Below are 111,143 nucleotides of genomic sequence, written 5' to 3' on the forward strand. Positions count from 1 at the left end.
CGGCGCCCCCTCCCGTCGCGGCCGCGCCAGCAGCGGCCATGCCGCCGAGAACGTCGGCCGCGCCGGCAAAGTCCCCACCGTCGAAATCCAGCGGCATCAACACTGTCAACACGGCCGAGAGCATCATTGAGGTGCTGCCGCCTGCTCCCATCCCGACACCGCCGGCCCAACCTGTCCCGGTCTCGTTCCGCGCCCTGGCGACGGAAGCTGGTCCGCGGCTGCGATCGGGCCTCATTTGGAGAATTTTCCATGCCGAGGCCGAGGCCGATGGCGGGTTCAAGCTCATCAGCACCCACCGCGAAGCCGCCCCGTCCATGACCCTGCTGCCGGGCGAGTATCTCGTGAACGCCGCTTACGGCCTTTCCAATCTGACCAAGAAGATCCGGGTCGAGGGCGGAGCGGAGAAAAAAGAAACTTTCGTTCTCAATACGGGCGGTTTGACGTTGAAGGCCGTGCTGGCCACGGGCGAGGACTGCCCGGAGGGCGACGTCGATTTCGACATTCAATCGGACGAGATCGATCAGTTCGGGAAGCGCGAAACGATCCTCGCCGATGCCGCGCCGAACAAGGTCGTGCGCCTCAATGCCGGCGCCTATCATATCAACAGCCTATACGGCGATGCGAACGCCAATGTCGGCGTCGACGTGACCGTCGAACCGGGACGCATCACGGAGGCGACCATCAAGCACACCGGCGCGAAAATAACCTTCCGGTTGGTTCAGAGCCGCGGCGGCGAAGCCTTGGCGGACACGGAATGGCAGATCCTCACATCCGCGGGCGACACCGTGAAAACCACCGTGGGCGCTCTCCCGACCCATATCCTCGCCGCCGGCAACTACGCGGTGATCGCAAAGCACGGAGAGAAATCCTACTCGCGCAAGTTCACCATCGAGCCGGGCAACGACAAACAGATCGAAGTCGCGATCGAGGATGGGCCTACGTCGGCGAAGGAGCTCCAGGTCCTGCTGGAACCGCCGGAAGCGCCGCGCCCCGGTACGAGCGGCTACGCCGGACCGCCGCCGGCGGGTGCCTTTGGCGTCGACGGATTCTCGAACCCCGCCGACCCCAATGGCCCGCTTCTAAACCCGGGCGCTTTGCTGCGGCCATCGCGCTAGGGCAATCGCCGCAGACTAGGCTGCTTTCGCAGCACCGTCCGACGGCTTGGCATCGGGCGGAACCGACTCGGCCTCGATCATCGCCACCGCATCGTCCAGGCTCATCACTTCCTGTTTTTGCGAACCGAGACGGCGCACGGAGACCGTGCCCTCCTCTGCCTCGCGCTTGCCGGCGACCAGAATGACCGGCACCTTGGCCACGGAATGCTCGCGGACCTTGTAGTTGATCTTCTCGTTGCGAAGATCGGCTTCCGCGCGCAGCCCCGCCGCCTTGAGCCGCTCCAGCACCGTTTGCGCATAGTCGTTCGCATCGGACACGATCGTCGCCACGACGGCCTGCACCGGCGAGAGCCAAAGCGGCAGATGGCCAGCATGGTGCTCCACGAGAATGCCCGTGAAGCGCTCCAGCGACCCGAACATGGCGCGATGGATCATGACGGGGACCGTCTTCTCTCCGTCGGCGCCGATATAGTACGCCCCAAGCCGCTCCGGCATGTTCAGATCGACCTGGACCGTGCCGCACTGCCAGTCACGCCCGATGGCATCGCGCAGCACGTATTCGAGCTTTGGTCCGTAGAAGGCGCCCTCGCCCGGGTTCAGCTCGTATGACAGGCCCGCGGCCTCAACCGCGCGCTTCAGCGCGGCCTCGGCCTTGTCCCAGACTTCGTCCGCGCCGACGCGCTTCTCGGGACGGTCGGAGAATTTGATCCGCACATCCTCGAATCCGAAATCGCGGTAGATCGAGAGAACCTGCTCATTGAGCTTCACGCATTCCTCTGTGATCTGATCTTCCGTGCAGAAGATATGCGCATCGTCCTGCGTGAAATGTCGAACCCGCAACAGACCATGCAGCGCCCCCGACGGCTCGTAACGGTGCACCTTGCCGAACTCGGCGATCCGCAACGGAAGGTCGCGATAGCTCTTGAGGCCGTTCTTGAAGATCTGCACATGGCCGGGGCAGTTCATGGGCTTGCAGCAGAACACGCGATCGTCCGGCGTTTCGGCGATGTACATGTTCTCCTGGAACTTCTCCCAATGGCCCGACTGCTCCCAGAGCGTGCGTTCCATCATGTCGGGTGAATTCACCTCGACATAACCCCACTCCTGCTGCCGACGGCGCATATAGCCGATCAGCGCCTGGAACAGGGACCAGCCCTTGGCATGCCAGAACACAGCGCCCGGAGCCTCCTCCTGGAAGTGGAACAGGTCCATCTCGCGCCCCAAGCGGCGATGGTCGCGCTTCTCGGCCTCCTCCAACTGATGGAGATAGGCCTTGAGGTCGTCCTCGTTCGCCCAGGCCGTGCCGTAGATGCGCTGAAGCATCGGGTTGTTCGAATCGCCGCGCCAATAGGCGCCCGCGATCTTGAGCAGCTTGAAGCCCTTCCCGATGCGGCCGGTCGTATCCATATGCGGGCCGCGGCACAGGTCGAACCAATCGCCCTGGTGATAGATCTTGACGTCCTCACCCTCGGGAATCGCGTCGACGAGCTCGACCTTGAAGTGCTCACCCTTCTCAGCGAAGACCTTCTTGGCTTTCTCGCGGCTCCAAACCTCCACCGTGAACGGGTGATTGGAGGCGATGATCTGCGCCATCTTCTTCTCGATGACCGGCAGGTCTTCGGGCGTGAACGACTCATCGCGTGCGAAGTCGTAATAGAACCCGTTTTCGATCACCGGACCGATGGTGACTTGCGTGTCCGGGTAGAGCGCTTGGACGGCTTCGGCCATCACATGCGCCGCGTCGTGACGGATCAGCGTCAGCGCCTCCGGATCGGTGCGCTTGACGATGCGGATGTCGCCATCGTTCTGGATCGGCTCGCCGAGATCGCGGATGGCGCCGTCGACCACGACCGCGACCGCGTTTTTCTCGAGCGATTTGGAGATTGAGGCGGCGACGTCGCGCCCCGTGACTCCGGATTCGAAGTCGCGTGCGGAACCATCGGGAAACTTTAGGGAAATCATAGCGTCTCTCCTCTCAATCCTGCGTACGAGCGCAGGTAAGATGGAATGGTTGGGTAGGCGGCGGGTTCTAACGGGAATCGCAGGCGAAGTCACCCGTCTTGTCACCCGTATCTAGCTATTCAGGCCCCGATACGCCACCGGCCGTAGCGCCAGGGCGCGAAGGGATGGCGTTCCGTGCGGCTATCCGGCACCGGATCGTGCCCGTGGCTTCCCAAGGGGTTGCAGCGGCACAGCCGCGCCAGGGTCAGCCACCCCCCTTTCCAAGCGCCGTTCAGATCGATGGCTTCGCGCGCGTAGTCCGAGCATGTAGGCAGGTGGCGGCAATGGCCGCCGACCAGCGCGGAGAAGGTGTAGCGATAGGCCATGATCGGGGCGAGCATCACCGCCTTCGCGATCTGCCGCCCCCAAACCCGCGGGATCCATGTCGAAGGCGGGTTCATGGGATTGGTGTGCCGTCCTTGCGCGTAAACGCGAACGCCCCGGTTCCGTCGCGGCGGGCTTTCATGTCGATGTCGCTGTAATGCGCCGTTTCTTCACGCGCTCGCGTGCCGACTTCGAGATAGACGACGGAAGCGTCGCTCCTGTTCACCAAATGATGCCCATCCGGCTGGCCCGCCGGGAAGCCCGCCGCCGTACCGGCCTCCAGCGTCGACTCTCCATCGTCGGTAATCAGCGTGGCCGTTCCCTCGAGGATGTATACGAACTCGTCCTCGTTTTCATGCCAGTGACGTTGTGAGGACCACGCGCCAGGGGCAAGCGTGACCAAATTGACGCCGAATTGGTTCAGCCCAAGAGCGTTGCCCAGTGCTCGTTTGATCCGCCCGGCGACCGGCTCGTCGAACGGGGCCGGGTAGATGCTGCCCGTCCGCGCCGAAACCGCCATCGCCTCGATTTTGGTGGGCTTCGTGTCGCTCATGTCTCGTTCTCAAACGGACGGCTGTTCGGCCGCGACGCTCATGGCCTCGATCTGACCGATGGCATCTTCGACCGCATCGAAGACAAGAAGCGTCGACGGCTGACGGGCCTTGTAGTCGCGGACGGACTCGAGGAGCGCCAAATCTTCCCAGCGGCCGGTGGGAGGCGGACCGCCCTGCTTCAGCATCGCGCGCATCGCAGCACCGACCGCACGCAATTCCGTGGCGGTCGAACCGACGATCTCGCGGCCCATCACAGACGCAGCCGTTTGACCGAGGAGGCATGCCCGCACCGTCTGCCCGTAGCCGGTGACGACATCGCCATCCATCACAAGGTCGACCTCGACCGTGCTGCCACAGAGTTTCGAGTGAGCCCGGGCCGTCGCCTGCGGCGCGGCCAAGCGCTCCGTCCGGGGCATTGCCGCAGCCAGGGCAAGCAATCGATCGCTGTAGATGTCCTCTGGCCGCGTCATGAAAATCCTCTTTGGAAGTGCTGCACGTGTTGCTCTGGTTCCCGCCTCGGGTTGCAGGCGGGTGATACGCACTATATATGCTCGGAGGAAATTATCTTCTACGCGCCCGTTGCCGCGCTGCCGCACCTTGCGTCATTCGCCTTGCGGGATCTTTCTCTTTGAAAGAAAATCAAGCGCTTAGACAACCGGAAGGATCTGTCACGTCATGGCTACGAAGACCGACACACGTCCAGGGCGGAAGCTCTATGCGGGCATCGAGATTGGCAAGGGACCGCAGATCACCCGTCCTTCCCGCGAGGAAGCGGAAAGGGCCGTGCGGACCTTGATCGCCTACGCCGGCGATGATCCGGAGCGCGAGGGCCTGCGCGACACGCCGAAGCGCGTTGTCGGCGCCTATGACGAGTTTTTTGCCGGCTACAAGGACGACCCGATCGAGGTGCTGTCCCGGACGTTCGACGACGTCGGCGGCTATGACGACATCGTCATGCTGCGCGACATCGAGCTGAACTCCCATTGCGAACACCATATGGTGCCCTTCATCGGCAAGGCGCATATCGCCTACTTCCCGACCGATCGGGTCGTGGGTCTCTCCAAGCTTGCGCGTGTTGTGGAAGTGTTCGGCCGCCGCCTGCAGACGCAGGAGACGATGACGGCGCAGATCGCGGAGACGATCGATCGTGTGCTGAAGCCGAAGGGCGTCGCGGTGATGATCGAGGCCGTTCATCAGTGCATGTCGATGCGCGGTGTGCGCAAGCCGGGCGTCGCCACCATCACGACGCAGTTCACCGGCGTCTTCAAGGAAGACCCGGCGCAACAAGCCCGTTTCATGCAGTTGGCGGTGGATCGCGGACGCTAGAAGAAGCGCGCGATAGCCGCAATAGGAAGACTTTGCGGTGACCGACGCTCAAAGGTTCCCGACAATCGCGGATAAGACCGAGCTCGAGGAAGGCGACACGTTTGCGCCTGCTTTCGACGCCGACGGTCTGGTGCCGGCCATTGTGACGGCGGCGGAGACCGGCGAGGTCTTGATGTTCGCCTATATGAACGACGAGGCCTTGGACCGCACCATCGAGACCGGCGAAGCTCATTTCTGGTCCCGCTCGCGCAAGGCATTGTGGCGCAAGGGCGAAACGAGCGGGAACACGCTCCGCATTGTAGAGATGCGGGTCGACTGCGATCAGGACGTGCTCTGGCTGACCGCCGAAATGACGGGCGCCGGCGCGTGCTGCCATACGGGCCGTGTCTCGTGCTTCTACCGCCGCGTCCCGTTCGGCAAGGCGGCCGGCAGGAAACTGGTCATGGTGCACACCGACCGTCAGTTCGACCCGGCCGAGGTGTACGGCGACCCCTCGCCCAAAACGAAACCTTAAATACCACGCGGTACTGTTCCAATTGACTCGCGGCACGGGTTGCGGTTCGAGCCGCGTTGGCGCACGTCTTGCGGTAACGTGCTTGCAGCGTTGCGGCGTGTCGATACGGGACCCATATCTCCCGTAAGAGGCTTTGAGAATGGCAAGACCAACTGTCGGCTTAGCCCTAGGTGGCGGCTCCGCCCGCGGATGGGCGCACATCGGCGTTCTAAATACACTGATCGCTGCCGGCTTAGAGCCGGATGTCGTGGCCGGCACTTCGATCGGGGCCGTCGCGGGCGCGTGTTTCGTGACTGGCAATCTGAGACATCTCGAGGACTTCGCGCGACGGCTCACGCCTCGGAAAATTTTCGGCTTTCTGGATTTCAACCTCGCCGGATCGGGACTGATCACGGGCCAACGCCTCTCCGGCGAGCTGCAGGATCATCTTAAAGGCCTGAGGATCGAGGATCTGGATCCGCGCTTCGTGGCGGTGGCCACCGAACTCGGGACCGGGCATGAAGTCTGGCTCAACAAGGGCGACCTCGTCACAGCGCTGAACGCGTCGTTCGCCCTGCCCGGCATCTTCAAGCCGGTGCAGATCAACGGCCAATGGATGATCGACGGCGCGCTGGTCAACCCGGTTCCCGTGTCGGTCTGCAGAGCCCTCGGCGCCCGCATCGTGATCGCGGTCAACGTGACCAGCGATCCGTTCGGCAAAGCCGGTGTGATCCATGACCATGCCTCGTTCAGCGAACCGGAGGATATGGAAATTCCGGCGCTGCAGCCCAACGCCGACACCGCGCAGGACGGCGGCGCACTTCGCCTGCTGCATCGTCAGTTGTTCGGCCGCGGCAAGGGCGCACCCGGCATCTCGTCGGTGATGATGGATGCGATCAACATTACGCAGGACCGCATCGCGCGCTCGCGCCTCGCAGGCGACCCGCCCGACATCACCATCAATCCCAAGACAGGACGCATCGCGCTGTTCGACTTTCACCGCGCGAACGAAGCGATAGCGCTGGGGGCGAAGGCTGCGGAGTCTCAGCTGGACGAGATACGCCACACGCTGAAGGCGGTCGCCGCCTAAAGAGTGCGGTCAAGAAACGTGCGTTGTCAAAATCTGGCGGACGTCGATCAGCCCGTGGCGATGTACTCGCGCATGGCGGCGGCTTCCATCTCGGCCTCGGCGATGCGCATCCTCACTACGTCACCGATCGATACGAGACCGACAAGGCGGCCGCGCTCTATAACGGGCATATGGCGGAAGCGGTGGGCGGTCATTTCACCCATGAGTTGATCCGTGGTGTCGGCCTCGCGGCAGCTCACAACGGATTTCGTCATGCAGACCTCGACAGGCTCGTCCATCACGGATGTGCCGGCACGGGCCAGTTCCTGAACGATGTCCCGTTCCGAGACAATGCCCACCACATTGCCATCGTCGTCGGCAATCACAATGCAACCGATCTTCCGCTCTCCGAGCATCCGGGCGATATCCAACAACTTGGTGCTAGGGGGGGCCGTCAACACGTCCCTGCCCTTGAGCTTCAAGATCGCTGCGACGTTCATGGGGGGTGTTCCTCCGGCACTGCTCAACGGAATCCAACTGCGGCAGCATTGTGTCGGCAAGTTATGACGCGCGCAAGCAGTCTGGAAAACACTCGAAGATTTCCAATGCTTACCGCAGTTGCGAAGGGCCCGGATTGGGCCGTACCGCATCAAAATAACCAAAGATCAACAGGCCGCTTACGAACCCGCCCACATGGGCTTCCCACGCGATCTCGCTTTCGGGTCCGGTCCCGAACGATGCGCCGCTAAGGCCGAAATAGGCGTTCAGAACCAGCCAGAAAACGACGAACCCCATCACCCGGCCGTCCTTCAATGTCTCGCTCAGGGTTGCGAGCGGCACATGCGTGAAATCGGGAACCTGACCCTGCGGTCCGCCCCGCGCGAAAAAGATGAAGCGCAAGGCCGCCGCCATCTGTCCCGAAATGGCAGCCGAGGCGCCCACCATGGGAGACACTTCGCCCCAATGTAGGACAAGGTGGGTCAGAGCGCCGACGATCCCGCAGATGATCGAGAACTGGAAAAAGGCCGCCGTCGACACGCGGCGCGCAACAGCCGTGCCGAAGGCTAGCATCCAAAAGACGTTAACGGTTAGGTGCAGCCAGCCGCCATGGACCACCATGTAGGTCACGAACGAGCTGACGGCGGAAATGTAGCCACCCGGAAACTCGGCGGCGGCGCCTGTGTAACGGGCTGGAATCATTGCCAAACTTAAGAAAACAGTGAGTCCCGTCTGAAGCGGCAGCACACTCAGAAGGAGCTGCATCGCGATCATCGCACCGGCGGAAAGCGTCACCGCCCGCGGCACGTTCAAGATCGGTTCTCTAGCCGGCATCCGGCACTCCATGAAAAATTGGCACGCGCGGCAACCTTAACGGCATCGCCAGCCGCCCCCGGCCGCGCCCGGCACGCCCGCTGGCACACTCTCTGCTTCGTTAGCCCCAATCGCACCGGATCCTCTGCGGCACCCGCCCCGGGACGCAGCCGTGCGTAGCGACGAGTGTTTCGAACTGGACTGGTTGAGTACCTTATGCAGCAGGCAACGACCACGAAGCTTTACGCGTATTGGAACGCGATCCGCAACGGCCGGATCGCGCCTCAACGCTTTGAGGTCGACCCATCGCAGATCTCCGGACTGTTGCGGGAGACCTTCATTGCCGAATGCAGCGGAGTCACTTCCTTCCGTTTTCGCCTGGCCGGCACCGAGGTTTGCCAGCATTTCGGCCGCGAATTACGCGGTACCGAATTCCTGAGCCTGTGGTCGCTCGAGGACCGGCACACGATCTCCGCGACACTCCAAACGATTGTGAGTGAGGGGGCGGTCGGTCACGGGACCTTCTTCGGAGTCACCGAGAACAATCGCGAGGCGGCGTTTGAGTTCGCCCTATTGCCGCTCATCCATACCGGATCGTCGATCAACCGTATTCTGGGAGCCATAACGGCCGTGGACCGTCCGTTCTGGATGGGGGCGGATCCCGTCGTTGCTCTGGAACTTCGAGACATCGGCCTTGTTTGGCCTGACGGCACGCCCAGCTTGCTCCCCACCAGCAATGCCGAAGCGGCCCTCGAGGCACGGCGGAAATTCCGGGTTGTGCAGGGCGGCTTGTCACGCTGAACCTCCGAAACGTCGCAATGCGTACAATTGTCGCGAAGCACGGTTCTTTGCCAGTACGCTTAGCCATTCGTTAATGGCTTGCGGCGTATCTATGCTGCTGGTTGTATCGAGCAGTGCCTGCGAGAAGGCATAATAAACAGAGCGCGGCATGAGCACTCCCATATCCCCAGAGTCCGAACTCGAGACGACGTCCCAACGGACAAAACGTCAGACCGATCGGCCGAAGATTCTGGAGGAACGTCGGCGCTTCAAGCGCATGGACGTGTCGCTCAACGGGCGCTTCATGGTGGAGAACACCAACGAGTATCCGTGCGAGGTGTTCAACATGTCCCCCGGCGGCATGGCCCTATGGGCCCCATTCTCGCCGCGTGTCGGGGAGCGGGTCATCTCCTATATCGAGCAGATGGGCGGCCTGGACGGTACGGTCACCAGGACATTCGAGGGCGGCTTCGCCGTGGAATTCAAGATCAGCGCCCGCAAGCGCGAACGCATCGCCAATGTTCTGACCTGGTACAGCAGCGGTGAGCACAATATCGAGGACCGCGTCCACGAGCGCTACGCACCGCGCATCGCGGAGCATAAGCTGATCCTGCCGTCCGGCACCGTGCATGCATGCCGCGTCATTGATATCTCCTTGAGCGGCGCATCCATCGCGAGCAAGCTGAGACCCGATATCGACTCCTTGGTCGTTCTGGCGCGGCACCGCGGCAGAGTGGTCCGTCATCATGACGAAGGCTTCGCGATCGAGTTTGTCGAAGTACAGGACCCGGACAGCCTGGCTCGTACATTCGGCTAACCAGCCCAAGAATAGCCTTTCCCAATTCTTTCGGTGCTATGCGTCTTCTCTCGCCCGCGCGAGGCAAGAAAGTATATTAGATTCAGGCACTAAGCTGCCTAAGACTAGGCTTTCTAAAAGGCTGGGTAACCAAGCTCATTCAGCTTTGGGTAGTCGCCGCTAAAAAAGCCCTACCAACACCCCTTCAAAACTCAGGCTTTCCTTATCGGGATCGCAAATTGTTCCTGCGATAGTTCTCCCTAACAACAGGGGGACGTAATGAAAAACTTTGTTTTGGGGACAGCATTTCTGATGTTTATTTCGTCGCTTCCAGCAGAGGCGACCAATAAACACACTATCTCGCTGAAGAACTCATCCGACTCTTATCAGATGAGCTTCATGCAATCCTTCGGTGAAACCTTGCCGCCCATTGGCTACGTGAACTTCTGCCGCGCGCGATCGGCCGAGTGCCGCCCGTCGCGCCGGTTCACGGATCGCATTCAGTTGACCCCGGCGCGTGCCGCTGCGCTCCGCAAGGTCAATGTCGCGGTCAACGCCGCGATCGCACCGGTCACGGACATGGATCTGTACGGAGAGATCGAAAGATGGACCTACCCGGACAAGCAGGGCGACTGCGAGGACTATGTGCTGCTGAAGCGGCGCATCCTGATCCAGCGCGGCTGGCCGGCAACCGCCCTCCTCATCACCGTGGTCCGGGACGAGAACAATGAGGGTCACGCCGTGCTGACCGCACGGACCGACCGCGGCGACTTCGTGCTCGACAACAAGGTGAACCAGGTGAAGGCCTGGGCCGATACGCCCTACACCTTCGTGAAGCAGCAATCCGCCCGCAACCCTCTCGTTTGGATTTCACTGCTGCCGCCCGATCTGGAGCCGCAGCCTGCAACGTCGGCGTCGAACCGCCGCTAACAACCGCGTTTTGCCTCCCCAGTCCCCCTCAACGGGAGGCATTCCAAGGGTCCGGTGACCATCCCCCACCGATCCCCACCAAGCCGGGCCCCTACTCGAGCCGGCCCTCCTTCCCCGGAGGCCGGCTCCTTCTTTTTCGGAGCGCCTAAACGTTCAAGAGGATGTCGATCAGAAGACAGCCGATCAGGAGGCTCCAGAAACCCGCGATCCCCGACGCGAGCCAGAACCACCCTTGCGGGCGCTTTTCAACGATCATCCCCCGCCAGGCGTTGCGCATTAGGATTTCGGGGCCAGCAAGGACCCGCAGGAGGACACTGCCGATTGATGCCGCGAGGGACCGGTGCTCCACGAAGAAGCGCATGGGCTGTCCCGAAACGAGTTGAACGAAACTCGAAAGAACCCCGGCAGTCACGAAACCGACCGCGATCACGAACGCAAAAACCAGCCCTTCGCTCATGGCCACTCCCCTGGTGGCGCCAATCCCATGGCGCATCTCGACGAGACGCACCATAGCGAGCGTGGCATTTGATGTGACTTTTATTCTTAATGAGTGGTTAACGCGTGCCCCAAAGCCACGCAGGTGCCACTACTGGAGGTCGTAGTCCAAAATGGCCATCTGGAACTGGTAGGCCGTGTCGTCCGGGTCCTCGTCGTCACGAAACAGAATTCCGATGAACTCGTCGCCGATATAGACCTCCGCGGAATCGTCCTTCTGGGGCCGTTGCCGGACCTCGATATCCGCCATGCGGAAGGTCTTCTTCAGATAGCTCTCGAGTTTCAGAATTTCGTCGCGTGTCACTGCACTTGCCCCCTTCAGAACCTTACAATTCGTCGTCGCCGAGGTGAACATCCTCGCCCGGGACGAACTGATCCATGGTCAGCGCCGGTTCTGGGCACGTGTTTTCACCAATATCTCTGGCCGGAACGCCCGCAACCGTGCGGCGCGCCGGAATGTCCTTGAGCACTACGCTGCCGGCGGCGATCCGCGCGCAGTCGCCGACCTTGATGTTCCCGAGGATCTTCGCGCCGGCGCCGATCATCACGCCGCGGCCGATCTTGGGATGACGATCGCCATGCTCGTTGCCGGACCCGCCAAGCGTCACACCATGCAGCAGCGAGCAATTGTCGCCCACCACCGCCGTCTCGCCGATCACGATGCCGGTGGCATGGTCGATCATGATCCCACGGCCGATCCGCGCCGCTGGATGGATGTCCACCTGCAGGAAGCGGGAGACGAGGCTCTGCAGATAGAGCGCGAAATCCTTGCGCCCCGCGTTCCACAGCCGATGGCCGATGCGATGCGTCTGCAAGGCGTGGAAGCCCTTGAAATAGATCAGTGGCTCGATCAACCGGTCGCAGGCCGGATCGCGTTGAATCCAGGCCATCGCATCGGCGCGGAACTCCTCGCCGAGCGTGGGGTCCTGATCCAGAATCTCATGAAATGTCTTGTGGATCAGGCCGGGGTCGAGCACGGCGTGCTGCAGGCGCCGCGCCAAACGATGCACGACCGCATCCTCGAAGCGCGAATGGCTGAGGATGGAGGCATAGAGAAAACCGCCCAGAGCAGGCTCGGCCGCGCTGACCTCTTCGGCCTCGCGCCGCACTTGGCTCCAGACAGGATCCCAACTTTCGACTTTTGGCTGTGCCGCCACTGCGGGCTTGTTCATGGCTCACCTCTTCGGAGCTCGGCTCAGTTGAGCCCCCCTAGCAGGTACATATGGTCACGTCTAGCGCGGCCGCCGCTTTTGGCAAACCAGACCTTCAGGAGCGAGACGCCAAAAACGCCAGCACGCCCTCTTTGAACTGCTTGTCGCCTACGGCCTTCATATGGTCGCGCCCGGATATATCCAGGAACTGGGCATTCGGAATGAGTTCCGCAAGCGCAGCTCCCGATCCGCCGATCACATCTTTACTACCGACCGCCACGAGAACCGGCACGGAGAGCTCGCCGAGCTTCTCCCGGGGCACTTTCTCGCGCGGGCCGCGCATGCAGGCCGCCAGGGCCTTGAGGTCACTGTTCGTCTGCTCGGCGAAAACGCGGAAACTGCGCGCGGTGTCGTTCGTAACGTCTTCCAGCTTAGGGGCTTCGAGCGCGGCCGCTAAAGGCCCCGCGCCCACCATGCCCCGGACCATGTGGATCCCGAGGCCGCCGAACACGATGCTTCGCACCCGCTCCGGATGGGCAAAGGCGAGAAACGCCGCGATCCGTGCGCCCATGGAATAGCCGAGCACATCCACACGATCGATACCGAGGTGATCCAGGAGCCGGATCGCGTCCTCGGCCATTTCAGGGGCGCCGTAGCGCGCGGGATCGTACAGCTTGTCGCTCTGCCCGTGGCCGCGATTGTCGAGTGCAATGACCCGGCGGCCATCCTGCGTCAACGTGCGCACCCATTGCGGATCGACCCAGTTGGTCACGACGTTTGACGCAAAACCATGGATCAGAAGGATCGGATCGCCGTCCCCTTCATCCAGATAGGCGATCCGCACGCCATCGGAATCGAAACTCTGCATTCTTTGACCTACCGCATCGCATCAAGGGTCACTATGCTGGCCCCATCGACCTTCAACCACTGGCGAACGGAATACCATGGCTCAATCGCTCGTGCCCCATTACGTGAATGACATAGGCGTCAACCGGATCAAGATCGGCGTCAAGGAGTTCCAGTGCATGGGTGCTTCGCCGCCTCAGGATCACCCTCACGTCTATCTCGATATGGGCAGCGATAACGAAGTCATCTGCCCGTATTGCTCGACGCTCTATGTCTACGACGTTGCGCTGGCGCCGACTGAAAGCGATCCCGATGGATGCGTCTACGTGGCCACGGCGCCCGCGGGGGCACCGGCGGCCTAAGACAAAATCTCGATGACGACTCACCGGCCTGTCCTGATTGCGGGCGGCGGCATAGGCGGGCTGACGGCCGCGATCGCGCTGGATCGTGAGGGGATCGAGTCGCACATTCTCGAGCGCTCGACTTTCGCGGAAGAAAGCGGCGCGGGGATCCAACTCGGTCCTAACGCCACAAGAATTCTCCAGCGACTGGGTGTGCTCGACGCACTCAACCCACAGACCTTCCGGCCCGAGGCGGTCTGGCTGTTCGACGGCCGCAATGGCGATAAGCTCGCGACGGTACCGCTCGGTGACCTAGCGGAGAAACGCTATGGCGCGCCCTACATCACCGCACACCGGGCCGACCTGCATGAGGCACTCCGAACCGTTGCCGCCGGTTGCGCACACGTCTCGCTCACCACTGAGTTCACAGTTGCCGATATTCGCGATGAGGATGGGGTAAGCGTCACCGGTTCCAACGGCGAGACGCAGCACGGTTCACTCCTTGTCGGGGCGGATGGACTTTGGTCCACGGTGCGCGGCTGGGTCGCGCCGGGCCTGGCGCCGTCCTTCACCGGGGCAACGGCTTTTCGCAGCCTCATGCCGCGCGATGCCCTCCCCGAACCGTTCTCCGCTCCCATCGTCGGCCTCTGGCTCGGGCCCCGCTCCCACCTGGTGCATTACCCCGTGCGGGGCGGCGACGCCGTCAATGTCGTGGCGGTGACGGAGCAAGGTGACAAGCAAGAGGGGTGGAACAGATCGGCCGAGAAGGAAACCGTGCTCAGCAACTTCGCACGCTGGAGCGACGCGCCGCTCGGCCTGATGGATGCCGCGCCGAGCTGGCGGGCCTGGTCGCTGTTCCGTCTGCCGGCCCTGCCCCATTGGTCGCGCGGCGCGACGGTTCTCCTGGGCGATGCCGCCCACCCGGTCCTCCCGTATTTGGCGCAAGGGGCCGGACTCGCAATCGAGGATGCCGCAAAGCTCGCCGAGCTTTTGGGGGCGAACCGCGCGCAGCCCTCACACGCGTTTCAGGCCTACGAGGCGCTTCGCCGCCCACGCGCGACACGGGTCCAGCAGGCCTCAAAGCGCCTCGGCCGGGCTTACCACATGGGCGACGGCTTTTTCGGCGAGGTTTTCCGCGCTGCGCGCAACACCATTCTCGGTCTGCGCAGCGAAACGGCAACGTTGCGCGGCTTCGATTGGCTCTATGGCCATGAAGGTTGATCTGACGACGCAGAAGCAGGTCGGGGTTGCGACAGGCATGGCGATCGCCGTGGCCGTGACCGCCGCAACGCTCGCGCTGCCCTTCGTTTGGCCCGGATTTCCGGCCGGCCCAGACGACCAGGCGGGCACGATGCGATTGTGGGCCTATGTCACGACCGGCGTTGCGTTCTGGCTCCTGGTCTCGGTTGCCCGTCTTGCGAAACACCGATTCTTCACGCCGGAAGACATCGACGGCGCGGCGGGCCCGAGCGAGACGGCGAAAGCGCGGATGCTGCAGTCGATGCTGCAGAACACCTTGGAGCAATCGGTCCTCGCCATTGCGGTCTACGGTGCCTGGTTTGCCCTCACCCCTGCCGAAACGAGGCTGCTGCCGCTTCTGTGCATGGCGCTCTTCAGCCTCGGACGGATACTCTTCTTTTTGGGATATGAGCGGGGAGCCGTGGCCCGCTCTTTGGGCTTCGCGCTGACATTCTACCCGACCGTGGGGCTGTTCATCCTGCTGCTTGGATTTTCCACGGCGCGCCTAATCGGCGCGGCTCACGCAATCCCGCTTCAGACGACTTTCGGCCTTGATCCGGCTATGCTTGGATGACATCAAACGCTGATTCCCGCGCCGCCGTTTCTAGTCGCCGCCCTCTTCACAAACCCCGGTAAGCCTTACGGATGCTTCTTGCCCTCGCCACACTCACGCCGTTTCTCGGCGCGGTTGTGCCTTTGTTGGCGGACCGCTTTGGGCGCGATATCTGCGCGATTGCGACCGGCGCGGTCACCCTGACGGCGCTCGTGCTCGCGATGTCGCACGCGCCGGCGGTCTACAATGGCGAGGTCGTCACCTGGAGCGTGCCCTGGCTGCCCACGATCGGGCTGTCCTTCTCGTTCTTCGCCGACGGCCTCGGGCTGTTCTTCGCCGGACTCATTCTCGGCATCGGGCTGCTGATCATTCTCTATGCCCGGTACTATTTGGGCTCGAAGGATTCCCTGAGCCTCCTCTATTTCTATTTGCTGCTGTTCCAAGGCGCGATGGTCGGCATTGTCCTCAGCGACAACATCCTTCTGCTGATCGTCTTCTGGGAACTGACCAGCCTCACCTCGTTCTTGCTTATCGGCTATTGGCGGCATCTGCCCGAGTCGCGCCAAGGGGCCCGCATGGCGCTGATCGTCACCGGCACCGGCGGCCTCGCGCTGATCGCGGGCATGGTGATCCTGGGCCACATCGCCGGCAGCTACGAGATCACCGAGATCCTTCAGCGCGGCGACGCCGTCCGGTCCTCGCCGCTGTTCCTGCCCGCGATGCTCCTGGTCCTCCTCGGGGCCTTCACGAAGTCCGCGCAGTTCCCGTTCCATTTCTGGCTGCCGCACGCCATGGCTGCGCCGACGCCCGTCTCCGCCTATCTGCATTCCGCGACCATGGTGAAGGCGGGACTGTTCTTGATGGCCAGGCTCTGGCCGGTGTTCTCGCCGGCCGATGCATGGTTCCTCATCGTCGCGCCGATCGGTCTTGTCACCATGCTGATCGCGGCCTGGATCGCTCTGTTCCGGAACGACCTCAAGGCGCTGCTGGCCTATTCGACCGTGAGCCATCTGGGCCTTGTGACAATGCTGCTCGGCTTCGGCACGCCGCTTGCCGCGATTGCCGCGATGTTCCACATCCTCAATCACGCGACCTTCAAGGCGGGCCTCTTCATGTGCGCCGGGATCGTGGATCACGAGGCGGGCACGCGCGACATCCGGCGGCTCGGGGGGCTGATGACGCTCATGCCGATCACGGCGACGCTGGCCATGATCGGCGCGGCGTCGATGGCTGGCATTCCGCTGTTCAATGGGTTCCTCTCCAAGGAGATGATGCTGGAGGAAGCCTCGCATACCGCCTATGGCGGACACACCTGGGTGATCCCGTCTCTGGTGACGCTGGCTGCGCTGTTCTCTGCCGCCTACTCGTACCGCTTCGCCATCAGCACCTTCCTCGGCCCCGTGCGCGACGACTATCCGAAGAAGCCCCACGATCCGCCTGTCGGCATGTGGCTGCCTGTCGCGCTCCTCGCCGTCCTCGTCATCGCAATTGGCATTTTCCCGGCTGAGACGGCGGGCGCGATTGTCGAGCGTACCGCGTCGGCGGTCGTCGGCGGCCCGCTGCCCAAATACTATCTCGCTCTCTGGCACGGCTTCACCCCCGCGCTTCTGATGAGCGTCATCGCCCTCGTGGGCGGCGCCTTCCTGTTCCGGTCCTACAACGCCGCGGATCAGCTCCGCCTTGTCTTCGCGGGGATGGACGCGAAGAGCATGTTCGACGCCGGCGTCTCGGGCCTTGTCCGCGGCGCGCGCGGCTTCATCAATGCCACCCACAACGGCTCGTTCTCGCGCTATGCCGGCGTCATCCTGGTGACGATCCTCGCGGTCGGCGCAGCGGGCTTCTTCAACGCGCCACATGGACCGGGGACGCGGGCCGTCATTCCGGGATCGTTCCCGGCGACTGCCGCGTGGCTCGTCCTTGCGACGTTGTGCATCTCGTTGCTGTTCTGGCACCAGAACCGGCTGCTGTCCTTGCTCTTGACCAGCGGCGTCGGCTTGATCGCCGCGCTGTTCTTCCTCGAGTTCTCCGCGCCCGATCTGTCCCTGACGCAGATCTCCGTCGACATCGTCACGACCATCCTGCTGCTGCTCGCGCTCAATCTCGTGCCGCAGACCTCGCCGCAGGAAACGAGCACCGGCGGCCGGTTTGCGCGCGCGCTGGTTGCCGCGGCCGTAGGCCTGGGCATCGCCGCCCTCGCCTACGCGATCATGACCCGCGATTTCCAGACGATCTCGGATTACTACTTGGCCGAGGCCAAGCCCGGCGGCGGCGGCACCAATGTGGTGAACGTGATCCTCGTCGACTTCCGCGGCTTTGATACCTACGGCGAGATCATCGTGCTCGGGATCGCGGCGATCACCATCTTCGCGCTGCTCGACAACGCCTTACGCGGCGCGGCCGCGCGCACGCTCGCGTCGATCCGCAGCGACCGCGAGCAAAGCGTCAACGCCCACCCGATGATGCTGGTCGTGGCAACGCGCGTCCTGTTCCCACTCGTGCTCGTGGTGGCGGCCTTCGTCTTTCTGCGCGGTCACAATGAGCCGGGCGGCGGCTTTATCGCCGGACTGATCGTGGCCATCGCGCTCATCATGCAATACATCGCCAGCGGTTACGGCTGGGCCGCATCCCGCATGCGCCTCGACAGCCAGGTGCTCATCGGCACGGGCGTGCTGATCGCCGGACTGACCGGCGTGGTATCGCTGATCTTCGGCTGGCCCTTCCTGACCAGTACCTACACCTATGTGCACCTTCCGATCGTCGGCGAGTTCGAACTCGCCTCGGCCATGTCGTTCGACCTCGGCGTGTTCCTGGCCGTGGTCGGCGTCGTGATGCTCTCGCTGGCCCAGATATCGCGTGTCGAGGCGCGCGCCGAGCCCGAAGTCATTCCCGAAGGCCCGATGGACGTTCCGTTGAAGGACGGCCGGGTCGTCAGCTCGAACAAGAAGGAGAGCTGACATGGAACTCATCGTCTCCAGCGCGATCGGCTTGATGACGGCGGCGGCTGTCTATTTGATTCTTCAGCAGCGGACCTTCCCGATCGTGGTCGGCCTGACCTTGCTGTCCTACGCGATTAACATCTTCTTGTTTTCGTCGGGACGGCTTGTCATCGATAAGCCGCCGATCATTGGGGGCGCCGACGCCTATACCGATCCCCTGCCGCAGGCTCTCGTGCTCACGGCCATCGTCATCTCGTTCGGCATGACGGCACTGATCGTCGTGCTCGCGTTGCGCGGGTTCCTCGAGACCGCGACGGACACGGCAGACCTCCCCGAGGACGATTTCCCTGACGAGACGGAGACCGGCACATGACGGCTCCGCATATCGCAACAAGCTGGATAATCGCGCCGGCGATCCTGCCCGCCATCACCGCGGCGATTATGATCCTGGTGCGGCGGCGCGACATCGAGATGCAGCGCGTGCTCTCGGTCGCCTCCACCGTGGCTTTGCTCGGGATCGCGCTGTTCCTCTACCAAGCCGTCAGCGACGGCGAGACGGACGCTTACCGCCTCGGCGCCTGGCCGGCGCCATACGGCATCGTGCTCGTCATCGACCGTCTCTCCACCACGATGCTGGTGCTTACGGCGGGACTCGCTCTCGCCGTACTGCTCTACGCCATCGCCGGTTGGGACAGGCGCGGGCGGCACTTCCACGCGCTGTTCCATTTCCAGCTGCTCGGTTTGAACGGCGCCTTCCTCACAGGCGACCTGTTCAACCTCTTCGTCTTCTTCGAGGTCATGCTGATCGCATCCTACGGCCTCATGCTGCATGGCGGCGGCGCGAAGCGCCTGCGCGCGGGCTTCCAATATGTGGCCATCAATCTCATCGCATCGTCGCTGTTCCTGATCGCGGTCGGGCTGATCTATGGCGTGACCGGCACGCTCAATTTCGCCGATCTTGCCGTCAAGGCGCGGGCGGTCGCGGCAAACGACCAGGCGCTCCTGCAGACGGGGGCGCTTCTGCTCTTGCTCGTCTTTGCCATCAAGGCTGCGTTCGTGCCGCTGCACTGGTGGTTGCCGGCAACCTACGCCGCCGCTTCCGCACCTATCGCCGCCCTCTTCGCGATCATGACCAAGGTGGGCGCGTACGCCATCATCCGCGTGTTCGGCACCGTGTTCGGCGATGGCGCCGGCGCCGAGACGCTGGGCGCTGTCGCCGCACCCTGGGTCGTCCCCGCTGCGCTCGTGACCCTTGCTGTCGGCACGGCCGGCCTGCTCGGCGCACGAAGACTGCTCGACCTCGCCGCCTTCAACACGATCGCCTCGATGGGTACGATCCTCATCGCCATCGGCCTGTTCAGCGTCGATGGGCTGACGGCGGCGCTATATTACCTGGTCCACAGCACCATCGCAGGCGCCGCGCTGTTCCTGATCGTCGATCTGATCGCCGCGCGCCGTCCGAACAAGCTCGACGCCTTGGTTCCCTGCAACCCGATCAGCCAAGCGCCGGTCCTCGGCGCGCTGTTCTTCCTCGTGGCCATCGCTGTCGTGGGGCTGCCGCCACTGTCCGGCTTCATCGGCAAGCTCATGGTTCTCGACGCGACGTACGACGCGCCGCGGGCATGGCTGATCTGGACCACGATCCTCGTGGCCTCGTTGATGATGACCATCGCCTTCGCCCGCGCCGGAAGCACGATCTTCTGGAAGACCGACGGGCAGACGACCGGACCCGGCTGGGAAACCGCCTCCAAGACGCCTATGGTCGTGGTGGCGTTTCTCGTGGGCGCGAGCCTGATGCTGGCCGTGTTCGCAGGTCCCGCCGTGAAGGCCCTGCATGCGACCGCGGGCCAGGCGCTCGACACGCAGAACTACGTCAACGCAGTGCTCGGGCCACAAGAGAACACCGAACCGGAGCGGCCGATTACCGAGCCGGCCGATGAGGCCACGACCGTGCCCGTGCCGGCCGATACGCAGGTGGAGGAGCACTGACGATGTTCGCAAAGCTCGTTCCCCATCCATTGCTGACCGTGCTGATCGTTATCGTCTGGATTCTCCTCAACGGGGTGTCCTGGGGCGCCGCCGTGCTGGGGCTGATCCTCGGCATCGTTGTTCCGCGCGCGACGAGCGCCTTTTGGCCCGACCGGCCGTTGGTCAAGAGCCCGCTCACGATCGTCACCTATGCGCTCATCGTGCTGTGGGACATCGTCGTCGCTAACTTTCAGGTCGCGTATCTGATCCTGTTCCGTCGCGGCGACGATCTGCAATCGCACTTCGTCACCATCCCGCTCGATCTCCGGTCGCCGGAAGCCATCTCCGCCCTCGCCGGCACCATCACGATGACCCCCGGCACCGTGAGTGCCACCTTGAGCGCCGACGGACGCGCGCTGCTTGTCCATTGCCTTGAAACCGACGACCCCGAGAAGACCGTGGCCGAAATCAAGGCTCGCTATGAGACCCGACTGCAAAGGATCTTCGAGAGATGATCGAAACCGCCTGTGCCATCGCCTTCGTCGCGATCAGCGCGGCCATGCTGCTCTGCCTTTACCGCGTGCTCGTAGGGCCGGACATGCCGACGCGAATTCTCGCGCTCGACACATTGACGATCAACGCGATCGGACTTGTGGTGCTTGCCGGCATCTATTGGGGCACGGAACTCTATTTCGAAGTCGCCTTGCTGTTCGCGATGGTCGGCTTCCTGACGACGGTCGCGTACTGCAAGTACATCTTGCGCGGCAATGTGATGGAGTAGATCGATGACCGACTTCGGCGACATCGCAGTAGCGGCCCTGATTTGCCTCGGCGCCTTTTTCCTCTTCGTCGGCTCGCTCGGCCTGGCCAAACTGCCTGACCTGATGCGGCGGCTGCACGGTCCGACCAAGGCGACGACGCTCGGCATCGGCGCGACGCTGATCGCCTCGATGCTCTACTTCCTCCTGAAGGGGAACGCGATGTCCATCCAAGAACTGTTGATCACGACGTTCTTGTTTTTGACGGCGCCTGTGACGGCGCTCATGGTGGCGAAGGCGCATCTCCTGCTCGACAAGTCCGAGGCGGCAAACCTACCGCCCACCGGCCGCAAGGTCGGCTGGTCGGTTTTCGACGCGCCGCCCGTTCAATCGGAAGACACCCCGTCCAAGGAAGATTGACATCGGGCAGCTGACACGGCCGGCGTCTGACGGAGCAGCTCCTGGACGCGGTCAAATTTTAGAAGGACGAGAAGCATGTTCATCGCCATGAACCGGTTCAAAGTACTCAAAGGCGCGGAAGAGGATTTCGAGCAAGTTTGGCTGTCGCGCGAGACTCATCTCGAAGACGTCCCCGGCTTTGTCGAATTCCATCTCCTAAAGGGACCCGAGCGGGAGGACCACGTCCTCTACGCCTCGCACAGCATCTGGCGTTCCCAAGCCGACTTCGAGGCCTGGACACGATCGGAAGCTTTCCGCAAGGCGCATGCGCGCGCCGGCGAGGGCAAGCCCTTGTATCAGGGCCACCCCGAGTTCGAAGGCTTTACCACCTTGCAAAAGGTGCGCGCGAAGAATGCCGCGGCCTAGCCTCAGCAGACCAGGCCGCCGGCACTCCAAACACTAATTGACGCGTCTCACCTGAACCAGATTGTCGGAGAAGGTGGGCGCGTGCCCCAGGCTCGCGAACTCATCCGAACTGATGCAGTTCACCGAACCGTCCGACCGGTTGAGGCTCCGCCAATAGCCGAGCGTTGCGACGATGACGCCTTTGTTCACGTCGTCGGTGACGCGCGCCAAACCTTCGAAGTCGCCCCGGTCGTTATAGACCCGGACGGGATCGCCATCGCGGATCGAACGGGCCTTTGCGTCGGCCTTGTTTATTAGAACGAACTGCTCGCCTTGACCTTTGATCTTGTGTGGCTCGTTGGCGTAGCACGAGTTCAGGAAGCCGTGGCTCTTCGGCGAGATGATGTTGAGCGGGTACTGGTCCGCGAGCTTCCGGTTCGTCTCCGGAGATTCGCGCGGCGGCAAATAGCCGGGCAGCGGATCCACATCCTCGCCGGACTGCTTGTCCTCGTACATCATCCGGAACGGTGGCGCGACGAAGTTCGTGGCGCCATGCAGGAAGAACTCGACCTTGCCTGACGGTGTCGGGAAGTTCCCCTCCGCATGCGGTAGTCGGTTATCGGGCGTGCCGACCGCGAGGTGGAAATAGCCGTGCTTGCGGAAGTAATCCATATCGATGCCGGCCATCTGCGGTGCGTCCCATTGGATGTAGTGCTCCGCAAGCTCCATGTCGCTCATGGTGAAGCGTGGATCGTCGTCGAACCCGAAGGCTGCGGACAGGAGGCGGAAAATCTCCGCATTCGACTTGGCCTCACCACGCGGCTCGATCGCCTTCTCGTTCAAGGTCAAATAGAAGTGCCCCCACGAGAACATCATGTCGTCGTGCTCGCCGGCCATGGTCGCCGGCAGGATGATGTCTGCGTAGGCCGCCGTGTCCGTGATGAAATGTTCGGCCGTGACGAAGAACAGGTCCTCGCGCGATAGGCCTTCCACAATGCGATTGGTTTCAGGTGCCTGGCTGACGGGGTTCGTGTTGTACACGAATAGCCCCTTGATCGGCGGGTCGAGCTGCATGTCGCCGGTGAGAGCCCGGCCGAGCTGGAGATTGTTCACGACGCGGGTGTGCGGCCGGATGTAGTCGGGCCGAGAGACCTTGCCCCAGTCGATGGGGAACTCCCAGAGCGGCATCTGCAAAAGGCCGCCGCCCACATGCCGCCAAGACCCGGCGAGCGCCGGAATGGCGCACACGGCCCGGATCGTCTGACCGCCGCCCGCGTGACGCTCCAGGGCGACGCCCATGCGGATCACGGAGGGCTGCACGCTCGCGAACTCACGGGCGAACTGGGCCACGTCCTCGGCCGAAACGCCGGTGACTTCCTCCACGTAATCAGGCGTGAAATCGAGCGCCCGCTGCGCGAGCTCAGGATAGCCGACCGTGTGCGCGTGCACCCATTCGTCGTCCACGTAGTTGCCGCGGATCATGGCGGCGATGATGCCCATGGCGAGCGCGCCATCCGTGCCTGGCTTGGGCGCAATGTGCCAGTCGGCGGCCTTGGCCGTACGCGACCGGTAGCTGTCGATCACGACAACTTTCGCACCGTTCTTCTGCGCTTCCAGAATGAACGGCCAATGATGCAGGTTGGTGGAAATCGAGTTGCACGCCCAGATCACGATGTATTTCGAATGGACGAAGCTTTCCGGATCGACGCCGCCGGTTGGCCCGACGGTCAAGAGCCAAGCCGTCGAGGAACCGGACGCGCAAAACGTCTTTTCGTTCACGGTCGTCCCTAGGCGGTTGAAGAAGGCATCGCCGCAGGTCAGTCCCTGCACCAGCCCCTCATTGCCGAGATAGCTGTACGGCAGAATCGCCTGCGATCCGTACTCATTGATAATGTCCGTCCAGCGCGCATGGATCTCGGCAATCGCCTCGTCCCAAGTTATCTCAACGAACTTGCGGCTGCCCTTGGGGCCTGCACGGCGCAGGGGATGCAGCACGCGATCCGGATTGTAGTGGTGCTCGTGGAAGTCCTTGAGCTTCACGCACAACCCGCCGCGGGTCATGGGATGTTCCTTGTTCCCCCTGACATCGACGAGCCTGCCGCCCTCGACCTCGTAGTACATGGCGCATGTATCCGGGCAGTCATGAGGACACCCACCAAAAAACCTCTCGCGTTTCGGCTGCTCGTTCACAAACTTCCTCCCTCTATCGCGCTCTCGTTGGCCGCTGTTGAACGAAGCGTACGATGCGCAATCAGGGTTGTCGATTGTGCAATGCAAGAGCGAAACGGGTCATAGGGCTCGGACGCGCGAATGGGATCCCGCCCATCGGAAACAGCCGAACCTGGCGCGCCCGCAACTGTTGCAGGCCTCGTCGTCCGGCTGCGAACGCCTCGCGCCCCGAAACCCGCCGGCGGCCATATGAGGGATCCACCCCATACACCGGACGAGCAGGCGTCCGTACGTTCCTTCCCAGTTCTGGCGGACAAGCCAGCGCAGACGCCCTTGAACCCACGAAGGAACACATCATGACCAAGATTGCTCAGACCACGACCACGTTTGCTTTTCTCTCGAAGTTCGCCTTCTTGATACTCGCCGCCTTCATGTTCACCGAAATCGCCGCCCCCTTGCCCGCGGCTGCGAAGACCGCCGAGCAGTGCTACTCCAGCGGCAAGTCCGCCGGCCAGAAGGACGGCTACACGGACGGCTTCAACGACGCCTACAAGGCCTCGTTCAACGACACGATCATCGGCACCATGGATCTTTCGGCCGAGGAATGTGCCAAGTATTACAAGCAGGGCTACAACATCGGCTACATGGCCGGCTGGAAGAACGGCCAGAAAGAAGGCAAGTCCGCTGGCGCCGAAGATGCCCAGGACTGGAAAGACGACCTGCGCGACCGGATGCGCGAATGCATGCGGACCGGCAACAACTGCCCGTAGCCGCAGCCACTCTTCCGAGCACTTGGTTCGGCTCTCTAGGACCGCGTCGGTCTTAGGGAGCGGAGCCACGTTCTGTCACGGGCTACGAAGCGCTCCTCCGGAACCGCGCGAGTTGGCCGAAAGACGCCGGCAGCAGTCGATCTCGTCCTTCTCGCGCCGCCGATGCGGCACGGAGATGATCATGTCATAAAATAGCTGCGGTTCGGGCGTTAGCTGGCGACCAGCCACGCTTTGCGCTTGGAAATCCACCGCTTCCCGTCGTCAGCCATACTGGACCAGAGGCCAGGGGCCGAGATCATGGGCCAATACTCAGTCGCCCAGTTGAATAAATTCCGGGACACAAGCCGATGCTCGGACTGCGTTCACTATCGCGGCTGCGCGCTGTGGCTATCCCTCCTGCTCATGAATGAAGAGCTGAGCCACCCCGGTCTCGACCTAATTGTCCCGGATATCACCAAGCCGTGCCCTATGTTCTTCCCTTGGACGACCGACGGCGCGAGACGGCATGCCGCGCGTCGCACCCCCTACGTACGGTCGATCAACCCGGAGCACTGAACCGGACACCGGCGCCAACCTGCGGATGCACCGACGAGCTGCTGGTGCGGACGGCGGGGATCGAACCCGCACGGCCTTTCGGCCTCAGGATTTTAAGTCCTGTGTGTCTACCAATTCCACCACGTCCGCGGAGCGAGCGGGACGCGCGCCGCGCGTCCCTCGCCGGGGCCGGACCGCCCGGAAGGCGGCCTGACCTGGAAGAATAGCCCTACTAACCGTTGCGATACGGTTTGTCTAAGGACTCCCGCCCGCCGGACGTGAAGGCGCCGCTTACGAGGGCGCCTTCTTGGTGCGTTTCCTGGTCCCGGATGCTTCCTTGGAGGGCTTTTCGTCCGATGGCTTGTCTTCAGAAGACGCCTCTTCGGAAGCCTCATCTTTCGGGGCCCCCTCGTCCGAACCGCCCTCTTCCTTGGGCGCGTCGGCGTCGGCCGGCGCTTCCTCCGCCTTTGCCGGAGGCTCATCTTTCGACTCGGGTTCCGGCTTGGCTTCCGGTTCCTTCGCCTCAGGTTCGGCCTTGGCCTCGGGTTCCGACTTAGCCTCGGGCTCGACCTTGGCTTCGGGCGCCTTCTCCTCCGGCTTTTCCTCGACCGGTTCCGGTAGCGGCCTAATGCCTGTTTCCAGGCTTGCGCGCATCAGTAGGAAGAGCACGACCGCGTTCAGAAGATGCCAGATGAAGTGCGTGCCGGTGTTGCGGCCCTCGACAACGATGCTGCTGCAATAGGCCATGTCGAGTGACCGCAGCAGGATCGACGCCGCGAAGACGAGCGTCGCGGCCATGACGTAGGGCGTGGCCTTATGGCGCCGCTCCGCCAGGAGCATACTGACGACGATGAGCACGCCGAGAGCCGGCAGATAGCCGACGCTGCCATTCATGCAGACCTTCGCCCCGTCCGGCGCGCCGGCCGCGAAGCCGACCCCACCGTCCCAGCAGTGAACTTGGCCGGCCGCGGCGGTCAGTCCGGCGAACAAGATGACCAGGAAGACCGTCCATCCGGGCGGCACGGTCAAGAGCCGGTTCAAGGCAAAGCCGAGATAGACCAGCATGAACACGGCAATGGGGATCACGTCCGCAAGTTCGGTGCCGCGATCCGCATAGACGTGGAAGGCGATGCTGCCGAAGCAGATCGCGAACACGAGCGCTACGAACAGATAGTGATCGGCGCTGCGTTGCTCCGGCGGCCGCCACAAGACGAGCTGCCAGAAGATCAGAGCGGCTAGAAAAAAGCCGACATTGGAAATGGCGTTGATGGGCTCGGCCCACAGAGCCTCGTTCGTTCCCCGTTCGCAGTAGATATAGACGCGCTCGCCTAACGTCATGGTCCCTTGTCCTTTCGTCCCGTCACTCCAGGAAAGAGGTTCCCCCTAGCGGCATGCAGCGCACCACCGACGGCTTTCGTCTGCATGCAGACGCACTCCGTTGTGTTGTATTTTCAGCAGCACCCTCGGACCCATGATAACCGCGAAACAGCCGTCCTGTCAGCGTTGTCATGAAATTGATGCCGGCCAAAACATACGTAGCCTGAGTGTTGGCCTGAAGCGGTGCGCTAGTCTTTTGCTTTTGAGAGGGAATTCCGGAAACTGAGCTTCTTGAGCTGCCCGCCCTACAGCGGCCGCTGCTGTCCTGTCGGCAGGTCTTCCGACTGCTGACCCAACGAGATCACCGGCGCTTGCCGCGAAACCGACGCCCCACGTGGTGCCTCGGTGCCGAGGGTTGCTTGGCCCAAAGCGTTGCTTGCCTTAAGACTGATGAGATGACCAAACGTCGATTGTGTTTTCTTCCCGGGCGCGGCAGATGCTGACACGGATTCTGACAGCCTGGCACCGCATCTGGATGAGCCTTTGGGCCCTTCCTCTTCTTATGGTGCTGGTTGCGGCCGCTACAGCACTCCTCGCGGTCCATCTTCCCCTAAGCCAAGACGACAGTTCCGTCTGGTTTCTCTACAGCGGCAACGCCGAGGAGGCGCCGCCGTTCCTGACCAGTCTCGTCACTGCCATGATCACCATGGCGACGCTGGTCGTCTCTATCACCATGGTCGTGCTGACGCTGGCCGCCCAGCAGCTTGGCCCGCGTCTCATCCGCAGCTTCATGGCCGACCGGCGCACCCAAGCGACGCTCGGCCTCTTTATAGCGACGGTTGTCTATCTGCTCCTGGTTCTCCGCGCGGCGTATGGCAACGTCGAGGAGGTCCCTAATCTTGCCGTCAGCATCGGGACGCTGCTGGTTCTACTTTGTCTCATGGCACTGCTGGTATTCGTGCATCACCTGGCCCGCTCCATCATCGCCGACAACACGATCGAACGCGTGGGTGAGACTCTCGATGAAGACATCAAGCGCCTGCTTCCGGAGCGCGAGGCCGACCGTGCGAGCGAGCCGGAGACCCGTCCCTCCCAAACCGGCGCGCCGTTGAGCCTAACGGCCAACGGCTATGTGCAGGCCCTCAACTACGATGGGCTGGTCGACTGCGCTAAGGATGCGGACGCGGTTATCGAGATCTCGTTCAAGCCGGGGCGCCACGTAGTCGCGGGATCGACCTATGCCTGGATCAGTCCCGCCGACGCGGCCAACGACGGTATTCAGGACCAAATTGAAAACTGCGTGATAGTTGGCGGCGAGCGCGCTTCGGTACAGGATCTGGAAGCGTCCGTACGACAACTCGTCGAGGTCGCCTTGCGGGCGCTGTCGCCCAGCATCAACGACCCTTTCACGGCCATGGCCGTCATCGACCGGCTGACCACATCGCTCGCCAAGATGATGCGGCGAGGACCCGCGCAATGCGTCTGGACGGATTCCGATGGCGCCGTACGGCTCTTGGCGCCCCACTCGACATTTGCCGACATCGTCCAGGAAGCGTTTCGGCAAATCCGTCAGCACGGCTCGGAGCAACCTGCGATTCTAATCCGGCTGGTGGAAAGTCTCGGGCAATTGCTTGCGCTGGCGGACAAGGATCAGTGCGCCACACTCAAGGAGCAGGTCGAAATCGTGCTCGAGACCGGTCGCCGCGACATCCCTCAGAAGCAGGATCTGGAGTCCTTGGAGCGCCGCGCGAAGGAGGCCCTGGATCGCGCGAAGGAAATCGTTCCAAAAGACTAGCTCTGGCCCGAAATCTAGCTCTTGGTCTTTTGCAGGGAGATCCGAATGCTAAGCTCTTTGAGCTGCTCGGGAGACACCTCGGACGGCGCACCCATCAGCAAGTCTTCTGCCTGCTGATTCATCGGGAACATCACGACCTCGCGCAAGTTCTCCTCGCCGCAAAGCAGCATCACCATGCGGTCGATGCCTGGTGCGATACCGCCATGCGGAGGCGCCCCATATTGCAGCGCGCGTAGCATGCCGCCGAACCGGGCCTCGAGCTCTTCCTTGGGATAGCCGGCAATGGCGAACGCCTTCTCCATAATCTCGGGCTTGTGATTCCGGATAGCACCCGAGGACAATTCAACGCCGTTGCAGACGAGGTCGTACTGGTAGGCGAGAACCTCCTCCGGCTCCATCGTGTCGAGCGCTTCGAGCCCGCCTTGCGGCATCGAGAACGGGTTATGGGAGAAGTCGATCTTCTTCTCGTCCTCGTTCCACTCGAACATCGGGAAATCAACGATCCAGCAGAAGTCGAAGCGGCCCGAGGCGGTCAGCTTCAGCTCCTCGCCGATCTTCGTGCGGGCCCGCGCGGCGAAGTCGACGAAGTCCTTCGGCAGTCCCGCCACGAAGAAGACGGCATCGCCATCACCGAGACCGAGTTGGGTGCGGATCGCTTCGGTCCGCTCAGGCCCGATATTCTTGGCGACGGGGCCCGCCCCCTCGCCGTCGCGGAAGAAGATGTAGCCAAGGCCCGGCTGCCCCTCGCCTTGCGCCCAAGAGTTCAGCCGATCGCAAACCGCACGGCTGCCGCCGGTCTTGCCGGGGATGGCCCAGACGCGCGCGTTTTCGTCCTTGTCCAGCATGCCGGCGAAGACCTTGAAGCCGGACCCGCGGAAGTGCTCGGACACGTCTTCCATTTCGATCGGGTTGCGCAGATCCGGCTTGTCGGTGCCGTATTTGTGCATGGCCTCCTTATAAGGGAGGCGCGGGAACTTCTGCGTCACCGGCTGACCGTTGCCGAAATCCTCGAACAGGCCGCGGATGATCGGCTCGACCGTGTTGAAGATGTCGTCTTGGGTGACGAAGCTCATCTCGAGGTCAAGCTGGTAGAACTCGCCCGGCGAGCGGTCAGCGCGCGCATCCTCGTCGCGGAAGCACGGCGCGATCTGAAAGTATCGGTCGAAGCCGGCCATCATGATGAGCTGCTTGAACTGCTGCGGCGCCTGCGGCAACGCGTAGAACTTGCCCGGATGCACGCGGGACGGCACCAGGTAGTCCCGCGCGCCTTCCGGCGACGAGGCCGTCAGGATCGGCGTCTGAAATTCGAAGAAGCCCGCGTCGCGCATGCGCTCCCGGATTGAGGAGATGATCTCCGCGCGCTTCATGACGTTGGCATGAAGTGTCTCGCGGCGCAGATCGAGGAAGCGGTAGCGCAGCCGTGTCTCTTCCGGATAGTCCGGCTCGCCGAAAACGGGGAGCGGCAGCTCGGCGGACTCCGACAGGATGTCGAGATCGGCGACGCGCACCTCGACCTCGCCGGTCGGCAGGTTCGGATTGATCGTATCCTCGGAACGCGCAACCACCGTGCCGTCCACCCGTACGACCCATTCCGGCTTCAGACGCTCGACAGCCGCAAACACGGGCGAATCCGGATCGGCGACGATCTGCGTGATGCCGTAGTGATCCCGTAGATCGATGAACAGCAGGCCGCCGTGATCGCGGACGCGATGGACCCAACCCGACAGCCGAACAGTGCTGCCGACATCGGCGCTGCGAAGCGCGCCGCAAGTGTGTGTGCGAAATGCGTGCATGGCTCTATGGTCTAAAGGCGGAGAAACGAAAAATGCCGCTGAGGCCTTGGTCTTGAAGGCGAGCGGAACACCGCACGGGATGGCTCCTTTTGTCAAGGTGGCGGCACAGCTTTCCCGGCTCTTGGGGTTATCGGCCGCGTTGCGGCGGATTGGGCCTCTCCATTAGTTCTCTTGGCCAGGCACCGCTCCTTGGGCTATATCCGCCATCCATGAATCTCATCACAACCACAGAAGAGCTTGAGGCGGCCTGCGCCGACCTCGCCAAGGCCCCGTTCATTGCGGTCGACACCGAATTCATGCGCGAGCAGACCTTCTGGCCGCGCCTGTGCCTCATTCAGATCGCAGGCGGCGACACCGAGGTCCTTATCGACAATCTGGCGCCGGGCATCGACTTGAAGCCGTTCTTCGACCTGATGGTCGACGAAAACGTCCTGAAGGTCTTTCATTCTGCCCGCCAAGACATTGAAATCGTTCATCATATGGCGGGTGTGGTGCCCCACCCCATCTTCGACACGCAAGTGGCGGCGATGGTCTGCGGCTTCGGCGAGGCGGTCAGCTACGCCATGCTTGTGAAGCGTCTGCTAGGCCGCAATCTGGATAAGAGTTCGCGCTTCACCGATTGGAGCCGCCGCCCGCTCTCGGAGCGGCAACTCACCTATGCCTTGGGCGACGTGACCCATCTGCGCGACCTGTTTCCCAAGCTCAAGGCACAGCTCGACAAGTCCGAGCGGGCGAGCTGGCTCATCGAGGAGATGGCCGTCCTGACCGACCCTGCCACCTACGAGCTCCATCCGGAGCACGCTTGGCGGCGGCTCAAGATGCGCATCAAGACGCAAAAGGCGCTCGCCGTTCTCATGGAGCTGGCGGCTTGGCGCGAACGCGAGGCGCAAAGCCAGGACGTCCCCCGCTCGCGTGTTCTAAAAGACGAGGCGCTCTACGACATTGCCGGCCAGGCGCCGCGTACGGTCGAAGACCTCGGGGCCCTGCGATCCTTGCACAACGGCTTCGCCCGGTCCTCGCGCGGCCGCGGCGTGCTGGAGGCTGTGGAGCGCGGCCTTGCGCGCGACCCTGCCTCGGTTCCTCCGCTTCAGCGCGGCGAGCCGATGCCGCCCGAAGCGCAAGCGGTAATGGACCTGTTGCGTGTGCTGCTGAAGGCGACGGCGGGACGTCACGGCGTCGCGCCCAAGCTGATCGCCACATCGGACGAACTCGAGCAGATCGCCCGGTCGAACGACGCGGACACCGCCGCACTGCGAGGCTGGCGGCTCAAGCTTTTCGGTGAGGACGCGCTGGCGCTCAAGCGGGGCGAACTGGCCCTGACGATCCGCAAGGGATCGGTGACGGTGCTAGCGGCGGAAGAACCAGAAGACCGCTCCTAGCAGCAGCGCCACGATCAGCCCCGTGGTGAACGGCACATAGAAGTAGAAGCTGCCGAGATCCACCACGATGTCGCCGGGTAGGCGGCCGAGGCCGTATTGCACGCTCGCCATGGTGAGCAGGATCACCAGCAGCACGTAGAAGACGACGACACCGTTGGAGCGCATGGCCTAGCCCCGCCGCCACTGCTCGATGCGCAACCGCACGGTCGTCCGTACGTCGGGCGGAAGCGCATCGATGGCCTCCACGAAGCCGCGCAACTCCGAACGGAGCCCGTGGATCTGATCGATCAGGTTCAAAAGAACCGGGACATCCTCCTCGTCGAATCCCATCTCGTCCTCGAGATTGCAAATCAACGCGGCCCGGGCGATGTCGGCCTCCGAATAAGCGGGCGCCCCGTCTTCTTCCGGCTTGATCAGGCCTTGGGATACGAACACACGCAACCGCGTCACCGTGAGACGCGACACCCGTGCGACAACGTCCTCCTCGGTCAGCATCACGCTTGCTCCTTCATTGTGCGCCGCGGATCGTAGGCGTGGGTTGTCTTCCACTCCTCGATGAAGGCCTTGAGCTCGTCGTCCACCTTCTCGGGCATCACCACGTTGAGCTTCACCAACTGATCGCCCTTGCCCTTCACGCCCCGCCCTTTGAGCCGCAGCGTCTGTCCGGAATTGGCGCCGGCAGGCACCGTCATGGCGACCTTGCCGCCAATGGTCGGAATCTCCACCTTGCCGCCGAGCACGGCCTCGTCGAGGCTGATCGGCAACTCGACCACGATATCGTTGCCTTCGCGCTTGAAGACGGGGTGCGGCCTCACGCCGACCTCGACCAGCGCGTCACCCGGCGGCCCTTCGCCGAGGCCCGGATGCCCCTTGCCCTTCAGCCGCAGGACCTGGCCCGCATTGACCCCCGGTGGAATGGTGACGTCGAGCGTGCTGCCGTCGGGGAGCGTGATGCGCGTCTTGGTGCCGTTGACCGCGTCGAGAAACGGAATGTCGAGATGGTACTGCGCATCCTGCCCCGGCATGGAGAACCGGGCACCGCCGCGCTGGCTGCGCCCGCCCATCCCGGCGCCGCGCATGCCCCCGCCGAACATGTCGCCGAACAGGTCGCTGAAATCGCCCATGTCCTCGTAGCCTGCCGATGAGTGGTAGCGCGCCCCGCCAGGTCCGCCCGCATATTCGCGGTAGTAGCGCGCCTCGGGCTTCTCCTGCCCGCTCGCGTCGATTTCGCCCCGGTCGTACTTCCCGCGCTGCTCCGCGTCTTTGAGGATCGAATAAGCGTGGGAGATCGCCTTGAACTTCTCCTCGGCGACCTTGTCGCCGGGATTGAGGTCCGGGTGCAGCTTCTTGGCGAGCTTGCGGTATGCCTTGGTGATTTCGTCGGCGCTCGCTGTCTTGGCGACGCCTAATACGGAGTAGAGATCCTCTGCCATCGTTATCTCAGGTCTGAGCCGGTCTTAGGGCTGGGTTGTGCGGAAATGATGCGGTCGGGGCGAGTGAGAAAGCCCGGAACCGGGCATTTTTCCCTTTTCTCATAGTGATTTGGGGTTTGCTCCTGCATTCAGCAACCTTGGCGACTGCGGCCATGCCAGTCCGTCAGCTTGCGACGAGTTGGAACGGCTCGCCCATCCGAATCTCAGGCTCGCAATCCAACAGATTGGCGAGGGTCTTGAAGCGCCGGCTGACGCGTTCGCCTTCGAGATCCGCATAGGGCTCCGGCAAGGTCCAAACAAGCCGGTCACCCTCGTAGGTGAGCGGGGTATGCGGCAGCACGCCGGGCATGGCCGCGGAGACCATGTGCGCGACGCGGAATGCCGCGCCCAAGATTTTGGCGCGCCTCAGTGACTCCTTATCCACCAACTCGACCAGCCCCTGGCTCAACTCGTCGCTCACTACGCCTTCGTTGCGGTAGTACGAGGTCAGTGCCAGGAACGCGCGGCCGGGATGATCGACGCCGATGAGATCGCCATTGGTGATCAGGTTGAGACTCTGAGCGCCGCGGTAATCGGGATGTGCGCGCCAACCGATGTCCGACAGGAGGCACGCGGCATGGCGCAGGCGAGTCTGCTCCGGTGTCTCCACCGGCCCCGGCACACGGAAGAGACCATCGGTCCACGCGAGCAATTCGTTGGCGTTCTCCACCGACCGGGCGCGCTGCTCAGCAAGCACCTGGCAAGCCTCGATGAGCGGATCCTTCGCGCGCTCCTCGGCGCTCAGGAGGCTGTAGAGCAACCCCTCGCGAATGCCGAACACAGACGTCACGATGGACCGCGGCTTCATCTGCTTGATGAGCCGTTCGAGCACGAGCGCACCGTAAGGCAATGTCTCGCGCCGCGCGCTGGAGATGTCGCGCAGTCCGGGCATGTCGTCGTCCAACTGGCCGTAGAGGCTGCTGACGAATTTCAGCGCGTCCTGCCCGTCCATCCGGTAGTTGTGCATGACGCGCAAGGGATAGTCCGTCTGGGCCATATGCAGGCGCGACACGGCCCGCCAGGTCCCGCCGATGGCGTAGAAGTCCCGGCCCCGGCCCTTCTCGAGCCAGGTCACCTTCGAAAACTCCGAATCGATGACCTCGCGCGCCTTTTTTAGATTTCCGCCCGACACATCGATCAGACGGAGTCCCCCGAGCGGCAGCGTGAGCGCATCGGACAACCGTCCACCCCGCACGTCGACCAGCTCCAGGCTGCCGCCGCCGAGATCGCCCACGAACCCATCGGCAGCATAGATTCCCGAGACGACGCCGAGCGCGGCGAGCTCCGCTTCCATCGTGCCGGACAGCACCGTGATCTTGTGCCCCAGGACCTCCTGGGCTTTGGTGATGAAGTCGGGCCCGTTCTTCGCATCGCGCGCCGCGGCGGTGGCGATTACCTCGGTCCGGTGCACGTGAAGCTGGGCGATCAAGGCGCGGAACCGCCGGAGCGCCCGGAGCGCGCGTGCGACCCCGGCCGGCTCGAGGCTCCCGGTGCTCGCGACCGTCCGGCCGAGCCCGCACAGAACCTTCTCGTTGAAGAGGGGCGCGGGCGCATGTGTCGCGCTGTCATAAACGATCAGCCGCACCGAATTGGAGCCGATATCGACGACCGCGACCGGCGCCCGTTTCTTCCTCCCAGCCATGGCGAGAGACTAGAGGTTCTCGTCGACCCGCGTAAAGCGCGGAGGCATGTTTTCCGGTAGAGAAGTTCCCCGCCCCGACAGGCTGGGGTTGGTCATGAAGTAGTTCTGGGCGCTGAAGGGCTCTTCCTCTCCTTCAGGATGGATGCGGACGGAGTTCCCGTCGGGGAGAACACGCCAGCTCTGCAGATTGTCCTTCAGATTTGCCACCATGATCTGATCCAGGATCTGCTCGTGTACCGTCGGGTTCTTGATGGGGGTCATCGCCTCGACGCGGCGGTTTAGGTTGCGGGGCATCATATCGGCGGAGCTGATATAGACGGCCGCCTTCCGGTGCGGCAGGCCGTGCCCTGCCCCGAAGCAATAGATACGGGAATGCTCCAGGAAACGCCCGACGATGCTCTTCACGTGGATGTTCTCCGACAGACCAGGCACGCCGGGCCGCAGGCAGCAGATGCCACGGCAGACGAGATCGATTTCAACGCCCGCCTGGCTTGCCTCGTAGAGCGCATCGATGATTTCGGGATCGACGAGCGAGTTCAGCTTCATCCAGATCGCCGCCGGCCGGCCGGCCTTGGCGTGATACATCTCCTCGCGCACGTGATCGAGGATGCGCGCGCGGATTCCGCCGGGCGAGACCGCCATGGACTCGAGCTCCGCCGGTTCCGCATAGCCTGTCACGTAGTTGAATATGCGGGATAGATCGTTGCCGATCGAGCGGTCAGCGGTGAAATAGGACAAGTCCGTGTAGATCTTCGCCGTGACCTGGTGATAGTTGCCCGTGCCCACGTGGCAATACGTGGCTAGCTCGCCGCGCTCGCGCCGGACGATCAGGCTCAGCTTGGCGTGCGTCTTGAGTTCGATGAAGCCGTAGACCACCTGAACCCCGGCGCTTTCCAGGTCGCGCGCCCATTTGATGTTGGCTTCTTCGTCGAAGCGGGCTTTGAGCTCGACCACCGCCGTCACCGACTTGCCGGCCTCTGCGGCTTCCTTCAACGCCTCGATGATCGGCGAGGTCTTGCTGGTCCGGTACAGCGTCCATTTGATCGCGACAACATCTGGATCGGCCGCGGCCTGCTTCAGGAACTGCAGGACCACATCGAAAGACTCGTAGGGGTGATGCACCACGATGTCCTTCTTGGCGATTGCCGCGAAGCAATCGCCTTGATGCTCGCGGATGCGCTCCGGGAACCGACTGACATAGGGCGCGAATTTCAGGTCCGGGCGGTCCGCGACGATAAGCTGGTCCGTGTCCGTCAGCCCGATCAGGCCTTTCTGCACGAAACTCTCGCGTTCCGTGACCTTCAGCTCCTGCATGACGAAGCGCTGCAGCCGCGACGGCATGGTGGCTTCCATCTCCAGCCGGATGACCGAGCCGCGCTTCCGGCGCTTGAGCGCCGATTCGAACACGCGCACGAGATCTTCGGCCTCTTCCTGGACCTCGATGTCGCTGTCGCGCACGACACGGAACGCGCCTTGGCTCCGTACCCGGTATCCGGGGAACAGCCGTGAGACGAAAATGCCGACCACGGTCTCCAGCCGCACGAAGCGGATCCCCGTCACACCGTCCTTGCCGTCCGGCAGCCGGATAAAGCGGTCGAGCTGGGAAGGGATCGGCAGCAGCGCGTGCATGGTCCGGAACGATCCCTCGCGCACCAGTTCCAGCCCCAGCGTGAATCCGAAATTCGGGATGAACGGGAACGGATGAGCCGGATCGACTGCGATCGGGGTCAACACAGGGAAGATCAAATTGAGGAAGTGATCCTCGAGCCAGCTGCGCTCCGCATCGGTCAGCTGATCGGCGGTGAGAACATGAATGCCCGCTTCGCCGAGAAGAGCTTCCAGCGCGACCCAAGTCTCCTGCTGCAAAGCCGTCAGGTCCGCGACGGAGCGATTGATGCGGTCGAGCTGTTGGGCAGGCGTCAGGCCGTCCTGACTCGGCGTCTCGATCCCGGCCACCATCTGCGCCCGCAGGCCCGCGACGCGGACCATGTAGAACTCATCGAGATTGTTGGCGGAAATCGACAGGAAGCGAAGCCGCTCCAACAGCGGATGGCGCTCGTTCTCGGCCTCTTCCATCACGCGCTTGTTGAAGTTCAACCAGGACAATTCGCGATTGAAGTAGCGGCTCGGGCCATAGGCAGCGATTCGGGCAACCGCGCCTTCCGGCTCTATCGCTTCCGGAACGTTCATCGATATCCTCTTGGAATAAAGGGCATTGTGAGCCCGCCAGCTCCCTCAGGGTAGAGCCGTGATGTTAGGCCAGCAACTGTATCACCAGCGTAACGGTAAACGTCAAATCGGACGCCTTACTCAATCGTCGCAGCACGCTCCAGCGCCTCGGCGACGAGTTGCCGGCTGATCTTCCTGCCAGAGCGCAGGGCCGCCTGATCGACAGCCTCCACCGCCGCGGCAGCCGCTTCCAGCGAGCGGTCGATCCTGACAGCCAGGAACTCGAGCACCTTGGGTTCGATGGTGAGCTGGCGGTCGGAGAAGTGTTTCAGCATCACCGTCCGCAGCAAGACCTCGTCCGGCGCTCCGATCTCGGTCACCGGGACGGCACTGAGCCGCGAAAGCAGGTCCGGCAGACTGAACGGCCAGCGAATGGGGCTGATCCGCGCGGTCAGAAGGACCGAAAAGCGCTTCTCCGCCGCAAGATTCAAAAGGTGGAAGAGTGTCCGCTCGTCGAACCCGGACCGGTCGGCGTCCTCCACGGCAAGGGCCGACCCCGGCGGGCGCGCATCGAGCGACCGCACGTCCAGTGTCGTCGGATCGAGCGCGTCGGCGCTGGACCGCTCTTGCCAAACCCGGACGAGATGGGTCTTCCCACTCGCGGGCGGCCCCACAAGGACCTGCACCGGCCCCGGCCACTCGGGCCAGGCGTCCACCATGCGGACGGCCGCGAGATTGCAGTCGCTGACGAGGAAATCCTCTGCGCCCAGAGCCGCCCGGTGCGGCAAATCGAATGCGAGTTGCCCCGGACTCACGGCGTCCGGACCTCGGGCCGCGAGGCGCCGTTGCCGCTTTTCGCACGCGCCGCTTGGACGCTCGTCGGCCGCGCGGCCCCTTGCAGCCGGTGGAGCGGCTCGGGCTGCTCAGGCTCGTAGCTCATCATGTGGCGCAGCCAGCCGAAGAAATAGACCGAGGCCGACAGAACGGTGAGCCCGCCGGTGACCCAGATGAGCACGCTCACGAGCCAGCTCACGCCGAGGCCGAGCCCGAGTTGTGCCAGGACGAACCCGGCCAGGGCAATCTGGGCGAATGTATTGATCTTGCTGACGATGAGCGGTTTGACCTCGACGGGGCGCCACATCATCCAGGCCAGCAGGACCGCGCCGACGATGAGAATGTCGCGGCTGACAACGATGATCACGAGCCAGACCGGCAGGTGGCCCGAAATCCCCAGCGCCACGTAGATCGCGACCAGAAGCGCTTTGTCGGCGATGGGATCGAGATAGGCGCCAAGCTCCGTGCGCCAGCCATAGCGCTTGGCGAGATAGCCGTCGGCCGCGTCGGAGAGCCCCGCCAGCATGAACACCACAAACGCCGCGTAGAAGTCCTGGTCGATGATCAGCCAGATCAGAAGCGGCACGGACACGATCCGCGCAAATGTCAGCGTATTGGGGATATTCACCGGCGCTTCTCCCAAGCGTCTTTATGTTCTGGGTACTTCGGCCCGGAGATTATCAGACTGGGGCGGCTCCGCAGCCGAATTTCCGCGAGCCGAGACAGCGAGACAGGACCGGTGGGCCGCTCTCTCATGGTCCCATCGCACGTATCACGAGCGTCCCGTCTCGCTCATACAGTCCGATCCCGTTCTGGGCGAGCACGGCCTGCAACTGGTCGGCGGAGCCTTCATAGTCGAACACCACCTCGGCCCCGCGGGCGGACCTCGACACGATTTCGAAGTCCCGGATATCCGCCACACGCTGAAGCCCAAAATGAATCTGCTGCCAATCACTTACGCTGAAGAACTCAATGACCGCACCAACGCGGCCGAGCGCCTCGTCTTGGACTGTGAACGCCTCCTCGGGATACAGCGCACCGCGCCGCAATGGGATATCGGCTGTCTCGTCGAATGTGGGATCCAGCCGCTGCTTCCAGCGCCGCTCGAGGATGTTAAGTCCCAACCGGGCTGCCTGCTCCTCTGTTGCGGTCATGTTGGCCCGATCCACAGCGCTCGTCGCGACGGCATCGACATCGCCCGCTGCGTCCTCGCCCACGAGGTGGATGCGAAACAAACCATCGGCGACCTGCCCTACGGCGACGACGAGACCGCCATAGCCATAGGTACTGCGCAAGGCCGCATAAGCGCTCTCGTCGCCTGCGAGTACGGCCTTGATCGTCCCGGCCTCGAGATCGTCGCGCAGCGTCGCCAGCTCAGCCGGCGCAACTCCGTTGTCGAGATCCAACCGCGCCCAGGCCTGGCGCCAGTCCGTACTCGCGCCCTTCGCGATGAAGTCGTCCTCGAGCATCACCGGCAGGATCGAAATGGGCGACGCCTGGCTCTCGACAAAGGGTATGGAACGGCTGGTCAAGAGTTGGCGCACCGCGCCCGGATAGAAACGCACATCGACGACACCGATATAGCGCCGCGCCGACGTCTTCTCGCTATGGATCGCGATGCCGGCGACGAGTCCTTCGATCTCACGATGGGAGAATGACGGCAGGCGGTGCTGCCAGCTCGGCGGCGCCAGCCGCTCAAGCAGAATCTGCATCGCCAAGGTCTCAGCCTTCGCCATGCCCTTCTCCCGCGCAACCACGGCATCCTTGGCCGTGACGTCGACTCGGACGTTGGCGACATTGAAGAGACTGGCGGCGCGGGCGGGATCCGAACTTACCACACCGATGCCTAGCAGCATGCCGGCGCCCAGCAGAGCAAGGCGACTCAGTTTGGCAGAACGCCCCGCGAAACCCCTGAAAGCATTGGCTGACTGAAGCGTCATCGACTGCTCCGCGATTCGCGCCGGACCCTTGCGTTCCGGCGCCATTCGATGATGATGGACCAGCGGATTATCCCGGCTCCGGCTCTCTCCTGTGGGCACCCTTGCCTCTATCCCTCTTGCCTGCCAAGAGTGTTATGACAGAACTCTGGAACGTGCACCCGCTTGGCTGCGGACCCGAATTCTCAATTGCCACCTAAACACGACGCGCCCCACCAAGCTTGAAGAGTCCATGCCCGAAGACAAGCCGCTGACCTATCGTGAGGCCGGTGTCGATATCGATGCCGGAAACGCTCTCGTGGACGCGATCGGTCCCCTCGCCGCGAAGACGAAGAGACCGGGCGTTCTGGGCAATCTCGGCGGCTTCGGCGGGCTGTTCGATCTCGCGGCTTGCGGCTTCAAGGACCCGGTTCTCGTGGCCGCCACCGACGGGGTCGGAACCAAGCTGAAGCTGGCCATCGACACGGGCCTGCACGAAGGCATCGGCATCGACCTCGTGGCCATGTGCGTCAACGACCTCGTCGTCCAAGGCGCCGAGCCGCTCTTCTTTCTCGACTATTTCGCGACCGGCAGGCTGGAGGTCGGCGTCGCCGCCGAGGTCGTCGCCAGCATCGCCGAGGGATGCGGCCAGGCGGGCTGCGCGCTCATCGGTGGAGAGACCGCCGAGATGCCCGGCATGTATGGCGACGGCGACTACGACCTCGCGGGCTTCGCGGTGGGCGCGGTCGAGCGGGACGCCATCCTGCCGCGGCCCGACGTCAGCGCGGGCGATGTCCTGATCGGCCTGCCTTCGTCGGGCGTCCACGCCAACGGCTTCTCGCTCGTACGCCGCGTGGTGTCGGAAAGCGGCCTTGGCTGGGACGACCCCGCTCCCTTCGCGCCCGATGCCAAGCTCGGGACGAGCCTCCTCGCACCGACCCGCATCTATGTCCGCCAAGTGCTTGATACGATTCGGGCAAACCCAGGCGCCGTCAAAGCCCTTTGCCACATCACCGGCGGCGGCCTGATCGACAATCTACCGCGCATCCTGCCGGAGACCGTCTCGGCGGCGATCGACATCGATGCCATCGACCCGCCGCCCGTCTTCTCTTGGCTGCAGACGGAGGCGCGGCTCGATGCGCATGAGTTGTACCGAACCTTCAATTGCGGTGTCGGCATGGTCATCGCAGTGGCGCCCAGCGATGCCGGACGCGTCGCCGCGAGCCTCGGGCCCGAAGCGTTTACGATCGGGAGACTCACCGAGCGCGGTGACGGACCGGCGGTCGTGCTGGGCACCGGGGGCACCGAGTCATGAGCGCAAAGATGCGCGTCGGCGTCCTGATATCGGGCCGCGGCAGCAATCTGCAGGCGCTCATCGATGCCGCCAAGGATCCCGACTATCCGGCCGAGCTGGTGCTCGTGATCTCCAACGTGCCCGACGTTCAGGGCCTCGATCGCGCCGAAGAAGCGGGCATCCCGACCTGCACCATCGACCACAAGAACTTCCCGTCCCGCGAAGCCTTCGAAGCCGCCCTGAACGATGCGCTGGACGGCGCCAGCGTGGAGCTTCTCTGCAATGCCGGCTTCATGCGCCTTCTGACGGAAAGCTTCGTGTCACGCTGGCTCAACCGCCACCTCAACATTCACCCGTCTCTCCTGCCCGCCTTCAAGGGCCTCGACACCCACGCACGCGTGCTGGATGCGGGCGCGCGCATCAGCGGCTGCACCGTTCATTTCGTTCGCGCGGCGATGGACGATGGTCCGATCGTGGCCCAAGCGGCCGTCCCGGTTTTGCCGGACGATACGGAGGAGGATCTTGCGGCGAGGGTGCTGGCGGCCGAACACCGTCTCTACCCCCACGCCCTGCGGCTGGTGGCATCCGGGCAGGTCTCGGTGGACGGCGAACGGAGTGCCGGCATGCCCCAAGGGCCCGGCGACCCCGCCCTTTTTTCGCCCCCGCTGAGGGGCAATTTTTGAGCGGACGTTCAAAATCCAGGAAAAATACTATGGGTGCCCCCGGCAAACTTGACGCATCGCAAGTCTGTGCGGCGCAAGGGCCCGTAGACAATGCAGACGAGCGGATGCTAGGAACAACATCTATTCAGTCGATCTCCGCAACGATGACCGCGCACGCAATATTCCTGCAAGGCGGAGGTTGCCCGAGACCTAGTGCTGATCTTGCGGTTTGGCCCCAAGCCCTGCGCGGCACACTTGGCCCAACGGGGATAAACGGCCCAACAATAAGAGGGATGGCGTAAATGGCGGACATGACGGTCGCCTACTCTCCGTCGCACGGCCTCGGAGAAGAAGACAGCATTTGGTTCAAGCTATCGGCATTGCTGAACCAAGAGGACCCCATGCAGGTCCTCATGGCCCTGTGCGAAAAATACAAGGGCGTCCTCCCGGTCAATCTGAAAAACCAACGCATTGTCCTGCTGAGCGAGCCGGAGCACGCCGAGCGCGTTCTCGTGACGAACGCGGACAATTACACGAAGTATTTCGACGGGCTTCGCCCCGTTTTCGGCCGCAGCATGATCACCATCGACGGTGCGCTGTGGCAGAAGATCCGCGTGCCGCAGCAGGCCGCGTTCCATCCGAAGATGTTCGAGGAGTACTTCCCCTATTTGATGTCGGCCATCGACTCGAAGATGGACCGCTGGCAGAAACTCGCCGACTCTGGCGAGACCGTCGAGATGGTGGAAGAGACCTGGACGATGGCCGCCGACATGGTGTGCCGCGCGCTGTTCGACCGCGAGATGCCCTTCAACCCGCACTTCGTCTTCAAGCAAGTCAAGACGTACACGGACGTTGTCAACCACAAGAACGTGCGCCTTAAGAACGTGCGCGGCGAGCTCGAAGAGATCACGGCCGAGGATCCCGCCAAGGCCATGGAGATTTGGCATTCGGTTCCCGACACGGTGATCAGCGCGAACGTCATCGATCATCGCGAAAAGACGCTGCTGACGGCGATGCAGGAAGCCGAGGCCGATCCGGACTTCCCGGAGTTCGACCACCGCCAGGTCATCGATGAGATGAAGCAGTATTTGTGGGCGGGTACCGAGACGACGGCGCTGACGCTTGCCTGGTCGCTCTATCTTCTATCCCAGCATCCCGAAGCGATGCAGCGCGTCCGCGAGGAAGCGCACCGGGTTTGCGGCGACGCCGATCCCGATTGGAACCAGGTTCAGCAGCTGAGCTACACCCGCATGGTGATCCAGGAGACCATGCGCCTTTATCCGCCGATCTGGGGCCTGATCCGCATCGCCGCCGGCGACGACGAGATCGCCGGGCACAAGATCAATGCCGGCGACAAGGTTTCCATCCTGACCTATATCGCTCATCACAGCCCCAAATATTGGGAAGAGCCGGAGAAGTTCGATCCGGAACGGTTCGCTCCCGAGCGCGCCAAGAAGCGGCGCAAATACTCTTACCTTCCCTTCGCGGCAGGCAAGCGCGCTTGCATTGGCGGGGCGTTGTCGCAGATCGAGAACACGCTGGCGCTGGTTCAGCTCCTGCGCCGCTTCACACCTGAGTACGTGGGACCGACACCGGCAAAGATCCGCGCCACCGTCACGCTCTGCCCGCAAGGCGGCCTGCCCTTCAAAATCCGCAAACTCAGCTAGTCTCGGCTCGCCAGCGAAGCGACCGCCCTTCAGGCCCTGTCACGAGCGCGGGGGCGCTAGGCCTCGTCGGTCGACAATTCTCCGTCGGCAGTTCCGGCGACGGGTCCACCGTTGAGCACCAGCGCGCTGGCAGGCCAGCGCGCCCCGAGCAGTCGCGACTTCGCAATGCGGGTCGTGCAGACCTTGTCGCTCTGGTTGCCGCCCAGCACATGGAAGGCCTTCGAGTCCTCGGCCTCGTAAAACCCGACGTGACCCTTCCAGCCGTTTCGGCTGCCCCTCCAGAAAACAAGAATAGCGCCGGGCTCGGGCTCGACTTTCTTGCCGAACTTGAGCCATTGGCGCGCACCCAACGGATTGTTCGGCAGTGGCTCCTTCGGCAGCGTCGCGGCGACGCAGTGTCCGACGAACAGCCCGCACCACGCCACGTCGTCGCCGGGATAGTGGATGTCGAGATCGTCCGCCCAGTCCATGATGACCGGGTTGTTTGGGTCTCCGGCGAATTCCTTGGTGTTTCTGAGGCGCTCTGCCTCCTCGAACCACACGAGAGACGCGTCGTTCGACTCCTTTCCAGCGAGGGAAATCAGATGCCGCTCCGTGCGCGGATCGACGAGTCCCGTCAAGGGAAGACCGTGTTCTTCCTGAAACGCCTCGACAGCGTTGGCCGTCCTTCGTCCCCAGATTCCGTCGATGGGTCCAGGTTCGAATCCAAGCTTCTTCAAAGAGCGTTGAATGTTTCGCACGTTCATGACGCATACTCCCCTAAAGATCGCATATGTGCGACATGCTCTCTCTATGGTTGTACTATGTCAAGACACGCAAAAAGGTCTCTGGAGCGGTCAACTCCAGAGGCCTGCTGAGAAATAAGGTTAACTTCTCCTTACGCCGATGCCGGCGCAGGGAGAGGAGTGCCCCTAGCCGACGATCTCGCTCTTCTTGAAGAGAAGATCGATTTCGCGCTTGGCGCTCTCGGGGCTATCGGAACCGTGCACGGAGTTGCGCTGCAGGTTCACGGCGAAGTCCTTGCGGATCGTGCCGGGATCGGCATCGACCGGGTTGGTCGCGCCCATTACGAGACGGTTGCGCTTGATCGCGTCTTCGCCCTCAAGCACCTGTACAACGATGGGACCGGAAATCATGAACTGCACCAGCTCGTCGAAGAAGTCGCGCTTCTTGTGCATCTCGTAGAATTCTTCGGCCTGCTTCTTCTTCCACCAGACCCGCTTCTGCGCGACCACCCGAAGGCCGGCGCCTTCGAGGCGCGCCACGATCAGCCCTGTAATATTGCGCTCGGTCGCGTCGGGCTTGATGATCGAGAGCGTACGTTCGATGGTCATTATTTCAGTCCTTCTAGTCTCTGATTCTTCAGTATTTTCAAATGTTGGCCGGGCTTATAGCCACCGGTCATGACAGCCACAAGGCGCGGGCGCATTATCAATTAGTGTGTGATAAGAAAGCCTCAGATGCGTTGCCCATGTAACGCAGCGAGGATGATGCGATGCTCTATGCCACGATCAAGGTTCTTCTGACGAGCGTCCTTGTGGTCGCAGTCTCCGAGGCGGCCAAACGCAGCGCACTCTTCGGTGCACTGATCGCTTCGGTACCCCTCACCTCGGTCCTGGCCATGATCTGGCTCTACGCCGAAACCGGGGACACGGAGAAGATTGCACGCCTTTCCACCGGCATTTTCTGGTTGGTGCTGCCCTCGCTGGTCTTATTCGTCAGCCTGCCCCTCTTTTTGCGCGCCGGCTTGGGCTTCCCCATCAGCCTGACCGCAGCAGTAGCCCTGACCGTCGGAGCCTATTTCGCCATGCTCTATGTCTTGGGACTCGCAGGTATCGAGATCTAGGCAGCCCAAGCGCTCCGCCCTGTCAGGCCTTCTGCTGCCACCGGCCCCCCTCGTCCTGCTGCCAATAGCTCACGGACAGGCCCTCATCCTTGGCCGCCGCCCAGGCTGCGCGCGCTCTGGCAACGGCATCCGGATCGTGGCCGTCGAAGATATGAACCACGCGCGCATAGCCGCTCGTCGCCTCCAGACTCGCTCCATCCACCAGGAAGCGGACATTCGCGCCATTCGGATTGGAGTCCGAGTCGGTGAGATAGACGGGCTGCGCCGTGGGAGCGCCGTCCGCATCGGTGCCATGGGGCAGGAAGCTGTCCTCCCGAAAGGTCCACAGTAGCGTATTGAGCGCCTCGACCCGCTCGAGGCTCGCGGCCTGAACGGCCGCCCGCCAGCCGCGCTCCAACGACCGCTCCAGCAGTGCCGGCAGCACCTGCTCCAGCGTGCGGCTTTCCAGATGATAGAAGTACACCTCCGTCTCGCCGCTCATCACACATTCGCCATCGGGATCTTGCCGTTACGACTTGGACTTCACGTATGGATTGTTGCCCTTCCGCAAGTTGAACCGGATCGGCACGCCGGGCAAATCGAATGTCTCGCGCAGACCGTTCACGAGATACCGGACATAGGAGTCCGGCAGCGCTTTGGGCTGGGAACAGAAGGCGACGAAGGTGGGCGGCCGCGCATTGGCCTGGGTCATGTAACGGATCTTGAGCCGGCGCCCCGCAACGGCTGGCGGGGTGTGCGCATCGATCATGGCCGCAAGCCACTCGTTGAGAGCTGCCGTCGGCAGACGCTTGTTCCAAACCTCATCGGCGGCGAGCACGGCGTCCATAAGCCGGTCGACGCCCTTGCCGCTCTGCGCCGACAGAGTCACCAAGGACACGCCTTTGACTTGAGGCAGCAGGCGCTGGCACATCTCGCGCAACTCGGCGAGTCGCGCCTGCTTGTCCTCCACGAGATCCCATTTGTTGACGGCGATGACGAGCGCGCGGCCTTCGCGGACAATCAAGTCCGCGATCTGCAGGTCCTGCTTCTCGAAGGGCTGCTCGGCATCGAGCAACAACACGACGACCTCGGCAAACTTGATCGCCCGCAGCGTATCGCCGACCGATAGCACCTCTGCGCGCGCCTCGATGCGAGCCTTGCGCCGGAGACCAGCGGTATCGAACACGCGCAACCGCCGCGACCCCCATTCGATCTCCGAGGCGATGGCATCGCGCGTGATCCCGGCCTCAGGTCCCGTGATCATCCGATCCTCGCCGAGAAGCGCATTGACCAGGGTGGATTTACCCACGTTCGGCCGTCCGGCGATAGCGATCCTTAAAGGGTACACACCCTCTTCGTCCGGCTCACCCTCCTCAGGCGCCCCGTCCTCGCCTGCTTCGGCTTGCGCATTGCGGTAGGCCTCCGCGATCGCCTCCGTCACGTCGCCGACGCCGAGACCGTGCTCGGCGGACATGGCCAGCGGCTCACCGAGCCCCAACGAGTAGGCCTCGTAGAATCCCGGCTCCGCGGCCCGGCCTTCCGACTTGTTGGCCGCGAGCACCACGGCCTTGCCGTGCTTGCGCACCAGATCGCCGAAAATCTCGTCCGCCGCCGTAACGCCCGTGCGCGCATCGATCACAAAGAGAACGAGATCCGCCTGCTCGATGGCCGCTTCGGTCTGAAGCCGCATCCGCGCGGTCAGCCCTTCGTCGCCCGACTCGAGGCCTGCGGTGTCGATGAGCGTCATCGGAAGGCCTTCGATGACGACGTCGGCTTCGCGGCGGTCACGCGTGAGGCCCGGCTGATCGTCGACCAGCGCAAGCTTCTTGCCTACGAGCCGGTTGAACAGCGTGGATTTGCCGACATTCGGCCGTCCGACAATGGCGACAGTAAAAGGCATGGCTGAGCGATCGCGGGATCCGGTGTTTCAGATGAAGGAGCACAAAGGATGCAGCACACGCAAGCAACGACAGCCAGAATGACGGTGTGGCTTGCGCCCCGCCAGAGACGCTAGTTGGTCGTCGCTTCGCTCGCCTCGGCGTCGTCGGACTTGGCATCGCCCGCACCGGCGTCGCCGGACTTGGTGTCGTCCGCCTTCGTGTCCGGGGCCGTCGCCGTCTGGCTGACAATGAGGGCGAGCAAGACGTTGGCGCGGTCGCGCATGTTACGCGGGGTCCCGGCGTCGACCAGCAAGGCGCTGAACTGATCCTCCGCGGCCTTCAGATCTCCGTTCTGATAGGCCGACAGGCCCAGCAGCTCCTTCGCCGAAAAGCGCCAAGCGCTCTTGCCGCTCGCGAGACCATCGAGGCGCTTCTGCATCTCGGCGTAGTCCGCCTGATCGAGCCGGAGCGTCGCGGCCTGTAACGTCGCCAGGCCCTTCAGAATAGCGTCGACGCGGCGATCCTTGGCCAGCGCTTCGTAGGACTCGACCGCCTTGTCCGTCTCGCCGGCCTTGGCCTGGCTCGATGCAAGCTGGAACCGTGACAGAATGGCGTAACCCGACGGGCCATCCTTGACCAACTCTTCGAACGCCTCGGTTGCCTTCTCCTGCTCGTTGGCGTTCTTCAGGGCCACCGCCGCGGTAAAGGCGTCGCCCGCCGTCTCGGCTTCGCTCTCCTGGACGTACTTCCAAATATTGTAGGCCGCCGCACCAACGATGAGCGCCACGGCGAGGCCGATGACATAGACGCCGAACCTGTCCCAAAGCGCCCTGTAGCGCTCCTGCCGAACCGCCTCGTCGACCTCGCGAATGAAACTGTTGTCAGTCATAGGGTTAAGAGCTCTTTCGGCTTTCTTCGTCGGCGCTGGCGCGCGGTTGTGCGGGGCTGCTGCGGAACCGGACGGATCGTCCGGTCTAACCCACGCCGTATAGTGAAGCCCGCTTGCTGGCGCAAGACTGAATGCCGCAGGCCAGTGTGCGCAGCCTCGCTGATCGCCACCGAACCAAAAAGGTTAACTAACTGACATCTTGAACCTTTTCAGGGCCTCGGGAACCTCTTCCAGCGTGGAATAGGTATGCTCCTCGGCTGGGAAGGCCCGCGCGCGCACGTCTCGCGCATAGGCTTTCACCGCCCCTTCCACGGCAGTCCGCAGCTCGGCGTATTCTTTCACGAACTTCGGCACCCTCGGGGAGAGCCCAAGCATGTCTTCCAGCACCAGCACCTGCCCGTCGCACTCAGGCGACGCGCCAATGCCGATTGTCGGGATCGGCACCTCTTGCGTGATACGCGCTGCCAGTCCTTCGGCCACGGCTTCGATCACCATTGCAAATGCACCCGCCTCGGCCACGGCCTGTGCATCCTTTTCGAAGCGGGCCCATTCGGCCTGGCGCCTGCCGCGGGCCGCGAAGCCACCGAGTTGATTGACCGCCTGCGGCGTCATGCCGATATGGGCCATCACCGGAATGCCGCGCGCCGTCAGGAAGGCGATCGTCTCGGCCATCTGCACGCCGCCTTCGAGCTTCACCGCACCGCAGCCCGTCTCCTTCATGACGCGGGCCGCGTTCCGGAAAGCCATGGCGGGGCTCTCTTCATAAGAACCGAAGGGCATATCGACGACAACCAGCGCTCGCTCCGAACCGCGCACGACGGCTTGGGCATGCGCGATCATCAGATCGAGCGGTACCGGCACGGTTGTCTCCAACCCGTGCATGACCATGCCGAGCGAGTCGCCCACCATGAGAATGTCCACATGCGGGTCGACCAGCGCGGCCGACTGCGCATGGTACGACGTCAGCACGACAATAGGCTCGCCGCCCTTGCGCGCGGCGATCTCCGGCGCGGTGATGCGCTTGATGGTGCTCTGATGCGACACGAGCCTTATCCTCGCAAGTTCCAGTGTTTAGAGCGTCTTATTCCATACACATAAGGATTTGTGCAGCGCAATGACAGGCCTTGGTGAAAAGGCCGCCCTTGGCCCAAAGTGCTACATCACGCCCTACATAGGCACTACCACCTTGCCGATCAGCAATGGGTGCAGCCACAGCAGGAAGACAACGTAGAACACGATGCCGAGCACCACGGCGATGATGTCGTTGCGCGGGCTTCCTGGCCCCGGCGTTTCGATCAGCTCAGTCGGCTGGCGGTGCTTGAGCGCGATCCGGTCATAGACCGCATAGGCGAGAAACGATCCGAACAGGATAATGCCGGCCAGATCGCCATTGGCCAGCAGATGCGCCAGCGCCCAGGTCTTAATCGCGGTCAGCATGGGATGCTTCACAACCGCTTTGATGCGCCCCGGCACATAGGCGGCCACCAGCAAAATGAAGGCCGGCAACATCAGCAGCATCGCCAGATGGCGCATCCAGACCGGCGGCGTCCAAATGGGAATGATGGGCGCCGAGGCGAACCCATAGACGAGCAGGATGAAACCCAGGATCGAGGCCACCGAGAAGAAGGCCTTGTAGCCGTTCTCGCCGAGCTTCTCGATCAACCCTTCGCGGACGCCCCTGAACGTGGGCAGCAGATGAATACCCAGAAAGACAACGATGCCGATAATAAGCAGCGCCATGGCAAACCTCCCTCAATCTCGCGGGGACCCTACCACGCAGGTCTAGGTGAGGCGATGAACGGATTACCGCAGTTCACGACCGCGAGCTGACGTGAGTCAGTGCCGCGCGTTGCCATTACCGCCCAACGAGCGGTGCGACGACTTCGATCCGGTCCGTAAACACGCCACCCGAATAGCCCTTGGGCAGCCGGGCAAGGTCGCCCTCGGTATCAATCCCCGTGGACCAACCGCCATGGTAATCGCCCTGGACGAAGACGCGAGAGCCCACACTGTCCATGCGATTGAGAAAGAGGTTCGGCCACCCCCACAGCCAGGGCGCCACGTTGAGCGGGACGGCGACCAATGTGTGCCGGCATGCGTCGGGAACATAGCCCGACCAGCCAAGTGCCATGTAACGCAAGAGACAGGCCTTCGCGGAAGCTTTAGATAAGGCACGAACGCCGGGCACCTTTTCGCGCAAGGAGGCGAGCGCCTCTTCGCTGCCATAAACCATCAGGCGATTCCGCTGTGCGCGTGGCAGCTGAGCAAGCCGATCGCCGAGCATGGCTCCTTCCTGCGCATCCGCGCTCTTAACATTGATGAGGAAGTCGCGGTCAGGAAACCGAGTCAGAACCTCATCGAGGCTCGGCATCATCCCTATACCCTTTCCACGAAAGGGAAACGTCTTTCCGCCGTCGGCCGTGTAGCCGTAGCCGATATCCAGAGCCTTCAATTGCTGCATGCTGTGGTCGCGGGTGACTCCCTGACCGTTCGTGCGGCAATCGAGCGTCCAGTCATGGAACACGGCAAACTTCCCGTCAGTGGTAGGGTGCACGTCGAACTCGACCGCGTCGGCGCCTAGATCGAAGGCTGCCTGCATCGAGGCGATCGTGTTCTCGAGATACGCATGGTCGGTCGGCAGCATGTGCGCCGCCGTGCACGTATCCGCCTTGAGATCCTTGCGATCGAAATTCTGCGCAAGTCCACGATGGGCCAGCAATGTGGGCGTCCCCGGCGGACGGTTGGCGAACGTCGTCGCGTTGTTCACGTAGACGAACACCATGGTCGCGACGAGCGCCAGCAGACTGTAGATGATAATTTTCCGCATCGACTCAAACAGAACTGGACGGGAGCCTGTCTAAAGCCTTGTCACAGCTCAGACAACCCATGCGGCAACAGCTTACCCCGACCTGCAGACGGGCAACGGGCGCGGCGGCGGGCTGGGGTGTGCCTTTCTATACTTGGCGATGATCGGCTCGAGTTTTTCCTTCGGCCAGAACATCGGCGAACCGATCTCACGCAAACATGTGGCGTTCCAATAGAGCCCGGCGCTCGACAGGCTCTTGCCCGCCTTCTTCGCCTCTCGCACGGCTTCGATGTCGCGCGACTCCGGATAGATGTAGACCGTCGTCGGACGATCCTTGATCATGTCCACGATCAGCTCGGAGTCTTCGGGCGTCCAGCTCGTGCAGCCATTGCTGCGGCCGGAGCTGTAATTCAAGAGATTGCCATAGGGGACGTATCCCTTCTCGTTCGCATAGGGGCTGTCGGGGTTCTTGCGCAGGCACATGCCCCGCAACAGCACGGCGGAGTGGCCTCCGATGGCCCGCTCCCGCGCATTGGCCGTGTCCCCCTCCCCTTCAAACTGCACGAAAGCGCGCAGGAGCGGCACCGACTTGCCGCGCGTCCGGTAATAGCCCTTGAACGACGTCCGCGTTTCGGCGGTGACATAGCCGCCCCCCGTCGTCAGCTTGGAACCCTCGGCATTGCTGAAGTTCTTCGCGCAACGCCGCCCGTTCGCGAAGTTCGCGCCCGGCAGCCGGCGGCCGTTGCCGTAGCCCGACGAGATTGCACGGAAGGAAAGGTCGTGCTCGCAGATGATGTAGAACCGCCGCGCCACCCCGCCGCTTCCCGAGACGCTAGGACGGGTCGCGTCCATGGCGAAGTAGCAGGGGTTCTTCGCCGAACCCTCGATGACCTTCTCCATGTAGAGGGCGCGGGCCCGCTGCAGGACGACCTTGGAAATCTGACCGTCGCCGTCCCCGACATGGGCCTGAAGCCACGGCGGGATGTCTTCGAAATGCTCCTCGGCAAGTGCGCGCGGCAAGTGGAGACAAGCCGCCATGGCGGCGGCGGCCAAAATGACCAGCAGACTGACAGCTCTCGGATTGAGAGGAATCAATCGCACCGGATTCAGTCTCCCCGTGTTTCGCACCCCTTCGATTCTGCGCGAAAAAATGCCGTCAATAGGGCATTTCACGGACGCGAATCGGGTGCGCAGAACGACCGGAGCCAATCATAACCGATTACTCCTCCGTGCAAGCCCCATCCCTTATAGAGCCGATCCATCGCAGCCGCGTTGCGATGGATCAGGACGCAAGCACATAGGTGTGCAGAGCGCCGCCGAGCACACCCCGCTCCAGGCAAAGACGCATGTCCGCGTATTTCTTCCTGACCTCGTCGAAGAAGGCAGAAGAGCGCGCGGCCCCGAGCGCCTCCCGGTTCTCGTCCATGCGCGCGAGGAAGCGGCCGTACCAGCCGATATACTCCTGATCGAGATTGACGATGCCGGTGCATGTCCAGCCCTGCAGCTCCGGCGCCTGGCGCATCTCCGCCATCGAATGCACGCTTGGGGGCAGACAGTCCGCCTCGGCAAGCGCGCCGGCGTCATACGCGATGTAGTCGAACACCGCGATTCGTGCCCGCGCATTGGCCCCCTCCCGGAAGGCGGCAAAACAGGCCTCGAGGTCGTCGCAGGCATAGAGCGAATTGAACGCGTAGATCACGTCCACTGCCGGCAGTCCCAGCTCACCCAGCTTGGTGATGTCGCCGGCGACGAACCGCCGGTCCGGGTAACGGCTGTTCGCATATCCCACAGTGTCCGCATCGAGATCGACCCCGACGACGGAAGCGCCCGCCTTCCGGCCGATGGCATCGGCCGTGGCCCCGAGCCCGCAGCCGGCATCGAGCACCGTCTCGCCCGGTGCGGGGCCGACATGCGACAACACGAGATCGATGGCATCTTCCTCGCCGGGATGAGCGAAATCGCCCCCGCGAATGCGCGCGAGGAAGGACTTGTTGTCGAAGCTGTTCATGCCGGTCATTGGGGAGATTTAACTCTCGCGTCAGCAGATGGGGATGCCCCGAACCAAGCGCGAATTGTCACTGGCCCGGCGGGGCCGAGATGGTAGCATTCGACCCATGCCGGACCTGATCAAATTCGTGGCCAAGCAATACGCGATCGGCATCGTGATGGTCGCGCTGTTCGCGGTGACGTTGCTTGTCACCGACGCTTGGGGGCTTGGTACGCTCGTGCGGTCGGACGTGACGCCCCTCACCACCGCGGTCATATTCATCGTGTTCGGCGTGATCTTGCTGTCGCCGCTCGTGGTCGGCACAGCCATCTTCCTGTCGAGAACAATTCCGGACGAGCACCGCTGAGTCTCGTCTACGCGCCGGGCCTAGCGCGCCGAGCCGACGACCGTCTTGCACAGCGGCAAATCCGACAGGGTGCGTGCAGGCGCCGACCGGTTCTTCTTCGCGTATTGGAGGAGCGCGGGCTCCAGCTTCTCCCGCGGCCAGAAATTCGGCTCGCCGATCTCTTTCAGGCACGAGGCGTTCCAATAAGCGCCCACGCGCGACGGTGACTGTCCCGCCCGCACCGCGCGGCCCACCGCGACGATGTCCTTGGCCTCCGGATAGATATAAACCGTGGTCGGACTATCCGCGATTGCCAGGAACTGATCGTCCGCGTCCTTGGGCCAGCTCGTGCAGCCGCTCGAACGGCCGGCGCTGTAGTTTATGAGCTTGCCGTAGGGCACGTAGCCGCTCTTGTCCGCATACTTGCTCGACGGCATTTTCAGCCGGCACTGCCACCGTACGATCGCCGCCGAGTGCCCGCCAATGGCGCGCGACCGCGCATTGGCCGTCTCGCCCTCGCCCGTGTACTGCACGAAGGACCGGACGAGCGGCTGATAACCGCTGCCCTCGCTGTAATAGCCCTTGAAGGAGGTGCGGGTCTCCGCGGTCATGTACCCGCCGCCGGTCGTGAGATGCGAGTTCGCTGCATTCGAGAAATTCTTCGCGCAACGAGCGTTGTTGGAGACATTGGCGACACCTTCGAAATTGCGCCCGGCCCCATGACCCGAGGCCACCGCGCGGAAGGTCTGCTTGTCCTCGCAGATGGCGTAGAAGCGTTTGGCCCCCTCGCCGGGGCGCGTCGCATCGAAGGCGAAGTAGCAGGGATTGTTGACCTTCCCGGCGCGGACCTTCGACTGATGGAAGTCGCGCGCGCGCTTCAACACCGTGGCGGATATCTGTCCCTCACCATCGCCAATATGCGGATTGAGCCAGGCAGGCACGCCGGGAATGACCGGTGCGGCAGGCTCCGGCGCAGGCGCGAGTGCCGGCCGCATCGCCGGTGCGAGCAGTGAAGGCGGCGCGGCCTGATAGGATGGCGCGGCCTGGTAGCTCGGCGCGACCGGCGCATTCGGCACGGGCATCACCGGCGACGGCGCGGCCGCGGCAGGCGCATACTGGCCGGCCGGCATTGTCTGAGGCGCCGGCGCGGCAACGGGCGCGGGCGCAGCTTGCGGCGGCGGCGCCTGGACGTCCGGCACATAACGGGACCCCGGCACGACCCGCGTCTTCGGCACGATGGTGACGGCCTGTGGCGAACCTTGCGCCGGCGCGGCGAGCCAAGGAAGCTGCTCGGCGAAGGCGGAGCCGGTAGCAAGGCAGGAGGCGAGCAGAAGCGCACCCAGGCCAAAGGCCGGGACGCAAAAACCGCTTGTCACCCGATTTGTCCCTCGCACGAGACAGGCTCCCTCAAATCGCGCAGTCCGGACCGCCTGAGATGGGCACGGCCCGGCCAAAAACCGGACGCGGACACACGCAAGGCGGGTTCATCCGCGTAGTATACCTCACTTTGCGACGTTAGAGCGGCGAGGGTTAACCTGCCGTGAACCGCGGCATTGGCCGGATGCGCGGCGCCACGCAGCAAGAAGCGGCGTTTCGGAAGGCTCAGCGGTGCGGACAGCCAGGCCAGCAACAGGGCCGGCGCTTCCCCTCGTTGAGGTTGGACCGGCCCCATTCGATGCGGCGCTCCCGCGTTTCGGCCTTCTTGGCGGACAAGATCCAGCAGATCCACTCGTTGCGGGCGAGCGGCGTGATGTCTTCCCACGTTTCCAAGGCCTTGGCGTCGGCGAGCAGCGCCTTGCGGAAATCCGCCGGCAGGTCGTGAACCACGCCGCCTGAGATGTGTCTGCCAGCCATTCCCGTCGCCTTCGTACCTAGTTGCGTCCGCTTGAGCGAACGCACGCTCGCCCGATGCGTCCAGTTTGCCCAATCCCGCCAGTTGGACAAGTGACGCCGACCTACTCAAAGCGCACCAATCGCCCTAACATGGCGCCGCTGACGCCCGGCAACCGCACCAAGAACGACGCAGAGGACGGACCGATGACCTCACGAACCACGACCGGACAAGGAAAACTCTACGAGAGCATTGTCGACACCATCGGCAATACGCCGTGCATCCGCGTGAAGCGCCTGGCGCCCGACAATGTGCGGCTCTACGTCAAGGCCGAGTTCTTCAACCCGGCGGCGTCCGTGAAGGACCGCCTGGCGATCAGCATCATCGAAGAGGCCGAGAAGCGCGGCGACCTCAAGCCGGGCCAGACCGTGGTCGAGGCCACGAGCGGCAATACCGGTATCGGCCTCGCCATGGTGTGCGCCGCCAAGGGCTATCCGCTGGTGGTCACCATGGCCGAAAGCTTCTCCATCGAGCGGCGCAAGCTCATGCGCTTCCTCGGCGCCAAGGTGGTCCTGACCCCGAAAGAGCTCAAAGGCTTCGGCATGTATCAAAAGGCCGTCGAACTCGCGAAGGAACACGGCTGGTTCCTCGCCCATCAGTTCGAGACGCCTGACAACGCGCTCATCCACGCGAACACGACGGCGCGGGAAATCCTCGCCGACTTCGACGGCGAGCGTCTCGACTATTTCGTCAGCGGCTACGGCACGGGCGGCACGGTGGCCGGCGTCGGCCGCGTGCTGCGGAAAGAACGCCCGGACACGAAGATTATCCTCAGCGAGCCGGCCAACGCGCAGCTTGTCGGCAGCGGCATCCCCCAGGAGCGCGGACCCGACGGCGCGCCGAGCGTCGGCCACTCCGCCTTCGAACCGCACCCCATCCAGGGCTGGACGCCCGACTTCATTCCCCTCGTGCTGCAGGAAGCCGTCGACAAGAAGTATTACGACGAACTCATTCCCGTCGCAGGGCCCACCGCCATCGAATGGTCGCGGAAACTCGCGGCGCAGGAAGGCATCCTGACGGGCATCTCAGGCGGCGGCACCTTCGCCATCGCCCACCAGATCGCCGAGCAGGCGGAGGACGGCGCCGTCATCCTCGCCATGCTGCCCGACACGGGCGAGCGCTATCTCTCGACGCCGCTGTTCGCGGAGATCGAAGAAGTGATGGCCGAGGACGAACGCGCCCTCATGAAGTCCACGCCGGGGTATCAGATGGCTTAGGGGTTGAGGGCGGACACGCCTTCTTCAAGTTAGCCCGCCTCTGCTCCCACTCACTGGTCCCGGGCGGCTTTGAGGTGATGTCGCAAACCACGCGGTTGATCCCGCGCACCGCGTTGCCGTTGCGGGGGCGCGGCTGCTAAACATCCGGCCATGTGTGAGCCCATCCTGATCCTCGTCGATGCCGATGCCTGTCCCGTAAAAGACGAGGTTTTTCGGGTCACCGCGAGATACGCGGTCAAGACCATCGTCGTTTCCAACGCCTATATGATGCTGCCGAAGGACGCGAACATCGAGCGCGTGGTCGTCGATCAGGGCCTCGACGTTGCCGATGATTGGATCGCGGAGCGGGCCCGCCCCGGCGTGATCGTGGTGACAAACGACGTGCCACTCGCCCATCGGGCCGTAACGGCAAGGGCCGAGGCCATCGCGCCGAACGGCAAAGCCTTCACCGACGCATCCATCGGCATGACCCTCGCCATGCGCGATCTGATGACCGATTTGCGCTCGGCGGGCGAGATCACGGGCGGGCCGCGCCCGTTCTCGAAGGCGGACCGCTCGGCCTTCCTGCAGGCGCTCGATGCGGCCATCGTGCGTCTGAAGCGTGAGGGACACCCTACAGAGCAGTCGGGCGCGTAGCACTACCGCCGAAGGCGGTCACTCCCACTCGATGGTGCCGGGCGGCTTTGAGGTGATGTCGTAGACCACGCGGTTGATGCCGCGCACCTCGTTGATGATGCGCGTGGCGGTGCGCCCCAGAAAGTCGTGGGAGAAGTCGAAATAGTCCGCCGTCATCCCGTCCGTCGAGGTGACGGCGCGCAGCGCGCAGACGAAGTCGTAGGTGCGCGCGTCGCCCATGACGCCCACAGTGCGCACGGGCAGCAGCACGGCGAAGGCCTGCCAGATCGTGTCGTAGAGCCCGGCGTTGCGGATCTCTTCCAGATAGATTGCGTCGGCGGCGCGCAGGATCTCCAGCTTCTCTTGGGTGATCTCGCCGGGGATGCGGATGGCGAGGCCCGGCCCCGGAAACGGGTGGCGCCCGACGAAGGTCTCGGGCAGGCCGAGCTCGCGCCCGAGCTCCCGCACCTCGTCCTTGAACAGCATGCGCAAGGGCTCGACGAGCTTCAGCTTCATGGTTTCGGGGAGCCCGCCCACATTGTGGTGCGACTTGATGGTGACGGAAGGCCCGCCCGTCGCCGAGACGCTCTCGATCACGTCCGGATAGAGCGTGCCTTGGGCGAGGAACTGCGCGTCCTCGAGCTTTTCGGATTCCTCCTCGAACACCTCGATAAACAGCCGCCCGATGATCTTGCGCTTGGCTTCGGGGTCGGAGATGCCGTCGAGCGCGCGCAAGAACCGCTCGGACGCATCCACGTGCACGAGCGGAATGTTGTAGTGCCCGCGGAACAGTTCGACGACCTGTTTGGCCTCGTCTTTGCGCAGCAGACCGTGGTCCACGAAGATGCAGGTGAGCTGATCGCCGATGGCCTCGTGGATCAGAAGCGCCGCGACGGACGAATCCACGCCGCCCGACAGCCCGCACACGACCCTTCCCGAACCGACTTGACTGCGGATGCGCTGCACTTCCGCCTCGCGGAACTGGGCCATGCTCCAGTCGCCGTGGCAACCGCCGATCTTCCGCACGAACGTCTCGATGATCGCCGCGCCCTTCGGCGTATGCACCACCTCGGGGTGGAACTGCACGCCGTAGAGCTTGCGGGTATCGTCGGCGATGGCCGCGAACGGCGCGCCGGTGGAGACGCCCACGGCGCGGAAGCCATCCGGCAGCGCGGTGACTCGGTCGCCATGGCTCATCCAGACCTGCGCCCGTTCTCCTTCCGCAAACACGCCGTCGAACAGGGCGGTGTCGGCCACGACCTCGAGCTCCGCCCGGCCGAATTCGCGTTCGTGCCCGGCTTCCACCTGTCCGCCGAGCGCCGCCACCATGGCCTGTTCGCCGTAGCAGATGCCGAGCACGGGCACACCGGCGGCGAAGATGGCATCCGGCGCCCGGGGCGTGCCGGTCTCATGCACGGACGCCGGTCCCCCCGACAGGATGATGGCCTTAGGCGTCGCCGCGGCCAGGACCGCTTCGGCCTTGTCGAAGGGAACGATTTCCGAATAGACGCCCGCTTCGCGCACGCGCCGGGCGATCAGCTGGGTCACCTGGCTGCCGAAATCGACGATCAGCACCCAATCCTCAGTGCCTTCGATGGGGTCTTGGTGTGCGGTGTCTTGATCCATGTGCGCCATTGTCCGTTTCGCCGGTTCGGCCTGATTGGCCGCCGTTATAGCAGGAGTCTCTGGGAGGCCAGGGGTTTCGCACCCGGTTCTTGTGAGTTTTCCGCTCGGAATGCCGCGCCATTGCCCCTATCAAGGGCGCAGGACACCGGCCGGGGAGAACAGCCGCATGGACGAGACGGAGCAGCGCGAGATCGAGGAGCGGCTGAAGGACAGGATAGCCGCCTACCACGAAGCGGCCCTGCTCTTCACCGCGGTCACGGCCGGCCTGCCCGATCTCCTGAAAGCCGAGCCGCGCACCCCCGAGGCCCTCGCCTCCGATCTGGGGCTCGCGGCCGGTCCCATGCGGCGCTTCCTGCGCGGGCTCGTGGCGATGCGGCTGTGCGAGGAGCGGGACGACGGCCGCTTCGCGCTGACGCCCGCCGCCGAATGCCTCACCTACGGCCATCCCTCGAACCTCAGCGAGAAGGCCTTCGTCGTCGTGGGCCAATATTGGATGCCCTGGATGTCGATGATGTACGCGCTGCGCACGGGCGAGCCCTCCCTCCCCTTCGCCCTCAACAAGACGGCGGCCGACTGGCGCGGCGCCAAATCCGACGAAGGCCGGTTCCTGTTCCGCTACGTGGCCAAGGAGGAGCTGGCCAATCCGGGTGGAGTGCAGGAAGCCTTGGGCGACGTCGCCGACAGCGCGGTGATCGCGAGCATTGGTGGCGGCTACGGCGCCTGGCTGGCCGGCGTGCTCGAGCGCGATCCCGCGCTCAAGGGCATCGTCTTCGACGCACCGCCCGTGCTGGACGATGCCATGCGGCTGTTCGATGTCCTGGAGTTCGCTGACCGGATCGAGTTCCTCCCCGGCGATGCCCGCGACGAGGTTCCTCCCGGCGCCGACATCTATGTCCTGAAGAGCGTGCTCCAGCAGCACGGCGATAAGGACGCCGCCGCGATCCTGGAGAACTGTCACCGGGCTATGGCGGCTGGCGCGCGGCTGGTCATCTACGAACGGCTGATGCCCGAAGACCCGAACGAAGACCCAGAAGCGATCATGACCGACCTCCACATGATGGCGATCACGGGCGGCAAAACGCGCACCCTTGCGGAGATGGAAACCTTGATCTCAGACGCCGGCCTCAGGGTCGCCGGACACCGCAACACGGCCAATGGCATGACCGCGCTCGACGTCCGCACCCTCTGAATCAAAGTCGCAAGATTGGGCGCCAACCGATTCAAAGGAATCGGGAATCTCGCAGCGGGCCTCAAGCCTGCCGTTCGAGCGTGGCCACGAAAAAGCCGTCCGTTCCATGGCTGCGCGGGGTCATCAGCAGCGTCTCGTCGGACCCGTCCGCGGAGGCCGGCGCGTCTGCCTGGATCGAGCTCTCCCACACCGCGCGCCAGGGCTTCAGCACGAAGTCCGGATGGCGCTCCAGGAAGCCGTCGACCTGCTCGCGGTTCTCGCCCGGCAGCACCGAACACGTAATGTAGGTGAGCCTGCCGCCGGGCTTCACGAGGCCGGCGCCCGCGTCCAGCACCGCCGCCTGGTCCGCCATGCGCGCCGAAAGCATCTCGGGCGTCAGGCGCCATTTGGCGTCCGGCCGCCGCCGCCAGGTTCCCGAGCCCGTGCACGGCGCGTCGATGACGACCCGGTCCATCCGGCCCTTCAGAGGCGCTAGCCCCGCTTCGACCCCGCCTTCGAGCACTTGCACGTTGCGGGCGCCCGCGCGCCGCAAGCGGTCGAAGATGGGGCGCAGCCGCAGACGGTTCGCATCGTAGGCATAGAGCTGGCCGGTGTTCTCCATCGCCGCCGCCAGCGCCAAGGTCTTCCCGCCCGCGCCGGCGCACAGGTCGATGACCTGCTCGCGGGGTCCCGCGCCGGTCATGGCGGCCGCGATCTGGGAGCCCTCGTCCTGGACCTCGAGCCACCCCTTTCCATGGGCGGCGTCAGCCTCCACATGGGGCGTCCGCGCCGACCCTTGCCGGGGCGCGATGCGCAAGCCCTGCGGCGCATAAGTGGTTGGCTGCGGCGTGAAGCGTGCCAATGCTTTCAACACCTTGTCACGGTTTGCTTTAAGCGTGTTCACCCGCAGATCGACCGGCGCGCGCACAGAGAGCGCCGCGCCTTCGGCCGCCGCGTCCTCACCGAAGACACCTGCGAACGAGCCCTCCAGCCAATCAGGATAGTCACCGCGCACCCAGGCAGGAAGTTCCGGTGACAGCGCGCGCGAAAGCCCGGCCCGCTCCGCATTGGTCAAAGGCTCGGGCGCAAAACGGCTGCCGTCGAAGAGCGCATCCACGCTGTCGGGGCTCATCCCCCAGGCGCTCACAAGGGCCCGCAGGACGAGCGCGCGAGGGCCGTCGTCTTCCATGGCCGCGCCAAGAGACGCGCGCTGCCGCAGGCAATCGAACACGAGGCTGCCGATCGCAGCCCGGTCGCCGGATCCGGCGAAGCGATGGGCGCTCCCCCAATCCTTCAGCGCCTCGGAAGCCGGCCGCTTGCGTGCCTCCAAGTCGGTCAGCACCTCGATGGCGGCGCTTGCTCGTCCCGCCGGTGTCATCAGTTCGTCTGAAACACGAGGATCCGGCCGGCGATGAGGACCCACATCAGCGCCAGCGCGACGGCGCCGAGCAGGAACATGGGCGTCCGATGCGCGAGCCTGTTGCTCGTCACATGGATCGCGGTGTGGCCGATCCGGGAAAGGGTGAACATCCACATGAGCACATAGACCGTCGTGTCGAGGGTCTTGGTCATGAAGCCGAGCAGCACAACGACGTAGAACAGCGTGGGCATCTCCATGGCATTGTGGAAGGCATTGCTGACCTGTTGCACGTAAGGGGGCCAATCGGCCTGGCGCGAGGCCGCCACCTCGGGGTGCACATCGCCCTTACGGATGGCCCGGAGCCGCAAGATGATCATCCAGAACAGCAGGGCAAAGGTTAGCGCGACCTGCAGAAACATGGGCAGTAGTATGGCTGCGAGCGACATGAGCTTTCCTTTTGGGATTCTTTGCGCGTAGCGATCCGCGCAGTTCGCGCGCCTCGCGCTCTTATACTCCGCCAGCGCCACAGTTGTAGATACGCTCTTCTTTCGAGGTATCGCGCCGTCCTCTGACCCTAAGGCATGCCAAAATGTCCGGGAAACATGGAGGGATGTTCAATTGACGGGACGCTTCCGCCCCTTTTAAACGTACATAAAACAGCAAAGCTCAAAGAGTCTCTAAGGAGGATTTCCATGCGCATCCGCGCTTTTCCAATGTTTTCCGTCGGAGCTGCGCTCGCGGCCGGGCTTCTCACCGCTGCGCTTCTCGCGCACCCCGCAGCCGCCGAGGACGGCACGTCCTCGGATCCCTGCTTCGACGGCAAACTGAGCATCAAGGAGGTACTGGACGCCTGCCAAGCCTTCATCGACGAGGGCAGCGACGACAAAACGCTCCTCATACGCGCCCATAGCGTGCGCGCCATGGGGCTCTCGGCCACAGGCAATCTCGATGAGGCCATGGTCGACATTAACGCCGCTGTCGAGATCGATCCGAAGCGCGCCAACAGCTATTTCATGCGCGCGGCCGCCTACGACGCGATGAACGACTACGACAACGCGATCGAGGATCTGGACCAGGCCATCGAGTTGAAGGACGACGACGCGGATTACTATCTGCTGCGCGGCCTCGTCTACAGCCGCAAGAACGATCTCGACGCCGCGCTGATCAACTTGAACAAGAAGGTCGAGTTGGACCCGAAGGCCATCAACGGCTATTCGAGCCGCGGCGAGATCCATCGCAAGCGTAAGGATTACGATGAGTCGATCGCCGACTATACGAAGGTGATCGAGCTCGATCCCGAGACCGCGAAAGGCTATGTCGATCGCGGCTGGGTCTATGTCCTAAGCGACGATCTCGACAAGGCGGGCCCCGACTTCGACACGGCGTTGAAGATTCAGGGGAACAACGCGATGGCTCTGGTCGGCCGGGGCGTCGTGAAAAGCCGGACGGGCAAGCCTACGGACGGCAGCGCAGACCTGAGGATGGCCGAGAAGCTCGAGCCGGGTGTCTTTGATCAGGTGCGCGCGATGGGCGTCAAATAGTGGCGATGAACCAGCAAGCACCAAGATGAGCGCACGGCTGCAAGAGCCGCCGCTCAAATGGCGTTAGCCTAGCTCTCCCGCGGATAGTTCGGCGATTCCCGCGTGATGGTCACATCGTGGACGTGGCTCTCGCGGAAGCTCGCCGTCGAGATGCGGATAAACTTCGTGCGGTCCTGGAAATCTGGAATGGTGCGTGAGCCCGTATAGCCCATGGAGGCCCGCAAGCCGCCCATGAGCTGGTGCAGCACGCTGGCCGCGGGGCCCTTATAGGGCACCTGACCCTCGATGCCCTCGGGCACCAGCTTCAGCGTGTCCTTGATTTCCTGCTGGAAGTAGCGGTCGGCAGAGCCGCGCGCCATGGCGCTGATCGAGCCCATGCCCCGATAGGACTTGTACGACCGCCCCTGGTAGAGAAACACCTCGCCCGGGCTTTCATCCGTACCGGCGAGCAGCGAGCCCAGCATCACGCAGTCCGCGCCCGCGGCGAGCGCCTTGGCCATGTCGCCCGAATAACGGATGCCGCCGTCGGAGATCACGGGCACGCCCGCTTTCTTGGCCTCCTCGACCGACTCCAGCAATGCGCTGAACTGCGGCACGCCCACGCCGGCGACGATACGCGTGGTGCAGATCGACCCCGGGCCGATGCCAACCTTGATCGCATCCGCGCCCGCGTCGATAAGCGCCTTGGTGCCCTCAGCCGTTGCGACGTTGCCCGCCACGACCTGCACCGCATTCGACACCCGCTTGATGCGCCCCACCTGATCCAGAACCAGCCGCGAATGGCCGTGGGCGGTATCCACGACAATGAGATCGACCCCGGCGTCGATGAGCTGCTCGGCGCGCTCGAACCCGCTGTCGCCCACACTCGTGGCGGCAGCCACACGCAAGCGCCCCTGGTCGTCCTTGCACGCGTCCGGATGGGCGCGCGCCTTCTCGATGTCCTTCACCGTGATGAGGCCGATACAGCGATAGTCGTCGTCGACCACGAGCAGTTTCTCGATCCGGTGGTGATGGAGCAGCCGCTTGGCCTCTTCCATATCCACGTTCTCCTTCACCGTGACCAGATCCTTGGTCATCAGCTCGGAGATGGGCTGCTCTTCGTTCGTGGCGAAACGCACATCCCGGTTGGTTACGATGCCCACGAGCCGGCCGGTGTCGGGCTCAACCACGGGGATGCCGGAGATGCTGTAGCGGGACATCAGCCCCAACGCCTCGGCCAGACGCGCACCGGGACTGGTCGTGACAGGATTGACGACCATGCCGGACTCGAACTTCTTCACCTGCGCCACCTCGGCGGCCTGCAGGTCCGCATCCATGTTGCGGTGAATCACGCCGATGCCGCCGGCCTGAGCCATGGCGATCGCAAGGCGCGCCTCGGTGACCGTGTCCATCGCCGATGACAGGATCGGAATATTTACGGAAATCGATTTGGTAACTTTCGAGGCGACTTCAACCTCGTTCGGCAGAACCTCCGACGGCCCAGGGCGGATCAGCACATCGTCGAAGGTGAGCGCCATGGCGCTGTCGGGAAAGCGGGAATTTTCGTGTGAAGACTGCCCGTCAGGCATAGGCCAACCTCTCTTGGATATGAAACGCCCGCGTGGCGGCGGAGCCGAACGCGGGGCCGGTTGACGCGGTTCCATAGCAGCTTGCCCCGCCGTTGGAAAGTCACGGCGGGCCGTTACCCTCAGACTTCAGAGCGCCTTGAGAGCCTTGCGTAACAATGGCGCCGCAATCTCCGAAAACGCCTGGACCTTCGGCTGCGGCAAACGGTCCTCCCGGTGCACGAGGCTGACCGGCAGCGGTTCCGGTTCGAAGTCCTCGAGGATCCGGCGCAACGACCCGTCCTTCAAAGCCGCCTGCGCCTGATAGGACAGAACCCGCACGATACCGAGACCCGACACAGCGGCGTCAATGCCCGTCTCGGCCGTGTTCACGATCAAGCGCGGCTCGACCGGGACGTTTTGGGCCTTCCGCTTCTCCTGACCGCCGCTTCCGGGAAATCCCCAGCGATCGGGCTGGGAGAACGAGGTGAAGGTGATGCAGGAATGGTCGAGCAGTGCTCTCGGCTCGGCGGGCTCGCCGGCGGCCTCCAGATAGGCGGGACTTGCGCAGCAGATCAGCCGAACTGTGCCTAGGGTGGTGGCGCGCATGGCCGAATCCGGGAGACGGCCAATGCGGATCCCGAGATCGAGCCCCTCCTCGACGAGATTGACCACCCGGTTCACCAGAAGCATGCGCGCGGTCATCCGCGGATAGGCGTCAAGATAGGCGCTCACCACAGGACGCACATGCAGGCGGCCGAACAGGCTTGGCGCCGTCAGGGCCAACAGGCCGCGGGGTTCCGTCTTCTCGCCGGCCAAATGTCGTTCGGCCATGTCGAGGTCGCCGAGAACCCGGCGGCAGGTCTCCAAATAGGCTTGACCAGGCTCCGTCAGAGCCAGACGCCGCGTGGTTCGGGTGACAAGACGCGTGTTGAGGTCCTCTTCCAGCGCCTTGAGGTGGCGGCTCACCGTGGTCAGCGGCATGCCGAGCCGTTCGCCGGCCGCCGAAAGAGAGCCTGCGTCGGCAATGGCCACGAACACCCGGATTGCGCCCAGCCGATCCATCTATTCTCCCAATTTTTGGAACAATATATCTTCTATTTCCTCCATACCGCAAAAAACCGGAATAAGCCATATGAGGGACGACACACCGCAGCCACGCCGCTGGAAGGGAACGCTCAATGACCGCTCGCACGCTGTACGACATGGAACTCTCGGGGAATTGCTACAAAGTCCGGCTCTTTTGCGCCCTGCTCGGACTGGACGTCGCGCTGGAACCGGTCGACCTAATGGCGGGAGCGCATAAGCAAAGCCCGTTCATCGACCTCAACCCGTTCGGCCAGGTTCCCGTCCTTCAAGACGGCGACGTCCTCTTGCGCGACTCCCAGGCCATCCTCGTCTACCTCGCCCGCAAATATGGCGGCGAGAACTGGCTGCCCACGGACCCGGTCGGCATGGCGAGCGTGGTGAACTGGCTGATGGTGGCGGAGAACGAAATCGCCCGCGGGCCCGGTGATGCGCGTCTCCGGGACAAGTTCGGCTTCCCCGTCGACGGCCACAAGGCCCGCGAGAACGCAGCACAGATTCTCGGGCTGCTCGAGGCGCGCCTTTCGCAGAATGAATGGCTGGCGCTTGACCGGCCGACCATCGCCGACATCGCGTGCATGCCCTATGTGGCCCTGGGCCATGAAGGCGGCGTCCCGCTCGATAGCTACCCTGCGATCCAAGCCTGGGTCGGCCGCATCAAGGCCCTGCCCGGCTTCGTCTCCATGCCGGCGCTCTAGGCCACCCATGCGCAACTGGATGGACATAACCTTCACACCCTCGGTCAAGGCGGCGCAGACCCGCCGCGGGTCGCGCGACGGCTATGCCCGGATGGAAGCGAAGGGCACGACGCGAACGTTCGTCGACGAGGGCCTAGCAGAGTTCATTGCGAACACTCGCTCCTTCTACCTGGCGACGGCCAGCGGCGACGGCCAGCCCTATATTCAGCACCGGGGCGGCCCGCCGGGCTTCCTCCGCGTCATCGACGAGAACACGCTGGCCTTCGCCGACTTCTCGGGCAACCGGCAATACATCTCGACCGGCAATTTGGACGAGAACGCAAAGGCGATGATCTTCATCATGGATTACCGCATGCGCCGACGCGTGAAGATCTGGGGCACGGCCAAGGTCGTGGAGAACGACGACACGCTGATCGAGCAGCTGATGCCCGACAACTACGTGGCGCGGCCCGAAGCGGCCATGGTCTTCACCGTGAACTCCTGGGACACGAACTGTCCGCAGCACATTCCCCTCATGGTGTTCGCCGAGGACGTCGAACCGCTTGCCGAGCGCGTCGCCGCGCTGGAAGCGGAGAACGCGCGGCTGCGCAAACAAGTGGCCGTCAACCGGCCTTAGAATTGCAAAAATCGAGAGGCACGCTTCGCGCCAGGGTAGGTTCGGAGCGGTTCACAATGACGACGGCGATGGAGGCGGACTGGATCCTCAGGACCATGGCCGCGATGGCGGCGGCCGACAAGCGGCTCGATGCCCGCGAGGTCGACCTCATCCAACGCGTGTTTCAAGAGCTGACCGGACGGCCCGTCGACGTCGGCGGCGTCGTGTCTGCTGTTCAAGTCTATGCCCGACGAGATGTGGCCCAAGACCTGTCGCTTGTGGCCGGCAGCTTCTCATTGGAAGCAAAGACAGCCATCCTGCACGGGGCCTATCGGACGCTCGCCGTCAACGGTCATGTTACCGAGGACGAGCGCGACACACTCGACAGGCTCGCAGGCGCGCTTCGTCTCACGGAAACAGAATTCGAAACGATCCTGGCGGAGGTCGATACACCGAACGCACAGACCTAGCGGTCGTTAGTCACCGATCCGGGTCTGAGCAGCCAGCCCAACAAGAGCACGGCCGTGGCGGCGCCAATAAACTGCGCCACAAGAAATGCCGGGACGTTGACCGGCGCGATCCCCGAAAACGTGTCGCTGATGGCGCGGGCTATCGTCACGGCCGGATTGGCAAAAGAGGTCGAGGACGTGAACCAATAGGCGCTCGTAATGTAGAGGCCGACCGCAGCCGGGATCGCACTCACGTTGAAGCGGACGCACCCCAAGATCGTCGCCACGAGACCGAAGGTGGCGACGAACTCGCCGAGCCACTGCCCAAACCCCGTCCTTGCATGCTGACTGATCTGGATCGCGTCCTGGCCGAACATCAGGTGAGCCGCAACCGCGCCCAAGCAGCCTCCCACGATTTGAACCGCCATGTAGGGAAGCACTTGATCGCGTGGGAGCGAGCCGCGCAAGAGCATGGCAAGACTCACCGCAGGATTGAAATGCGCGCCCGAGACGTCGATGAAAATGGTGATGATGACGAACAGGACCGCGCCCGTCGCGATCGTGTTGCAGAGAAGCGCCAGCGCCACGTTCCCGCCGGCGAGCGTCTCCGCCATGATGCCGGACCCGACCACCGCCATCACGAGAAAGAAGGTGCCCAGCGCCTCGGCCGCGAGCCGCCGCGTGAAATCGAATGTCATAGTTCCCCCGGTGCGCCGCGTTAGCAGCAGCTGACTGATCCGTTCCCCGCTTTGTCCGCTTCGTCGAATGGCGACGGCGTTCCGCAGCCCGGGAAAATACCGAAATGCTTGGAAAAGTCACCGACGAAGTCGAAATAGGGAGCAAAGCGGGTGTCGGCCAGCATGCGCCAGACATTGCCGCACACGGGAAAGATCCGGTCCTTCTCGATCAGGTGATGGTCGTCGAGGATGAACGTCTCCGGCTGTTCGAAAACGCCGCCTCGGTAGATGACCGCCTGCCCGTAGTCCTCGCAGGCCGGTTCCAGGTCGTCGAGCTTGAAGAGCCGGTAGGTCGCTGAGAAGAAGCGCGCATTGCCGAGCTTCGCGCGCATCTCAGGATTGTCGATCTCGATGGGGCGGCTGCTGACGAGGCGCGGATCGAGAAAACCCGCCTGCTTCGCCATCGGTAGGAAGTCGTTCCAGTAGAGCGCCCCGCCGAGACACTCGCCGTAGAGTAGCGGGTCGGAACGCAGCTCGTCCGGCAGCCGCCGGTCGCAATAGACATCCGCAAAGTAGAGCTCGCCGCCCTGCTTCAGGAGATTGTACGCGCCGCGCAGCACCGCCGGCTTGTCCATGCACAGATTGATGACGCAGTTGGACACGATGACATCGAACGAGCCTGGCGAGAGATCGAGCGCATCGAGATTTTCAAGATAGCCCTCCAGAAACCGCACATTGGATTTGGCATAGCCGAACTTCTTCGCGTGCCAGTCTCGATGAGCGTCAGCCGTCGCCAGCTGTTCGGCGGTCATGTCCACGCCGGTGACAGAGCCGCCCTCGCCGACGAGCTGCGAGAGAATATAGACGTCCCGTCCCGTTCCGGAGCCAAGATCGAGCACGTTGCAGTTCTTGAGTGACGTGGGGATACACAGGCCGCATCCGTAGTAGCGGGAGACGACCTCGTCGTGAACATTGGCGATCAGCTCGGTGAGGTGGCGCGGCATCTCCGCCGCGTCACAACAGGCACTGGTTTGAAGATCCCCCGAACCCTTCAGAACCTTGCCGTAATACTCCTTGACCACCTCGATATTCATCGCACCGCTCCGGAATCGCCCGCCAGCCCCAATGCCGTCGGTTCGTGGGGCACCCTATCAAATGTCGGGCGCGTGCAGCAGCACACAGGACAGCACAGTCGCGTGAACTAGAGCTGGGGGGCATCCTCGCCACCCGGTCCACGATAGCCCATGCCCAGCACGTAGACCTCCGAGGAGTCCTGCCGGCTGGCCTTCGGCTTCACGTGGGCGACCTTGGCGAAGTTCTGGCGCAGCCGGGTCAGCAGGTCGCCGCTCGCCCCGCCCTGCAGCACCTTGGCGAGATAAGCGCCACCCGGCTTCAGCACATCCTCAGCGATGTCGAGCGCGGCCTCCGCCAACGCGACGACACGCAGATGATCCGTCTGCCGGTGGCCCGTCGATGACGCAGCCATATCCGACATCACCACGTCGACGCGCGCGCCACCCAGCGTATCGCGGATCGTGTCGCCCGCGCCTGCGTCCGTGACGTCCAGTTGCAGGAAGTCCGCGCCCGGCACCGGCTCGATCTCGTTGATATCCGCGGCGACGACCCGGCCCGGCCCTGAGTCCGCCTTCACGCGGGCGACCGCCACCTGGCTCCACCCGCCGGGCGCCGCGCCGAGGTCGACCACGACCCCGCCCGGCTTGAGCAGATGGTGTTTGTCGTCCATTTCGAGGAGCTTGAAAGCGGCCCGGCTGCGATAGCCCTGACGCTTGGCCTCTTCCACATACGGGTCGTTCAACTGCCGCTGCAGCCAGCGCGTCGAGGCGAGCTTCCGCCCTTTCGCGGTCTTGACGCGCACGGTCAGGTCGCGCCGCCCTGCACCGCCTCTTGGTCCGCTTTTCCCGCCTCTCGCCATGCCGCCTGCTTTTATTACCGCCTGCTACTACCGCCGCCCGTTTCTATGGCCGCTTGCCCGTTACGAGCATCCTGCCGGCCCTATCGCCGCACGCTCTTGACCGATTAGGCAGGGGAGCGCATGTCGTGGCCACCACTCTTGTAACACCTGCCTCATGCCCCGCTACTTCATTACCTTGATCGTCGCGGTCGCACTGTTCATGGAAACCATGGACTCGACCATCATCGCCACGTCGCTGCCCGCGATCGCGGCCGATCTCGGCGAAGATCCGATTGCGCTGAAGCTGGCGCTCACATCCTATCTGCTGTCGCTTGCTGTCTTTATACCAGTCAGCGGCTGGATGGCCGACCGGTTTGGCGCCCGAACGATTTTTCGCGCGGCCATAGTCGTCTTCACGGTGGGATCGGCGGCCTGCGGCTTCGCCACGTCGCTGCTGGACTTCATTCTCTTCCGCATTCTGCAAGGCATGGGCGGTGCCATGATGGTGCCGGTCGGACGGCTGGTGATTCTGCGCTCGGTCCCGAAATCGGAACTGATATCGGCGCTCGCCTGGCTCACCGTGCCCGCGCTCATGGGACCGGTGATCGGCCCACCGCTCGGCGGGTTCATCACCACCGTGTTCTCATGGCGCTGGATCTTCTGGATCAACATTCCAGTCGGGCTGCTCGGCGTTTATCTCGCCACGCGCTTCATCGAAAACTTTCGTGAAGAAGCGGTCCCGCCGCTCGACGTCAAGGGCTTCTTCCTGTCCGGCATAGGCCTCGCCGGACTTGCCTTCGGCTTCACCATTATCGGTCAGCCCCTGTTTCCGCCCTGGGTCGTGCTTGCCCTGCTCACGGTCGGCGCCGTTTCTTGCGTGCTCTATGTGCGCCACGCGCTGAATATTCCGGCGCCGCTGCTCGACTTGCGTCTGCTCAAGATCCCAACATTTTTCGCGAACATTGCCGGCGGTTTCTTGTTCCGGATCGGCGTCGGCGCCACGCCGTTCCTGTTGCCGCTGTACTTCCAGCTCGGCTTCGGCATGACCCCCTTGCAGTCGGGGTTGCTCACGTTCGCGATCGCCGTCGGCGCCGTCGCCATGAAGACAACGGCGGCGCCCATCCTGCGCCGGTTCGGATACAGACCCATTCTCGTGTGGAACGCCCTCGTGGCGGCGTTCTTCATCATGGCGTACGCACTCTTCACGGCGGCGACGCCGCATGCGGTGATCCTCGCCACCCTGCTCGTCGGAGGTTTTTTCCGCTCTCTGGAATTCACCGCGATCAACACGATTGCATACGCGGATATCGACGAGCACGAGATGAGCAAGGCGACGAGTTTCGCCAGCGTGTCGCAGCAACTTTCCATGTCCGCCGGTGTCGCGGTCGGCGCGCTCGTGCTCGAATTCCAACGTGCGGGCCGGGACAGCCACGAGGTCCTGGCCAGCGATTTCACGTTGGCTTTCCTGATCGTCGGCGCGATCTGCGCGAGCTCCGCACTCGTCTTCATGCGCTTGCCCAAAGACGCGGGCGCAAGCCTCTCGCGCAAGGCGCACCAACTCGGCGAACCGGACAAACAGGCCGAGTTGGTGCCGGAAGACTAGTTGTTCCGTGTTGGGGCTTTGCTGTTGGCAAGCTTTGCCCGCCGTCGCCCCTTCCGGCGGCGCCGGCGAGGCGTCTTGCGGTCATGCCCATCCTCGGCCATGAGCGTCGTGAGAATGCCTTCGCGCAATCCCCTGTCGGCCACGCGCAACCGCTGACAGGGCCAGGTGCGAAGCAAGGCTTCGAGAATCGCACAGCCGGCCAAGACAAGATCGGCCCGCTCGTGACCGATACAGGGCTGCGCGATGCGCTCCGCATAGCTCATGGCGATCAGATCGCCCGACACCCGCCGGACATCGGTGGCCTTGAGCCAGCATCCATCAACGCGCGACCGGTCGTAGCGGGGCAGCCCGAGGTGGATGCCGGAGATCGTGGTCACCGTGCCGGACGTGCCGAGGAAATGCGCACGATCGTGCGCGACCCGTTCCCCGAACCGGTACTGGGACTCGAACCCGGCCAGCGCGCTCGCCACGTCTTCCACCATGGCTTCGTAGCTTTCGGCCGTCACATCGTGGCCGCCATGGCGCTCGGCGAGGTTCACGACGCCGAGCGGCAATGAGGTCCAGGCCGCTATCGCGTCTTGGATGGCCGCGCGGCTCTGTACCGATTGCTTCCAATCTTGTCCAAGCTTGCGGAGATCGAGCCAGATGAGCTCCGAACTGCCGCCGCCGATATCGAACACGAGGGCCCAGTCGCATGCGCTGTCAAGTAGGGACGCACATCCCGACACGGCGAGCTTCGCCTCCGTCTCGCGCCCGACGATCTCCAGCGCGAGCCCCGTCTCGTTCTCGACACGGTCGATGAAGGAGGCCCCGTTGGTGGCGATCCGGCAGGCTTCGGTGGCGATCAGCCGCGAGCGTGTGACGCCACGGCGGCGCATCTTGTCTGCACAGATGCGCAAGGCGGCGATGGTGCGTTTTTGCGCGCTCTCCGCGAGTTCGCCCGTGGCCTGAACGCCCTCACCCAAACGGATGATCCGCGAGAACGCATCGACCACCACGAAACCCCGCCGCGACGGCTTCGCGACGAGCAACCGGCAGTTATTCGTTCCGAGATCGAGAGCGCCGTAAACGGTCTGGCAGAGACGTGCGGCGCCGCGCGCGTTGCGCACGCCACCACCCACATCGCTGGCTGCCCCGGCAGGGCTTGCCACTGGACCGCCCGCAGGCGCGGGCGTCCCTGGCGCCGCGGCGCTGACAGCACCGCTCTCGCCGGCATCGCTCCGTATGGCAGCGGCGCAAGGCAGCGCGCCGGCGTCAGGCGAAGCATCGGGATTTCGCGCCAGATCCTCGCGGCGCGGATTCCCGGCAGCCGTGCGGGCAATTCCGCTCGGCCCAGTCACAATTTCAACCTCTCGAGCCTGCCGGAGGGCGCTTCCTCGCCCGTTCCCGGCGGCCACAGTATTGGTCCTATGAGACCAATCTACCAATCTGTTCAGGCAGGTAAAGCCCGCAGCCGGAGTTGGCGGAAACGCGGGCACTTCGGCAGTGTGTGGCTACTTCTGGGAAGACTCGACGACGGTTTTGGAATCGGCCTCCACATGCCAGCGGCCCGGATGAATGGGCTGATCCCACCGCTCCGGCAACTTCGCGAGATAGTCTTCGCGGGGAATGTCCCTGAAACCGGCGCGCTCCGTCGCGGACGTGAGCCACTTGTTGTCCATGAGGACGAATCCCCACTTCGCCAGATGCCAGGCCAGCACCGCGAAGCCGATCTTGGAGGCATTCGATTCCCGGAAGAACTGAGACTCGATCACGAAGACGCGGCCCACGGCCACGCCGTAGCCGCCGCCCGCAAGTTCGCCATCACTGTTCCAAACCTCGAAGGAATGCACATGACCTTCGTCGAACAGCTTGGCATAGGCCGCCATGATACGCGGCGTGATCCAAGTAAGACTGAGCCAGCCGCGACGGGGCTCGGCGCAGGCTGCAATCACACCCTCGAAATCAGTATCGAAAGTGATCCGGTACCGGTTCTTCCGCATGATGCCGCGCAACCTGCTGGAAATATGAAAGTCGCGCGGCCGCACCACGGCCCGCTCCGCCGGGCACATCCATTTCGGCGGCGGCAGGTGCCCATGGGGAAAGAGCCCACGGGCGTAGGCCTCCATCAGCACGTCGGGCGAGAGATCTGTCGCGAGCCCGACGATCTCTGCGTCGTCAGAGAGCGTATCTGTCGCCGGCAAGTTTCGGCTCGGCTGAAACGGGTGATTGAGACTGACGCGGGCAATCGGCACAAGGTTGGCGATCCGCTTCGGCCGCAAAACCCACACGATGCCGAGCACCCAGCGGCGGAGTGCCGCCGTGGGCGTCTCCCGGAACAGCGCGGCACGGCGCGATGCCACGGACGGCTCCACTGAACGCGTCGATCGTTCGTTCAAGTCCATATCCCTCGAGGCCGTCTCAAACGGTTTCGCTCAAACGACCTTAGCAGGGCGTCGCGTCCCAACCTGTCAGTCTGCAGATCAGGCTTAATCTTGGATGCTAGCCCGCCTGCCGCCTGGCCTGACGCCGGCGGTCCCAGAGCTTTTCGCTCAGCGCAGCATGGACGCGCTGCGCCGCCGGTATGTCATCGAGTTCCCGGGTGAATGCGGCATATTCCACGCGCGCTTCTTCCGGACCGCCACCGTGGACGAGCGTGTTGCGAAACTCGAGGAGCCGGCGCCAGCCGCGGGAGTCGCCGCCACGCTCGGGCGCTGGCACGCCCGCTACCAGCAAATGCCGCATGACCGTCTGCGCCGCCCCCTCCTCGCCTTGACCGTCCTTGACCAGGAGGTCGATCACGGCCGCCGATCTGGCAAGCAGGGCATTGCTCGGCGGGGCCTTTCGGCGCCGGTCGCGCTGACGCTCGGCAAGCCTACCCTCGGACGGCGCCGGTGCCGGCGCTGCCGCGGTCGGGGATGCCGCGATGAGCGTTTCGAGGTCCGCCAGCGGCTTGAGATCGTCGGCCGGCACGCCGTCCGCCGCCAGTTCCGCCATCACGGCCTGCAGGCATTTCAGCCCCAGCACGGCCTTGTCGGTGGCGCTGTCGGCATAGACCTGCCGTAGCGCCCGAAGCGCCGCGGAGATACGATTTGCCGATGGTGAGACCTCATTCATGGCCGGGAGGATAGAGTGAGTTTCTGGACAATGTGTTACTGGAACCCCTGTCGGGTCCTCGGGCGTGCACCATCCCAGAACCGGGCAAAAACCCGGTCGATGAGGACTTTGCCGCACAGACGGGCTTGCCAAGCGCCCTCCCCAGCGACTAGAAGAAACGCCCAATTCCGTGCTTCGGATCGCGATCCGGCCCCAAAACGGGCCGGCACCGCCAAGCTTGGTGGGAGATCGTCTAATGGTAGGACAGCGGACTCTGACTCCGTCAATCTAGGTTCGAATCCTAGTCTCCCAGCCACTTCTTCACTCTTCAGCAGCTTTCCAGCCGTTCCACCGCTTTAACCGTGGTTTGACGTGGCGGGTTGCCCCTGCGCGCATTCGCGCGTTGGCCCCCGCGGTCATGTCCGGTATCCAGCACCTGCGTCGCCGTGCCCTGGCGCTTGTCGGGGTCTTTCGCCGACCGCCAATCTTCCTGACCATCGTCTAGCTGCCGCATGCCCCGTCCGAATGGCCGAAGCGACGGCCTTATCTCGGGGTGAGCATGAACGCACTTTACGCCTATCGCGACCAATGGACCGGCAACGTCCGCGGCGACATTCTCGCCGGGCTCGTCGTGGCGCTGGCGCTAATCCCCGAGGCCATCGCCTTCTCGATCATCGCGGGCGTCGACCCGAAAGTCGGCCTTTACGCGTCATTCTCCATCGCCGTCATCGTCGCGATCACGGGCGGCCGGCCGGCCATGATCTCCGCCGCGACGGCGGCGACGGCCGTGGTGATGGTCACGCTGGTGAAGGAGCACGGGCTGCAATATCTGCTGGCCGCGACTGTGCTGGCGGGCATCATTCAGATCGGCGCCGGCTTCGCCAAGCTCGGTCATCTCATGCGCTTCGTCTCGCGGTCGGTGATCACCGGGTTCGTCAACGCGCTGGCGATCCTGATCTTTCTCGCGCAGCTTCCCGAACTCACGAACGTGACCTGGGTGACCTATGCCATGGTCGCGGCAGGGCTCGCGATCATCTACCTGTTCCCCATGCTCACCACAGCGATCCCCTCGCCGCTTGTGACGATCATTGTACTGTCAGCCGTCTCCATGGCGCTGGATCTCGACGTGCGCACGGTTTCCGACATGGGAGCCTTGCCTGACACGCTGCCCGTGTTTCTGATCCCCGACATTCCGCTCACGCTGGAAACCCTGCAGATCATCCTGCCCTACTCGCTTGCCATAGCCGCGGTCGGCCTGCTCGAGAGCCTGATGACCCAGACCATCATCGATGATCTGACCGACACGCCCAGCGACCGCAATCAGGAATGTATCGGCCAGGGCATCGCCAACACCTGCACCGGCTTCATCGGCGGCATGGCGGGCTGCGCTATGATCGGACAGTCGATGATCAACGTGAAGTCCGGCGGCCGGGGACGGCTTTCGACCTTCACCGCTGGCGCGATGCTCCTGTTCCTCATCGTCGTGCTCGGCGACATCGTCGGGCAGATCCCGATGCCGGCCCTGGTCGCCATCATGATCATGGTCTCGATCGGCACCTTCTCATGGTCGTCGATCAAGAACTTACGCGAACATCCCCGCTCGTCGTCGATCGTGATGCTCGCGACCGTGGTGGCGACCGTCTACACGCACAATCTCGCCATTGGCGTCCTGACGGGCGTATTGCTGTCCGGCATTTTCTTCGCGGGCAAGATCGCCCAGCTCTTCCGCGTCACGTCGGAAATCTCGCCCGACGGCAGAGAGCGGACCTATGTTATCGAAGGACAGCTGTTCTTCGCCTCGGCGGAGGAGTTCATGGCCGCATTCGATTTCAAGGAGGCGCTGGAGCGCGTCATCATCGACGTGAGCCGCGCTCATATCTGGGACGTCTCGTCCGTCGCGGCACTCGACATGGCGGTGTTGAAGTTTCGCCGCGAAGGCGCCGAGGTGGAAATCGTCGGTATGAACAAAGCCTCCGAGACGATCGTCGACAGCCTGGCGGTGCACGACAAGCCGGGCGCGATGGACAGGCTGATGGAGCATTAGGGGGAGTTCATGTCCGCAATCCTGATGACGCTGGTCGACGGATCGGCCTATTCCGAGAGCCTGTGCCGCTATGCGGCCTGGATCGCGTCGCGCACGGGCGCGCAGGTGCAGCTCTACCATGTGCTCGACCCGCGCCATGCGCTCGGCAAGCGCGATCTCTCTGGCTCCATCGCGCTCGGCGCCCGTACGGACCTTCTGGAAAAGCTCAGCGCGCTCGACGAACAGCACGGCAAGCTGGCCCAGGCGCAAGGCCGAGCCATCCTCGACGACGCCAAGGCGCTGATCGAGGCGCAAGGAGTCACCGACGTCGTCACGCGCCTGCGCTATGACGACATCGTCGCAACCGTCACGGCCAAGGAAAGAGACGCCGACATGATTTTGATCGGCAAGCGCGGCGAGGCCGCAGGCCTGGACAATCCGCACCTTGGCTCCAACTTCGAGCGGATCGTCCGCGCCTGCGACAAGCCGGTCTTTGTGGCCAACAGATCGTTTCGCGCGGTGAGCCGTATCCTGATTGCCTATGACGGCGGTGCGTCATCGATGAAGGCGGTGGAGTATGTCGCCCGCGACCCGCTCTTTACGGGGCTCGACGTCGTCGTCGCGACTGTCGGCGGAGAGAGCAGCGACGCGCGGCACACCGATCTCGACGAGGCCGGCGCCACGCTGACCGCCTACGGTCACAAGGCTGAGACGCGCGTTCTGCAGGGTCAACCCAGCACGGCGCTGGGCGAATTCGTCGAACGCGACGGAATCGATCTCCTGGTGATGGGCGCCTACGGCCACTCGCGCATCCGGACCCTGGTGATCGGCTCAACCACCACCGAAATGATCCGAACCTGCAAAGTGCCGGTCGTGCTGATGCGCTGAGTGGTGAAGCCCTACAGCAGCGGCACCGTATAGTTCACGATGGTACGGAACTGGGTGAGATCGTCGCTCGGTAAAGCGTCATCGAAGACCGTCCAGTCGATATATTCGACCTCGACGCGCAGGCCCTGTAGGGCCCCACGCGGCGGCTCGTAGACGAAGCGCAGATCGAGTTCCTGCTGGTTGGAAAAGTCGCCATTGGTAACAGGATTCTCGATCCCCCACCCCTTGCCGAAGGCGGCCTTGAATTTGACGCCCTCCAAGCCGAGCCGCGCGAAATCATAGGACAAGGACAGGAGATAGGCGTCGACGCCAGCCTGCCGGAAATTGGTTACCAGCATCGCGGTGTAGGAGGGACTGTAGCCAAAGGGCTTCTGAACATCCGCTTCGTTTCCCACCGTTGACACCGCGCCTTCGAAGACCACGCCCCGGTAGCTTGCGACGAAACGCGCCGAGGCCTCATAGGTCTCGTAAGGCGCCCCGGCGATCATGGAGGCGCCTACCGTGCGCTGATCCAGGATGTTCGCGCCGACGCGCAATTGCGGCCCGCGCCCACCGTTGCCCTCGCCGAACGGCAAGAGATAGTCGATCTCCCCATAGGCCGTGTTGAGCGTATCCTCGATCCAATAGTTGGAGCCGCCGATGTTGAAACCATTCTTGTGATAGCTCGCACCGGTGATGAGCATTCCCTCGTCCTGCGGGACGCCAAGGCCTTCGCTGAACGAGATGAAGCTCGCCTTGTTCCGCGGCTTGTAGTCGGTGAGATAGGAGACGATGTAGTCGACGGTCTGATCCGGGCCCTGGTCGTCCGGCACCCACACGATGCCTTCGAAGGTAATCGGGATCATCCGCGAGTCGTAAGGATTGACGTAAGGCGTGCGCACGAGCTGGCGGCCGACGGTCACCTGCTGGCCGGCAAACCGGATGCGGCCGTTGAGTTGACCCAACGTCGTGATCTGATCCCCATCCCAACTCAGATTGAGTGACTGCCCCGCATCCGCATTCGCGTATAGCGGCTGCGTTGTGTAAAGGACGCTTCGCAGCTGGAAGACGTCGGCGAGGTAGCCGGACTCGAAGGAGATCGACCCGCCCGTCGTGAAGGCCTCCGGTGTGTCGTACCCGAAGTCGTCCTCGTCGAACCAATAGGTCCGGCTGTCGAGCTGCAGAGAGCTGTCGCGGATAAACGTCGGCAGGTCGGGCCACCGTGTCTGCCGCGCCGCTTCGAGACTCAAGGCTCGGGTGTCAACCATCGGCGCAGGCCCCCGCAAATCGTCCCTCGGGTGCAGAGGCACCGTGAAGCCCTCGCGAATGGGGCTCAGGGCCTCGCCTGCAGTTGACGGGATGGGATAGTCGAGTGCCTCTTGCGCCAGGGCGAGCAGCGGCGCCGCGCAAACCAAAACAGCCGATACGACGAAGGCAAGACATCGGATTGCCCGCCCTGGCCCATGCCGCCTCACTGGATTGCCCTCTTTTTGATTCCCCGTCGACCGCCAGGAGTTTACCGCACCCCGCCCGATTCCGGCCCCGATATCACCATCCGGGAAGATCATCCTGGAGAGATGGACTCGCCGTCCGCCTCCCGTTAAGTCCCTGGCTTTGCTAGGATCGCCTTCTCAAGACTCACCAACCGCTCCCAAAAGACAACCTGATGTTGACACACACCCGCCGCCGCGCGCTCGGCCTTCTCCTGGGCACACTCGCCGGCTCCCGCTTGCTTGCACTGCCGCTGCCCGCCGGAGCGCAAGACAAACAGCTGGAAGACGACTCCGATTCCGAACCGGACTGTTTCGATACCAAGACCTTCGGCGGCTGGACGGCGCAGGCGAGCGATGTCAGCGCCGGCGCCATTCAGAATGAGATCGCGGCGGTCGATCCCAAGGCCTGCGGTATTCTGCTGAGCGCCGAGTTCAATTCGGAATTCGTTGGACGCATTTTTCTCGAAGGCAGCGCCAAGGGAACGGCGCTACCGGAAACGCTGCTCCTGGACCCCGACAGCCGGCTTAAGGCCTCGGCGCCCGGCAGCGACGTGCTCGTGGATACGCCGCTATGCGGCAACTGCACCGACATCTATGACAATACGGTCGGCATTGTTCTGCCGCTTGCAACGGCGCCCTTGCTTCGCGACGCCGATCGCATGGACATCGTGCTGCACCTTGCGCGACGCGACGCGGACTGCCACTTCCAGCTCGATTGTAAGGTCTTGCGCCAGGCCCTCGACTGGGCTGCCGCACGGCGCGACGCGTTGGCGACCGAGCGCGACAACAAGCAATGCGCCTCGGCGGAGAATTGTTTCATCACCACGGCCTGCTGCGAGGCTCTGGGACTGGCCGATGATTGTTTCGAGCTCAGGACGCTCCGCCGCTATCGCGACGATGTCCTTGCCGCCCGCGCCGACGGGCCCGCGGAGATCGCACGCTATTATGACCTCGCGCCGCGCCTCCTGAATCGGCTTCGCACGAGCGCGCACGATCCGGACGAGACTCTACGCCGCCTCTATGCCCGCTATGTGCTCCCGGCCGCGCTCGCGGCAAGGTTTGGCCTCGACCGGCTGGCCTACGCGCTCTACCGGCAGATGCTGGCGGCGCTGTGTGGCCGTCATCGCGGGTCGCCCGGAAGGGCCTAGCGACGCGCATCCGAGGGCCGCTCTACAAAATTGCGCCACCCGGCCCGTTGCCGGGAACCGAACTTCCCTTTCGCGCATTGGATCTCAAGAAGCGCCGCCAAACGGCAACGCCGAGGCGGCTTCCTCACGGGCTGTCAGCGGGCCCCGGCGCGGCACCATGAGAGGTCTTGGCTGCCGCGCATTGGCCGCCCTGATGGTCTGGGGAACGGGGGCGTGAGGCACGTACGGACCGGCTTTCGGGAACGGGCACGGCGCGCCAACTGAGGGAACTTCTTCGATGCCTGAATTCAGCCTGCCATTGCCGACGGGACCGTCTCGCAGCCCCGTCACGCATCCTGTCCACCGTGCGACGGCGTTGCTCCAGAAAGCGCTTCACGAGTCCCGGCGCGCCACGTTCACCCAGGAGTTCGGCGAGATTCGCGGCATCCACCGCCTGTCCTCGCCGCCCGCGGCCGAAGTGTTCGTGGACGCCGATACGACCGCCGATTTTGTCTCCCCGCCGGCCAATCTCGATTTCGTCGAGGCCTATCTCGGCCGACAGTCGGGCGTGCCGCAGCAGGACATCCTCGAAAGCCCGCGGGACGACGACCACGATGACGGCGAGACAGCGGTCCCCGGTCAACATCGCGGCATGCAGGCCCGACCGAGCCAAGCGGCCGACCCTCAGCTTCGGGGGCTGATCCGCGATTTCAAGGAGCGGCAGCGCAAAGCCGGACTGATCGTCGCAGGCTCGGTCGTCTCGGCCGCGACGCTGACGGTCTTGACGATCGCGCTCGTGTTTGCGTTGGCGGCGTAACACCGGACACCGCCGTGCCTGCCTACGGCCGGCACGGCATCCGTCCGATGCGGTTCAGGCTAGACGACGTCCCGGCGCCTGAGCTCCTCCAGAACTCGCTCGGCCAAAACCTCCGGCGTCAATTCGCTGGTGTTCAGATCGAGTTCCGGCGACTCGGGCCGCTCGTAGCTCGAGTCGATACCGGTGAAATTCTTGATCAGGCCGGCGCGTGCCTTGCGGTAGAGCCCCTTCGGATCGCGGGCCTCGCAGACCTCGAGCGGCGTATCGACATAGATCTCGATGAACTCGCCCTCCCCCACCAGATCGCGCGCCATACGGCGCTCCGAACGGAACGGCGAGATGAACGACACCATTACGATGAGACCGGCATCGACGAAGAGCCGCGCCGCTTCCGCCACGCGCCGGATGTTCTCCACCCGGTCCGCATCCGTGAAGCCGAGATCCTTGTTGAGCCCATGCCGAATGTTGTCGCCGTCGAGCATGTAGGTGTGACGGCCGAGCGCGTGCAGCCGCTTCTCGAGCGCGTTGGCGATGGTCGACTTGCCGGAGCCGGAGAGCCCGGTGAACCACAGCACGCAGGGCTTTTGTCCCTTGAGACCAGCGCGGGATGATTTGTCGACGGACAGTTCCTGCCACTTGACGTTCGTGGCGCGGCGAAGACCGAACTCGACCATGCCGGCCGCGACCGTCGCGTTGGTGAAGCGATCGATCAAAATGAAGCTGCCGGTCTCGGGGTTGTCCCCGTAGGGATCGAACACGAGCGGCTTGGTCATGCTGAGATTGCACAGCCCCACCTCGTTCATCTCCAAGGTCTTGCCGGCGACGTGATCCAAATTGTCGACATTGAGCTTGTACTTGAGCGACGACACCGTGGCCGTGGCGCTCTGGGTGCCGCACCGGATCGTGTAGTTGCGCCCCGGCAGCATGGCTTCTTCGTCGAACCAAATGATCTTGGACGCGAGCTGATCGGCGACGGAGGGCTCGGAGTCGGGCGTCGTGATCACGTCGCCCCGGCTTGCGTCGACCTCCTCCGCGAAGGTCAGCGTCACCGCGTCCCCTTCCTGTGCGACATCCAGATCGCCATCCGCCGTCACGATCCGCGCGACATGCACGCGCTTTCCGGACGGATGAATGACCACCTCGTCACCCGGCGCGATGCGGCCACCGGCCACGGTGCCAGAGACCCCGCGGAAATCCAGATGCGGCCGGTTCACCCACTGCACCGGGAAGCGGAACGGATCCTTGTCCCGGCTGCGGCTGACCTCCACAGTCTCCAAATGTCCGAGCAGCGTCGGGCCGTGATACCAGTGCATGTGAGCGCTGGGCGCCGTGACGTTGTCGCCCTTCAAGGCCGAGACCGGGATCGCCTCGATAGACTCGAAGCCCAATGGTTCGGCGAATGCCGTGAAGTCGTCCACGATCGCCTGAAACCGCTCCTGATCGAAGTCGATCAAATCCATCTTGTTGACGGCCAGCGCGACCTTCTTGATGCCCAGCAGAGACAGGATGCAGGCATGCCGCCGCGTCTGAGTCAGCACGCCTTGACGCGCATCGATCAAAAGCACGCCGAAGTCGCAGTTGGACGCGCCGGTCGCCATGTTCCGCGTGTACTGCACATGCCCGGGCGTATCGGCCACGATGAACTTCCGCCGGGGCGTCGCGAAATAGCGATACGCGACGTCGATGGTGATGCCCTGCTCGCGCTCGGCCTGGAGACCGTCGACAAGGAGAGACAGATCGATCTCCGCACCCATGGTCGAATTGGGCCGCTTCGATTCTTTTTGAACGTTCTTCAGCTGATCTTCGAAGACAAGCTGGGAGTCGTAAAGAAGACGGCCGATCAGCGTGCTCTTGCCGTCGTCCACGCTGCCGCATGTCAGAAACCGCAGGAGGCCGCGATCTTCCTCGGCGACGAGACGGGCAGCGAGCCGGTCGCTTGCACTGTCGTTCGTATCGCCAACAACACTGAGACGTGCCATCAGAAGTAGCCCTCCTGCTTTTTCTTCTCCATCGACCCGACCTGATCGTGATCGATGACGCGTCCCTGCCGTTCCGAATGGCGCGAGGCGACGAGTTCCTCGATGATCTCGGGCAATGTGGTCGCCTCGGACTCGATGGCGCCGGTGAGCGGATAGCAGCCCAGCGTGCGGAAGCGCACTTTGCGCATCTGCGGCGTCTCGCCCTCCTCGAGCGGCAGCCGGTCGTCGTCCACCATGATCAACGTGCCGTCGCGCTCGACTACCGGGCGTTCCTTCGCGAAATACAGCGGCACCACCGGAATGTCTTCCAGGTAGATGTAGGTCCACACGTCGAGCTCGGTCCAATTGGACAAGGGGAATACGCGCATGCTTTCGCCGGGATTCACCTTGGTGTTGGCCAGGTGCCAAAGCTCCGGACGCTGACGTTTGGGGTCCCAGTTGTGCGAGGCGTTCCGGAAGGAATAGATGCGTTCCTTCGCGCGCGACTTCTCTTCGTCGCGGCGCGCACCGCCGAAAGCCGCATCGAAGCCGTATTTGGCGAACGCCTGCTTCAAGGCTTCCGTCTTCATGATATCCGTATGCAGAGCGCTTCCGTGGGTGATCGGCGAGATTCCGTTGCGCACGCCCTCCTCGTTGATGTGGACCATCAGGTCCACTCCGAGGCGCTTCGCTTCCGCATCCCGGAAAGCGATCATCTCCTTGAACTTCCACGTCGTATCGACATGGAGCAGCGGAAAGGGCGGCTTGCCGGGATAGAAGGCCTTCATCGCCAGGTGCAACAGCACCGCCGAGTCCTTGCCGATGGAATACAGCATCACCGGATTGCGAAACTCCGCGGCAACCTCGCGCATGATGTAGATGCTTTCCGCCTCGAGTTGGCGGAGATAGGACGAAAGAACCTGCTTCATAGATCCGTACTCATACGTGGCGTCTCAGGCTCCTCGTCCGAGCCAGTGTCTCGTTCCGTGCCCGCACCGTTCTGTGCCTTGGAAAAAGCTTCCGCTTTCCTTTTTGCGAGCAGGTAGCGGTACGCGCTGACGGGCAGCAACGCAAGATAGACCAAGGAGCCCACAAACAGGGTCTGGGCGGGATAGGTCAAGAGCAAGGCAACAAAAAGAGCCGCCAGAACAAAAAGGGGCGGCACATATTCGCGGTGAATCCGTTGTCCCACCATCTTGATGGAGAACGTCGGCACGTTCGACACCATCAGCAGCGCCACGGCGATGGTGTAGAGAAGCACCAGGGGCGTCAGGCTGGGCCAATGAAGCCCGAGATCCTGGGCGTAGATCGGCAGCAGGACGATGATGGCGCCGGCCGGGGCAGGCACGCCCACGAAGAACGACTTCTTCCAGACAGGCTGATCGGTCTGGCTGAGCGATACGTTGAAACGAGCCAGTCGCAAGGCCGAACAGACCGCGAAGATCAGCACGGCGACCCAGCCTAGGCTGCGCAGGTCCTCCAAGGACCAAACGAAGAGAATGATCGCCGGCGCCACGCCGAAATTGACGAAGTCCGCGAGGCTGTCCAGTTCCGCGCCAAAGCGCGTCGAGGCTTTCAGCAGGCGCGCCACGTGTCCGTCGATCCCGTCTAGAAAGGCCGCGAAGACGAGCGCCGCCACCGCCATGTCCCAGCGATGCTCGATGCCCATGCGGATCGCGGTCAGCCCCGCGCACAGGCCGACCAGCGTGAAGATGTTGGGTATGAGAACACGGATGGGAACCTCGCCGCGTACCAGCAACCGCTGTCGCAGCTTTCGGTCGTCCCGATCCGGATCGAAAGGAGGAAACATCGGCCTTTACGCCCTTCCCTTGACCTCGCCCGGCAAGACGGCAAGCACCGTCTCGGCGGCGATGGCCGTTTGACCGACCTCGCCCAGGACATCGCTGTCCTGGGGCAGATACAGATCCACACGGCTTCCGAAGCGGATCAAGCCGATCCGCTGTCCGGCCTCCAGACTATCACCATCGCCCACAAAGGGGACGATACGGCGTGCCACAAGCCCGGCAATGAGGACGACGCCGATCTTTGTGCCGGACTTGGTCTCGATCACGAAAGCCTGGCGCTCGTTCTCCTCGCTCGCCTTGTCGAGTTCGGCATTGAAGAAGGCCCCATGCACGTACGTGCTGTGGATGATCTTGCCGCCGACCGGCGCGCGGATGATGTGCACATCGAACACGGACAAGAACACGGAGACGCGCGTCAGCTCTGCCGTCCCCAGCGCCAGCTCCCGCGGAGCCATGACATCTTCGACCACGCCCGACACTTTGCCGTCCGCTGCGCTCACCACGAGCCCCGGACGGTCCGGTGTCACACGCTCCGGGTCGCGGAAAAAGTACGCGCAGAACACGGTTAGCAGCGCGCAGAGCCAGCCGAGTGTCGGCGCGAATAAGAAGAAGACCAACGTCGCGATCGCACCAATCGCCACGAACTTGTAGCCATCTGGATGGATGGGCACGAAGGCGTTCGCAATTGTATCAAGCAGGTTGTGCCGGTCGTCCATAACCCCTCCCGTTCCCGTGGCTAGCTCGACGCCAGCATCTCGTCCTCTTCAAGCCGATCGCCGTCAACAGGCTCTTCCGGCGAACCCGCGCCGCTCCGCCCTTCGTGCTGTTCTTCGGCATCTTCGGCCTCGCGTGCATGAGCCAGAATTTCGCGGGCTTCGTCCGCTTCGCGCTGGCGGGCCCACAGGCTCGCATACAGGCCATCCTTTGCGAGAAGATCTGCGTGACGTCCCTGCTCCACGATGCGCCCCTGCTCGAGCACGATGATGTTGTCCGCATGGATCACGGTCGACAGCCGGTGCGCGATGACAAGGCTCGTGCGGTCGCGCGCTACCTGCTCGAGCGCATCCTGGATTTCTTTTTCCGTATGGCTATCGAGCGCGGACGTCGCCTCGTCCAGCATCAGAATGGGCGGCGCCTTCAATATCGTCCGGGCGATCGCCACGCGCTGTTTCTCGCCGCCGGAAAGTTTCAGCCCGCGCTCGCCGACAAGAGAGTCATAGCCTTGGGGCAGCGCCAGAATGAATCCGTCGATCTGCGCCAGCCGCGCGGCCTCGTGAACCTCGGCCTCGGTCGCATCGGGACGCCCGTAGCGGATGTTGTACTCGATCGTATCGTTGAACAGCACCGTGTCCTGCGGAACCATACCGATCGCCGCGCGCAGCGAGCGTTGGGTCACGTCCTGGATGTTCTGTCCGTCGATGGTAACCGCGCCCTGGTTCACCTCGTAGAATCGGAACAGGATGCGCGAGATGGTCGACTTGCCCGCGCCCGACGGCCCCACAATGGCGACCATCTTTCCCGGAGGCACCTCGAAGGAAATGTCCTTCAGGATCGGCCGGCCCGGCTCGTAGGCGAAGGAGACGTTCTTGAAGGCGATTGCACCGTTGTCGACGCGCAGCGGCTGCGCGTCCGGATGGTCCACGATCTCGGCGGGCTCCTTCAGAAGCGCGAACATGGTCTCCATGTCCACCAGCCCCTGCTTGATCTCGCGATAGACCATGCCCATGAAATTCAGCGGCATGAAGAGTTGGATCAGAATGGCGTTGATCATCACGAAGTCGCCGACGGTCAGGATGCCCTGGGAGACGTCGCGCGCGGCGAGCAGCATGCACACGACCATGCCAGTGCTGAAGATGATGGCCTGTCCGGAGTTCAGAAACCCGAGCGTCGTGTAGGTGCGCACGGCAGCCTTCTCGTAGCGCGCCATGGACGCATCGAAGCGCCGAGCCTCGAGATCCTCGTTGCCGAAATATTTGACCGTCTCGAAATTGAGTAGGCTGTCGACGGCCTTGGAGTTGGCCTCAGTATCGCTCTCGTTCATGTCCCGGCGGATGGCGAGCCGCTTTTCCGTGGCGAAGAAGGTGAACCACACATAGGCCACGACCATCACGAACAGCACCGCGACATACACCCAACCGAAATACCAGGCCACGAGGCCTGCGATCATCACAAGTTCCACCGCAGTCGGGATCATGTTCAGGATCGCCATCCGCAAGATCGTGTCGACGCCGTTCACACCGCGCTCGATCACGCGGTTCAGCCCGCCCGTGCGCCGCTCCAGGTGGAACTTGAGGGACAGGCTGTGCAGATGGCGGAAGGTCCGGTTCGCGAGCTGGCGGACCGCGTTCTGGGTCACGACCGTGAAGATGACGTCGCGGAGCTGGGCGAACAGCACCATGAGTACGCGCCCGACGCCGTAGGCCACGATCAGCATCACGGGGACGATCGCGATACCGAGGACGCTCGTGCCCGCCGCGGCGCCCGCGCCCTGCTCGGCCCCGGTGAGGTAGTCGACCGCGTTTTTGTAGGCGATCGGGACCGCCAGCGTGACCACCTTGGCCAGCACAAGCGCGACGAACGCCAGGACCACGCGCGCTTGCAGATCGCGCCGCCCCTGCTGCCAGACATAGGGCAGCAGCTCCTGCAAGACGGACGCCTGGCTGGCCCGGCCCGATAGCAGGGTGTCGCTGGTCGATTGCGGCAGTCGATCTCTCATAAAAACGGCTTTACTTTCAACAGGCTATCGCGCCGCGCGCTCGCTTACCGGTCCGATGCTCAAGGCGCGAGGCCGCGGCCCATAAGCGGGCGGGATCGGTCGCGCATCGGAAAAGGGGCAGCCTTCACGGCCGCCCCCTCCATGCCTATCGATATAGCCCGCGTGCGCCCCAGCGCCAAGCCCGCTGACCGCAAGCCCGCCGGGATACCCGTTACTCAGGACGGGGCGGTGGCGCGGCCAAATCCTCCGGACTTGGCGGGGAGAGCTTCAGCCGGAACATCGCGGTTGCGGCCGGCATTTGGGTTTTCTCGTCGAACTGCTGGACGCGCACCAAATGCACGTTGTCGTCCAGCTGAATCTGATCCTCGATGGTCCACGTGCTCTCGCCTTCGGGCACCTTGACCAATGCGAACGGCCTGCCGTCCACGAAGATATGCAAATCCAGACCTGGAATGGCCTTGCCCGACATCTTCAACGTCCCGGGGCCATCCTCCGCGCGTTTGTAGTCGACGACATCCACCTTGATCGGCGCCTTGTGAGAGGCCGACGATGCGGACCCGACCACGTCGGCGTCCGGCGCGGCGTCCTCCGCGAAGGCCCCGGTGCCCTGGAAGAGACACATCGTGGCGGCCATCGCGGCCACACCTGCGAGTATTCTGAACGCATTCATCTTACTTGTTTCCTCGTTCGCTCAACCGTTTCGGTCTGTTGTTGCGGCGGCGCTGTCGCGGTGATCGCGCCACAAGCCGCCCTGCGGGGCTGAACCCTATCCAATCGTTCATGCCACTGCCATACCGATCGGCAAGAAGCATATGCCATTCGGATTCTTGACGATTCACCCGAGCCGATGCCAGATGCCGGCAAACATCGAACCGCCGGAGAGCGGCATGCCGCAGGAGCTTTCATGACGCGAGATCGCAGCAAAGTTGAGACCGTCTGCGTGTATTGCGGGTCCGGCGCGGGACACAATCCGGCCTTCACGGACGCAGCCCGCGCGCTCGGAGAAGCGCTTGCGGAAGCCGGGACCAACCTCGTTTATGGCGGCGGAGACTTGGGGCTGATGGGCATTGTGGCCCGCTCGGTCATCGACAGCGGTGGCCATGTCACCGGCATCATGCCCGAATTTCTTCACGACCGCGAACGCATGCTCGTCGACGTGCACGAACTGGTCATCGTCGACACCATGCACGAGCGCAAACATCTCATGTACGAGAAGTCCGACGCTTTCGTTGCACTGCCCGGCGGCATCGGCACGCTCGAGGAATTCGTCGAGCAGCTAACCTGGTCCCAGCTCGGACAACACAAGAAGCCGATCGTGCTCGTGAACATTCACGGCTTCTGGGATCCGCTGCTGGAACTGTTCGACCGGATGATGGAGCACAACTTCATCCGCTCCGGCTTCGAGCTTAAGATGTGCGTGGCGGACAGCGCCGAAGACGTGCTGCCCGTCATCCACCGCCTGCTCGCCGAGCTGGAAGAGGAACCGAAGCCAAAATACCGCGTGGTTGAGAAGCTCTAGGAAGGCGCCGGCGCGCCGTCACGGATCAGCTTATAGTTGATCGAGTCGAGCAGCGCCTCGAACGACGCATCGACGATATTCGGGGAAACGCCGACCGTGAACCAGCGGCGCCCCTCACCGTCGCGGCTCTCGACCAGAACGCGCGTCACCGCGTCCGTGCCGCCTGTCAGGATACGGACCTTGTAGTCCACGAGCTTAAGATCGTCGATGTAACTCTGATACGGACCGAGATCCTTCCGAAGCGCATTGTCGAGAGCGTTGATGGGACCGTTGCCCTCGCCGACCGACATCACCGAGTCGCCGTCGATACGCGCCTTCACCGTGGCTTCAGAGATCGTCACGAGCTCGCCGAGTGCATTGTGGCGGCGCTCGACCATGACCCGGAACGAGTCGATATCGAAGAACTGGGGCACGGTCTCCAGCATGCGCCGCGCCAGGAGCTCGAACGACGCTTCCGCCGCTTCGTAGGCGTACCCGACCGCCTCGCGTTCCTTCACCAACTCCACAAGACGGCCAACCCGCGGATCGTCCTTGGACACGGTTAGGCCGATGCTCTCGAGCTCCGCCAGAATATTCGACCTGCCGCCCTGGTTGGACACCAGAAGCTTGCGCACATTGCCGACGCTCTCCGGCGGCACATGCTCATATGTGCGCGGGTCCTTCTTCACGGCCGAGACGTGAATGCCGCCTTTGTGCGCGAACGCCGCCTCGCCCACATAGGGCGCGTGCCGGTCGGGGGCCTGGTTCAGCATCTCGTCCAGGATGCGCGAGGCGTGGGTCAGCGTGGTGAGCTTCTCCGGCGTGATCTTCGTTTCGAAGCGATCCGCATAGCCGCTCTTGAGCAGCAGCGTGGGAATGATCGAAGTCAGGTTCGCGTTGCCGCAACGCTCGCCGATACCGTTCAGCGTGCCCTGAATCTGCCGTGCGCCGGCCCGCACCGCCGCCAGCGAATTGGCAACGCCATTGTCGGTGTCGTTGTGAACGTGAATGCCGACGTGGTCGCCCGGGATATGCGCAACAACCTCCGCCACGATCGCCTCGACCTCTTCCGGCAACGTGCCGCCATTGGTGTCGCAGAGCACGACCCACCGCGCGCCCGCGTCATAGGCGGTCTTCGCGCACGCAAGCGCGTAATCGGGATTGGCCTTGTAGCCGTCGAAGAAATGCTCGCAGTCGAGCAGCGCTTCGCGGCCCGAGGCGACGACCGTCTCGACGGACTCCTTGATGCCCGCGAGATTCTCCTCGAGCGTGATTCCGAGCGCGACGTCCACGTGGAAGTCCCACGTCTTGCCCACGAGACAGATCGCATCCGCCTCGGCCGCAAGAAGCGCCTGGAAGCCGGGATCGTTGGAGATCGACCGGCCTGGCCGCTTCGTCATGCCGAAAGCCGTGACCTTGGCGCCGACCTTGCGGTCCTCGGAAAAGAGTTCCGTATCGATAGGGTTCGCGCCCGGATAACCAGCCTCGACATAGTCGAGACCCAGCTTGTCGAGCTGCTCGGCGATCAGCAGCTTGTCGTCGAGGGAGAAATCGACGCCGTGGGTCTGGGCGCCGTCCCGCAAGGTCGTGTCGTATAGGGAGAGAGTTTCGCGCGCCATGACCTACACCACACCGAAGACGAAGCGCAGGGCGAGCAGCACCGCCAACACCAGCACCGCCAGCTTGATCGCCAGATAAATGCCCTTCGAACCCTTGAACGGGGTGTCTTTCAGGAAGTTGCTCATTGCACTGTCTCCGGCCCCGGCAGGGTCTTCTTCATCGTCGTATTGGACAGCCACTCGTCGCCGCGCCGGACGCTGTTGCGCTGCTGAGCGGCATAGCCGCGCTTGTTGAAGAAATCGAACGCACTGTCGCTGGCGTCCACACTCAACGATTTGGCGCCGCGGCCCGCCGCGATTTTCTCGAGCGCATCGGCCAGCAACGTGCCGACGCCACGCTCCACCGCGGCGGGATGCACATAAAGGAACCCGACCTTGCTGTCCGTCTCGAGCGAGCCGAAGCCCACCGGCGAGCCGCCCATGGTCGCGACGATCGTCGTATGGTCGGCAAGAGTCTTGGCGAAGGCCTCCTCGTTATTCGCGTCCGCGATCCAGGCTTCCTGCTGCTCGACCTCGTATTCGTCCTGAGTCAGCTCCATGATGCTCGCGCGGAAGATCTCGGCGAGCAGCGGCGCTTCGCCGGGCAACATGGGGCGCAACGCGAGTTGCGGATTGGCTTCGGCACTCATCGCGCGACCTCCCAGGTTGTCTCCAACTCACCCGTCTCCGGATTCTTCGCGTCTTTCAGAACAATACCCATGGCCTGCAGCTCGTCGCGAATGCGGTCCGCTTCGGCAAAGTCTTTCGCTTTGCGGGCTTCGAGCCGGCCGGCGATCAACTGGTCCACGGCAGCGCTGTCCACCTGGTCACTGCCGTCCAGGGTCTTACGCTCGATATTGGCACGCTGTCCGGAGAAGCCCAGGAAACCGAGCGCGGCTCGAAGCGCGGCATACTCCTTGGCGCCATGAAGCTTGTGCAGTTCGGCGATGACCTTCGGCGTGTTCAAATCGTCCAACAGCGCATCGACGATCGCCTGCGGAACTTCGGACGCCGGCTCGTGGGCTTCCAGCTCGCCGTACCAATCCCACAGCGTCTTGTGGGACTCGTCGAGACTGACAAACGTCCAGTCGAGTGGCTGGCGATAGTGGGTGCGGAACATGTTGAACCGGAGCGCCTCGCCCGGCCAGGCATAGCCCTGCCACCCGGTCAGCAGCTCATGCACGGTGACGAAGTTGCCGAGGCTCTTCGACATCTTCTCACCTTCCACCTGCAGGAAGCCGTTGTGCATCCAGACCTGCGCCATGACGTCGGTGCCGTGGGCGCAACGCGACTGGGCGATCTCGTTCTCGTGGTGCGGGAAGACGAGGTCGATGCCGCCGCCATGGATGTCGAACACCTCGCCGAGATGGGCGGCGGACATGGCCGAGCACTCGATGTGCCAGCCCGGGCGCCCCGGCGTCTCGATATCTCCCGGCGACGGCCAGGACGGCTCGCCGGGCTTTGACGGCTTCCACAGCACGAAATCCATCGGGTCCTTCTTGAAAGGCGCGACCTCGACCCGCGCGCCCGCCATCATCTCGTCCACGGAACGGCCGGAGAGCTTCCCGTAGTCCGCCATCGACGAAACGCTGAACAGCACGTGGCCCTCGGCCACATAGGCGCTGCCCTTGGCAATCAGGCGATCGATCATGGCGCGCATCTGCTCGATATGCTCGGTGGCGCGCGGCTCGACCGTGGGGTCGAGCGCTCCGAGGGCGTGCATGTCCTCGTGGAACTGCGCCTCGGTCTGCTCGGTGACCTTGCGGATCGCTTCGTTCAGCGGCAGGTCCGGATAGTCGCGGGCCGCGCGCGCGTTGATCTTGTCGTCCACGTCCGTGATGTTGCGGACGTAGGTCACGTGATCGGGGCCGTAGAGGTGCCGCAGCAGGCGAAACAGCAAGTCGAACACGATGACGGGCCGCGCGTTGCCGATATGCGCGTAGTCGTAGACGGTCGGCCCGCAGACATAGAGGCGCACATTGCCCGGATCGAGAGGCGTGAAGACCTCCTTGCTGCGGGTGAGCGTATTGTAGATCGTAAGCGACACTGACTAAGCCCTTCGGCTTGAGGCCCGCCGGATGTTCGTCGGTGATGAATGGAGAAGTAAAAAGAAGGACGACCCGTGCGAGCTATTTTGCTAGCGCGGAATAATGCAGCCAGAAATGCTAAGGTTCGATTGCGGGTACATCATCTTGGTCCCGCTTATGGCGGCAAACCGCCAAATCGTCAAGCAAACCATCTTATTCATGCCGCATTGACCGAAGATTCTTTGCGCGCATAATGTGCAATTGAGGTTTCCCCAAGGATTGGATTGACCGTCGTGAGGGTCCATCGCGGTTTTCGGCGTGTTTTCGCGCCAAGCGCGGCGCATCCGGCGCCTTTCTCAGCGCGGGCCATTGCCGGCCTGGGCGCGCTGGCGCTCGGCTGCCTGACACTGTCCGGCGACGGCTTCGCCCAGTCCGAGCAGGATATCCGCTGCATGCAGCTGCAGCAGGAACTGGATGCGGCCAGCGGCGGTGGCGGCAACAATCCCGAGCTGATCTCGCTCAATCAGGAACTCAACCAAGCCACGCAGGCGCACAGGGCCGTGAAGTCGGAAATGGACCGGGCTGGCTGCTACGAACGCATGCTCATTTTCGGACGGGCTCTGAAGAGGACGCCTCGGTGTCTGAGCCTTAACTCCCGCGTCGAAGATGCGCGGCGCCAGGTCGAGCGCCTGCAGGCGCAGCGCGCCTCGCTAGGCGGCGGCGGCAACCGGCGCCGGCAGCAAGAACTCCAGCGCGCCATGCAGCAGAATGGTTGTAGCGGCGTGCCTCAGTCGAACGGCGGTTTCTTCGACTTCTTCGGCGGCCCCCGCCAGGAGTACCAGACGCCGATCTATCGCAGCATCAATCCCAACGGCCGGTACCGGACCGTGTGTGTGCGCCTCTGCGACGGCTTCTATTTCCCGATCCATTACTCCACCTACGGCAGCCAGGCCGGCCAGGACGCGCAGAGATGCCAGGCGAGCTGCGCCGCGCCGGCCGAGCTCTACGTCTACCGCAATCCCGGCCAGGAGATCGAACAGGCGATCTCGCTGAGCGGCTCGCCCTACATGGATCTGCCCGTGGCGCTCCGCTACCGCAAGGAGTTCGTAAAGGGGTGCTCGTGCAAGAAGTCCGAGTACAACCCGATGGAGATCCAGGAGGCCAACCAGAAGGCGCAAGGGATGCCCGAGGACGGCGCGACCCAAGCGTCCGCGGCACCGCAGGCGCCGGCCGCGCCCGAGGCCCAGCCCGAACCGAGCGGACCGCCCCCGCAGCTCAATCTGGATATCGGGGGCGCATCGCCGTCCGAATTGCAGATCACGCCGCCGCCGCAAGCGGCCCAAAACGGCGCACCGACTTTGCAGGTGCCCGTGCCTCCGGGCTTCCAGCCGCCGCCAGCGGCGCAACCCGCGCCCCAGGCCGCGTCCGAAGCTCCGCCACAGGGCCAGTCTTCGTTCGTCAAGAAATCCGCGCCGACCCCGAACTAGCGAGCGTCTTTACGCAGCCTCCCCGCGCAGGCGCTTTAGCGCCCGCTCCCGGCCGATCAACGGCAGTAACTGCTTCAGTTCCGGCCCGTGAGGCTGTCCGGTCAGCGCAAGTCTTAAGGGCTGGAACAGTGCCTTTCCCTTGGCTCCCGTCTCGGCCTTAACGGCGCCGGTCCACGTTCCCCAGGTTTCTTCGTCCCAAGGCTCAAGCGGCAGCAACTCCACGGCAGCAGCGCAAAAGTCCGGATCGTCAATGACCGGCTCGATCGGGCCCGTGACCACGGTCCACCAGTCCTTCGCGTCTTTGAGCACCTCGAGATTGCCCCGAACCGCGTCCCAAAACGCCTCGCCGCCGGTCACGCCCAGCTCCGCGAGCCGGTCGGCAACGGCGGAGAACGGGAGGGTGTGCAGCAGCTTGGCGTTCAGAAGGCCAAGCTCGTGCGGATCGAACCTGGCCGGCGCCCGCGACAGCTTGCCGAAGTCGAAGGCCTCTGCGAGCACGTCCAGACTGTCGTGGGGCGCGATCGGATCGCTGGTGCCGATCGTCGCCGCGTAGCTGACCACGGCAAGCGGTTCGAGCCCCTCCTCGCGCATGCCCTGGATCGACAGGGACTTGTCGCGCTTCGACAGAGCCTGCCCCTCGGCGCCCACGAGAAGATTGTGATGCCCGAAATCGGGCGCCTTAGCGCTCAGCGCCTCGAAGAGCTGGATCTGCGGCGCCGTGTTGGCCACATGATCCTCGCCGCGAATGACATGGGTAACGCCGAGATCGATGTCGTCGACCACGCTCGGCAGCGTGTAGAGGAAGGTGCCGTCGCCGCGGATCAGGACGGGATCGGACAGGGAGCCCGCATCCACATGCTGCCGGCCCCGCACGAGATCTTCCCAGACCACGTCGCGCGGCTCCAGCTTGAAGCGCCAATGGGGTTTGCGCCCCTCGGCCTCGAGCGCCGCCTTGTCCTCGTCGGTCAGCTCAAGAGCAGCCCGATCGTAGACGGGCGGCTTGCCGCGCGCGAGCTGACGCTTGCGCTTGAGTTCCAGTTCCTCGGGCGTCTCGTAGGCGGGATAAAGACGGCCCATCTCCTTCAGCTTCTCGACGGCCGCATCATACCGGGCGAGCCGATCCGACTGCCTGACCTTCTCTGACCACTCGATGCCCAGCCAGGCGATGTCCTCCTCGATGCCGCGCGCGAACGCTTCCGTCGAGCGTTCCTTGTCCGTGTCGTCGAGGCGCAAGATGAAGGTCCCGCCGGCCTTCCGGGCGAACAGCGCATTGATGATCGCGGTGCGGATATTGCCGGCATGCAGCCGCCCGGTGGGGCTCGGCGCGAAGCGGACGGTGACAGTCATCTAAGTGATCTCGCGGAACTTGTTGGTGATCGGATAGCGCCGGTCCCGGCCGAAATTTCGCTCGGTGATTTTGACGCCGGGCGCGGCCTGGCGGCGCTTGTACTCGGCGAGATAGAGCATGCGCTCGACCTTCTTGACCATTTCGACGTCGTGCCCGCGCTCCACGATCTCCGGTACGGAGAGTTCGCGCTCCACAAGGCAATTGAGGATGTCGTCCAGCACCGGATAGGGCGGCAGGGAATCCACGTCCCGCTGATCGGGCTTCAGTTCCGCCGACGGGTCCTTGGTGAGGACATTCTCCGGGATGATCACGCCGTCGGGCCCGAGGCATCCCTTCGGCCGGTTCTGATTGCGATAGCGCGACAGTGCATAAACCTGGCCCTTATACAGGTCCTTGATGGGATTGAACCCGCCGTTCATATCGCCATACAAAGTCGCGTAACCGACTGAAACCTCAGACTTGTTCCCGGTTGTCAGCACGAGCGGCCCGAGCTTGTTGGACACCGCCATCAAGAGCGTGCCGCGCGTCCGGGACTGCAGATTCTCCGCCGTGAAGCCGTCCGGCGGGCCGCCCAGCACCTCCGAGAGGCACGCGCCCAGGCCGTCGACGCCGTCATGGATCGGCACGATGTCGTAGCGGACGCCCAGCGCTTTCGCGATCTGCTCCGCGTCAGTCAGGCTCTCGCTGCTGGTGTACTCGTACGGCAGCATGATGCAGTGGACTCGGTCGGCGCCCAGCGCGTCCACGGCCATCACCGCGCACAGCGCCGAGTCGATGCCGCCCGACAGGCCCAGCACGACGCCGGGGAAACCGTTCTTGTCGATGTAGTCGCGAAGGCCCGTGACACAGGCCAGATAGTTGGCTGAATCGCCGGCCTCGATGGCCGCGATCTCGCCTTGTGCGCAACGCCAGCCGTCCGCGTCGCGGTGCCAATCAGTGACGAGCGCCGCATCCTGCCAAGCCGGCATTTGCACCACGCATTTTCCATCGGCGTTGAGCACGAAGGAGGCGCCGTCGAACACCAGCTCGTCCTGTCCGCCGAACTGGTTGAGATAGACGAGCGGGCGTTTCGCTTCGGCGACCCGTGCCTCGGCCACGCCGTAGCGGATCGCCTGCTTCCCCATCCAATAGGGCGAGCCATTGGGCACGATCAGGAGATCGGCCCCGGCCTCGGCCAGGGATGCGCAAATGCCCTCCTCCCAAATGTCTTCGCAGATCGGAACGCCCAGCTTGAGCCCCCGGAAGGCGATCGGCTCGGGGATCGGCCCCGGCGCAAAGACCCGCTTCTCGTCGAACACGCCGTAATTGGGCAAGACATGCTTGTACCGCACGGCGGCGATGCGGCCCTCGTCCAGCAACGCGACCGCATTGTAGACATCGTCGCCTTCCGCCCAGGGAACACCCATCAGCACGGCCGGCCCGCCATCTTTGGTGCGCGCCGCCAGGTCCTCGCACGCGGCGCGCGCCGCACGCTGCAAGGCCGGCTTCAACACGAGATCCTCCAGCGGATACCCGGTCAGGAAGAGTTCGGAAAAGACCACCAAATCCGCGCCGGACGCGGCAAAGCCCTCCCGCAATCCCCATGCAGTTTCGAGATTGCCGTCCAAGTCGCCGAGGACAGGGTTGGCCTGCGCGAGCGCGAGCTTGAATGAGTCCTTGGTTTCACTGCCCATGGAATCAACTCAAATGGAAAGGTTGCGGCGGCCGAAGCCCGGCAGCGCCCGGAAGCGGGGCGTGCGCTAGGCCCGCCCCCCGCATCCCGACTACTCGCCTGCCGCGACGGAGACTTGAGGCACGGGCCGGCCTTCCCGCTCGCGGCGCAGACGCGCCGCCACGATGAAGGCCAGCTCGATCGACTGATCGGCATTGAGCCGGGGATCGCAGTGGGTGTGATACCGGTCGGACAGGTCGGTCTCGGTGACCGCCTTCGCGCCGCCGACACATTCGGTGACGTTGTTGCCCGTCATCTCCACATGGATGCCGCCGGCGTGAGTGCCTTCGGCGCGATGCACGTCGAAGAAGGCTTCCGCCTCCTTGACGATCAAGTCGAACGGCCGCGTCTTGTATCCGCTGCCGGCCTTAATCGTGTTGCCGTGCATCGGATCGCAGGTCCACACCACCGTCTTGCCTTCGCGTTCGACCGCGCGGATCAGCGCCGGCAAATGGTCTCCCACCTTGTCTGCGCCGAAACGGCAGATCAGCGTCAAACGTCCCGGCTCGTTCTGCGGGCTTAAGAGATCGATCAGCCGCAGCAGTTCGTCCGAATCGAGGCTCGGCCCGCACTTCACGCCGATGGGATTCTTGACCCCGCGCAGGAATTCGAGATGTGCATGGTCGAGCTGGCGCGTCCGGTCGCCGGCCCACAGAAAATGGCCCGACGTGGCGTACCAATCGCCCGACGTGGAATCGATTCGGGTCAGCGCCTGCTCGTAACCAAGCAGCAGCGCCTCATGGCTCGTGTACAGGCTCGTCGACCGCAGTTGCGGCGTATTCTCGGGCGTCAGCCCGATCGCGCGCATGAAGCGCAGCGTTTGGGCGATATCGTCGGAAAGCTCCTGATAGCGGTGACCCGCTGGGCTGTCTTCGACAAAGCCGAGATTCCACTGATGCACATGCTCGAGATTTGCGTAACCGCCTTGCGAGAACGCGCGAAGCAGATTGAGCGTGGCCGCGGCCTGACGATAGGCCATGTGCATGCGCTGCGGATCGGGATTGCGATCCAGCTCTGAAAATTCGATACCGTTGATGATGTCGCCGCGATAGCTCGGCAAGGAGACCCCATCCGACGTCTCGGTGGACGACGAACGCGGCTTCGCGAACTGGCCAGCGATGCGGCCGACCTTGACCACGGGCGACCCGCCCGCATAGGTGAGCACCACAGCCATCTGCAGAAACACCCGGAAGAAGTCGCGAATCGTGTCCGGTCCGTGCTCCGCGAAGCTCTCCGCGCAGTCGCCGCCTTGCAGCAGGAAGGCCTCCCCTTGCGCGACGCGGCCAAGCTTCGCCTTCAGCTCCCGCGCCTCGCCTGCAAAAACAAGCGGCGGAAACGAGGCAAGCTGCTGCTCGACTTCGGACAGGGCGGAGGGATCCGGGTACTCCGGAACCTGTTCAATCGGCTTTGAACGCCAGCTATCGGGGCTCCAACGCGGTGCCATTCTCATTCTCCAGTTAAGTCCCCGCTATATAAGCACTTGAAATGACTGTGGCTAGCGGGGGATCGCGATCACTTCTCTATCGCGGGGCCTGCCAAATAACCGATAATGACGCGGGAAGGAACCTAAACTCTTGCCTCAGCTTGAACACAGCCACAACCCTCGCGAAATCGCTCGGCGGCTGCATCACGGTCCGCGCGTCAGCTATCTGCGCGATTGGGTCTATGGCGGCATCGACGGCACGGTGACCACGTTCGCCGTCATGGCCGGTGTCGTAGGCGCCAATCTGTCGGCCACCGTGGTCGTCATTCTGGGCCTCGCCAACCTTCTCGCGGACGGGTTCTCCATGGCCGCGAGCAACTTCACAGGCACCAAGGCCGAGCGCGACGAATACGAGCAACTCCGCCGCATGGAAGAGCGCCATATCGACCTCGCCCCCGAAGGCGAGCGCGAGGAGATCCGTCAGATTTTCCGGAGCAAAGGCTTCGAAGGAGAGGCCCTCGAAACGGTCGTCACCGTGCTCAGCCAGCACCGGGAGAGCTGGGTCGAAGCGATGATGACGGAGGAGCACGGCATGGCCGCCGTCCAGCGCTCGCCCGCTCGTGCGGCGCTCTACACGTTCATCGCCTTCGTCGTTTGCGGCAGCGTCCCTCTACTCCCCTATCTCGCCAGGGTGGACCGGCCCGAATGGCCCTCTACGATCATGACCGCCGCGGTCTTCTTCGCTATCGGGTCCATTCGCAGCCGCTGGTCGCCCAAATCTTGGTGGTCCGCCGGATCCGAGACTCTCGTCATCGGCATGCTCGCCGCGAGTGTCGCCTATCTCGTCGGTCATTGGCTGCAAGGGTTGGTCTAGCGGTCTTTGACCTCCCCGAACACGGACGAGTATGCGACACTCACCTGCGAAACCGATTCATCCATCGAGATCGAGCTGAATCCCCATGGCGACCAAAGAACCGACATTCAGCATCGGCATCGAGGAAGAGTATCTTCTCGTCGATAAACAGACTCGCGACCTTGCCCCCGAACCGCCGGCCGAGTTGCTGGCCAAAGCCGAAGAGGCCTCGGGCGGTCAGGTCAGCCCTGAATTTCTTCGGTCCCAGATCGAGGTCGGCACCCATGTCTGCCGTTCGGTGCAAGAAGCCCGCGACCAGCTGGTTGAACTCCGTTCGACTGTGGGAGCGACCGCCGCGGAGTTCGGTCTGGCTCCTATCGCCGCCTCGACGCACCCTTTCGCGCATTGGGATAGTCAGCACCACACAAACAAAGAGCGCTACAACCTGCTCGCTCAGGACCTTCAATACGTGGTCCGCCGGCTGGTGATCTGCGGCATGCATGTCCATGTGGGCATCGACGACGACGACCTTCGGATCGATCTCCTCAGCCAAGCCCCTTACTTCCTGCCGCATCTCCTGGCGCTGTCGACGTCGTCGCCATTTTGGCAGGGTGAGGCAACGGGCCTCAAATCCTACAGGCTGTCAGTGTTCGACGAATTGCCGCGCACGGGCATTCCGCACACCTTTTCCAGCTACAGCGAATACGAGCGCACCATCGAACTCATGGTGAGCGCCGGCTTGATCGAGGACGCCACCAAGATCTGGTGGGACCTGCGCCCTTCGGCACGGTTCCCGACCCTCGAGATGCGGGTCACCGATGTCTGTCCGTTGATCGAGGACGCCGTCGCCATCGCCGCCCTATTCCAGTGCATCCTGCGCCTTCTCTACCGGCTCCGCCGGCAGAACCAGCGCTGGCGCCACTACCCGCCGTTTCTCATCCGCGAAAACCGCTGGCGCGCCCAGCGCTACGGCATCGAGGAAGGTATGGTCGATTTCGGCCGCGGCGCCATGGTGCCCTTCTCGCATCTAATCGAGGAACTGTTCGAACTCGTCGCCGAGGATGCGGCCTATTTTGGCTGCACGCGCGAGGTCGCACATGCCCGCACGATTCTGCAACGCGGCACCAGCGCCGACCGCCAGCTCAAATGCTACGAGAAGGCCAAGGCCGCCGGCGCATCCCAGCATGAAGCCCTGATCGCCGTTGTCGACGAACTCGTGGCGGAGACCGCCGCCGTCCCCGGTGCCGGCACCAAAGCCGTGCTGGAAGGCGAGAACGCCTAAGACAGATCTCTTCCTTCGCGGCCTTCCCTACTGCGTCATCTGCATCCCGCTGGCGACTGTGAGTCTCGCCTAAGATGATCCGTGTACTGTGCATATAGAGTGCGAAAGCTCACAACCACACGTAATCCGAGAAAATGCGTAACGTACCGTAATGTATGGGGAAATTGTCATGGGCCTACTGTCTAAGACCCCGACCTTCGTTTTTACAAATTATTAGTTGCGGCCTTCAACGATGGGATAAATCGCATCAGGGATGAGGCTCGCAGATGGGGCTCCGCTATCAAAATCTTTGCCGGCGCGTTCGCCAATGTATGACGTCGGAGTTGGACATCGAATGGCCCCAAGAGAAATCCCCGCAACCAGTAGCACCTCCCGAAGTGTCTCCGGAGCACGAGTCCTCCCCCCAGCGGGGCGACCTCACAGTCTGCGTGGATGACCTGCGCGAAGCCGCGGCGCACCACAACGACGACTGGCTCGCGCAGCGGCTGATCGAAGAAGCTGTCGCTCTTGATCGCAAACGTCAGAAACGCGGAGACGGGGTCTACTGGCAGTATGTCAACATTGCCTACGCCGCTCAGCAGACTGCGGAGAACGAATTCAACAAGCTATACATCCGGGGCGTATGCCGTTTCGCCATGGAGTCCGGCATCGAGCAGGTTGAAGTCTATCGCGCGAAAACGATCTCGGCCGCGCCGTCCGATCATAACGGATTGCTGGGGAACGCCGCTGACCCGCAAGCGCTACTGTCGGTGCTCAGAGGCGACACGACCGTGGAAGCGCCCCCGTTGAAGGAAGCCTACTTCACCGACACGGGACTGAGCGTCCGTCTACCTGAGAACCATACGTCCGGCGAATCTTGCTAGAGGGTCGTCTGCATCCCGCCATCGACGTTTAGCGCGGCACCCGTGATATAGGCCGCCTCGTCGGACGCCAGGAACAATGCGGCATTGGCGATGTCTTCAGGCGTCCCGAACCGCCGGAGCGGCGTCTGGGTGAGGAGCGCCTTCGCGATGCCGGGATTCTTCAGATAGCGGCCGATCAGCGCCGTCTCCACATAGCCCGGAAGCAGCGTGTTCACCCGGATACCGTAGGGTGCGTATTCGACCGCGAGACTGCGTGACAACGCCGACACCGCGCCTTTGGTGGCAGAGTAGACCGCCATCTGACGCGTATGCTTGGCCGACATCACCGAAGACAGATTGATGATCGAGGCCTTGCCCGACGCGCGCATCAGGTCGAAGGCCTCCCGCGCGCATTTCACGGTCCCGTCGAGATTGACGGACCACACCTTCTCCCAGTCCTCGTCCGTCAGATGGCGGAAGTCCGCGCGCGCGCCGACGCCCGCATTGTTGACGAGCACATCCAGCCGACCATGGGCATCCTTGATAGCCGCCATCAACGCCTGAACTTCCGCCGTGTCCGTGATGTCGACGGTTTGCGCCTCGGCGGCACCGTTCGACTTGACGATTTGATCGGCCGTCTCCTTGGCCGCTTCGCCGTCGATATCCGCAACAATCACATGCGCGCCTTCACGCGCGAAAGTCTCGCTGATGGCGCGGCCGATGCCTGCGCCCCCGCCCGTTACGAGTGCTATTTTTTCCTCAAGCCGCCGCATCTGATCCCTTGATTGGTGTTGGCGGCTCCCATTTCTGCCGCAGGGTTACAAACTCTTCCGCCATGCTGGGATGAAGCGCCATCGTGGCGTCGAAATCGGCCTTGGTCGCGCCGAGCCGCAAGGGGATCGCCGCCATCTGAACGATTTCGGCTGCATCCGGCCCGACCATATGCAGGCCGAGAACTTTGTCGGTCTCCACGTCCACAATCAGCTTCATGAACACCTGCTCACCGCGCCCGCTGATGGTCGCACGCATGGGCCGAAAGCTCGTCTTGTAGACATCGATCGCATGGTTCTCGCGCGCCTCCTCTTCCGTGAGTCCCACAGTCCCGATCTCGGGCTCGGTGAAAACCGCCGTCGGGATGAAGCCGTAGTCCATCGCCTTGGGACGATCTTCGAACACCGTCTCCACAAAAGCCGTCCCCTCACGGATCGCGACCGGCGTGAGATTGGCGCGGTCGGTCACATCGCCAACGGCATAGATACTGTCGACGGCCGTTCTCGAATAGGCGTCCACGATCACCTTGCCGTTGTTGCCGAGTTCGACGCCGACGGCTTCGAGCCCCAGCCCCTTCGTGTTTGGCGTGCGGCCGGTCGCCGCCATGACCTTCGACGCATGAAGACAATCGCCGTCCGTCAGCGCGACACGGTATCCGTCGCCGTCCTTCTCGACCGAGGTAATATTTGTGCACATCCGCAAGTCCACGCCGCGATCGCGCAAGGCCTCTGCGACGGTGTCGCACAAGTCCTTGTCGAAACCGCGCAGGATCTGTTCGCCGCGATGGACAACCGTGACCTCGACGCCCAGCCCTGCGAAGATCGAGGCGAACTCCATGCCGATATAGCCGGCCCCCAGAATGACAATGCTCTGGGGCAGCGCCTCGAACTTGAAGCACTCGTTTGAGCTGATGAAATGTTCCGCTCCCGGTATGGAGGGAAAGGCCGGCGCCGAACCGGTGGCGACCAGGATGTACTCGGCCGACACGGCCTCCTCGCGATCGGCGAGGCGCACGCTATGTGGCCCCTCCACCGTGGCCCGCGTCAGGAAGCGGTCGACCCCGTTATTCTCGAGGGTACGCGTATAGACGCCGTTGAGCCTATCGACCTCGCGCTGCACATTATGGATCAGCGTGGACCAATCGAACGCAAGGTTGTCATAGGACCAGCCGAAAGCCTTGGCATCTTCGATCTCAGCTCCATAGCGGCTGCCATAGACCAAAAGCTTCTTCGGCACGCAGCCGCGAATGACGCAGGTACCGCCGACACGGTATTCCTCGGCGATGCCGACGCGCTTGCCGAGCTGAGCCGCAAGTCTGGCCGCTCGAACGCCGCCGGATCCTGCTCCGATAACAAACAAATCGTAGTCGTGGTCAGACACTTTGGATCGGTACTCCGGGTGGCTTTTTCAGGTGATGATGCGTCGAATGATGACGGGTCGGATGAGAATTTGTCAGATGACAACTTGGCGCTTGTGACCTTATGCGCTCGGATGCTTCAAGACTTGTATGCCATTCGCGCCCGCGACAATTGCCATATCGCAAAGTCCGAGAAAAAGGCCGTGCTCGACCACGCCGGGCACGCGCGTCAGGGCGAAAGCAAGAACCTCGGGCTCGGCAATCTTGGGAAATGCGCAGTCTACGATCAGATTACCCTGATCGGTGACGAACGGGCGGCCGCCCTCACCGGGCCGCAGCCGAATCTCGCCCTCGCACCCGGCTTCCGCCGAAAGAGCCTGGATCAGCTGCACGGTGGCCTTCAGACCGAAGCGCACCACTTCGATGGGCAGCGGATGGGACCCGAGCGTTCGTGACAGCTTCCGGTCGTCGGCGATGACAACCATGCGCTCGGATGCCGTTGCGACAATCTTCTCCCGCAACAAGGCGCCGCCGCCGCCTTTGATCAATCGAAGCTGGTCGTCGATCTCGTCGGCGCCGTCCACGGTCAGATCGAGATGCGGTGTCTCATCCAGCGTCGTCAGCGGTATGCCCAAGGCCTCGGCATGGTTGCGCGTCGCCTCCGATGTCGGCACGCAGATGACGTTGAGCCCGTCGCGCACGCGCGCGCCGACCTCTTCGACAAAAGGTGCCGCCGTAGAGCCCGTGCCGAGCCCAAGCCGCATGCCGGGTTGTACCAAGTCGATCGCCGCCCTCGCCGCGGCGGCCTTGTACCCTTCGATCGTCCGTGCGCTTTCCGACATCAGCCGCCCAGTCTCCCCTTGAGAAGACTCCCCCTCGTGAGGTCTCTCGCTATCGGGGACTCCCGTTATCGAGGCCCCCCATCATGACGTATTTCAGCTCCAGGAATTCTTCGATGCCGTGGTGGGAGCCTTCGCGCCCCTGACCCGACTCCTTCACGCCGCCGAACGGGGCCAATGCCGAAGAGATCATCCCTTCGTTGACGCCGATCATGCCATATTCGAGCGCCTCGGCCACCCGCCAGGCGCGCGAAATATTCTCCGTGAAGAAATAGGCCGCAAGACCGAACGGCGTATCGTTCGCCAGCGCGACCGCCTCCTCCTCATCGCGGAAGCGGAAGAGCGCCGCGACGGGCCCGAAGGTCTCTTCGTTGGCGATCCGCATATCCGGCGTCACGTCGGTCAACACGGTAGGTGTGAAGAACGTTCGCCCAAGCTCGTGCCGGACGCCGCCTGTCAGAACCTTGGCGCCTTTCGCGACCGCGTCCCGCACATGCAACTCGACCTTGTCGAGCCCGGCCTCGTTGATGAGCGGGCCTTGCGTCACGCCCTGTTCGGTGCCGTCGCCCACCCTCAGGTCGGAAACAGCCTCCGTGAGCCGTTCGGCGAAGCGATCGTAGATACCGCTCTGAACCAGAATACGGTTGGCGCTGACGCAGGTCTGCCCGGAATTCCGGAACTTCGAGGCGATGGCACCGGCGACGGCCGCATCGAGCCCGGCGTCGTCGAATACGATAAACGGGGCATTGCCGCCGAGTTCCAAGGAGAGTTTCTTCACCGTGTCGGCCGACTGGCGCATCAGCAGCTTCCCAACCTCGGTGGATCCGGTGAAGGTGATCATCCGCACGAGCCGGTTGGAGGTCAGTTCGCCACCGATCGCCTCGGCGTTGCCGGTGATGACATTGAGAACGCCCGGCGGGAATCCGGCCTGGCAGGCCAGCTCCGCCAGCGCCAACGCGGTGAGCGGCGTCTCTGGCGCCGGCTTCACGACGACGGTGCAGCCCGCGGCGAGGGCCGGCGAGATCTTGCGCGTGATCATCGCAAACGGGAAATTCCACGGGGTGATGGCCCCGACGACGCCGACCGGCTGCTTCATGACAAGGACGCGACCGCTGTGCTTGGGCGTCGGGATGATCTCCCCTAGCACGCGCCGTGCCTCCTCGGCGTAGAACTCCGTGAAAGAAGACCCGTAATCGATCTCGGCGCGCGCCTCGGCGAGGGGCTTGCCCTGCTCGGCGGTCATGAGACGGGCGAGGTCTTCCGCGTGCTGCTGCTGGAGTTCGTACCAACGGCGCAGGACTTTCGCCCGCTCACCTGCCAGCAAGCCGCTCCAAGCCCGAAAGGCGCGATCCGCGGCCTCAATAGCCACGCGGGTCTCATGCGCGCCGAGATCGGGAACGCGGCCGACGACGGCGCCGGTCGCCGGATTGGTGATGTCGTCCACCGGCGTGCCTGTCCAGGCACCGCCGATCAGGCATTGGTCCTTGATAAGGATCGGTGTCTTGAGTTGCATGGTCCGCTCTCTACGCCGCCGCTTGCGCAACGGCAAGTCACGTGTGAGAGAGGCGCATGTTCGAGGGTGCGACAATTGTTTTCGATCTCGACGGCACGCTGGTCGACACCGCGCCGGACCTTACGAATGCCCTCAATCATGCCCTGCAACTGCATGGACACCGGACCGTGGAGCCGGCGCTCGTCCGCGAGGCGGTGGGACGCGGCGCAGCGGCCATGATTTACGAGGCGCTGGGGATCGAATCCGGCACGGAAGCGATTTTCAAGGACTTCCTCATCTACTACGAGGCCAATATCGCCACGGAGAGCCGCCCCTTCCCTGGTGCCGTGGCGCTGCTGGAGCGCCTCGCGGCCCGCGGCGCGCGCCTCGCCGTCTGCACCAACAAGCGGGCGCGCCTCGCCAATCTCCTCCTGGAAGCGCTGGAGCTCGACCGTCATTTCGGGGCGATCGCGGGCCGCGACACGTTCGAGACGTGCAAGCCGCATCCGGGTCACCTCCTGGGCGCCGTTGCCGCCAGTGCGGGCGATCCGGCCCGTGCCGTGATGGTGGGCGACAGCGCCGTCGACATCGAGGCAGCCCAACGAGCCGGAATTCCGTCGATCTTGGTCACATTCGGCTATTCCCCGCCGTCGCCGGAAGGCCCCCGCCCTAGCGCCGTCATCGACAGCTTCGAGACCCTGGAATACCAAGCCGAAATCCTGCTCAAACGCTTGACAGACCACGACCCGACCCGTTCCTAATAGCGGCCGGGTTGACGCGCTGGAAAATGGCCCCCAATCGCCCCACGGGCTGCAACCAACAGCCACAATTGCGCGCTAGGTACGGGAACTGAGCTTACGGCTCCAAGGAGAACTGGAATGCGCGGACGTATTGTGATGAGCGCTTGCATCGTATTGATGATGAGCGGAACCGCTTTCGCCCAGGATGCAGGGGAAGATTGTGTCAACCAGCTTGCCGAAACCGAAACCCTCGTTGATCAGACGGTCAACGCGAAGGTGCTCGACGAAGGCGACGTTGAAGAGGTGAACATGCTTCTCGACGAGGCGGACGCGGCCTGCACCGACGGGGATTACGGCAAGGCCAAGACCACCATGGCCAAGGTCAAGGGCATGCTGAAGTCCGTACCTGCCCCGGCCCCGGCTGAGGAAGCCACGGCCCAATAGATTTTTCCGGAAATCTGCGCGGTTTCGCGGGACGGGCTGCTTGACTTCGCGAAGGGCCGTTCGCTAAATGCGCGCTTGCCGTCGCGGCCCCTCATCCCTTGAGGCGAGGCCGCGGACGGACCCGGGCGCGAGCGACATCAGCCGCGCCCCGTACGGGCGGTTAGCTCAGCTGGTAGAGCACTGTGTTCACATCGCAGGGGTCACTGGTTCAAGTCCAGTACCGCCCACCAGTGTTTACAAGGACTTAGCGACAGGTTTCTCGATCGGGGCCACACCGGGTCCACGAAAAGGGCCCGCCCCTGGGATAGCAGGAGCGGGCCCGGATCGGAAGCGTGTGGGCGTCCTATGACGTCTTGCGCAGATACGCGCGCACGGCCCCCAGACGCCACGTGAGACTGTTATCCGCCACACCCCTGGTAGGGATCGGGAAGCTAGGATCGCGCTTCATCAGAGAAAGGAGGGTGGTGTAGTCGCAGCCGATCAGCCGGCACAGCTGACCGCTGTTGATGAGCCGCTCGTCCGTTTCAGGATCAGGCTCGAGGGCCCTTTTCAGATAGTCCGTCATCATCTTGTACTCGCTCGCTATTGCTAGGAACGGACAAGCTGGCACACGGGCTGTGGACGGTTATACCCACATAAATAGGCGAATTAGTCCGCCGAAACTTAGGGGGCGCACAGGAGCCCACACAGCGACGTTCTGGCTGAGGGCTCCTCCATAGCTCGCGCAGGCGTTCTGGGCGGTTCTGATGGCGCGCTGGGCGTCAGCCCAGGGGGCAGGAGCGCCCGCCCCCTCGAACATGTTCGTCGGCGCTGTGATCCGTCCATGAGCGGATGTTGCACCGGTCATACACCCGGCACCGGCGGTTCGTGGACGTGGGGGACAAGCGCGTAGCCAACGCTGAAGGCCAGCACGCAATACCGCTGCTTGGCGACTGTCCCATGGAACGTTCTCGGGCACATGGTGTTAGCGCACACCATGCGCAGAGCGATCTATATCAGCCACGTGGTTTCGTGGAGCGCCATGACGGTACGCCGTCTTCTAGTCCATACGCATGTGAACCAGGGTTGGTCTCACTCATGGTTCAGTTTCCCCTATGGGATCCGACCTGAACATGCACATGGTGTCGTGGAGCGCCACGACGATGCGCGGTTCGTGAAGCTCTCCTAACCGCATCGAGCCCATGTGCTCGAACTCCACATACATGCTCAAGGAGTTCGCGGACTACATTTGCGTATGCCCAGATGCAGGATGAACCCGCTGCCACGGGGGGGGAGTGCGGCAGCGGGTCCTTTCTTCTTACGCGTCGGCCTGACTAGGAGCGTGCATCGTCACGACAGCAGGATCAGCCGCGAGGCATCCACGATCGCGACCAGTCCTCCGCCAGGAGTAGGCGACCACTGCACTGTGACCGGGAGTTCCGTGTCAAACGTTGTCTGGCCGCTGAACATGTCGAGGCCCAGGTCGATCCCGAGTTGGATCCGAACGGCATAATCCCGGATCCGGACCTCTGGCGGGAGCACTCCATCGGGGGGCGTCGTGGTCATCACGATGACGCCTCCAACGAGCAGAGGAATGACAAACATCCTCTTACCCTCGAATGTCTCGGGTAGCTCAGACAGCTCAAGACAATAGTGTGGCGCGGCCGACTTATTGATACGGCCGAAAGACCGAGCAGCCACTTGTTTGGTTTCAGTTTGGTTAGACATAATCGTCGTTCCTCTTTTGGATTGAGGAGCGCGGACAACAAAAAAGGCCGCCCGCGCTCTGTTGCGCTTGGCGACCTCGCTTGTCCACGGACGAGATCATGAAGGCATTACCGGCCTCGGGTCTCTTAATATAGCGGTCCCGTGGCAATTCCGCTTGATGTCTATTAGCTCACAATATCGAGACCACGTCTAGCGCCGCGAGAAACATGCCTAACGCGACTGGCCGTCCGTCAGTCCACTGTCGCTCCTACGAAACCTCGACCACATAAGATGAAGGTCGAGGGCTGCTCAAAAAAAGCCCCGGGCCGTGGAGCCCGGGGCGCTGCGCGACACGCGCCTAAGCAGCATCGCCGACTTGGACGTTGCGCGGAACGCTCATCACGAGCAACTCCCCGTCCTTCAGCTCATACTTGATGCCTAAGTCCCGCTTCATGCACGACAGCGTCGTGCGCAGGTTGGCGCGCGTGCTCTTCACTGACTTGGCAACCTGATCCAGGGTCTTCTTGCCGTCAGCGATATTGATAATCTTTGCACGGACGGTTCCGGCACGGACTGTACGCTTCTTTGTCTTACTCATAGCGGAAAGCTTCCTTTCGGGGTTTCGATGTGGGAGCGGATGCCAACGGCCCCGCGTAGGGGGCGCAGGTCTGATCGCCTGCGCTGCGGGACGGGGGGCCTGAGCGGGTAGTCCTTCGCGATCAGAAGGCTGAGGGCGCGGCCAATGCGGCCCGCCCAAGTGCTCCTGGACGCCCTGCGCTGGAGTTCGCAGATATCAGACGCGCTCATTGCAGCGTTTCCGTGCCGCGTGACGTCTTGGGGAACCTGCCCTCGGAGCAGATCATGTCTATGACCTCCTCCATCGTCAGATGCTCCATCTCCAGGAACTGGGCGTCCAACACGTCCTCCCAGTCGTCCAGTGATTTCATGACAAGGTATTTCATAACGTCCTCCTGTGCTGTTGCTGAGCGCTACGCAGCTTCCATCTCGTCCTCGTCGTACCAATGGAGCCCATCTTCATAGCCCTTGGTAATCCGGACGTAGTAGGTGTCGGTCTTTTCATCGTGCCGGACCGCTGTGACCGCGCTAGCGCGTTCGGGCTGATCCATTGGCTGAAGCATCTGACCAAGAGTAGGTATGTCTGTACGCATTTGAAGAACTCCTGTGCTGTTGCGCGGAATGATCCGCACAAGGAAGACCTTGACGGCTAGGAGCCGGACCGACCGCCGAAAGCTGCCGGTATCATCGATAAACCATCGATGGGATGCGTAGGAGTGCCCCCGGGACCTCTAACGAGGGAAAAGAAGGTCCCGGGGGCTTGCCCAGACCGCGTCCGGAGAGGAGGGCCCGCGACTAGAGCCCCACGTAGACGCGGTCCGGATCCCTAGGACGGCTCGATGCGCACCGTCCGTGGGGTCTGGGGCTCCCAGAGAGTGAGAAGGGGGAAGCCCCAGCAGGGCCCCGTCGCCGGACAAGTCCAACGGCGCCAGGGGCCTATTGAAGTCGCCTGCCGCGAGGGGAAGAAGGCCCTCCGCAGGCACTGGCCGACCCGGATGCTAACAGTCACGCCAGCGGCCCCGGCGCTGCCACTGCCAGCAGCGCCGAGGGCGTCAGGCAGCCTTCCGCTTGCGGGACACGACTTCCACGGACATCACTGCCCGAGGATCGGCGTGCACGCGGCGCTCGACGTCGAGACCGCGCTCCAGCGCCTCGCAGACAAACGCCTCCTCGTCCCGCTCCAGCCCGAACAGCTCGGGCTCCAGCTCTGCAAGGCGCGCACTCTTGTCGGCCTCTGACATCGCATCGGGGCCGTCGGTTGCCGTGGCCTCCAGCTCACGGACCAGCGCACCGAGCAGACGCTCCTTATCAAGCCAGGCTTGCGTCCGAAGAAACTGCTCAGTTTGCTGATCGTTCTTGTATTCGGCGCGCAAGACCGGGAACACAGGATGGACGCCCATCATCGTGGGACGGCCTTCCTCTGCGAGCCCGTCAACGTACTGGCGCGCCTGCTCCTTCAGATCCGCGAGCGGCAGCGGAGCGGCGTTGATCTTCCGGCGCTCATTCTTGAGCGCCTTGATCTTCACGCGCATCTCCTCGATGCCTTCCTTCAGGTCGGAGACGTCGTTGTACTTGGCATCGAGGATCGGGATGTCCCGAAGCTCGCTGCCGCGCGGGATGGTGTTCAGGAACCGTTGGCACTGGAGCACCATCTGGCGGTCATTGTTCCTGCGCCGCGCGCGCCGGTCCCGCTTGATCGTGACCTCGTTGATCTCGCGTTCAAGTTCCACGCGCTCCTCGGGCGGTGTCTGCGGATCATGCAGACGGGTGTTCAGGGCGTTGAGCGTCCCTTGCGTGGACGCCATCAGGGCGTCGGCGTCGTTGGCGCTCTGGGTGAGCTCGCGGAGCTTCCGCTCGGCGTTGGACGGGGGAAGTTGCATGGCTACGCCCCCTTCCATGCCGTGGCCAGACGGGCGTCGCGGGCAGCGAGCGCGTCTGTCCTGGCGTCGTTGGTTGCCACAGGCGCGGCCTGGTGCGGGCGGTGTGGGTTCCCGGTCACGATCGGGGACGGCGGACGCACGTGGCTGTCCACCATCATGAGGGGGACGCGGACGCGCTCCCCGTCCTTCACGACGTCGTCTTCCTTATTACGCAACATCTGATTTTCTCTCCTTCACTCTTGCTTCAAACTCTTGGATGGCCTCCTTCACCGCGTCGTCCCAGACCGTGTCGGAGACGACACAGATGAAGACTGCCGGATCCGTGTCCCACATGACGTGGCGGCGGAACCTCTGCTGATCGCGGAGCACCGGATCAGAGACGTATACGGACTGTTCTGTGGCCGGGAACCAGACCGTCCAGAAGTGGCGGTCTGAACTCTGCCCCGCGATGTGGAACTCCGGGAGTTGTCTCGGCTGCTGGAGCCTTAGC

General features: G+C 63.4%; 114 protein-coding genes, 3 tRNA genes and 1 pseudogene (2 of these 118 cut by a window edge). 46 read left to right on the forward strand and 72 right to left on the reverse strand.

Going from position 1 to position 111,143, the window contains the following annotated elements; all coding sequences use genetic code 11:
• Positions 1–1,115 carry the 3' portion of a vWA domain-containing protein gene (locus GL4_RS16805; protein WP_052464419.1) on the forward strand. Its footprint begins 631 nt before the window's first position, so only the last 1,115 of its 1,746 coding nucleotides appear in the window; the start codon falls outside the window, past its left edge; it ends in the stop codon at positions 1,113–1,115.
• A 15-nt stretch (positions 1,116–1,130) separates the two neighbouring features.
• Here GL4_RS16805 and thrS read toward each other — a convergent pair whose 3' ends face one another.
• The 4 genes from thrS to GL4_RS11520 form a co-directional block, all read right to left on the reverse strand.
• The gene (thrS, locus tag GL4_RS11505) at positions 1,131–3,077 is read right to left on the reverse strand and encodes a threonine--tRNA ligase (RefSeq protein WP_045367677.1); all 1,947 of its coding nucleotides are present in this window, start codon (positions 3,075–3,077) and stop codon (positions 1,131–1,133) included.
• A gap of 119 nt (positions 3,078–3,196) precedes the next feature.
• The gene (yidD, locus tag GL4_RS11510; RefSeq protein ID WP_082025629.1) at positions 3,197–3,517 is read right to left on the reverse strand and encodes a membrane protein insertion efficiency factor YidD; all 321 of its coding nucleotides are present in this window, start codon (positions 3,515–3,517) and stop codon (positions 3,197–3,199) included.
• Positions 3,514–3,993, reverse strand: coding sequence for a cupin domain-containing protein (locus GL4_RS11515; RefSeq protein ID WP_045367680.1), 480 nt, complete (start codon positions 3,991–3,993; stop codon positions 3,514–3,516). The genes yidD and GL4_RS11515 overlap by 4 nt, the downstream gene beginning before the upstream one ends.
• A gap of 9 nt (positions 3,994–4,002) precedes the next feature.
• Complete coding sequence (locus GL4_RS11520; protein WP_045367682.1) at positions 4,003–4,464, reverse strand: iron-sulfur cluster assembly scaffold protein; 462 nt, start codon at positions 4,462–4,464, stop codon at positions 4,003–4,005.
• A gap of 205 nt (positions 4,465–4,669) precedes the next feature.
• On the opposite strand from GL4_RS11520, the gene folE reads away from it, so the two are divergent.
• The 3 genes from folE (at position 4,670) to GL4_RS11535 (ending at position 6,903) form a co-directional block, all read left to right on the forward strand.
• On the forward strand, positions 4,670–5,320 hold the full coding sequence (folE, locus tag GL4_RS11525; protein ID WP_045367685.1) for a GTP cyclohydrolase I FolE: 651 nt from the start codon (positions 4,670–4,672) through the stop codon (positions 5,318–5,320).
• A gap of 37 nt (positions 5,321–5,357) precedes the next feature.
• Positions 5,358–5,834 (forward strand): phosphoribosyl-AMP cyclohydrolase, encoded by a 477-nt coding sequence (gene hisI, locus GL4_RS11530; RefSeq protein ID WP_045367688.1) that lies wholly within the window; start codon positions 5,358–5,360, stop codon positions 5,832–5,834.
• Positions 5,835–5,973: 139 nt separating this feature from the next.
• Complete coding sequence (locus tag GL4_RS11535; protein WP_045367690.1) at positions 5,974–6,903, forward strand: patatin-like phospholipase family protein; 930 nt, start codon at positions 5,974–5,976, stop codon at positions 6,901–6,903.
• A gap of 47 nt (positions 6,904–6,950) precedes the next feature.
• Here GL4_RS11535 and GL4_RS11540 read toward each other — a convergent pair whose 3' ends face one another.
• Entirely contained in the window at positions 6,951–7,382 is a 432-nt protein-coding gene (locus GL4_RS11540) for a CBS domain-containing protein (RefSeq protein ID WP_045367693.1), read from the reverse strand.
• A gap of 109 nt (positions 7,383–7,491) precedes the next feature.
• Entirely contained in the window at positions 7,492–8,214 is a 723-nt protein-coding gene (locus tag GL4_RS11545) for a rhomboid family intramembrane serine protease (protein WP_172653344.1), read from the reverse strand.
• 195 nt (positions 8,215–8,409) lie between these two features.
• On the opposite strand from GL4_RS11545, the gene GL4_RS11550 reads away from it, so the two are divergent.
• The 3 genes from GL4_RS11550 to GL4_RS11560 all read left to right on the forward strand — a co-directional run bounded on the left by GL4_RS11550 (position 8,410) and on the right by GL4_RS11560 (position 10,699).
• Positions 8,410–8,994 (forward strand): PAS domain-containing protein, encoded by a 585-nt coding sequence (locus tag GL4_RS11550; RefSeq protein WP_045367699.1) that lies wholly within the window; start codon positions 8,410–8,412, stop codon positions 8,992–8,994.
• A 148-nt stretch (positions 8,995–9,142) separates the two neighbouring features.
• A complete protein-coding gene (locus GL4_RS11555) occupies positions 9,143–9,790 on the forward strand; it encodes a PilZ domain-containing protein (protein ID WP_045367702.1) in 648 nt (215 codons plus the stop codon).
• A gap of 369 nt (positions 9,791–10,159) precedes the next feature.
• On the forward strand, positions 10,160–10,699 hold the full coding sequence (locus tag GL4_RS11560; RefSeq protein WP_244462609.1) for a transglutaminase-like cysteine peptidase: 540 nt from the start codon (positions 10,160–10,162) through the stop codon (positions 10,697–10,699).
• Between the two features lie 145 nt (positions 10,700–10,844).
• Here the strand turns inward: GL4_RS11560 and GL4_RS11565 are convergent, their stop codons facing one another.
• The 4 genes from GL4_RS11565 to GL4_RS11580 form a co-directional block, all read right to left on the reverse strand.
• Positions 10,845–11,156 carry a DUF6949 family protein gene (locus GL4_RS11565; protein WP_045370018.1) on the reverse strand — a complete coding sequence of 104 codons (312 nt, stop codon included), beginning with the start codon at positions 11,154–11,156 and terminating at the stop codon, positions 10,845–10,847.
• A 129-nt stretch (positions 11,157–11,285) separates the two neighbouring features.
• Positions 11,286–11,498 carry a DUF3126 family protein gene (locus GL4_RS11570; protein ID WP_045367706.1) on the reverse strand — a complete coding sequence of 71 codons (213 nt, stop codon included), beginning with the start codon at positions 11,496–11,498 and terminating at the stop codon, positions 11,286–11,288.
• A 22-nt stretch (positions 11,499–11,520) separates the two neighbouring features.
• Positions 11,521–12,366, reverse strand: coding sequence for a serine O-acetyltransferase (gene cysE / locus GL4_RS11575; RefSeq protein WP_045367708.1), 846 nt, complete (start codon positions 12,364–12,366; stop codon positions 11,521–11,523).
• Between the two features lie 94 nt (positions 12,367–12,460).
• Entirely contained in the window at positions 12,461–13,213 is a 753-nt protein-coding gene (locus GL4_RS11580) for an alpha/beta fold hydrolase (RefSeq protein ID WP_045367710.1), read from the reverse strand.
• Positions 13,214–13,289: 76 nt separating this feature from the next.
• Here GL4_RS11580 and GL4_RS11585 point away from each other — a divergent pair, with 76 nt between their 5' ends.
• From GL4_RS11585 to hmuQ, 10 genes are all read left to right on the forward strand, one after another.
• A complete protein-coding gene (locus GL4_RS11585; protein ID WP_045367711.1) occupies positions 13,290–13,553 on the forward strand; it encodes a zinc-finger domain-containing protein in 264 nt (87 codons plus the stop codon).
• Between the two features lie 12 nt (positions 13,554–13,565).
• The gene (locus GL4_RS11590) at positions 13,566–14,753 is read left to right on the forward strand and encodes an FAD-dependent monooxygenase (protein WP_045367713.1); all 1,188 of its coding nucleotides are present in this window, start codon (positions 13,566–13,568) and stop codon (positions 14,751–14,753) included.
• Positions 14,743–15,345, forward strand: a complete 603-nt coding sequence (locus tag GL4_RS11595; RefSeq protein WP_052464424.1) for an MAPEG family protein — start codon at positions 14,743–14,745, stop codon at positions 15,343–15,345. Before GL4_RS11590 ends, GL4_RS11595 begins: the two co-directional genes overlap by 11 nt.
• Before the next feature lie 71 nt (positions 15,346–15,416).
• Positions 15,417–18,278 carry a monovalent cation/H+ antiporter subunit A gene (locus tag GL4_RS11600; RefSeq protein WP_045367715.1) on the forward strand — a complete coding sequence of 954 codons (2,862 nt, stop codon included), beginning with the start codon at positions 15,417–15,419 and terminating at the stop codon, positions 18,276–18,278.
• A gap of 1 nt (position 18,279) precedes the next feature.
• Positions 18,280–18,633, forward strand: a complete 354-nt coding sequence (locus GL4_RS11605; RefSeq protein ID WP_045367717.1) for a Na+/H+ antiporter subunit C — start codon at positions 18,280–18,282, stop codon at positions 18,631–18,633.
• A complete protein-coding gene (locus GL4_RS11610; RefSeq protein ID WP_082025631.1) occupies positions 18,630–20,249 on the forward strand; it encodes a monovalent cation/H+ antiporter subunit D in 1,620 nt (539 codons plus the stop codon). The genes GL4_RS11605 and GL4_RS11610 overlap by 4 nt, the downstream gene beginning before the upstream one ends.
• 2 nt (positions 20,250–20,251) lie before the next feature.
• A complete protein-coding gene (locus tag GL4_RS11615; RefSeq protein WP_045367719.1) occupies positions 20,252–20,743 on the forward strand; it encodes a Na+/H+ antiporter subunit E in 492 nt (163 codons plus the stop codon).
• Positions 20,740–21,009 carry a K+/H+ antiporter subunit F gene (locus GL4_RS11620; RefSeq protein WP_045367721.1) on the forward strand — a complete coding sequence of 90 codons (270 nt, stop codon included), beginning with the start codon at positions 20,740–20,742 and terminating at the stop codon, positions 21,007–21,009. The genes GL4_RS11615 and GL4_RS11620 overlap by 4 nt, the downstream gene beginning before the upstream one ends.
• Before the next feature lie 4 nt (positions 21,010–21,013).
• A complete protein-coding gene (locus GL4_RS11625; RefSeq protein ID WP_045367724.1) occupies positions 21,014–21,406 on the forward strand; it encodes a Na+/H+ antiporter subunit G in 393 nt (130 codons plus the stop codon).
• 75 nt (positions 21,407–21,481) lie between these two features.
• Positions 21,482–21,811: a heme-degrading protein HmuQ gene (gene hmuQ / locus GL4_RS11630; RefSeq protein ID WP_045367726.1), complete on the forward strand. Its 330-nt coding sequence runs from the start codon at positions 21,482–21,484 to the stop codon at positions 21,809–21,811.
• Positions 21,812–21,844: 33 nt separating this feature from the next.
• Here the strand turns inward: hmuQ and GL4_RS11635 are convergent, their stop codons facing one another.
• Entirely contained in the window at positions 21,845–23,980 is a 2,136-nt protein-coding gene (locus GL4_RS11635; RefSeq protein WP_045367729.1) for a molybdopterin-containing oxidoreductase family protein, read from the reverse strand.
• Between the two features lie 335 nt (positions 23,981–24,315).
• Between GL4_RS11635 and GL4_RS11640 the strand changes: the two genes are divergently transcribed.
• Positions 24,316–24,729 carry a hypothetical protein gene (locus GL4_RS11640; protein ID WP_045367731.1) on the forward strand — a complete coding sequence of 138 codons (414 nt, stop codon included), beginning with the start codon at positions 24,316–24,318 and terminating at the stop codon, positions 24,727–24,729.
• A 597-nt stretch (positions 24,730–25,326) separates the two neighbouring features.
• Here the strand turns inward: GL4_RS11640 and GL4_RS11650 are convergent.
• Both GL4_RS11650 and GL4_RS11655 read right to left on the reverse strand, forming a co-directional pair.
• A tRNA-Leu gene (locus GL4_RS11650) sits at positions 25,327–25,413 on the reverse strand.
• A 141-nt stretch (positions 25,414–25,554) separates the two neighbouring features.
• Positions 25,555–26,601, reverse strand: coding sequence for a ceramidase domain-containing protein (locus GL4_RS11655; protein ID WP_045367734.1), 1,047 nt, complete (start codon positions 26,599–26,601; stop codon positions 25,555–25,557).
• A 475-nt stretch (positions 26,602–27,076) separates the two neighbouring features.
• On the opposite strand from GL4_RS11655, the gene GL4_RS11660 reads away from it, so the two are divergent.
• Positions 27,077–28,375, forward strand: a complete 1,299-nt coding sequence (locus GL4_RS11660) for a DUF2254 domain-containing protein (protein ID WP_045367736.1) — start codon at positions 27,077–27,079, stop codon at positions 28,373–28,375.
• Between the two features lie 14 nt (positions 28,376–28,389).
• Here the strand turns inward: GL4_RS11660 and aspS are convergent, their stop codons facing one another.
• A complete protein-coding gene (aspS, locus tag GL4_RS11665) occupies positions 28,390–30,168 on the reverse strand; it encodes an aspartate--tRNA ligase (RefSeq protein ID WP_045367738.1) in 1,779 nt (592 codons plus the stop codon).
• Between the two features lie 209 nt (positions 30,169–30,377).
• On the opposite strand from aspS, the gene rnd reads away from it, so the two are divergent.
• Positions 30,378–31,547 carry a ribonuclease D gene (gene rnd / locus GL4_RS11670; protein WP_045367739.1) on the forward strand — a complete coding sequence of 390 codons (1,170 nt, stop codon included), beginning with the start codon at positions 30,378–30,380 and terminating at the stop codon, positions 31,545–31,547.
• On the opposite strand, the gene GL4_RS11675 is transcribed toward rnd, so the two are convergent.
• The 8 genes from GL4_RS11675 to GL4_RS11710 form a co-directional block, all read right to left on the reverse strand.
• Complete coding sequence (locus GL4_RS11675) at positions 31,515–31,712, reverse strand: DUF2905 domain-containing protein (protein WP_045367742.1); 198 nt, start codon at positions 31,710–31,712, stop codon at positions 31,515–31,517. The two genes, rnd and GL4_RS11675, sit on opposite strands and share 33 nt — an antisense overlap.
• Positions 31,713–31,715: 3 nt before the next feature.
• Positions 31,716–32,042, reverse strand: a complete 327-nt coding sequence (locus GL4_RS11680) for a MerR family transcriptional regulator (protein WP_052464426.1) — start codon at positions 32,040–32,042, stop codon at positions 31,716–31,718.
• Entirely contained in the window at positions 32,042–32,980 is a 939-nt protein-coding gene (locus GL4_RS11685; RefSeq protein WP_045367747.1) for a DnaJ C-terminal domain-containing protein, read from the reverse strand. Before GL4_RS11685 ends, GL4_RS11680 begins: the two co-directional genes overlap by 1 nt.
• Before the next feature lie 163 nt (positions 32,981–33,143).
• Positions 33,144–34,661 (reverse strand): exopolyphosphatase, encoded by a 1,518-nt coding sequence (gene ppx, locus GL4_RS11690; protein ID WP_045367750.1) that lies wholly within the window; start codon positions 34,659–34,661, stop codon positions 33,144–33,146.
• Between the two features lie 9 nt (positions 34,662–34,670).
• The gene (locus tag GL4_RS11695) at positions 34,671–36,851 is read right to left on the reverse strand and encodes an RNA degradosome polyphosphate kinase (RefSeq protein WP_045367753.1); all 2,181 of its coding nucleotides are present in this window, start codon (positions 36,849–36,851) and stop codon (positions 34,671–34,673) included.
• A gap of 116 nt (positions 36,852–36,967) precedes the next feature.
• Positions 36,968–37,645, reverse strand: coding sequence for a P-loop NTPase family protein (locus tag GL4_RS11700; RefSeq protein ID WP_045367755.1), 678 nt, complete (start codon positions 37,643–37,645; stop codon positions 36,968–36,970).
• On the reverse strand, positions 37,642–38,292 hold the full coding sequence (locus tag GL4_RS11705; protein ID WP_082025632.1) for a CDP-alcohol phosphatidyltransferase family protein: 651 nt from the start codon (positions 38,290–38,292) through the stop codon (positions 37,642–37,644). The genes GL4_RS11700 and GL4_RS11705 overlap by 4 nt, the downstream gene beginning before the upstream one ends.
• Before the next feature lie 124 nt (positions 38,293–38,416).
• Positions 38,417–39,604: a hypothetical protein gene (locus GL4_RS11710; RefSeq protein WP_156137553.1), complete on the reverse strand. Its 1,188-nt coding sequence runs from the start codon at positions 39,602–39,604 to the stop codon at positions 38,417–38,419.
• Positions 39,605–39,833: 229 nt separating this feature from the next.
• Between GL4_RS11710 and purM the strand changes: the two genes are divergently transcribed.
• The 3 genes from purM (at position 39,834) to GL4_RS11725 (ending at position 43,203) form a co-directional block, all read left to right on the forward strand.
• Positions 39,834–40,895 (forward strand): phosphoribosylformylglycinamidine cyclo-ligase, encoded by a 1,062-nt coding sequence (purM, locus tag GL4_RS11715; RefSeq protein WP_045367761.1) that lies wholly within the window; start codon positions 39,834–39,836, stop codon positions 40,893–40,895.
• On the forward strand, positions 40,892–41,557 hold the full coding sequence (gene purN / locus GL4_RS11720) for a phosphoribosylglycinamide formyltransferase (RefSeq protein ID WP_045367764.1): 666 nt from the start codon (positions 40,892–40,894) through the stop codon (positions 41,555–41,557). The genes purM and purN overlap by 4 nt, the downstream gene beginning before the upstream one ends.
• A 281-nt stretch (positions 41,558–41,838) precedes the next feature.
• Positions 41,839–43,203, forward strand: a complete 1,365-nt coding sequence (locus GL4_RS11725; protein WP_244462610.1) for a cytochrome P450 — start codon at positions 41,839–41,841, stop codon at positions 43,201–43,203.
• A 56-nt stretch (positions 43,204–43,259) separates the two neighbouring features.
• Here the strand turns inward: GL4_RS11725 and GL4_RS11730 are convergent, their stop codons facing one another.
• On the reverse strand, positions 43,260–43,949 hold the full coding sequence (locus GL4_RS11730; RefSeq protein ID WP_045367766.1) for an NlpC/P60 family protein: 690 nt from the start codon (positions 43,947–43,949) through the stop codon (positions 43,260–43,262).
• A 165-nt stretch (positions 43,950–44,114) separates the two neighbouring features.
• Positions 44,115–44,537 carry a nucleoside-diphosphate kinase gene (ndk, locus tag GL4_RS11735; RefSeq protein WP_045367768.1) on the reverse strand — a complete coding sequence of 141 codons (423 nt, stop codon included), beginning with the start codon at positions 44,535–44,537 and terminating at the stop codon, positions 44,115–44,117.
• 161 nt (positions 44,538–44,698) lie between these two features.
• Between ndk and GL4_RS11740 the strand changes: the two genes are divergently transcribed.
• Positions 44,699–45,049, forward strand: coding sequence for a DUF3147 family protein (locus tag GL4_RS11740; RefSeq protein WP_045367771.1), 351 nt, complete (start codon positions 44,699–44,701; stop codon positions 45,047–45,049).
• Positions 45,050–45,071: 22 nt separating this feature from the next.
• On the opposite strand, the gene GL4_RS11745 is transcribed toward GL4_RS11740, so the two are convergent.
• The 8 genes from GL4_RS11745 to GL4_RS16810 all read right to left on the reverse strand — a co-directional run bounded on the left by GL4_RS11745 (position 45,072) and on the right by GL4_RS16810 (position 52,620).
• Entirely contained in the window at positions 45,072–45,530 is a 459-nt protein-coding gene (locus GL4_RS11745; RefSeq protein WP_045367773.1) for a DNA polymerase III subunit chi, read from the reverse strand.
• Between the two features lie 27 nt (positions 45,531–45,557).
• Positions 45,558–46,928 (reverse strand): ribosome biogenesis GTPase Der, encoded by a 1,371-nt coding sequence (der, locus tag GL4_RS11750; RefSeq protein ID WP_045367776.1) that lies wholly within the window; start codon positions 46,926–46,928, stop codon positions 45,558–45,560.
• Between the two features lie 110 nt (positions 46,929–47,038).
• A complete protein-coding gene (locus tag GL4_RS11755) occupies positions 47,039–47,797 on the reverse strand; it encodes a tetratricopeptide repeat protein (RefSeq protein WP_052464430.1) in 759 nt (252 codons plus the stop codon).
• Between the two features lie 183 nt (positions 47,798–47,980).
• Positions 47,981–48,841, reverse strand: a complete 861-nt coding sequence (panB, locus tag GL4_RS11760) for a 3-methyl-2-oxobutanoate hydroxymethyltransferase (RefSeq protein ID WP_045367779.1) — start codon at positions 48,839–48,841, stop codon at positions 47,981–47,983.
• Positions 48,842–48,964: 123 nt separating this feature from the next.
• The gene (locus tag GL4_RS11765; protein WP_045367782.1) at positions 48,965–49,537 is read right to left on the reverse strand and encodes an NnrU family protein; all 573 of its coding nucleotides are present in this window, start codon (positions 49,535–49,537) and stop codon (positions 48,965–48,967) included.
• 115 nt (positions 49,538–49,652) lie between these two features.
• Positions 49,653–50,624, reverse strand: a complete 972-nt coding sequence (locus GL4_RS11770) for a glycerophosphodiester phosphodiesterase family protein (protein WP_045367785.1) — start codon at positions 50,622–50,624, stop codon at positions 49,653–49,655.
• A gap of 72 nt (positions 50,625–50,696) precedes the next feature.
• On the reverse strand, positions 50,697–51,704 hold the full coding sequence (locus GL4_RS11775) for a hypothetical protein (protein WP_052464431.1): 1,008 nt from the start codon (positions 51,702–51,704) through the stop codon (positions 50,697–50,699).
• Between the two features lie 181 nt (positions 51,705–51,885).
• Positions 51,886–52,620 carry a class I SAM-dependent methyltransferase gene (locus GL4_RS16810; RefSeq protein WP_052464433.1) on the reverse strand — a complete coding sequence of 245 codons (735 nt, stop codon included), beginning with the start codon at positions 52,618–52,620 and terminating at the stop codon, positions 51,886–51,888.
• A 97-nt stretch (positions 52,621–52,717) separates the two neighbouring features.
• On the opposite strand from GL4_RS16810, the gene GL4_RS11785 reads away from it, so the two are divergent.
• On the forward strand, positions 52,718–52,957 hold the full coding sequence (locus tag GL4_RS11785) for a hypothetical protein (RefSeq protein ID WP_045367789.1): 240 nt from the start codon (positions 52,718–52,720) through the stop codon (positions 52,955–52,957).
• 20 nt (positions 52,958–52,977) lie between these two features.
• Here GL4_RS11785 and GL4_RS11790 read toward each other — a convergent pair whose 3' ends face one another.
• Complete coding sequence (locus tag GL4_RS11790) at positions 52,978–54,312, reverse strand: hypothetical protein (protein ID WP_156137555.1); 1,335 nt, start codon at positions 54,310–54,312, stop codon at positions 52,978–52,980.
• Between the two features lie 226 nt (positions 54,313–54,538).
• Positions 54,539–54,790, reverse strand: coding sequence for a YdeI/OmpD-associated family protein (locus tag GL4_RS11795; RefSeq protein WP_045370033.1), 252 nt, complete (start codon positions 54,788–54,790; stop codon positions 54,539–54,541).
• A 183-nt stretch (positions 54,791–54,973) separates the two neighbouring features.
• Between GL4_RS11795 and cysK the strand changes: the two genes are divergently transcribed.
• Entirely contained in the window at positions 54,974–56,044 is a 1,071-nt protein-coding gene (gene cysK, locus GL4_RS11800) for a cysteine synthase A (protein WP_045370035.1), read from the forward strand.
• Between the two features lie 43 nt (positions 56,045–56,087).
• On the opposite strand, the pseudogene GL4_RS18235 reads toward cysK, so the two are convergent.
• Positions 56,088–56,159, reverse strand: a pseudogene (locus tag GL4_RS18235) (GMP synthase (glutamine-hydrolyzing)); the annotation flags it as partial.
• Positions 56,160–56,194: 35 nt separating this feature from the next.
• On the opposite strand from GL4_RS18235, the gene GL4_RS11805 reads away from it, so the two are divergent.
• Positions 56,195–56,680: a YaiI/YqxD family protein gene (locus GL4_RS11805; RefSeq protein ID WP_045367790.1), complete on the forward strand. Its 486-nt coding sequence runs from the start codon at positions 56,195–56,197 to the stop codon at positions 56,678–56,680.
• Positions 56,681–56,698: 18 nt separating this feature from the next.
• On the opposite strand, the gene guaA is transcribed toward GL4_RS11805, so the two are convergent.
• Positions 56,699–58,294 carry a glutamine-hydrolyzing GMP synthase gene (gene guaA / locus GL4_RS11810; RefSeq protein WP_045367793.1) on the reverse strand — a complete coding sequence of 532 codons (1,596 nt, stop codon included), beginning with the start codon at positions 58,292–58,294 and terminating at the stop codon, positions 56,699–56,701.
• A 157-nt stretch (positions 58,295–58,451) separates the two neighbouring features.
• Here guaA and GL4_RS16815 point away from each other — a divergent pair, with 157 nt between their 5' ends.
• Positions 58,452–59,474: a methyltransferase gene (locus tag GL4_RS16815; RefSeq protein WP_052464435.1), complete on the forward strand. Its 1,023-nt coding sequence runs from the start codon at positions 58,452–58,454 to the stop codon at positions 59,472–59,474.
• Positions 59,475–59,535: 61 nt separating this feature from the next.
• On the opposite strand, the gene GL4_RS11820 is transcribed toward GL4_RS16815, so the two are convergent.
• Together GL4_RS11820 and GL4_RS11825 are read right to left on the reverse strand one after the other, a co-directional pair.
• Positions 59,536–60,831 carry an RsmB/NOP family class I SAM-dependent RNA methyltransferase gene (locus tag GL4_RS11820; protein ID WP_045367796.1) on the reverse strand — a complete coding sequence of 432 codons (1,296 nt, stop codon included), beginning with the start codon at positions 60,829–60,831 and terminating at the stop codon, positions 59,536–59,538.
• Positions 60,831–61,259, reverse strand: a complete 429-nt coding sequence (locus GL4_RS11825; RefSeq protein WP_045367799.1) for an MAPEG family protein — start codon at positions 61,257–61,259, stop codon at positions 60,831–60,833. Before GL4_RS11825 ends, GL4_RS11820 begins: the two co-directional genes overlap by 1 nt.
• A gap of 246 nt (positions 61,260–61,505) precedes the next feature.
• Between GL4_RS11825 and GL4_RS11830 the strand changes: the two genes are divergently transcribed.
• Positions 61,506–62,354 (forward strand): tetratricopeptide repeat protein, encoded by an 849-nt coding sequence (locus GL4_RS11830; protein WP_172653345.1) that lies wholly within the window; start codon positions 61,506–61,508, stop codon positions 62,352–62,354.
• Positions 62,355–62,422: 68 nt separating this feature from the next.
• Here GL4_RS11830 and guaB read toward each other — a convergent pair whose 3' ends face one another.
• Together guaB and GL4_RS11840 are read right to left on the reverse strand one after the other, a co-directional pair.
• Complete coding sequence (gene guaB / locus GL4_RS11835) at positions 62,423–63,871, reverse strand: IMP dehydrogenase (RefSeq protein ID WP_045367804.1); 1,449 nt, start codon at positions 63,869–63,871, stop codon at positions 62,423–62,425.
• A 177-nt stretch (positions 63,872–64,048) separates the two neighbouring features.
• Positions 64,049–64,963, reverse strand: a complete 915-nt coding sequence (locus GL4_RS11840; RefSeq protein WP_045367807.1) for a LysR family transcriptional regulator — start codon at positions 64,961–64,963, stop codon at positions 64,049–64,051.
• A gap of 116 nt (positions 64,964–65,079) precedes the next feature.
• Here GL4_RS11840 and GL4_RS11845 point away from each other — a divergent pair, with 116 nt between their 5' ends.
• The 3 genes from GL4_RS11845 to GL4_RS11855 are packed head-to-tail and all read left to right on the forward strand — an operon-like array spanning position 65,080 to position 66,747.
• Positions 65,080–65,682 (forward strand): glutathione S-transferase family protein, encoded by a 603-nt coding sequence (locus GL4_RS11845; RefSeq protein WP_045367809.1) that lies wholly within the window; start codon positions 65,080–65,082, stop codon positions 65,680–65,682.
• Positions 65,683–65,701: 19 nt separating this feature from the next.
• Positions 65,702–66,298, forward strand: a complete 597-nt coding sequence (locus tag GL4_RS11850) for a pyridoxamine 5'-phosphate oxidase family protein (protein ID WP_244462611.1) — start codon at positions 65,702–65,704, stop codon at positions 66,296–66,298.
• A 56-nt stretch (positions 66,299–66,354) separates the two neighbouring features.
• Positions 66,355–66,747 (forward strand): TerB family tellurite resistance protein, encoded by a 393-nt coding sequence (locus GL4_RS11855; RefSeq protein ID WP_045367814.1) that lies wholly within the window; start codon positions 66,355–66,357, stop codon positions 66,745–66,747.
• Here the strand turns inward: GL4_RS11855 and GL4_RS11860 are convergent.
• The 3 genes from GL4_RS11860 to GL4_RS11870 all read right to left on the reverse strand — a co-directional run bounded on the left by GL4_RS11860 (position 66,744) and on the right by GL4_RS11870 (position 69,336).
• The gene (locus GL4_RS11860) at positions 66,744–67,424 is read right to left on the reverse strand and encodes an MIP/aquaporin family protein (protein ID WP_045367817.1); all 681 of its coding nucleotides are present in this window, start codon (positions 67,422–67,424) and stop codon (positions 66,744–66,746) included. The two genes, GL4_RS11855 and GL4_RS11860, sit on opposite strands and share 4 nt — an antisense overlap.
• A gap of 20 nt (positions 67,425–67,444) precedes the next feature.
• Complete coding sequence (locus GL4_RS11865; protein ID WP_045367820.1) at positions 67,445–68,497, reverse strand: methyltransferase domain-containing protein; 1,053 nt, start codon at positions 68,495–68,497, stop codon at positions 67,445–67,447.
• A gap of 107 nt (positions 68,498–68,604) precedes the next feature.
• Complete coding sequence (locus tag GL4_RS11870) at positions 68,605–69,336, reverse strand: RlmE family RNA methyltransferase (RefSeq protein WP_045367822.1); 732 nt, start codon at positions 69,334–69,336, stop codon at positions 68,605–68,607.
• 154 nt (positions 69,337–69,490) lie between these two features.
• On the opposite strand from GL4_RS11870, the gene GL4_RS11875 reads away from it, so the two are divergent.
• The gene (locus GL4_RS11875) at positions 69,491–70,918 is read left to right on the forward strand and encodes a DHA2 family efflux MFS transporter permease subunit (protein WP_045367825.1); all 1,428 of its coding nucleotides are present in this window, start codon (positions 69,491–69,493) and stop codon (positions 70,916–70,918) included.
• Here the strand turns inward: GL4_RS11875 and GL4_RS11880 are convergent.
• The 3 genes from GL4_RS11880 to GL4_RS16820 all read right to left on the reverse strand — a co-directional run bounded on the left by GL4_RS11880 (position 70,915) and on the right by GL4_RS16820 (position 74,014).
• Positions 70,915–72,258: a Ppx/GppA phosphatase family protein gene (locus tag GL4_RS11880; RefSeq protein WP_244462612.1), complete on the reverse strand. Its 1,344-nt coding sequence runs from the start codon at positions 72,256–72,258 to the stop codon at positions 70,915–70,917. The two genes, GL4_RS11875 and GL4_RS11880, sit on opposite strands and share 4 nt — an antisense overlap.
• A 153-nt stretch (positions 72,259–72,411) precedes the next feature.
• A complete protein-coding gene (locus GL4_RS11885; RefSeq protein ID WP_172653346.1) occupies positions 72,412–73,260 on the reverse strand; it encodes a leucyl/phenylalanyl-tRNA--protein transferase in 849 nt (282 codons plus the stop codon).
• 139 nt (positions 73,261–73,399) lie between these two features.
• On the reverse strand, positions 73,400–74,014 hold the full coding sequence (locus GL4_RS16820; RefSeq protein WP_052464441.1) for a hypothetical protein: 615 nt from the start codon (positions 74,012–74,014) through the stop codon (positions 73,400–73,402).
• 221 nt (positions 74,015–74,235) lie between these two features.
• On the opposite strand from GL4_RS16820, the gene GL4_RS11895 reads away from it, so the two are divergent.
• From GL4_RS11895 to GL4_RS11910, 3 genes are all read left to right on the forward strand, one after another.
• A tRNA-Gln gene (locus GL4_RS11895) sits at positions 74,236–74,309 on the forward strand.
• Positions 74,310–74,552: 243 nt separating this feature from the next.
• Complete coding sequence (locus GL4_RS11905; RefSeq protein WP_045367833.1) at positions 74,553–76,037, forward strand: SulP family inorganic anion transporter; 1,485 nt, start codon at positions 74,553–74,555, stop codon at positions 76,035–76,037.
• Between the two features lie 9 nt (positions 76,038–76,046).
• Entirely contained in the window at positions 76,047–76,904 is an 858-nt protein-coding gene (locus GL4_RS11910; RefSeq protein ID WP_045367836.1) for a universal stress protein, read from the forward strand.
• Positions 76,905–76,915: 11 nt separating this feature from the next.
• Here the strand turns inward: GL4_RS11910 and GL4_RS11915 are convergent, their stop codons facing one another.
• The gene (locus GL4_RS11915; RefSeq protein ID WP_172653347.1) at positions 76,916–78,151 is read right to left on the reverse strand and encodes an OprD family outer membrane porin; all 1,236 of its coding nucleotides are present in this window, start codon (positions 78,149–78,151) and stop codon (positions 76,916–76,918) included.
• Between the two features lie 398 nt (positions 78,152–78,549).
• Between GL4_RS11915 and GL4_RS11920 the strand changes: the two genes are divergently transcribed.
• Together GL4_RS11920 and GL4_RS11925 are read left to right on the forward strand one after the other, a co-directional pair.
• On the forward strand, positions 78,550–79,524 hold the full coding sequence (locus GL4_RS11920) for a CFI-box-CTERM domain-containing protein (protein ID WP_045367842.1): 975 nt from the start codon (positions 78,550–78,552) through the stop codon (positions 79,522–79,524).
• 277 nt (positions 79,525–79,801) lie between these two features.
• On the forward strand, positions 79,802–80,320 hold the full coding sequence (locus GL4_RS11925; RefSeq protein WP_156137556.1) for a hypothetical protein: 519 nt from the start codon (positions 79,802–79,804) through the stop codon (positions 80,318–80,320).
• A 59-nt stretch (positions 80,321–80,379) separates the two neighbouring features.
• Here GL4_RS11925 and cysN read toward each other — a convergent pair whose 3' ends face one another.
• The 6 genes from cysN to GL4_RS11955 all read right to left on the reverse strand — a co-directional run bounded on the left by cysN (position 80,380) and on the right by GL4_RS11955 (position 87,469).
• The gene (gene cysN / locus GL4_RS11930) at positions 80,380–82,299 is read right to left on the reverse strand and encodes a sulfate adenylyltransferase subunit CysN (protein WP_045367848.1); all 1,920 of its coding nucleotides are present in this window, start codon (positions 82,297–82,299) and stop codon (positions 80,380–80,382) included.
• Positions 82,299–83,207: a sulfate adenylyltransferase subunit CysD gene (gene cysD, locus GL4_RS11935; protein WP_045367850.1), complete on the reverse strand. Its 909-nt coding sequence runs from the start codon at positions 83,205–83,207 to the stop codon at positions 82,299–82,301. Before cysD ends, cysN begins: the two co-directional genes overlap by 1 nt.
• Positions 83,204–84,088 carry a CDP-diacylglycerol--serine O-phosphatidyltransferase gene (pssA, locus tag GL4_RS11940; protein ID WP_082025637.1) on the reverse strand — a complete coding sequence of 295 codons (885 nt, stop codon included), beginning with the start codon at positions 84,086–84,088 and terminating at the stop codon, positions 83,204–83,206. Before pssA ends, cysD begins: the two co-directional genes overlap by 4 nt.
• A gap of 6 nt (positions 84,089–84,094) precedes the next feature.
• The gene (locus tag GL4_RS11945) at positions 84,095–84,799 is read right to left on the reverse strand and encodes a phosphatidylserine decarboxylase (RefSeq protein WP_045367853.1); all 705 of its coding nucleotides are present in this window, start codon (positions 84,797–84,799) and stop codon (positions 84,095–84,097) included.
• Between the two features lie 20 nt (positions 84,800–84,819).
• Positions 84,820–86,799 (reverse strand): ABCB family ABC transporter ATP-binding protein/permease, encoded by a 1,980-nt coding sequence (locus GL4_RS11950; RefSeq protein WP_082025638.1) that lies wholly within the window; start codon positions 86,797–86,799, stop codon positions 84,820–84,822.
• A gap of 211 nt (positions 86,800–87,010) precedes the next feature.
• On the reverse strand, positions 87,011–87,469 hold the full coding sequence (locus tag GL4_RS11955) for a hypothetical protein (RefSeq protein ID WP_156137558.1): 459 nt from the start codon (positions 87,467–87,469) through the stop codon (positions 87,011–87,013).
• A 234-nt stretch (positions 87,470–87,703) separates the two neighbouring features.
• On the opposite strand from GL4_RS11955, the gene GL4_RS11960 reads away from it, so the two are divergent.
• The gene (locus GL4_RS11960; protein WP_045370046.1) at positions 87,704–88,318 is read left to right on the forward strand and encodes an LOG family protein; all 615 of its coding nucleotides are present in this window, start codon (positions 87,704–87,706) and stop codon (positions 88,316–88,318) included.
• Here the strand turns inward: GL4_RS11960 and cimA are convergent.
• From cimA to cysS, 4 genes are read right to left on the reverse strand one after another with little or no spacing between them, the layout of a single operon-like run.
• Positions 88,315–89,916, reverse strand: coding sequence for a citramalate synthase (gene cimA / locus GL4_RS11965; protein ID WP_045367859.1), 1,602 nt, complete (start codon positions 89,914–89,916; stop codon positions 88,315–88,317). The genes GL4_RS11960 and cimA overlap by 4 nt on opposite strands.
• A 3-nt stretch (positions 89,917–89,919) precedes the next feature.
• Entirely contained in the window at positions 89,920–90,042 is a 123-nt protein-coding gene (locus tag GL4_RS18115) for a hypothetical protein (RefSeq protein ID WP_280136137.1), read from the reverse strand.
• Complete coding sequence (locus GL4_RS11970) at positions 90,039–90,545, reverse strand: GNAT family N-acetyltransferase (protein ID WP_045367862.1); 507 nt, start codon at positions 90,543–90,545, stop codon at positions 90,039–90,041. The genes GL4_RS18115 and GL4_RS11970 overlap by 4 nt, the downstream gene beginning before the upstream one ends.
• Complete coding sequence (cysS, locus tag GL4_RS11975) at positions 90,542–91,942, reverse strand: cysteine--tRNA ligase (protein ID WP_045367864.1); 1,401 nt, start codon at positions 91,940–91,942, stop codon at positions 90,542–90,544. The genes GL4_RS11970 and cysS overlap by 4 nt, the downstream gene beginning before the upstream one ends.
• A 273-nt stretch (positions 91,943–92,215) precedes the next feature.
• Here cysS and GL4_RS16825 point away from each other — a divergent pair, with 273 nt between their 5' ends.
• The gene (locus tag GL4_RS16825) at positions 92,216–93,409 is read left to right on the forward strand and encodes a DUF2865 domain-containing protein (RefSeq protein ID WP_156137560.1); all 1,194 of its coding nucleotides are present in this window, start codon (positions 92,216–92,218) and stop codon (positions 93,407–93,409) included.
• Between the two features lie 9 nt (positions 93,410–93,418).
• Here GL4_RS16825 and gltX read toward each other — a convergent pair whose 3' ends face one another.
• From gltX to GL4_RS11995, 3 genes are all read right to left on the reverse strand, one after another.
• A complete protein-coding gene (gene gltX / locus GL4_RS11985) occupies positions 93,419–94,756 on the reverse strand; it encodes a glutamate--tRNA ligase (protein ID WP_045367867.1) in 1,338 nt (445 codons plus the stop codon).
• Positions 94,757–96,430: an NAD+ synthase gene (locus GL4_RS11990; protein ID WP_045367871.1), complete on the reverse strand. Its 1,674-nt coding sequence runs from the start codon at positions 96,428–96,430 to the stop codon at positions 94,757–94,759. It abuts the gene before it with no gap.
• A gap of 90 nt (positions 96,431–96,520) precedes the next feature.
• Positions 96,521–97,912, reverse strand: a complete 1,392-nt coding sequence (locus GL4_RS11995; protein WP_045370049.1) for a class II 3-deoxy-7-phosphoheptulonate synthase — start codon at positions 97,910–97,912, stop codon at positions 96,521–96,523.
• A 130-nt stretch (positions 97,913–98,042) separates the two neighbouring features.
• Between GL4_RS11995 and GL4_RS12000 the strand changes: the two genes are divergently transcribed.
• From GL4_RS12000 to GL4_RS12010, 3 genes are all read left to right on the forward strand, one after another.
• Positions 98,043–98,765, forward strand: a complete 723-nt coding sequence (locus tag GL4_RS12000; protein WP_045367874.1) for a VIT1/CCC1 transporter family protein — start codon at positions 98,043–98,045, stop codon at positions 98,763–98,765.
• Between the two features lie 85 nt (positions 98,766–98,850).
• Complete coding sequence (locus tag GL4_RS12005) at positions 98,851–100,026, forward strand: carboxylate-amine ligase (RefSeq protein ID WP_045367877.1); 1,176 nt, start codon at positions 98,851–98,853, stop codon at positions 100,024–100,026.
• 311 nt (positions 100,027–100,337) lie between these two features.
• A complete protein-coding gene (locus tag GL4_RS12010; protein ID WP_045367880.1) occupies positions 100,338–100,889 on the forward strand; it encodes a hypothetical protein in 552 nt (183 codons plus the stop codon).
• Here GL4_RS12010 and GL4_RS12015 read toward each other — a convergent pair.
• The 4 genes from GL4_RS12015 to GL4_RS12030 form a co-directional block, all read right to left on the reverse strand.
• Positions 100,886–101,641 carry an SDR family NAD(P)-dependent oxidoreductase gene (locus tag GL4_RS12015; protein WP_045367883.1) on the reverse strand — a complete coding sequence of 252 codons (756 nt, stop codon included), beginning with the start codon at positions 101,639–101,641 and terminating at the stop codon, positions 100,886–100,888. The two genes, GL4_RS12010 and GL4_RS12015, sit on opposite strands and share 4 nt — an antisense overlap.
• Positions 101,628–103,019 (reverse strand): glutathione-disulfide reductase, encoded by a 1,392-nt coding sequence (gene gor, locus GL4_RS12020; RefSeq protein WP_045367886.1) that lies wholly within the window; start codon positions 103,017–103,019, stop codon positions 101,628–101,630. Before gor ends, GL4_RS12015 begins: the two co-directional genes overlap by 14 nt.
• A 99-nt stretch (positions 103,020–103,118) precedes the next feature.
• On the reverse strand, positions 103,119–103,838 hold the full coding sequence (gene rpiA / locus GL4_RS12025) for a ribose-5-phosphate isomerase RpiA (protein ID WP_045367888.1): 720 nt from the start codon (positions 103,836–103,838) through the stop codon (positions 103,119–103,121).
• Positions 103,839–103,887: 49 nt separating this feature from the next.
• Complete coding sequence (locus GL4_RS12030; RefSeq protein ID WP_045367891.1) at positions 103,888–105,348, reverse strand: NAD-dependent succinate-semialdehyde dehydrogenase; 1,461 nt, start codon at positions 105,346–105,348, stop codon at positions 103,888–103,890.
• Between the two features lie 56 nt (positions 105,349–105,404).
• Between GL4_RS12030 and GL4_RS12035 the strand changes: the two genes are divergently transcribed.
• From GL4_RS12035 to GL4_RS12045, 3 genes are all read left to right on the forward strand, one after another.
• Positions 105,405–106,088, forward strand: a complete 684-nt coding sequence (locus tag GL4_RS12035) for an HAD-IA family hydrolase (protein WP_045367894.1) — start codon at positions 105,405–105,407, stop codon at positions 106,086–106,088.
• A gap of 117 nt (positions 106,089–106,205) precedes the next feature.
• On the forward strand, positions 106,206–106,511 hold the full coding sequence (locus tag GL4_RS12040) for a hypothetical protein (RefSeq protein WP_156137563.1): 306 nt from the start codon (positions 106,206–106,208) through the stop codon (positions 106,509–106,511).
• A gap of 154 nt (positions 106,512–106,665) precedes the next feature.
• Positions 106,666–106,741, forward strand: a tRNA-Val gene (locus GL4_RS12045).
• 113 nt (positions 106,742–106,854) lie between these two features.
• Here GL4_RS12045 and GL4_RS12050 read toward each other — a convergent pair.
• The 8 genes from GL4_RS12050 to GL4_RS12075 all read right to left on the reverse strand — a co-directional run.
• Positions 106,855–107,079, reverse strand: a complete 225-nt coding sequence (locus GL4_RS12050; RefSeq protein WP_156137565.1) for a hypothetical protein — start codon at positions 107,077–107,079, stop codon at positions 106,855–106,857.
• Positions 107,080–107,840: 761 nt separating this feature from the next.
• Complete coding sequence (locus GL4_RS12055) at positions 107,841–108,095, reverse strand: hypothetical protein (RefSeq protein WP_156137567.1); 255 nt, start codon at positions 108,093–108,095, stop codon at positions 107,841–107,843.
• Positions 108,096–108,555: 460 nt separating this feature from the next.
• A complete protein-coding gene (locus GL4_RS12060; protein WP_045367903.1) occupies positions 108,556–108,795 on the reverse strand; it encodes a hypothetical protein in 240 nt (79 codons plus the stop codon).
• A 205-nt stretch (positions 108,796–109,000) separates the two neighbouring features.
• The gene (locus tag GL4_RS17540; RefSeq protein ID WP_156137569.1) at positions 109,001–109,159 is read right to left on the reverse strand and encodes a hypothetical protein; all 159 of its coding nucleotides are present in this window, start codon (positions 109,157–109,159) and stop codon (positions 109,001–109,003) included.
• 27 nt (positions 109,160–109,186) lie between these two features.
• Positions 109,187–109,366, reverse strand: coding sequence for a hypothetical protein (locus GL4_RS17545; RefSeq protein ID WP_156137571.1), 180 nt, complete (start codon positions 109,364–109,366; stop codon positions 109,187–109,189).
• A 459-nt stretch (positions 109,367–109,825) separates the two neighbouring features.
• The gene (locus GL4_RS12065) at positions 109,826–110,653 is read right to left on the reverse strand and encodes a hypothetical protein (RefSeq protein WP_045367905.1); all 828 of its coding nucleotides are present in this window, start codon (positions 110,651–110,653) and stop codon (positions 109,826–109,828) included.
• Positions 110,654–110,655: 2 nt separating this feature from the next.
• A complete protein-coding gene (locus tag GL4_RS12070) occupies positions 110,656–110,871 on the reverse strand; it encodes a hypothetical protein (protein ID WP_045367907.1) in 216 nt (71 codons plus the stop codon).
• On the reverse strand, positions 110,861–111,143 hold the 3' portion of the coding sequence (locus GL4_RS12075; RefSeq protein ID WP_045367910.1) for a hypothetical protein. 11 nt of this gene lie beyond the right edge of the window; 283 of the gene's 294 nt are visible here — the last part of the coding sequence; its start codon lies off the right edge, out of view; its stop codon occupies positions 110,861–110,863. Before GL4_RS12075 ends, GL4_RS12070 begins: the two co-directional genes overlap by 11 nt.

This window comes from Methyloceanibacter caenitepidi, from assembly GCF_000828475.1.
In the GTDB taxonomy this organism is placed as follows: Bacteria; Pseudomonadota; Alphaproteobacteria; order Rhizobiales; family Methyloligellaceae; genus Methyloceanibacter; species Methyloceanibacter caenitepidi.

Bases quoted from the DNA above. Each gene is read 5' to 3' on its own strand.
- thrS (WP_045367677.1), bottom strand. From the start codon at position 3,077: ATGATTTCCCTAAAGTTTCCCGATGGTTCCGCACGCGACTTCGAATCC.
- yidD (WP_082025629.1), bottom strand. From the start codon at position 3,517: ATGAACCCGCCTTCGACATGGATCCCGCGGGTTTGGGGGCGGCAGATC.
- GL4_RS11515 (WP_045367680.1), bottom strand. From the start codon at position 3,993: ATGAGCGACACGAAGCCCACCAAAATCGAGGCGATGGCGGTTTCGGCG.
- GL4_RS11520 (WP_045367682.1), bottom strand. From the start codon at position 4,464: ATGACGCGGCCAGAGGACATCTACAGCGATCGATTGCTTGCCCTGGCT.
- folE (WP_045367685.1), top strand. From the start codon at position 4,670: ATGGCTACGAAGACCGACACACGTCCAGGGCGGAAGCTCTATGCGGGC.
- GL4_RS11535 (WP_045367690.1), top strand. From the start codon at position 5,974: ATGGCAAGACCAACTGTCGGCTTAGCCCTAGGTGGCGGCTCCGCCCGC.
- GL4_RS11540 (WP_045367693.1), bottom strand. From the start codon at position 7,382: ATGAACGTCGCAGCGATCTTGAAGCTCAAGGGCAGGGACGTGTTGACG.
- GL4_RS11545 (WP_172653344.1), bottom strand. From the start codon at position 8,214: ATGCCGGCTAGAGAACCGATCTTGAACGTGCCGCGGGCGGTGACGCTT.
- GL4_RS11550 (WP_045367699.1), top strand. From the start codon at position 8,410: ATGCAGCAGGCAACGACCACGAAGCTTTACGCGTATTGGAACGCGATC.
- GL4_RS11555 (WP_045367702.1), top strand. From the start codon at position 9,143: ATGAGCACTCCCATATCCCCAGAGTCCGAACTCGAGACGACGTCCCAA.
- GL4_RS11560 (WP_244462609.1), top strand. From the start codon at position 10,160: ATGAGCTTCATGCAATCCTTCGGTGAAACCTTGCCGCCCATTGGCTAC.
- GL4_RS11565 (WP_045370018.1), bottom strand. From the start codon at position 11,156: ATGAGCGAAGGGCTGGTTTTTGCGTTCGTGATCGCGGTCGGTTTCGTG.
- cysE (WP_045367708.1), bottom strand. From the start codon at position 12,366: ATGAACAAGCCCGCAGTGGCGGCACAGCCAAAAGTCGAAAGTTGGGAT.
- GL4_RS11580 (WP_045367710.1), bottom strand. From the start codon at position 13,213: ATGCAGAGTTTCGATTCCGATGGCGTGCGGATCGCCTATCTGGATGAA.
- GL4_RS11585 (WP_045367711.1), top strand. From the start codon at position 13,290: ATGGCTCAATCGCTCGTGCCCCATTACGTGAATGACATAGGCGTCAAC.
- GL4_RS11590 (WP_045367713.1), top strand. From the start codon at position 13,566: ATGACGACTCACCGGCCTGTCCTGATTGCGGGCGGCGGCATAGGCGGG.
- GL4_RS11595 (WP_052464424.1), top strand. From the start codon at position 14,743: ATGAAGGTTGATCTGACGACGCAGAAGCAGGTCGGGGTTGCGACAGGC.
- GL4_RS11600 (WP_045367715.1), top strand. From the start codon at position 15,417: ATGCTTCTTGCCCTCGCCACACTCACGCCGTTTCTCGGCGCGGTTGTG.
- GL4_RS11605 (WP_045367717.1), top strand. From the start codon at position 18,280: ATGGAACTCATCGTCTCCAGCGCGATCGGCTTGATGACGGCGGCGGCT.
- GL4_RS11610 (WP_082025631.1), top strand. From the start codon at position 18,630: ATGACGGCTCCGCATATCGCAACAAGCTGGATAATCGCGCCGGCGATC.
- GL4_RS11615 (WP_045367719.1), top strand. From the start codon at position 20,252: ATGTTCGCAAAGCTCGTTCCCCATCCATTGCTGACCGTGCTGATCGTT.
- GL4_RS11620 (WP_045367721.1), top strand. From the start codon at position 20,740: ATGATCGAAACCGCCTGTGCCATCGCCTTCGTCGCGATCAGCGCGGCC.
- GL4_RS11625 (WP_045367724.1), top strand. From the start codon at position 21,014: ATGACCGACTTCGGCGACATCGCAGTAGCGGCCCTGATTTGCCTCGGC.
- hmuQ (WP_045367726.1), top strand. From the start codon at position 21,482: ATGTTCATCGCCATGAACCGGTTCAAAGTACTCAAAGGCGCGGAAGAG.
- GL4_RS11640 (WP_045367731.1), top strand. From the start codon at position 24,316: ATGACCAAGATTGCTCAGACCACGACCACGTTTGCTTTTCTCTCGAAG.
- GL4_RS11655 (WP_045367734.1), bottom strand. From the start codon at position 26,601: ATGACGTTAGGCGAGCGCGTCTATATCTACTGCGAACGGGGAACGAAC.
- GL4_RS11660 (WP_045367736.1), top strand. From the start codon at position 27,077: ATGCTGACACGGATTCTGACAGCCTGGCACCGCATCTGGATGAGCCTT.
- aspS (WP_045367738.1), bottom strand. From the start codon at position 30,168: ATGCACGCATTTCGCACACACACTTGCGGCGCGCTTCGCAGCGCCGAT.
- rnd (WP_045367739.1), top strand. From the start codon at position 30,378: ATGAATCTCATCACAACCACAGAAGAGCTTGAGGCGGCCTGCGCCGAC.
- GL4_RS11675 (WP_045367742.1), bottom strand. From the start codon at position 31,712: ATGCGCTCCAACGGTGTCGTCGTCTTCTACGTGCTGCTGGTGATCCTG.
- GL4_RS11680 (WP_052464426.1), bottom strand. From the start codon at position 32,042: ATGCTGACCGAGGAGGACGTTGTCGCACGGGTGTCGCGTCTCACGGTG.
- GL4_RS11685 (WP_045367747.1), bottom strand. From the start codon at position 32,980: ATGGCAGAGGATCTCTACTCCGTATTAGGCGTCGCCAAGACAGCGAGC.
- ppx (WP_045367750.1), bottom strand. From the start codon at position 34,661: ATGGCTGGGAGGAAGAAACGGGCGCCGGTCGCGGTCGTCGATATCGGC.
- GL4_RS11695 (WP_045367753.1), bottom strand. From the start codon at position 36,851: ATGAACGTTCCGGAAGCGATAGAGCCGGAAGGCGCGGTTGCCCGAATC.
- GL4_RS11710 (WP_156137553.1), bottom strand. From the start codon at position 39,604: ATGACGCTTCAGTCAGCCAATGCTTTCAGGGGTTTCGCGGGGCGTTCT.
- purM (WP_045367761.1), top strand. From the start codon at position 39,834: ATGCCCGAAGACAAGCCGCTGACCTATCGTGAGGCCGGTGTCGATATC.
- purN (WP_045367764.1), top strand. From the start codon at position 40,892: ATGAGCGCAAAGATGCGCGTCGGCGTCCTGATATCGGGCCGCGGCAGC.
- GL4_RS11725 (WP_244462610.1), top strand. From the start codon at position 41,839: ATGGCGGACATGACGGTCGCCTACTCTCCGTCGCACGGCCTCGGAGAA.
- GL4_RS11730 (WP_045367766.1), bottom strand. From the start codon at position 43,949: ATGAACGTGCGAAACATTCAACGCTCTTTGAAGAAGCTTGGATTCGAA.
- ndk (WP_045367768.1), bottom strand. From the start codon at position 44,537: ATGACCATCGAACGTACGCTCTCGATCATCAAGCCCGACGCGACCGAG.
- GL4_RS11740 (WP_045367771.1), top strand. From the start codon at position 44,699: ATGCTCTATGCCACGATCAAGGTTCTTCTGACGAGCGTCCTTGTGGTC.
- GL4_RS11745 (WP_045367773.1), bottom strand. From the start codon at position 45,530: ATGAGCGGCGAGACGGAGGTGTACTTCTATCATCTGGAAAGCCGCACG.
- der (WP_045367776.1), bottom strand. From the start codon at position 46,928: ATGCCTTTTACTGTCGCCATTGTCGGACGGCCGAATGTCGGCAAATCC.
- GL4_RS11755 (WP_052464430.1), bottom strand. From the start codon at position 47,797: ATGACTGACAACAGTTTCATTCGCGAGGTCGACGAGGCGGTTCGGCAG.
- GL4_RS11765 (WP_045367782.1), bottom strand. From the start codon at position 49,537: ATGGCGCTGCTTATTATCGGCATCGTTGTCTTTCTGGGTATTCATCTG.
- GL4_RS11770 (WP_045367785.1), bottom strand. From the start codon at position 50,624: ATGCGGAAAATTATCATCTACAGTCTGCTGGCGCTCGTCGCGACCATG.
- GL4_RS16810 (WP_052464433.1), bottom strand. From the start codon at position 52,620: ATGACCGGCATGAACAGCTTCGACAACAAGTCCTTCCTCGCGCGCATT.
- GL4_RS11785 (WP_045367789.1), top strand. From the start codon at position 52,718: ATGCCGGACCTGATCAAATTCGTGGCCAAGCAATACGCGATCGGCATC.
- GL4_RS11795 (WP_045370033.1), bottom strand. From the start codon at position 54,790: ATGGCTGGCAGACACATCTCAGGCGGCGTGGTTCACGACCTGCCGGCG.
- cysK (WP_045370035.1), top strand. From the start codon at position 54,974: ATGACCTCACGAACCACGACCGGACAAGGAAAACTCTACGAGAGCATT.
- GL4_RS11805 (WP_045367790.1), top strand. From the start codon at position 56,195: ATGTGTGAGCCCATCCTGATCCTCGTCGATGCCGATGCCTGTCCCGTA.
- guaA (WP_045367793.1), bottom strand. From the start codon at position 58,294: ATGGCGCACATGGATCAAGACACCGCACACCAAGACCCCATCGAAGGC.
- GL4_RS16815 (WP_052464435.1), top strand. From the start codon at position 58,452: ATGGACGAGACGGAGCAGCGCGAGATCGAGGAGCGGCTGAAGGACAGG.
- GL4_RS11820 (WP_045367796.1), bottom strand. From the start codon at position 60,831: ATGACACCGGCGGGACGAGCAAGCGCCGCCATCGAGGTGCTGACCGAC.
- GL4_RS11825 (WP_045367799.1), bottom strand. From the start codon at position 61,259: ATGTCGCTCGCAGCCATACTACTGCCCATGTTTCTGCAGGTCGCGCTA.
- GL4_RS11830 (WP_172653345.1), top strand. From the start codon at position 61,506: ATGCGCATCCGCGCTTTTCCAATGTTTTCCGTCGGAGCTGCGCTCGCG.
- guaB (WP_045367804.1), bottom strand. From the start codon at position 63,871: ATGGCGCTCACCTTCGACGATGTGCTGATCCGCCCTGGGCCGTCGGAG.
- GL4_RS11840 (WP_045367807.1), bottom strand. From the start codon at position 64,963: ATGGATCGGCTGGGCGCAATCCGGGTGTTCGTGGCCATTGCCGACGCA.
- GL4_RS11845 (WP_045367809.1), top strand. From the start codon at position 65,080: ATGACCGCTCGCACGCTGTACGACATGGAACTCTCGGGGAATTGCTAC.
- GL4_RS11850 (WP_244462611.1), top strand. From the start codon at position 65,702: ATGGACATAACCTTCACACCCTCGGTCAAGGCGGCGCAGACCCGCCGC.
- GL4_RS11855 (WP_045367814.1), top strand. From the start codon at position 66,355: ATGACGACGGCGATGGAGGCGGACTGGATCCTCAGGACCATGGCCGCG.
- GL4_RS11860 (WP_045367817.1), bottom strand. From the start codon at position 67,424: ATGACATTCGATTTCACGCGGCGGCTCGCGGCCGAGGCGCTGGGCACC.
- GL4_RS11865 (WP_045367820.1), bottom strand. From the start codon at position 68,497: ATGAATATCGAGGTGGTCAAGGAGTATTACGGCAAGGTTCTGAAGGGT.
- GL4_RS11870 (WP_045367822.1), bottom strand. From the start codon at position 69,336: ATGGCGAGAGGCGGGAAAAGCGGACCAAGAGGCGGTGCAGGGCGGCGC.
- GL4_RS11875 (WP_045367825.1), top strand. From the start codon at position 69,491: ATGCCCCGCTACTTCATTACCTTGATCGTCGCGGTCGCACTGTTCATG.
- GL4_RS16820 (WP_052464441.1), bottom strand. From the start codon at position 74,014: ATGAATGAGGTCTCACCATCGGCAAATCGTATCTCCGCGGCGCTTCGG.
- GL4_RS11905 (WP_045367833.1), top strand. From the start codon at position 74,553: ATGAACGCACTTTACGCCTATCGCGACCAATGGACCGGCAACGTCCGC.
- GL4_RS11910 (WP_045367836.1), top strand. From the start codon at position 76,047: ATGTCCGCAATCCTGATGACGCTGGTCGACGGATCGGCCTATTCCGAG.
- GL4_RS11915 (WP_172653347.1), bottom strand. From the start codon at position 78,151: ATGGTTGACACCCGAGCCTTGAGTCTCGAAGCGGCGCGGCAGACACGG.
- GL4_RS11920 (WP_045367842.1), top strand. From the start codon at position 78,550: ATGTTGACACACACCCGCCGCCGCGCGCTCGGCCTTCTCCTGGGCACA.
- GL4_RS11925 (WP_156137556.1), top strand. From the start codon at position 79,802: ATGCCTGAATTCAGCCTGCCATTGCCGACGGGACCGTCTCGCAGCCCC.
- cysN (WP_045367848.1), bottom strand. From the start codon at position 82,299: ATGGCACGTCTCAGTGTTGTTGGCGATACGAACGACAGTGCAAGCGAC.
- cysD (WP_045367850.1), bottom strand. From the start codon at position 83,207: ATGAAGCAGGTTCTTTCGTCCTATCTCCGCCAACTCGAGGCGGAAAGC.
- pssA (WP_082025637.1), bottom strand. From the start codon at position 84,088: ATGTTTCCTCCTTTCGATCCGGATCGGGACGACCGAAAGCTGCGACAG.
- GL4_RS11945 (WP_045367853.1), bottom strand. From the start codon at position 84,799: ATGGACGACCGGCACAACCTGCTTGATACAATTGCGAACGCCTTCGTG.
- GL4_RS11950 (WP_082025638.1), bottom strand. From the start codon at position 86,799: ATGAGAGATCGACTGCCGCAATCGACCAGCGACACCCTGCTATCGGGC.
- GL4_RS11955 (WP_156137558.1), bottom strand. From the start codon at position 87,469: ATGAATGCGTTCAGAATACTCGCAGGTGTGGCCGCGATGGCCGCCACG.
- GL4_RS11960 (WP_045370046.1), top strand. From the start codon at position 87,704: ATGACGCGAGATCGCAGCAAAGTTGAGACCGTCTGCGTGTATTGCGGG.
- cimA (WP_045367859.1), bottom strand. From the start codon at position 89,916: ATGGCGCGCGAAACTCTCTCCCTATACGACACGACCTTGCGGGACGGC.
- GL4_RS18115 (WP_280136137.1), bottom strand. From the start codon at position 90,042: ATGAGCAACTTCCTGAAAGACACCCCGTTCAAGGGTTCGAAGGGCATT.
- GL4_RS11970 (WP_045367862.1), bottom strand. From the start codon at position 90,545: ATGAGTGCCGAAGCCAATCCGCAACTCGCGTTGCGCCCCATGTTGCCC.
- gltX (WP_045367867.1), bottom strand. From the start codon at position 94,756: ATGACTGTCACCGTCCGCTTCGCGCCGAGCCCCACCGGGCGGCTGCAT.
- GL4_RS11990 (WP_045367871.1), bottom strand. From the start codon at position 96,430: ATGGGCAGTGAAACCAAGGACTCATTCAAGCTCGCGCTCGCGCAGGCC.
- GL4_RS11995 (WP_045370049.1), bottom strand. From the start codon at position 97,912: ATGGCACCGCGTTGGAGCCCCGATAGCTGGCGTTCAAAGCCGATTGAA.
- GL4_RS12005 (WP_045367877.1), top strand. From the start codon at position 98,851: ATGGCGACCAAAGAACCGACATTCAGCATCGGCATCGAGGAAGAGTAT.
- GL4_RS12010 (WP_045367880.1), top strand. From the start codon at position 100,338: ATGACGTCGGAGTTGGACATCGAATGGCCCCAAGAGAAATCCCCGCAA.
- GL4_RS12015 (WP_045367883.1), bottom strand. From the start codon at position 101,641: ATGCGGCGGCTTGAGGAAAAAATAGCACTCGTAACGGGCGGGGGCGCA.
- rpiA (WP_045367888.1), bottom strand. From the start codon at position 103,838: ATGTCGGAAAGCGCACGGACGATCGAAGGGTACAAGGCCGCCGCGGCG.
- GL4_RS12030 (WP_045367891.1), bottom strand. From the start codon at position 105,348: ATGCAACTCAAGACACCGATCCTTATCAAGGACCAATGCCTGATCGGC.
- GL4_RS12035 (WP_045367894.1), top strand. From the start codon at position 105,405: ATGTTCGAGGGTGCGACAATTGTTTTCGATCTCGACGGCACGCTGGTC.
- GL4_RS12040 (WP_156137563.1), top strand. From the start codon at position 106,206: ATGCGCGGACGTATTGTGATGAGCGCTTGCATCGTATTGATGATGAGC.
- GL4_RS12050 (WP_156137565.1), bottom strand. From the start codon at position 107,079: ATGATGACGGACTATCTGAAAAGGGCCCTCGAGCCTGATCCTGAAACG.
- GL4_RS12055 (WP_156137567.1), bottom strand. From the start codon at position 108,095: ATGTTTGTCATTCCTCTGCTCGTTGGAGGCGTCATCGTGATGACCACG.
- GL4_RS12060 (WP_045367903.1), bottom strand. From the start codon at position 108,795: ATGAGTAAGACAAAGAAGCGTACAGTCCGTGCCGGAACCGTCCGTGCA.
- GL4_RS17540 (WP_156137569.1), bottom strand. From the start codon at position 109,159: ATGAAATACCTTGTCATGAAATCACTGGACGACTGGGAGGACGTGTTG.
- GL4_RS17545 (WP_156137571.1), bottom strand. From the start codon at position 109,366: ATGCGTACAGACATACCTACTCTTGGTCAGATGCTTCAGCCAATGGAT.
- GL4_RS12065 (WP_045367905.1), bottom strand. From the start codon at position 110,653: ATGCAACTTCCCCCGTCCAACGCCGAGCGGAAGCTCCGCGAGCTCACC.
- GL4_RS12070 (WP_045367907.1), bottom strand. From the start codon at position 110,871: ATGTTGCGTAATAAGGAAGACGACGTCGTGAAGGACGGGGAGCGCGTC.